At 54.3% G+C, this 113,054-nt stretch carries 106 protein-coding genes, 2 tRNA genes and 4 rRNA genes (2 of these 112 cut by a window edge); 60 read left to right on the top strand and 52 right to left on the bottom strand.

Features of this window, described 5'->3' with window-relative positions; all coding sequences use genetic code 11:
* From ACQG03_RS19665 to ACQG03_RS19645, 5 genes are all read left to right on the top strand, one after another.
* Positions 1 to 804: the 3' portion of a DNA-directed RNA polymerase subunit alpha gene (locus ACQG03_RS19665; RefSeq protein ID WP_002919219.1), read on the top strand. Its footprint begins 186 nt before the window's first position; only the last 804 of its 990 coding nucleotides appear in the window; its start codon lies off the left edge, out of view; its stop codon occupies positions 802 to 804.
* 40 nt (positions 805 to 844) lie between these two features.
* Positions 845 to 1,228 carry a 50S ribosomal protein L17 gene (rplQ, locus tag ACQG03_RS19660; protein WP_001216368.1) on the top strand — a complete coding sequence of 128 codons (384 nt, stop codon included), beginning with the start codon at positions 845 to 847 and terminating at the stop codon, positions 1,226 to 1,228.
* Between the two features lie 107 nt (positions 1,229 to 1,335).
* A complete protein-coding gene (locus ACQG03_RS19655) occupies positions 1,336 to 1,704 on the top strand; it encodes a DUF1992 domain-containing protein (RefSeq protein WP_022649586.1) in 369 nt (122 codons plus the stop codon).
* Between the two features lie 2 nt (positions 1,705 to 1,706).
* Positions 1,707 to 2,132, top strand: a complete 426-nt coding sequence (gene zntR / locus ACQG03_RS19650) for a Zn(2+)-responsive transcriptional regulator (RefSeq protein ID WP_003863328.1) — start codon at positions 1,707 to 1,709, stop codon at positions 2,130 to 2,132.
* 57 nt (positions 2,133 to 2,189) lie between these two features.
* Positions 2,190 to 2,405, top strand: a complete 216-nt coding sequence (locus tag ACQG03_RS19645; protein ID WP_022649585.1) for an alternative ribosome-rescue factor A — start codon at positions 2,190 to 2,192, stop codon at positions 2,403 to 2,405.
* On the opposite strand, the gene mscL is transcribed toward ACQG03_RS19645, so the two are convergent.
* The 5 genes from mscL to def all read right to left on the bottom strand — a co-directional run bounded on the left by mscL (position 2,406) and on the right by def (position 7,184).
* Positions 2,406 to 2,819: a large-conductance mechanosensitive channel protein MscL gene (mscL, locus tag ACQG03_RS19640; protein WP_003863335.1), complete on the bottom strand. Its 414-nt coding sequence runs from the start codon at positions 2,817 to 2,819 to the stop codon at positions 2,406 to 2,408.
* Between the two features lie 146 nt (positions 2,820 to 2,965).
* Positions 2,966 to 4,342 carry a Trk system potassium transporter TrkA gene (trkA, locus tag ACQG03_RS19635; RefSeq protein ID WP_003863337.1) on the bottom strand — a complete coding sequence of 459 codons (1,377 nt, stop codon included), beginning with the start codon at positions 4,340 to 4,342 and terminating at the stop codon, positions 2,966 to 2,968.
* A 22-nt stretch (positions 4,343 to 4,364) separates the two neighbouring features.
* Entirely contained in the window at positions 4,365 to 5,651 is a 1,287-nt protein-coding gene (gene rsmB / locus ACQG03_RS19630; RefSeq protein ID WP_063163994.1) for a 16S rRNA (cytosine(967)-C(5))-methyltransferase RsmB, read from the bottom strand.
* A gap of 52 nt (positions 5,652 to 5,703) precedes the next feature.
* Positions 5,704 to 6,651, bottom strand: a complete 948-nt coding sequence (fmt, locus tag ACQG03_RS19625; RefSeq protein WP_023298756.1) for a methionyl-tRNA formyltransferase — start codon at positions 6,649 to 6,651, stop codon at positions 5,704 to 5,706.
* A 23-nt stretch (positions 6,652 to 6,674) separates the two neighbouring features.
* The gene (gene def, locus ACQG03_RS19620; protein WP_006812188.1) at positions 6,675 to 7,184 is read right to left on the bottom strand and encodes a peptide deformylase; all 510 of its coding nucleotides are present in this window, start codon (positions 7,182 to 7,184) and stop codon (positions 6,675 to 6,677) included.
* 127 nt (positions 7,185 to 7,311) lie between these two features.
* Between def and dprA the strand changes: the two genes are divergently transcribed.
* The 6 genes from dprA to ACQG03_RS19590 are packed head-to-tail and all read left to right on the top strand — an operon-like array spanning position 7,312 to position 11,095.
* Positions 7,312 to 8,436, top strand: a complete 1,125-nt coding sequence (gene dprA, locus ACQG03_RS19615; protein ID WP_032626756.1) for a DNA-protecting protein DprA — start codon at positions 7,312 to 7,314, stop codon at positions 8,434 to 8,436.
* Positions 8,408 to 8,881 (top strand): DUF494 family protein Smg, encoded by a 474-nt coding sequence (gene smg, locus ACQG03_RS19610; protein ID WP_000460665.1) that lies wholly within the window; start codon positions 8,408 to 8,410, stop codon positions 8,879 to 8,881. The genes dprA and smg overlap by 29 nt, the downstream gene beginning before the upstream one ends.
* Before the next feature lie 26 nt (positions 8,882 to 8,907).
* Positions 8,908 to 9,462: a DNA topoisomerase family protein gene (locus tag ACQG03_RS19605; RefSeq protein WP_023298754.1), complete on the top strand. Its 555-nt coding sequence runs from the start codon at positions 8,908 to 8,910 to the stop codon at positions 9,460 to 9,462.
* Positions 9,455 to 10,027: an L-threonylcarbamoyladenylate synthase type 1 TsaC gene (tsaC, locus tag ACQG03_RS19600; RefSeq protein ID WP_022649580.1), complete on the top strand. Its 573-nt coding sequence runs from the start codon at positions 9,455 to 9,457 to the stop codon at positions 10,025 to 10,027. The genes ACQG03_RS19605 and tsaC overlap by 8 nt, the downstream gene beginning before the upstream one ends.
* Positions 10,028 to 10,031: 4 nt before the next feature.
* The gene (gene aroE, locus ACQG03_RS19595) at positions 10,032 to 10,850 is read left to right on the top strand and encodes a shikimate dehydrogenase (protein WP_063163992.1); all 819 of its coding nucleotides are present in this window, start codon (positions 10,032 to 10,034) and stop codon (positions 10,848 to 10,850) included.
* Entirely contained in the window at positions 10,847 to 11,095 is a 249-nt protein-coding gene (locus ACQG03_RS19590) for a DUF1488 domain-containing protein (protein WP_032626752.1), read from the top strand. Before aroE ends, ACQG03_RS19590 begins: the two co-directional genes overlap by 4 nt.
* Here ACQG03_RS19590 and ACQG03_RS19585 read toward each other — a convergent pair.
* On the bottom strand, positions 11,071 to 11,625 hold the full coding sequence (locus ACQG03_RS19585) for a gamma carbonic anhydrase family protein (protein WP_063163993.1): 555 nt from the start codon (positions 11,623 to 11,625) through the stop codon (positions 11,071 to 11,073). The genes ACQG03_RS19590 and ACQG03_RS19585 overlap by 25 nt on opposite strands.
* Positions 11,626 to 11,641: 16 nt before the next feature.
* On the opposite strand from ACQG03_RS19585, the gene ACQG03_RS19580 reads away from it, so the two are divergent.
* The 7 genes from ACQG03_RS19580 (at position 11,642) to rrf (ACQG03_RS19550) (ending at position 17,324) form a co-directional block, all read left to right on the top strand.
* A complete protein-coding gene (locus tag ACQG03_RS19580) occupies positions 11,642 to 11,773 on the top strand; it encodes a hypothetical protein (protein ID WP_257000462.1) in 132 nt (43 codons plus the stop codon).
* Positions 11,774 to 12,098: 325 nt separating this feature from the next.
* A 16S ribosomal RNA gene (locus ACQG03_RS19575) occupies positions 12,099 to 13,640 on the top strand.
* A gap of 84 nt (positions 13,641 to 13,724) precedes the next feature.
* A tRNA-Glu gene (locus ACQG03_RS19570) sits at positions 13,725 to 13,800 on the top strand.
* Between the two features lie 182 nt (positions 13,801 to 13,982).
* Positions 13,983 to 16,888, top strand: a 23S ribosomal RNA gene (locus ACQG03_RS19565).
* Positions 16,889 to 16,959: 71 nt separating this feature from the next.
* Positions 16,960 to 17,075: ribosomal RNA gene (gene rrf / locus ACQG03_RS19560) — 5S ribosomal RNA — on the top strand.
* 14 nt (positions 17,076 to 17,089) lie between these two features.
* A tRNA-Thr gene (locus ACQG03_RS19555) sits at positions 17,090 to 17,165 on the top strand.
* A gap of 43 nt (positions 17,166 to 17,208) precedes the next feature.
* Positions 17,209 to 17,324 (top strand): 5S ribosomal RNA (rrf, locus tag ACQG03_RS19550).
* The 16S, 23S and 5S rRNA genes sit together here with 2 tRNA genes alongside, the layout of an rRNA operon.
* Positions 17,325 to 17,670: 346 nt before the next feature.
* Here rrf (ACQG03_RS19550) and ACQG03_RS19545 read toward each other — a convergent pair.
* From ACQG03_RS19545 to ACQG03_RS19535, 3 genes are all read right to left on the bottom strand, one after another.
* Positions 17,671 to 17,892 (bottom strand): lipoprotein, encoded by a 222-nt coding sequence (locus tag ACQG03_RS19545; RefSeq protein WP_003860364.1) that lies wholly within the window; start codon positions 17,890 to 17,892, stop codon positions 17,671 to 17,673.
* A 247-nt stretch (positions 17,893 to 18,139) separates the two neighbouring features.
* Complete coding sequence (locus ACQG03_RS19540) at positions 18,140 to 21,253, bottom strand: efflux RND transporter permease subunit (RefSeq protein WP_022649576.1); 3,114 nt, start codon at positions 21,251 to 21,253, stop codon at positions 18,140 to 18,142.
* A gap of 11 nt (positions 21,254 to 21,264) precedes the next feature.
* Positions 21,265 to 22,404 (bottom strand): efflux RND transporter periplasmic adaptor subunit, encoded by a 1,140-nt coding sequence (locus tag ACQG03_RS19535; protein WP_022649575.1) that lies wholly within the window; start codon positions 22,402 to 22,404, stop codon positions 21,265 to 21,267.
* A 396-nt stretch (positions 22,405 to 22,800) separates the two neighbouring features.
* On the opposite strand from ACQG03_RS19535, the gene envR reads away from it, so the two are divergent.
* Entirely contained in the window at positions 22,801 to 23,448 is a 648-nt protein-coding gene (envR, locus tag ACQG03_RS19530) for an acrEF/envCD operon transcriptional regulator (protein ID WP_022649574.1), read from the top strand.
* Here envR and ACQG03_RS19525 read toward each other — a convergent pair.
* From ACQG03_RS19525 to ACQG03_RS19460, 14 genes are all read right to left on the bottom strand, one after another.
* Positions 23,443 to 25,527: a putative bifunctional diguanylate cyclase/phosphodiesterase gene (locus ACQG03_RS19525; protein ID WP_426726145.1), complete on the bottom strand. Its 2,085-nt coding sequence runs from the start codon at positions 25,525 to 25,527 to the stop codon at positions 23,443 to 23,445. The genes envR and ACQG03_RS19525 overlap by 6 nt on opposite strands.
* A gap of 139 nt (positions 25,528 to 25,666) precedes the next feature.
* A complete protein-coding gene (locus ACQG03_RS19520) occupies positions 25,667 to 25,831 on the bottom strand; it encodes a DUF2556 family protein (protein WP_003860373.1) in 165 nt (54 codons plus the stop codon).
* A 178-nt stretch (positions 25,832 to 26,009) separates the two neighbouring features.
* On the bottom strand, positions 26,010 to 26,306 hold the full coding sequence (gene fis / locus ACQG03_RS19515; protein WP_000462905.1) for a DNA-binding transcriptional regulator Fis: 297 nt from the start codon (positions 26,304 to 26,306) through the stop codon (positions 26,010 to 26,012).
* A 23-nt stretch (positions 26,307 to 26,329) separates the two neighbouring features.
* Positions 26,330 to 27,295 carry a tRNA dihydrouridine synthase DusB gene (dusB, locus tag ACQG03_RS19510; RefSeq protein ID WP_006812176.1) on the bottom strand — a complete coding sequence of 322 codons (966 nt, stop codon included), beginning with the start codon at positions 27,293 to 27,295 and terminating at the stop codon, positions 26,330 to 26,332.
* 329 nt (positions 27,296 to 27,624) lie between these two features.
* Positions 27,625 to 28,365, bottom strand: a complete 741-nt coding sequence (locus ACQG03_RS19505; protein ID WP_023298748.1) for a carbonic anhydrase — start codon at positions 28,363 to 28,365, stop codon at positions 27,625 to 27,627.
* A gap of 137 nt (positions 28,366 to 28,502) precedes the next feature.
* On the bottom strand, positions 28,503 to 29,384 hold the full coding sequence (prmA, locus tag ACQG03_RS19500) for a 50S ribosomal protein L11 methyltransferase (RefSeq protein WP_022649571.1): 882 nt from the start codon (positions 29,382 to 29,384) through the stop codon (positions 28,503 to 28,505).
* Positions 29,385 to 29,395: 11 nt separating this feature from the next.
* Positions 29,396 to 30,847: a sodium/pantothenate symporter gene (panF, locus tag ACQG03_RS19495; protein ID WP_063163482.1), complete on the bottom strand. Its 1,452-nt coding sequence runs from the start codon at positions 30,845 to 30,847 to the stop codon at positions 29,396 to 29,398.
* The gene (locus ACQG03_RS19490) at positions 30,837 to 31,079 is read right to left on the bottom strand and encodes a YhdT family protein (RefSeq protein ID WP_022649569.1); all 243 of its coding nucleotides are present in this window, start codon (positions 31,077 to 31,079) and stop codon (positions 30,837 to 30,839) included. The genes panF and ACQG03_RS19490 overlap by 11 nt, the downstream gene beginning before the upstream one ends.
* Before the next feature lie 108 nt (positions 31,080 to 31,187).
* Positions 31,188 to 32,537 carry an acetyl-CoA carboxylase biotin carboxylase subunit gene (accC, locus tag ACQG03_RS19485; protein ID WP_003860388.1) on the bottom strand — a complete coding sequence of 450 codons (1,350 nt, stop codon included), beginning with the start codon at positions 32,535 to 32,537 and terminating at the stop codon, positions 31,188 to 31,190.
* Positions 32,538 to 32,547: 10 nt separating this feature from the next.
* Positions 32,548 to 33,009: an acetyl-CoA carboxylase biotin carboxyl carrier protein gene (gene accB, locus ACQG03_RS19480; protein WP_010436174.1), complete on the bottom strand. Its 462-nt coding sequence runs from the start codon at positions 33,007 to 33,009 to the stop codon at positions 32,548 to 32,550.
* A gap of 21 nt (positions 33,010 to 33,030) precedes the next feature.
* On the bottom strand, positions 33,031 to 33,483 hold the full coding sequence (gene aroQ, locus ACQG03_RS19475; protein WP_022649568.1) for a type II 3-dehydroquinate dehydratase: 453 nt from the start codon (positions 33,481 to 33,483) through the stop codon (positions 33,031 to 33,033).
* A 234-nt stretch (positions 33,484 to 33,717) separates the two neighbouring features.
* Positions 33,718 to 34,317, bottom strand: coding sequence for a protein-methionine-sulfoxide reductase heme-binding subunit MsrQ (msrQ, locus tag ACQG03_RS19470; protein ID WP_022649567.1), 600 nt, complete (start codon positions 34,315 to 34,317; stop codon positions 33,718 to 33,720).
* Entirely contained in the window at positions 34,318 to 35,319 is a 1,002-nt protein-coding gene (gene msrP, locus ACQG03_RS19465; protein ID WP_045309168.1) for a protein-methionine-sulfoxide reductase catalytic subunit MsrP, read from the bottom strand.
* Between the two features lie 77 nt (positions 35,320 to 35,396).
* On the bottom strand, positions 35,397 to 36,371 hold the full coding sequence (locus ACQG03_RS19460; RefSeq protein WP_063163483.1) for an MDR family oxidoreductase: 975 nt from the start codon (positions 36,369 to 36,371) through the stop codon (positions 35,397 to 35,399).
* A gap of 183 nt (positions 36,372 to 36,554) precedes the next feature.
* Between ACQG03_RS19460 and csrD the strand changes: the two genes are divergently transcribed.
* The 8 genes from csrD to tldD all read left to right on the top strand — a co-directional run bounded on the left by csrD (position 36,555) and on the right by tldD (position 48,828).
* Positions 36,555 to 38,495: an RNase E specificity factor CsrD gene (gene csrD, locus ACQG03_RS19455; RefSeq protein ID WP_022649564.1), complete on the top strand. Its 1,941-nt coding sequence runs from the start codon at positions 36,555 to 36,557 to the stop codon at positions 38,493 to 38,495.
* A gap of 282 nt (positions 38,496 to 38,777) precedes the next feature.
* Positions 38,778 to 39,821: a rod shape-determining protein MreB gene (gene mreB / locus ACQG03_RS19450; RefSeq protein WP_000913396.1), complete on the top strand. Its 1,044-nt coding sequence runs from the start codon at positions 38,778 to 38,780 to the stop codon at positions 39,819 to 39,821.
* 62 nt (positions 39,822 to 39,883) lie between these two features.
* The gene (mreC, locus tag ACQG03_RS19445; protein ID WP_003860400.1) at positions 39,884 to 40,900 is read left to right on the top strand and encodes a rod shape-determining protein MreC; all 1,017 of its coding nucleotides are present in this window, start codon (positions 39,884 to 39,886) and stop codon (positions 40,898 to 40,900) included.
* Positions 40,900 to 41,388, top strand: a complete 489-nt coding sequence (mreD, locus tag ACQG03_RS19440) for a rod shape-determining protein MreD (protein WP_003860402.1) — start codon at positions 40,900 to 40,902, stop codon at positions 41,386 to 41,388. Before mreC ends, mreD begins: the two co-directional genes overlap by 1 nt.
* A 9-nt stretch (positions 41,389 to 41,397) precedes the next feature.
* Complete coding sequence (locus tag ACQG03_RS19435; RefSeq protein WP_003860403.1) at positions 41,398 to 41,991, top strand: Maf family protein; 594 nt, start codon at positions 41,398 to 41,400, stop codon at positions 41,989 to 41,991.
* Complete coding sequence (gene rng / locus ACQG03_RS19430; protein WP_003860405.1) at positions 41,981 to 43,450, top strand: ribonuclease G; 1,470 nt, start codon at positions 41,981 to 41,983, stop codon at positions 43,448 to 43,450. Before ACQG03_RS19435 ends, rng begins: the two co-directional genes overlap by 11 nt.
* A gap of 42 nt (positions 43,451 to 43,492) precedes the next feature.
* Positions 43,493 to 47,299, top strand: coding sequence for an AsmA2 domain-containing protein YhdP (yhdP, locus tag ACQG03_RS19425; RefSeq protein WP_022649563.1), 3,807 nt, complete (start codon positions 43,493 to 43,495; stop codon positions 47,297 to 47,299).
* A gap of 83 nt (positions 47,300 to 47,382) precedes the next feature.
* Positions 47,383 to 48,828, top strand: coding sequence for a metalloprotease TldD (gene tldD, locus ACQG03_RS19420; RefSeq protein WP_022649562.1), 1,446 nt, complete (start codon positions 47,383 to 47,385; stop codon positions 48,826 to 48,828).
* Between the two features lie 112 nt (positions 48,829 to 48,940).
* On the opposite strand, the gene aaeR is transcribed toward tldD, so the two are convergent.
* A complete protein-coding gene (gene aaeR, locus ACQG03_RS19415; RefSeq protein ID WP_022649561.1) occupies positions 48,941 to 49,867 on the bottom strand; it encodes an HTH-type transcriptional activator AaeR in 927 nt (308 codons plus the stop codon).
* 178 nt (positions 49,868 to 50,045) lie between these two features.
* Between aaeR and aaeX the strand changes: the two genes are divergently transcribed.
* From aaeX to ACQG03_RS19390, 5 genes are all read left to right on the top strand, one after another.
* Positions 50,046 to 50,249 carry a p-hydroxybenzoic acid efflux pump operon protein AaeX gene (gene aaeX / locus ACQG03_RS19410; RefSeq protein ID WP_003860416.1) on the top strand — a complete coding sequence of 68 codons (204 nt, stop codon included), beginning with the start codon at positions 50,046 to 50,048 and terminating at the stop codon, positions 50,247 to 50,249.
* A 7-nt stretch (positions 50,250 to 50,256) separates the two neighbouring features.
* Positions 50,257 to 51,189: a p-hydroxybenzoic acid efflux pump subunit AaeA gene (gene aaeA, locus ACQG03_RS19405; RefSeq protein WP_023298740.1), complete on the top strand. Its 933-nt coding sequence runs from the start codon at positions 50,257 to 50,259 to the stop codon at positions 51,187 to 51,189.
* A 5-nt stretch (positions 51,190 to 51,194) separates the two neighbouring features.
* Positions 51,195 to 53,162 (top strand): p-hydroxybenzoic acid efflux pump subunit AaeB, encoded by a 1,968-nt coding sequence (gene aaeB, locus ACQG03_RS19400; RefSeq protein WP_023298739.1) that lies wholly within the window; start codon positions 51,195 to 51,197, stop codon positions 53,160 to 53,162.
* An 86-nt stretch (positions 53,163 to 53,248) separates the two neighbouring features.
* Positions 53,249 to 54,703, top strand: a complete 1,455-nt coding sequence (locus ACQG03_RS19395) for an NAD-dependent succinate-semialdehyde dehydrogenase (protein ID WP_022649558.1) — start codon at positions 53,249 to 53,251, stop codon at positions 54,701 to 54,703.
* A 45-nt stretch (positions 54,704 to 54,748) separates the two neighbouring features.
* Positions 54,749 to 55,021 carry a barstar family protein gene (locus ACQG03_RS19390; RefSeq protein WP_022649557.1) on the top strand — a complete coding sequence of 91 codons (273 nt, stop codon included), beginning with the start codon at positions 54,749 to 54,751 and terminating at the stop codon, positions 55,019 to 55,021.
* A 59-nt stretch (positions 55,022 to 55,080) separates the two neighbouring features.
* Here the strand turns inward: ACQG03_RS19390 and yhcN are convergent, their stop codons facing one another.
* Positions 55,081 to 55,344 carry a peroxide/acid stress response protein YhcN gene (gene yhcN / locus ACQG03_RS19385; protein WP_006812160.1) on the bottom strand — a complete coding sequence of 88 codons (264 nt, stop codon included), beginning with the start codon at positions 55,342 to 55,344 and terminating at the stop codon, positions 55,081 to 55,083.
* Positions 55,345 to 55,722: 378 nt separating this feature from the next.
* Entirely contained in the window at positions 55,723 to 56,193 is a 471-nt protein-coding gene (gene argR, locus ACQG03_RS19380) for a transcriptional regulator ArgR (RefSeq protein ID WP_003860428.1), read from the bottom strand.
* A gap of 397 nt (positions 56,194 to 56,590) precedes the next feature.
* Here argR and mdh point away from each other — a divergent pair, with 397 nt between their 5' ends.
* Entirely contained in the window at positions 56,591 to 57,529 is a 939-nt protein-coding gene (gene mdh / locus ACQG03_RS19375; RefSeq protein WP_022649556.1) for a malate dehydrogenase, read from the top strand.
* Between the two features lie 51 nt (positions 57,530 to 57,580).
* On the opposite strand, the gene degS is transcribed toward mdh, so the two are convergent.
* The 3 genes from degS to zapG all read right to left on the bottom strand — a co-directional run bounded on the left by degS (position 57,581) and on the right by zapG (position 60,677).
* Positions 57,581 to 58,648 (bottom strand): outer membrane-stress sensor serine endopeptidase DegS, encoded by a 1,068-nt coding sequence (gene degS / locus ACQG03_RS19370; protein ID WP_003860430.1) that lies wholly within the window; start codon positions 58,646 to 58,648, stop codon positions 57,581 to 57,583.
* A 92-nt stretch (positions 58,649 to 58,740) separates the two neighbouring features.
* Entirely contained in the window at positions 58,741 to 60,108 is a 1,368-nt protein-coding gene (gene degQ / locus ACQG03_RS19365; RefSeq protein WP_022649555.1) for a serine endoprotease DegQ, read from the bottom strand.
* A 170-nt stretch (positions 60,109 to 60,278) separates the two neighbouring features.
* Positions 60,279 to 60,677 carry a Z-ring associated protein ZapG gene (gene zapG / locus ACQG03_RS19360; protein ID WP_022649554.1) on the bottom strand — a complete coding sequence of 133 codons (399 nt, stop codon included), beginning with the start codon at positions 60,675 to 60,677 and terminating at the stop codon, positions 60,279 to 60,281.
* A 189-nt stretch (positions 60,678 to 60,866) separates the two neighbouring features.
* Between zapG and zapE the strand changes: the two genes are divergently transcribed.
* From zapE to ACQG03_RS19305, 11 genes are all read left to right on the top strand, one after another.
* On the top strand, positions 60,867 to 61,991 hold the full coding sequence (gene zapE / locus ACQG03_RS19355; protein WP_022649553.1) for a cell division protein ZapE: 1,125 nt from the start codon (positions 60,867 to 60,869) through the stop codon (positions 61,989 to 61,991).
* A gap of 403 nt (positions 61,992 to 62,394) precedes the next feature.
* Positions 62,395 to 62,823: a 50S ribosomal protein L13 gene (gene rplM, locus ACQG03_RS19350; protein WP_003860434.1), complete on the top strand. Its 429-nt coding sequence runs from the start codon at positions 62,395 to 62,397 to the stop codon at positions 62,821 to 62,823.
* A gap of 15 nt (positions 62,824 to 62,838) precedes the next feature.
* Entirely contained in the window at positions 62,839 to 63,231 is a 393-nt protein-coding gene (rpsI, locus tag ACQG03_RS19345) for a 30S ribosomal protein S9 (protein WP_003860436.1), read from the top strand.
* A gap of 307 nt (positions 63,232 to 63,538) precedes the next feature.
* The gene (gene sspA, locus ACQG03_RS19340) at positions 63,539 to 64,177 is read left to right on the top strand and encodes a stringent starvation protein SspA (protein ID WP_003860438.1); all 639 of its coding nucleotides are present in this window, start codon (positions 63,539 to 63,541) and stop codon (positions 64,175 to 64,177) included.
* Between the two features lie 5 nt (positions 64,178 to 64,182).
* Positions 64,183 to 64,680 (top strand): ClpXP protease specificity-enhancing factor, encoded by a 498-nt coding sequence (gene sspB, locus ACQG03_RS19335; protein WP_032622090.1) that lies wholly within the window; start codon positions 64,183 to 64,185, stop codon positions 64,678 to 64,680.
* A 268-nt stretch (positions 64,681 to 64,948) separates the two neighbouring features.
* Positions 64,949 to 65,689, top strand: coding sequence for a DUF1120 domain-containing protein (locus ACQG03_RS19330; RefSeq protein WP_022649551.1), 741 nt, complete (start codon positions 64,949 to 64,951; stop codon positions 65,687 to 65,689).
* 49 nt (positions 65,690 to 65,738) lie between these two features.
* On the top strand, positions 65,739 to 66,485 hold the full coding sequence (locus tag ACQG03_RS19325; protein WP_022649550.1) for a DUF1120 domain-containing protein: 747 nt from the start codon (positions 65,739 to 65,741) through the stop codon (positions 66,483 to 66,485).
* A gap of 147 nt (positions 66,486 to 66,632) precedes the next feature.
* Positions 66,633 to 67,304: a fimbria/pilus chaperone family protein gene (locus ACQG03_RS19320; RefSeq protein ID WP_022649549.1), complete on the top strand. Its 672-nt coding sequence runs from the start codon at positions 66,633 to 66,635 to the stop codon at positions 67,302 to 67,304.
* Positions 67,305 to 67,328: 24 nt separating this feature from the next.
* Positions 67,329 to 69,716 (top strand): fimbrial biogenesis usher protein, encoded by a 2,388-nt coding sequence (locus tag ACQG03_RS19315; protein WP_063163484.1) that lies wholly within the window; start codon positions 67,329 to 67,331, stop codon positions 69,714 to 69,716.
* Complete coding sequence (locus ACQG03_RS19310) at positions 69,713 to 70,243, top strand: hypothetical protein (protein ID WP_032626444.1); 531 nt, start codon at positions 69,713 to 69,715, stop codon at positions 70,241 to 70,243. The genes ACQG03_RS19315 and ACQG03_RS19310 overlap by 4 nt, the downstream gene beginning before the upstream one ends.
* The gene (locus ACQG03_RS19305; RefSeq protein ID WP_022649546.1) at positions 70,240 to 70,944 is read left to right on the top strand and encodes a DUF1120 domain-containing protein; all 705 of its coding nucleotides are present in this window, start codon (positions 70,240 to 70,242) and stop codon (positions 70,942 to 70,944) included. Before ACQG03_RS19310 ends, ACQG03_RS19305 begins: the two co-directional genes overlap by 4 nt.
* 149 nt (positions 70,945 to 71,093) lie before the next feature.
* Here ACQG03_RS19305 and codA read toward each other — a convergent pair whose 3' ends face one another.
* The 4 genes from codA to gltB form a co-directional block, all read right to left on the bottom strand.
* The gene (gene codA / locus ACQG03_RS19300; RefSeq protein ID WP_063146516.1) at positions 71,094 to 72,374 is read right to left on the bottom strand and encodes a cytosine/isoguanine deaminase; all 1,281 of its coding nucleotides are present in this window, start codon (positions 72,372 to 72,374) and stop codon (positions 71,094 to 71,096) included.
* Positions 72,364 to 73,614: a cytosine permease gene (codB, locus tag ACQG03_RS19295; RefSeq protein ID WP_063163485.1), complete on the bottom strand. Its 1,251-nt coding sequence runs from the start codon at positions 73,612 to 73,614 to the stop codon at positions 72,364 to 72,366. Before codB ends, codA begins: the two co-directional genes overlap by 11 nt.
* Before the next feature lie 187 nt (positions 73,615 to 73,801).
* On the bottom strand, positions 73,802 to 75,220 hold the full coding sequence (gltD, locus tag ACQG03_RS19290; protein ID WP_032626441.1) for a glutamate synthase subunit GltD: 1,419 nt from the start codon (positions 75,218 to 75,220) through the stop codon (positions 73,802 to 73,804).
* 9 nt (positions 75,221 to 75,229) lie between these two features.
* Positions 75,230 to 79,690, bottom strand: coding sequence for a glutamate synthase large subunit (gltB, locus tag ACQG03_RS19285; protein WP_022649542.1), 4,461 nt, complete (start codon positions 79,688 to 79,690; stop codon positions 75,230 to 75,232).
* 687 nt (positions 79,691 to 80,377) lie between these two features.
* Between gltB and ACQG03_RS19280 the strand changes: the two genes are divergently transcribed.
* Positions 80,378 to 81,319, top strand: a complete 942-nt coding sequence (locus ACQG03_RS19280) for a TIGR01212 family radical SAM protein (RefSeq protein WP_096147825.1) — start codon at positions 80,378 to 80,380, stop codon at positions 81,317 to 81,319.
* Here the strand turns inward: ACQG03_RS19280 and ACQG03_RS19275 are convergent.
* A complete protein-coding gene (locus ACQG03_RS19275; protein WP_022649540.1) occupies positions 81,299 to 82,801 on the bottom strand; it encodes a helicase HerA-like C-terminal domain-containing protein in 1,503 nt (500 codons plus the stop codon). The two genes, ACQG03_RS19280 and ACQG03_RS19275, sit on opposite strands and share 21 nt — an antisense overlap.
* A 137-nt stretch (positions 82,802 to 82,938) precedes the next feature.
* Between ACQG03_RS19275 and ACQG03_RS19270 the strand changes: the two genes are divergently transcribed.
* Positions 82,939 to 84,579 (top strand): dihydroxyacetone kinase subunit DhaK, encoded by a 1,641-nt coding sequence (locus tag ACQG03_RS19270; protein WP_063163486.1) that lies wholly within the window; start codon positions 82,939 to 82,941, stop codon positions 84,577 to 84,579.
* A gap of 43 nt (positions 84,580 to 84,622) precedes the next feature.
* Here the strand turns inward: ACQG03_RS19270 and ahr are convergent, their stop codons facing one another.
* The 5 genes from ahr to pepA all read right to left on the bottom strand — a co-directional run bounded on the left by ahr (position 84,623) and on the right by pepA (position 91,281).
* Positions 84,623 to 85,642 (bottom strand): NADPH-dependent aldehyde reductase Ahr, encoded by a 1,020-nt coding sequence (ahr, locus tag ACQG03_RS19265; protein WP_022649538.1) that lies wholly within the window; start codon positions 85,640 to 85,642, stop codon positions 84,623 to 84,625.
* A gap of 83 nt (positions 85,643 to 85,725) precedes the next feature.
* Positions 85,726 to 86,229, bottom strand: coding sequence for a GNAT family N-acetyltransferase (locus ACQG03_RS19260; protein ID WP_063163487.1), 504 nt, complete (start codon positions 86,227 to 86,229; stop codon positions 85,726 to 85,728).
* 123 nt (positions 86,230 to 86,352) lie between these two features.
* Positions 86,353 to 89,208 carry a valine--tRNA ligase gene (locus ACQG03_RS19255; RefSeq protein WP_023298725.1) on the bottom strand — a complete coding sequence of 952 codons (2,856 nt, stop codon included), beginning with the start codon at positions 89,206 to 89,208 and terminating at the stop codon, positions 86,353 to 86,355.
* Positions 89,208 to 89,651 (bottom strand): DNA polymerase III subunit chi, encoded by a 444-nt coding sequence (holC, locus tag ACQG03_RS19250; protein ID WP_003861884.1) that lies wholly within the window; start codon positions 89,649 to 89,651, stop codon positions 89,208 to 89,210. The genes ACQG03_RS19255 and holC overlap by 1 nt, the downstream gene beginning before the upstream one ends.
* Positions 89,652 to 89,769: 118 nt before the next feature.
* On the bottom strand, positions 89,770 to 91,281 hold the full coding sequence (gene pepA / locus ACQG03_RS19245; protein ID WP_003861882.1) for a leucyl aminopeptidase: 1,512 nt from the start codon (positions 91,279 to 91,281) through the stop codon (positions 89,770 to 89,772).
* Between the two features lie 265 nt (positions 91,282 to 91,546).
* Here pepA and lptF point away from each other — a divergent pair, with 265 nt between their 5' ends.
* The 5 genes from lptF to mtgA all read left to right on the top strand — a co-directional run bounded on the left by lptF (position 91,547) and on the right by mtgA (position 97,808).
* Positions 91,547 to 92,647 carry an LPS export ABC transporter permease LptF gene (gene lptF / locus ACQG03_RS19240; RefSeq protein WP_023307066.1) on the top strand — a complete coding sequence of 367 codons (1,101 nt, stop codon included), beginning with the start codon at positions 91,547 to 91,549 and terminating at the stop codon, positions 92,645 to 92,647.
* On the top strand, positions 92,647 to 93,729 hold the full coding sequence (lptG, locus tag ACQG03_RS19235; RefSeq protein ID WP_022649534.1) for an LPS export ABC transporter permease LptG: 1,083 nt from the start codon (positions 92,647 to 92,649) through the stop codon (positions 93,727 to 93,729). The genes lptF and lptG overlap by 1 nt, the downstream gene beginning before the upstream one ends.
* Positions 93,730 to 93,866: 137 nt before the next feature.
* Positions 93,867 to 96,200, top strand: a complete 2,334-nt coding sequence (gene arcB, locus ACQG03_RS19230) for an aerobic respiration two-component sensor histidine kinase ArcB (RefSeq protein ID WP_063163488.1) — start codon at positions 93,867 to 93,869, stop codon at positions 96,198 to 96,200.
* Between the two features lie 232 nt (positions 96,201 to 96,432).
* Complete coding sequence (gene elbB, locus ACQG03_RS19225; RefSeq protein ID WP_063163489.1) at positions 96,433 to 97,086, top strand: isoprenoid biosynthesis glyoxalase ElbB; 654 nt, start codon at positions 96,433 to 96,435, stop codon at positions 97,084 to 97,086.
* Positions 97,083 to 97,808: a monofunctional biosynthetic peptidoglycan transglycosylase gene (gene mtgA / locus ACQG03_RS19220; protein ID WP_022649531.1), complete on the top strand. Its 726-nt coding sequence runs from the start codon at positions 97,083 to 97,085 to the stop codon at positions 97,806 to 97,808. The genes elbB and mtgA overlap by 4 nt, the downstream gene beginning before the upstream one ends.
* Before the next feature lie 39 nt (positions 97,809 to 97,847).
* On the opposite strand, the gene npr is transcribed toward mtgA, so the two are convergent.
* From npr to ACQG03_RS19165, 11 genes are all read right to left on the bottom strand, one after another.
* Complete coding sequence (gene npr, locus ACQG03_RS19215; RefSeq protein WP_003861872.1) at positions 97,848 to 98,120, bottom strand: PTS phosphocarrier protein NPr; 273 nt, start codon at positions 98,118 to 98,120, stop codon at positions 97,848 to 97,850.
* Complete coding sequence (rapZ, locus tag ACQG03_RS19210; RefSeq protein ID WP_003861870.1) at positions 98,117 to 98,971, bottom strand: RNase adapter RapZ; 855 nt, start codon at positions 98,969 to 98,971, stop codon at positions 98,117 to 98,119. The genes npr and rapZ overlap by 4 nt, the downstream gene beginning before the upstream one ends.
* A 45-nt stretch (positions 98,972 to 99,016) precedes the next feature.
* On the bottom strand, positions 99,017 to 99,508 hold the full coding sequence (ptsN, locus tag ACQG03_RS19205; RefSeq protein ID WP_003861869.1) for a PTS IIA-like nitrogen regulatory protein PtsN: 492 nt from the start codon (positions 99,506 to 99,508) through the stop codon (positions 99,017 to 99,019).
* A gap of 82 nt (positions 99,509 to 99,590) precedes the next feature.
* Entirely contained in the window at positions 99,591 to 99,878 is a 288-nt protein-coding gene (gene hpf / locus ACQG03_RS19200) for a ribosome hibernation promoting factor (RefSeq protein ID WP_014171818.1), read from the bottom strand.
* A gap of 22 nt (positions 99,879 to 99,900) precedes the next feature.
* Positions 99,901 to 101,334, bottom strand: a complete 1,434-nt coding sequence (gene rpoN, locus ACQG03_RS19195) for an RNA polymerase factor sigma-54 (protein WP_022649530.1) — start codon at positions 101,332 to 101,334, stop codon at positions 99,901 to 99,903.
* A 47-nt stretch (positions 101,335 to 101,381) separates the two neighbouring features.
* A complete protein-coding gene (lptB, locus tag ACQG03_RS19190; RefSeq protein ID WP_003861862.1) occupies positions 101,382 to 102,107 on the bottom strand; it encodes an LPS export ABC transporter ATP-binding protein in 726 nt (241 codons plus the stop codon).
* Between the two features lie 6 nt (positions 102,108 to 102,113).
* Positions 102,114 to 102,668: a lipopolysaccharide ABC transporter substrate-binding protein LptA gene (lptA, locus tag ACQG03_RS19185; protein WP_006812136.1), complete on the bottom strand. Its 555-nt coding sequence runs from the start codon at positions 102,666 to 102,668 to the stop codon at positions 102,114 to 102,116.
* A complete protein-coding gene (gene lptC / locus ACQG03_RS19180) occupies positions 102,637 to 103,212 on the bottom strand; it encodes an LPS export ABC transporter periplasmic protein LptC (RefSeq protein WP_022649529.1) in 576 nt (191 codons plus the stop codon). Before lptC ends, lptA begins: the two co-directional genes overlap by 32 nt.
* Positions 103,209 to 103,775 (bottom strand): 3-deoxy-manno-octulosonate-8-phosphatase KdsC, encoded by a 567-nt coding sequence (gene kdsC, locus ACQG03_RS19175; RefSeq protein ID WP_063163490.1) that lies wholly within the window; start codon positions 103,773 to 103,775, stop codon positions 103,209 to 103,211. The genes lptC and kdsC overlap by 4 nt, the downstream gene beginning before the upstream one ends.
* Before the next feature lie 14 nt (positions 103,776 to 103,789).
* Positions 103,790 to 104,776: an arabinose-5-phosphate isomerase KdsD gene (gene kdsD, locus ACQG03_RS19170; RefSeq protein WP_003861853.1), complete on the bottom strand. Its 987-nt coding sequence runs from the start codon at positions 104,774 to 104,776 to the stop codon at positions 103,790 to 103,792.
* Positions 104,777 to 104,789: 13 nt separating this feature from the next.
* Positions 104,790 to 105,767, bottom strand: a complete 978-nt coding sequence (locus tag ACQG03_RS19165) for a calcium/sodium antiporter (protein ID WP_003861852.1) — start codon at positions 105,765 to 105,767, stop codon at positions 104,790 to 104,792.
* Between the two features lie 227 nt (positions 105,768 to 105,994).
* Here ACQG03_RS19165 and mlaF point away from each other — a divergent pair, with 227 nt between their 5' ends.
* The 7 genes from mlaF (at position 105,995) to murA (ending at position 110,788) form a co-directional block, all read left to right on the top strand.
* Positions 105,995 to 106,807 carry a phospholipid ABC transporter ATP-binding protein MlaF gene (gene mlaF / locus ACQG03_RS19160; RefSeq protein ID WP_063163491.1) on the top strand — a complete coding sequence of 271 codons (813 nt, stop codon included), beginning with the start codon at positions 105,995 to 105,997 and terminating at the stop codon, positions 106,805 to 106,807.
* A 7-nt stretch (positions 106,808 to 106,814) separates the two neighbouring features.
* Positions 106,815 to 107,597, top strand: a complete 783-nt coding sequence (gene mlaE / locus ACQG03_RS19155) for a lipid asymmetry maintenance ABC transporter permease subunit MlaE (protein WP_003861848.1) — start codon at positions 106,815 to 106,817, stop codon at positions 107,595 to 107,597.
* Between the two features lie 4 nt (positions 107,598 to 107,601).
* The gene (mlaD, locus tag ACQG03_RS19150; protein ID WP_022649526.1) at positions 107,602 to 108,150 is read left to right on the top strand and encodes an outer membrane lipid asymmetry maintenance protein MlaD; all 549 of its coding nucleotides are present in this window, start codon (positions 107,602 to 107,604) and stop codon (positions 108,148 to 108,150) included.
* A gap of 18 nt (positions 108,151 to 108,168) precedes the next feature.
* Positions 108,169 to 108,804, top strand: coding sequence for a phospholipid-binding protein MlaC (gene mlaC, locus ACQG03_RS19145; RefSeq protein ID WP_063163492.1), 636 nt, complete (start codon positions 108,169 to 108,171; stop codon positions 108,802 to 108,804).
* Positions 108,804 to 109,097, top strand: a complete 294-nt coding sequence (gene mlaB, locus ACQG03_RS19140) for a lipid asymmetry maintenance protein MlaB (RefSeq protein WP_022649525.1) — start codon at positions 108,804 to 108,806, stop codon at positions 109,095 to 109,097. Before mlaC ends, mlaB begins: the two co-directional genes overlap by 1 nt.
* Positions 109,098 to 109,223: 126 nt before the next feature.
* Complete coding sequence (ibaG, locus tag ACQG03_RS19135) at positions 109,224 to 109,478, top strand: BolA family iron metabolism protein IbaG (RefSeq protein ID WP_003861840.1); 255 nt, start codon at positions 109,224 to 109,226, stop codon at positions 109,476 to 109,478.
* 50 nt (positions 109,479 to 109,528) lie between these two features.
* Complete coding sequence (gene murA / locus ACQG03_RS19130; protein WP_006812128.1) at positions 109,529 to 110,788, top strand: UDP-N-acetylglucosamine 1-carboxyvinyltransferase; 1,260 nt, start codon at positions 109,529 to 109,531, stop codon at positions 110,786 to 110,788.
* A gap of 63 nt (positions 110,789 to 110,851) precedes the next feature.
* Here murA and sfsB read toward each other — a convergent pair whose 3' ends face one another.
* Together sfsB and ispB are read right to left on the bottom strand one after the other, a co-directional pair.
* Positions 110,852 to 111,139: a DNA-binding transcriptional regulator SfsB gene (sfsB, locus tag ACQG03_RS19125; RefSeq protein ID WP_022649524.1), complete on the bottom strand. Its 288-nt coding sequence runs from the start codon at positions 111,137 to 111,139 to the stop codon at positions 110,852 to 110,854.
* 229 nt (positions 111,140 to 111,368) lie between these two features.
* Positions 111,369 to 112,340, bottom strand: coding sequence for an octaprenyl diphosphate synthase (ispB, locus tag ACQG03_RS19120; protein ID WP_006812126.1), 972 nt, complete (start codon positions 112,338 to 112,340; stop codon positions 111,369 to 111,371).
* A gap of 257 nt (positions 112,341 to 112,597) precedes the next feature.
* Here ispB and rplU point away from each other — a divergent pair, with 257 nt between their 5' ends.
* Together rplU and rpmA are read left to right on the top strand one after the other, a co-directional pair.
* Positions 112,598 to 112,909 carry a 50S ribosomal protein L21 gene (rplU, locus tag ACQG03_RS19115; protein ID WP_003025032.1) on the top strand — a complete coding sequence of 104 codons (312 nt, stop codon included), beginning with the start codon at positions 112,598 to 112,600 and terminating at the stop codon, positions 112,907 to 112,909.
* A gap of 19 nt (positions 112,910 to 112,928) precedes the next feature.
* Positions 112,929 to 113,054: the start of a 50S ribosomal protein L27 gene (gene rpmA / locus ACQG03_RS19110; RefSeq protein ID WP_003861831.1), read on the top strand. The gene runs 132 nt beyond the window's last position; only the first 126 of its 258 coding nucleotides appear in the window; the start codon lies at positions 112,929 to 112,931; its stop codon lies off the right edge, out of view.

Below are 113,054 nucleotides of genomic sequence, written 5' to 3'. Positions count from 1 at the left end.
GGTGTACTTCATGAGTACAGCACCAAAGAAGGCGTTCAGGAAGATATCCTTGAAATCCTGCTCAACCTGAAAGGGCTGGCGGTGAGAGTTCAGGGTAAAGATGAAGTTATTCTTACTCTGAATAAATCTGGCATTGGCCCTGTGACTGCAGCCGACATCACCCACGACGGTGATGTTGAAATCGTCAAGCCGCAGCACGTGATCTGCCACCTGACCGATGAGAACGCAGCTATTAGCATGCGTATCAAAGTTCAGCGCGGTCGTGGTTATGTGCCGGCTTCTGCCCGAATTCATTCGGAAGAAGATGAGCGCCCAATCGGCCGTCTGCTGGTCGACGCATGCTACAGCCCTGTAGAGCGTATTGCCTACAATGTTGAAGCAGCGCGTGTAGAACAGCGTACCGACCTGGACAAGCTGGTCATCGAAATGGAAACCAATGGCACAATCGATCCTGAAGAGGCGATTCGTCGTGCGGCAACCATCCTGGCAGAACAACTGGAAGCTTTCGTTGACTTACGTGATGTACGTCAGCCGGAAGTGAAAGAAGAGAAACCAGAATTCGATCCGATCCTGCTGCGCCCTGTTGACGATCTGGAATTGACTGTCCGCTCTGCTAACTGCCTCAAGGCAGAAGCTATCCACTATATCGGTGATCTGGTACAGCGTACCGAGGTTGAGTTGCTGAAAACGCCGAACCTGGGTAAAAAATCTCTTACCGAGATTAAAGACGTGCTGGCTTCACGTGGTCTGTCTCTGGGCATGCGCCTGGAAAACTGGCCACCAGCAAGCATTGCTGACGAGTAACCGGATCACAGGTTAAGGTTTTACTGAGAAGGATAAGGTCATGCGCCATCGTAAGAGTGGTCGTCAACTGAACCGCAACAGCAGCCATCGCCAGGCTATGTTCCGCAACATGGCAGGTTCACTGGTTCGTCATGAAATCATCAAGACGACCCTGCCTAAAGCGAAAGAGCTGCGTCGCGTAGTTGAGCCGCTGATTACTCTTGCCAAGACTGACAGCGTTGCTAATCGTCGTCTGGCATTCGCCCGTACTCGTGATAACGAGATCGTGGCAAAACTGTTTAACGAACTGGGCCCGCGTTTCGCGAGCCGTGCCGGTGGTTACACTCGCATTCTGAAGTGTGGCTTCCGTGCAGGCGACAACGCGCCGATGGCATACATCGAGCTGGTTGATCGTTCAGAGAAAGCAGAAGCTGCTGCAGAGTAATCTGTAGTAACGTAAAAAAACCCGCCTCGGCGGGTTTTTTTATATCCGCAGAATCTCCACTTATCTACAATGTCTGTATCTTTTCTGCTCATCCCCTGGAGTTCATTATGTGGTTGCTCGATCAGTGGGCTGAACGCCATATTAGCGATGCCCAAAACAAAGGCGAGTTTGAAAATCTCCCCGGTAGCGGTGAGCCACTGGTGCTGGACGATGATTCACACATTCCCCCTGAATTACGAGCCGGTTATCGCTTACTGAAAAATGCAGGTTGTTTACCCCCTGAACTTCAGCAACGCAATGAAGCCGTCGAGCTTGCCGATCTGCTTAAAGGCATTCATAAGAATGACCCGCGGTACTCCGAAATCAGCCGTCGTTTAGCGCTCATCGAAATAAAACTGCGCCAGACGGGAATGAATACTGACTTTTTGCATGGTGAGTACAGTGAAAGGTTAATGCAAAAAATAAACGAGGAGTAGCCATGTACCGCATAGGTGAACTTGCTAAGCTTGCTAACGTAACGCCGGATACTATCCGCTACTACGAAAAGCAGCAGATGATCGATCATGAGGTCAGAACAGAAGGTGGATTTCGCCTTTATACGGATAACGACCTGCAACGCCTTCGTTTTATCCGCTATGCCCGGCAACTCGGCTTCACGCTGGAGTCGATCCGTGAACTGCTGTCGATCCGTATCGATCCTGAACATCATACGTGTCAGGAATCTAAAAGCATCGTTCAGGCCCGGCTGGATGAAGTTGAAGGACGAATTCAGGAGCTGCAGGCCATGCAACGATCTCTACAAAGGCTGAATGACGCGTGCTGCGGTACTGCTCACAGCAGTGTTTATTGCTCAATACTGGAAGCCCTTGAACAGGGCGCCAGTAGTGAAACTCAGGGTTGTTGATTTTTTATCAGCCACGGACTAGACTCCTGCCGACATTAACTATGCTCAGGAGAAATGATGAGCCGCTATCAGCATACTAAGGGACAAATTAAGGATAACGCCATTGAGGCATTGCTTCACGACCCGCTTTTTAGACAGCGTGTTGAGAAGAACAAGAAGGGAAAAGGGAGTTATTTGCGTAAAGGTAAACATGCACAACGTGGTAATTGGGAGGCCAGTGGCAAGCAAGCTAATCGCTTTTTTACCACTGGCCTTTCTGTTTCTCTCGCCTGATTAAACGCGGTTATTCTGCTCTTTTAACAGATCGCGAATTTCAGTCAGTAAGACTTCTTCTTTAGTTGGTGCTGGCGGGGCAGCAGCCGGTTCTTCTTTTTTACGGTTAAGTCTGTTGATAAGTTTGATCGCCATGAAAATGGCAAATGCCACGATCACGAAATCAAATACGTTCTGAATGAATACGCCGTAGTGCATTACAACCGCAGGGATATCGCCCTGAGCTTCCCGAAGGGTGAAGGCGAATTGTTTGAAATCAATGCCTCCAATCAACAGTCCTAACGGCGGCATAATAATGTCGGCGACTAATGATGAAACGATCTTACCGAACGCCGCACCAATAATGACACCCACAGCCAAATCCACCACATTCCCGCGCATCGCAAATTCGCGAAATTCTTTAATAAAACTCATTATGTTCTCCTTGTGCCAGCTGACGCCTATAAGTTTAACAAATGATTAGCTAATTGCCATTGGGGATAAATAATCATTATGAAAAATAAAAGGCATGAAAATTAGAAGGTTAATATTTGGGTGCCCTCGTCTGAGCACCCAAATCATTACAGGAAGAACGGGCTTGGCTGGAATAAACGCTCGACGTCGGTAATAAATTTTTTATCGGTCAGGAACATAATAACGTGGTCACCCTGCTCAATACGTAAATTATCATTGGCGATCATCACATCATTACCTCGCACTACTGCGCCGATAATGGTGCCTGGTGGAAGTTTAATTTCATCGATTGCGCGACCAACAACGCGTGACGTCGTTTCATCCCCGTGAGCGACGGCTTCAATGGCTTCAGCAACACCACGACGAAGAGATGACACGCCGACAATATCCGCTTTACGCACATGGCTTAGCAGGGCAGAGATGGTGGCTTGCTGGGGTGAAATAGCAATATCAATTACGCTACCCTGTACCAGATCGACATAAGCCTTACGCTGGATAAGCACCATAACTTTTTTCGCCCCCATACGTTTAGCGAGCATGGCGGACATAATATTCGCTTCGTCGTCGTTGGTGACGGCAATAAAAAGATCAACCTGATCGATATGCTCTTCGGCCAGCAATTCCTGATCCGAAGCATCGCCATAAAACACGATGGTATTCTGAAGTTTTTCAGCCAGCTCTGACGCGCGTTGTTGATCCCGTTCGATCAGCTTCACGCTGTAGTCTTTTTCCAGCCGTCTCGCCAGACCTGCGCCAATATTACCGCCGCCAACCAGCATAATACGTTTATACGGTTTTTCGAGACGCTGTAGTTCACTCATCACCGCACGGATATGCTGAGAAGCCGCAATAAAGAAGACTTCATCCCCGGCTTCTACAATGGTGGAACCTTGCGGACGAATAGGTCTGTCGTGACGGAAAATCGCCGCAACACGCGTATCGATATGTGGCATATGCTCGCGCATTGTCGACAGGGCATTACCAATCAGCGGGCCCCCGTAATAAGCCTTCACGACCGCCAGGCTTACTTTCCCTTCAGCAAAGTTCACAACCTGCAACGCGCCCGGGTACTCAATCAGACGATAAATACTGTCGATAACCAGCTGTTCAGGCGCAATAAGATGGTCGATGGGTACCGCTTCGGAATTAAACAGCTTCTCCGCATCCCGGACATAGTCCGGAGAACGAATGCGGGCGATGCGGTTTGGGGTGTTGAAAAGCGAGTAGGCCACCTGACATGCAACCATGTTGGTTTCATCAGAACTGGTTACTGCAACCAGCATGTCGGCATCGTCCGCGCCCGCTTCCCGAAGCACACGTGGATGAGAGCCGTGCCCCTGAACAACGCGGAGGTCGAACTTGTCCTGCAAAACGCGCAGGCGATCGCCATTGGTATCCACAATGGTGATATCGTTGTTTTCACCCACGAGATTTTCCGCCAGCGTTCCGCCAACTTGCCCTGCGCCCAGAATGATAATTTTCATCTTTCGTGACCTGTTCTCAACATCACTCTTTGATTAGCTTAGCGTAAAAGAAGCCATCACCCTCTTCTGCGCCCGGCAGGTTTTGCAGACCCGGGTGCTCAGGCGTTCCCGTATCGTGCAGCATAGCGTCCGGGGTGCGTTTCAGGAAAGCCGCAATTTGCTTACTGTTCTCTTCCGGGAGAACAGAGCAGGTTGCATACACCAGGGTTCCGCCGGGTTTGAGATGCGGCCAGATGGCATCCAGAATTTCGGATTGCAACTGGGCAAGCTCCTTGATATCACGATCGCGACGCAGCCATTTGATATCGGGATGACGACGAATCACGCCGGTTGCTGAGCAGGGGGCGTCCAGCAAAATGCGATCGAACCGGGTATCACCACACCAGTCAGCGGGTTTGCGTCCATCGCCTTGCTTAACCTGTGCTTTCATACCCAGACGCTTAAGGTTGTCATAGACGCGTGAAAGGCGCTGCTCATCAACATCCACGGCCATCACGCTGGCCTGCGGCGCCACTTCCAGGATGTGCGTTGTTTTCCCCCCTGGCGCTGCACAGAGATCGAGGATCTGCTCCCCGTCTTTCGGCTCAAGCCAGGTCATGCAGCCCTGAGCAGATGCGTCCTGTACCGTTACCCAGCCCTCTTCAAAACCGGGTAATGCATGTACCGGTGCAGGGGAGGCTAAACGAACCGCATCAGGATAAGCAGCGTGTGTGAAGCCGCTCATTCCGGCCTCTTCCAGCAGGGCCAGCCATGCGTCGCGTGTATGATGGTTACGATTGACGCGTAACCACATCGGCGGACGTTGATTATTGGCATCCACAATGTCTTGCCATTGCTGTGGGTAGGCTTTTTTAAGGCGATTCAGCAGCCATTCAGGGTGAAGGAAGCGCGCTTCGCTTTGCGCAAATTCTGCCAGCAGTTCGTCCTGCTGACGCTGGAACTGACGCAGCACGCCGTTGATCAATCCTTTTAGCTGAGGACGTTTAATCGCAACGGCACCCTCCACTGTCTCGGCCAGCGCAGCATGAGGTGGAATGCGGGTATGAAGAAGCTGGTAGAAACCGACCATGATCAAATAATGCACGGTACGCTGCTTGCCGCTCATCGGGCGTGACATCAGCTTGTTAATCAACCACTCAAGCTGAGAGAGGGTGCGCAGCACGCCAAAGCACAGCTCCTGGAGCAGGGCTTTGTCTTTATCGGAAACCTTTTGTTGCAGTGGAGGCAGGACATTACTCAGTGACTGGCCCTGCTCGATAACCTGCTCAACGGCCTGAGCCGCCATAGTGCGTAGATTTTGTCTTTTCATAACCGTAAAAATAAAAATGCCCGGAAACACCGGGCCTTAAGAATAAATTTGTTCAGGCAAGGCGATTGCCAGGGATGAACCATTCACGACGAGAATTTAATAGATCCTGCGCGCTCATTGCCTTTTTACCGGCCGGTTGCAGCGATTCAAGATTCAGTATCCCTTCTCCGGTCGCAACCTGGATACCGTTTTTGCTGGCGTCGATAATCGTACCGGGCTCTGCCGATGCATTGCCGTTAATAACTGAAGCTTTCCAGACTTTCACTGGCTGCTCATCAATCATCAACCAGCTCATCGGCCATGGATTAAAGGCGCGGATGCAGCGTTCGAGTTGAGCTGCTGACAGGGACCAGTCGATCCGGGCTTCTTCTTTACTCAGTTTCTCAGCATAGGTCACCTGTGCCTCATCCTGCACTTCAGGTGTCGCTGTATTGTCAGCAAGCTGTTGCAGCGTCTCAATCAGCCCCTGCGGGCCGAGATCCGCCAGCTTGTCATACAGCGTGGCGCTGGTATCTTCTGCGGTGATGGGACACGCCAGTTTATACAGCATGTCGCCCGTGTCTAAACCTACGTCCATCTTCATGATTGTCACGCCAGTTTCAGCATCGCCTGCCCACAGAGCGCGCTGAATAGGGGCTGCACCACGCCAGCGTGGGAGCAAAGAACCATGAACGTTAACACAGCCAAGGCGGGGCATATCAAGTACCGCTTTCGGCAGAATGAGGCCGTAAGCCACAACTACCATCACGTCCGCGTTCAGGTCTGCCACTAACTTCTGGTTTTCCTCAGGTCGTAATGACGCAGGCTGGAAAACCGGTAAACCATGTGTTTCTGCCAGTACCTTAACCGGGCCAGGCATCAGTTTTTTACCGCGGCCAGCCGGACGGTCCGGCTGAGTAAATACGCCAACAATCTGATGGCCAGACGTTAACAGCGCGTCGAGATGACGCGCTGCAAAATCAGGGGTACCCGCGAAGATTATACGTAGTGATGTAGACACGTTATTCCTTGTATCCGGGGGCGTTAAGCGCGAGAACGCAAACGATCCAGTTTCTCAACTTTCTGACGAATACGCTGTTGCTTCAGAGGTGAGAGGTAATCGATAAACAGTTTACCGACCAGGTGATCCATCTCATGCTGAATGCAAATTGCCAGCAGATCGTCGGCTTCCAGCTCAAACGGATTGCCGTCACGATCCAGTGCGCGGATTTTAACTTTTTCGGCACGTGGCACCAAAGCGCGCTGTTCAGGGATAGACAGACAGCCTTCCTCAATACCTGTTTCGCCGCTTTTTTCCAGCAGCTCAGGGTTGATCAGCACCAGGCGCTCATCACGATTTTCAGAAACGTCGATCACAATAATACGTTTGTGAATGTCTACCTGGGTCGCGGCAAGGCCAATGCCTTCTTCAGCGTACATGGTATCGAACATATCATCGACGATACGCTGAATTTCTGCATTCACTTCTTTAACCGGTTCCGCGACGATGCGAAGGCGCTCGTCAGGAATATGTAACACTTGCAAAACTGCCATAAATTTCCAGAGTCGTGTTCAGGAGTTGATAAGAATATTACTTCTATTCTAGACAAATCCCCGGTCGATTGACAGCATCAGTGACCAATCGCAAAGATTGCTGAGGCTGCTTATGGCAGGGAAAAGGATGACGTCCACAGAGATATGGTTACGGCTTATAAACATCGGGTCGTTATACGGTGATGCGATGCTGGAGATTGCGCAGAGGCTGCTTCGCCAGGCAACCGTCGATGCTGAAGCCGTCAACGCGTCAGGGCTTTCGCCCAAACATGCCGTAAAGTTTTTTTCGTTCAGCGAGAGTGAGCTTGAACGTAGTCTGGAATGGCTGGAACACGCCGACAACCACCTTCTCACGGCGGATGATCCTCGCTTCCCGCCATTGTTGCGTTCTATCCCTGATTTTCCCGGGGCGCTATTTGTGAGAGGCCGCGTTGACGTGCTTAATAGCATGCAGCTTGCGGTAGTGGGCAGCCGTGCGCCCTCGTGGTATGGCGAGCGTTGGGGGAAAATGCTGAGCGAACAGCTGTCCCAATGTGGCTTTACGATCACCAGTGGCTTGGCTTGCGGCATCGACGGTGTAGCACATCATGCGGCGTTGTCCGCAAAAGGGCGAAGTGTCGCCGTGCTTGGCAATGGTCTTTTTAGTCTCTATCCGCGTCGTCATCATATTCTGGCTGAGCAACTTATTGCTTCAGAGGGGGCAATAGTGTCTGAGTTTTCACTCTCAACACCGCCCAGACCGGGTAACTTTCCACGGCGTAACCGGATCATCAGTGGGTTAAGCCAGGGTGTGCTGGTGGTCGAAGCTGCGATTCGGAGTGGATCGCTGGTTACCGCAAGGTGCGCACTGGAGCAGGGGCGTGAAGTTTTTGCGCTGCCCGGCCCGTTGGGGAACCCCGGCTGCGAAGGCCCTCACTGGCTGATAAAACAGGGGGCGACGCTGGTGACCTGCAAAGAAGATATCCTTGAAAATTTGCAGTATGGACTGCATTGGTTGCAGGATGATCTCCAAAAGCGACATATTTCATCGGATCAGGAGGCAGTAGCATTGCCATTTCCCAAGCTCCTGGCTAACGTAGGAGATGAGGTAACACCTGTTGACGTTGTCGCTGAACGTGCCGGCCAACCTGTGCCAGTAACGGTAGCACAGCTACTCGAACTGGAGTTAGCAGGGTGGATCGCAGCTGTACCCGGCGGCTATGTCCGATTAAGGAGGGCATGCCATGTTCGACGTACTGATGTATTTGTTTGAGACTTACATCCACAACGAAGCAGAAATGCAGGTGGATCAGGACAAATTAACACGGGATCTGACCGACGCAGGTTTTGAGCGGGAAGATATATATAATGCGTTGATGTGGCTGGATAAGTTGGCTGATTATCAGGACGGCCTCGCCGAACCGATGCAGCTTGCTTCTGACCCATTGTCTGTGCGCATCTATACAGCTGAAGAGTGTGAAAGGCTGGATGCCAGCTGCCGGGGATTCATTTTATTCCTCGAGCAGATTCAGGTGCTAAACCTCGAAACGAGAGAGATGGTGATAGAGCGCGTCATGGCGCTGGATACTGCTGAGTTTGAACTGGAAGATCTGAAATGGGTGATCCTGATGGTTCTGTTCAACATTCCAGGCTGTGAAAATGCCTATCAGCAAATGGAAGAATTACTCTTTGAAGTGAATGAAGGTATGCTGCATTAATTCTATGTGCAGCAACAAGAGTTGTTATGGCCAAATCAGCACTCTTCACGGTGCATAAAAACGAGCCCTGCCCACAGTGCGGGGCAGAACTTGTTATTCGGTCCGGGAAACACGGTCCGTTTCTCGGTTGTTCACACTATCCGGAATGTGATTATGTCCGTCCCCTGAAAAGCCAGGCGGATGGACATATCGTCAAAATTCTGGAGGGACAGCTTTGTCCTCTCTGTGGCGGTGAACTGGCGCTGCGGCAGGGGCGGTTCGGGATGTTTATCGGATGCAGCCGCTACCCGGAGTGTGAACATACGGAACAAATTGATAAGCCAGATGAAACGGCAATTGCCTGCCCTCAGTGCCAGCGTGGCCAATTGGTGCAGCGGCGCTCTCGTTATGGCAAGACCTTCCATTCGTGCGATCGCTATCCTGAATGCCAGTTCGTCATCAATTTCAAACCAGTAGCGGGCGTCTGCTCTCATTGCGATTATCCGTTACTTATAGAGAAGAAAACCGCGCAAGGCTTGAAACGCTTTTGCGCCAGTAAACAATGTGGAAAGCCGGTTTCGGCGGATCAAATCAGTGAATAATAACCTGCCATCAGGCTCCATCGCGCAGGCGGTGGAAATCCTGAAAAAAGAAGAAGTCATCGCCTATCCAACAGAAGCCGTTTTCGGGGTCGGGTGTGATCCTGACAGCGAAGTCGCCGTTAACCGTCTGCTGGCGCTAAAACAGCGGCCTGTCGAAAAAGGATTGATTTTGATCGCTGCGAACTACGAGCAGCTTAAGCCTTATATTGATGATTCCATGCTGACACCTGCACAGCGGGAAACCATTTTCTCTGCGTGGCCTGGTCCCGTGACGTTTGTTTTTCCTGCACAGCCGACAACGCCGCGCTGGTTAACCGGGCGTTTCGATTCACTCGCGGTACGTGTCACCGACCATCCGCTGGTGGTGGAGTTATGCCAGGCATTTGGTAAACCTCTGGTTTCAACCAGCGCCAACCTGACCGGGCTTCCCCCTTGTCGGACAACCGAAGAAGTTCTGGCGCAGTTCGGGAATGATTTCCCTGTTGCCGTGGGTGAAACCGGTGGTCGTCTTAACCCGTCAGAAATTCGCGATGCCTTGACCGGCGAACGTTTTCGCCAGGGATAATGTGATGGAAACCTATGCTGTTTTTGGTAACCCGATCGCGCACAGCAAGTCGCCTCTGATCCATCGGCTGTTTGCGGAGCAATTGCATATAGATCACCCGTATGGTCGGGTTCTTGCGCCTGTTGATGCATTTATACCGACGCTGAATAGCTTTTTTGATGCGGGTGGTAAAGGTGCGAACGTCACGGTGCCTTTTAAAGAAGAGGCTTTCGGGCGCGCGGATGAACTGACCGAACGTGCGTCGCTCGCTGGCGCCGTCAATACTCTTAAGCGGCTTGAAGATGGTCGCCTTCTGGGCGATAACACCGATGGGATTGGTTTACTCAGCGATCTGGAGCGATTGTCGTTTATTAAACCAGGCTTTCGGATCCTGCTGATCGGCGCGGGTGGCGCCTCGCGCGGCGTATTGCTTCCTCTTCTTTCGCTGGATTGTGCGGTGACAATCACCAACCGTACTTTCTCCAGAGCAGAAGAGCTGGCGGCGTTGTTCGCACACACAGGCAGCGTAGCTGCGGTAGCACCTGACGATCTCGCGCGTCACGAATTTGATCTTGTGATTAATGCCACCTCAAGCGGTATTAATGGAGAGATCCCGGCGATTCCTGCATCCCTGATTCATTCCCACATCTACGCCTATGACATGTTTTATCAAAAAGGGAAAACGCCCTTTCTGACCTGGTGCGAACAACAGGGGGCAAAACACGTGGCTGATGGTCTGGGAATGCTGGTGGGGCAGGCGGCTCATGCGGTGCTACTCTGGCATGGCCTGTTACCCGCTGTAGAACCGGTGATTGAAAAGCTGAAACAGGAAATGACGGCGTGAATCAGGCGATTCATTTTCCCGACAGAGAAATCTGGGATGAAAACAAGCAAGCGGTTTGTTTCCCGGTGCTGGTGCATGGAATGCAGCTCACCTGTGCGATTAAAGGGGAAACGTTGCTTCAGCGCTTTGGGGGGGCAGATCCGTTAGCGGTCTTTTGCGAAAATCGCTGGGACCTGGAAGAGGATGCCAGCGATTTGATCCGCGATCAGCAGGAAGACGATCAGGGTTGGGTCTGGTTATCCTGATCCAGATAGTCATTTTTCCATTTAACGTAATTGTTCGCTGAGTATTTCAATCCTTCGATCTCCGTCTCTTTTAGGGGGCGGATCTGTTTAACCGGGCTGCCTAAATAGAGATACCCACTTTCAAGACGCTTGTTTTGCGGAACAAGACTCCCTGCGCCAATCATTACGTCATCTTCTACAATGACGCCATCCAGCAAAATCGATCCCATCCCAACGAGAACCCTGTTACCGATCGTGCAGCCGTGGAGCATCACTTTATGGCCGACGGTAACATCTTCCCCAATAATGAGCGGGTTGCCCTCAGGGTTATAAGATGACTTATGAGTCACATGCAACACGCTGCCGTCCTGAATATTGGTGCGTGCACCGATTGCAACGTAGTTAACATCGCCCCGGATCGCGACAAGTGGCCAGATGCTGACATCATCGGCCATGCGAACATCACCAATGACCACGCTGATGGCATCGATCATCACGCGATCGCCTTTTTGGGGGAACAGATCTTTATAAGGACGTAATACTGCAAACATATCTACCTCGATACAGATGAGCGTTATTAAAGAAGACTTTGATCGTATTCCTGGAGCGAGGCAAGGCAAAATGCGTCAATTTTTAAGCGGATCGGGTGGGTTTTCAGCGAAAAGCACGGAAAATCATCAGTTGGAAAAAAAGATCTAAAAAATACTTGTGCTAAAAACTGGGATCCCTATAATGCGCCTCCATCGACACGGCAGATGTGAATCACTTCACAGACTACCCGGTCGGTTGAAGAGAAAAATCCTGAAATAACGGGTTGACTCTGAAAGAGGAAAGCGTAATATACGCCACCTCGCGACAGAGCGCTGAAGCGCGTCGCAACTGCTCTTTAACAATTTATCAGACAATCTGTGTGGGCACTCAAAGTGACATGGATTCTTAACGTCCTCGGACGAAAAATGAATACCAAGTCTCTGAGTGAACATACGTAATTCATTACGAAGTTTAATTCACGAGCATCAAACTTAAATTGAAGAGTTTGATCATGGCTCAGATTGAACGCTGGCGGCAGGCCTAACACATGCAAGTCGAACGGTAACAGGAAGCAGCTTGCTGCTTCGCTGACGAGTGGCGGACGGGTGAGTAATGTCTGGGAAACTGCCTGATGGAGGGGGATAACTACTGGAAACGGTAGCTAATACCGCATAACGTCGCAAGACCAAAGAGGGGGACCTTCGGGCCTCTTGCCATCGGATGTGCCCAGATGGGATTAGCTAGTAGGTGGGGTAACGGCTCACCTAGGCGACGATCCCTAGCTGGTCTGAGAGGATGACCAGCCACACTGGAACTGAGACACGGTCCAGACTCCTACGGGAGGCAGCAGTGGGGAATATTGCACAATGGGCGCAAGCCTGATGCAGCCATGCCGCGTGTATGAAGAAGGCCTTCGGGTTGTAAAGTACTTTCAGCGGGGAGGAAGGCGACAGGGTTAATAACCCTGTCGATTGACGTTACCCGCAGAAGAAGCACCGGCTAACTCCGTGCCAGCAGCCGCGGTAATACGGAGGGTGCAAGCGTTAATCGGAATTACTGGGCGTAAAGCGCACGCAGGCGGTCTGTCAAGTCGGATGTGAAATCCCCGGGCTCAACCTGGGAACTGCATTCGAAACTGGCAGGCTAGAGTCTTGTAGAGGGGGGTAGAATTCCAGGTGTAGCGGTGAAATGCGTAGAGATCTGGAGGAATACCGGTGGCGAAGGCGGCCCCCTGGACAAAGACTGACGCTCAGGTGCGAAAGCGTGGGGAGCAAACAGGATTAGATACCCTGGTAGTCCACGCCGTAAACGATGTCGACTTGGAGGTTGTGCCCTTGAGGCGTGGCTTCCGGAGCTAACGCGTTAAGTCGACCGCCTGGGGAGTACGGCCGCAAGGTTAAAACTCAAATGAATTGACGGGGGCCCGCACAAGCGGTGGAGCATGTGGTTTAATTCGATGCAACGCGAAGAACCTTACCTACTCTTGACATCCAGAGAACTTAGCAGAGATGCTTTGGTGCCTTCGGGAACTCTGAGACAGGTGCTGCATGGCTGTCGTCAGCTCGTGTTGTGAAATGTTGGGTTAAGTCCCGCAACGAGCGCAACCCTTATCCTTTGTTGCCAGCGGTCCGGCCGGGAACTCAAAGGAGACTGCCAGTGATAAACTGGAGGAAGGTGGGGATGACGTCAAGTCATCATGGCCCTTACGAGTAGGGCTACACACGTGCTACAATGGCGCATACAAAGAGAAGCGACCTCGCGAGAGCAAGCGGACCTCATAAAGTGCGTCGTAGTCCGGATTGGAGTCTGCAACTCGACTCCATGAAGTCGGAATCGCTAGTAATCGTGGATCAGAATGCCACGGTGAATACGTTCCCGGGCCTTGTACACACCGCCCGTCACACCATGGGAGTGGGTTGCAAAAGAAGTAGGTAGCTTAACCTTCGGGAGGGCGCTTACCACTTTGTGATTCATGACTGGGGTGAAGTCGTAACAAGGTAACCGTAGGGGAACCTGCGGTTGGATCACCTCCTTACCTTAAAGAACCTGCCTTTGTAGTGCTCACACAGATTGTCTGATGAAAAGTAAATAGCAAGGCGTCTTGCGATTGAGACTGTACGTCCCCTTCGTCTAGAGGCCCAGGACACCGCCCTTTCACGGCGGTAACAGGGGTTCGAATCCCCTAGGGGACGCCACTTGCTGGTTCGTGAGTGAAAGTCACCTGCCGTCATATCTCAAAACTGACTTGCGAGTCATGTTTGAGATATTTGCTCTTTAAAAATCTGGATCAAGCTGAAAATTGAAACGACACACAGCTCATGTGTGTTCGAGTCTCTCAAATTTTCGCAATCAGAAGTGAAACATCTTCGGGTTGTGAGGTTAAGCGACTAAGCGTACACGGTGGATGCCCTGGCAGTCAGAGGCGATGAAGGACGTGCTAATCTGCGAAAAGCGCCGGCGAGGTGATATGAACCTTTGACCCGGCGATGTCCGAATGGGGAAACCCAGTGCAATCCGTTGCACTATCGTTAACTGAATACATAGGTTAACGAGGCGAACCGGGGGAACTGAAACATCTAAGTACCCCGAGGAAAAGAAATCAACCGAGATTCCCCCAGTAGCGGCGAGCGAACGGGGAGCAGCCCGGAGTCTGAATCAGCTTGTGTGTTAGTGGAACGGTCTGGAAAGTCCGACGGTACAGGGTGATAGTCCCGTACACGAAAGCACACATGCTGTGAACTCGAAGAGTAGGGCGGGACACGTGGTATCCTGTCTGAATATGGGGGGACCATCCTCCAAGGCTAAATACTCCTGACTGACCGATAGTGAACCAGTACCGTGAGGGAAAGGCGAAAAGAACCCCGGCGAGGGGAGTGAAAAAGAACCTGAAACCGTGTACGTACAAGCAGTGGGAGCCTCTTTATGGGGTGACTGCGTACCTTTTGTATAATGGGTCAGCGACTTATATTCTGTAGCAAGGTTAACCGTATAGGGGAGCCGAAGGGAAACCGAGTCTTAACTGGGCGTTAAGTTGCAGGGTATAGACCCGAAACCCGGTGATCTAGCCATGGGCAGGTTGAAGGTTGGGTAACACTAACTGGAGGACCGAACCGACTAATGTTGAAAAATTAGCGGATGACCTGTGGCTGGGGGTGAAAGGCCAATCAAACCGGGAGATAGCTGGTTCTCCCCGAAAGCTATTTAGGTAGCGCCTCGTGAACTCATCTTCGGGGGTAGAGCACTGTTTCGGCTAGGGGGCCATCCCGGCTTACCAACCCGATGCAAACTACGAATACCGAAGAATGTTATCACGGGAGACACACGGCGGGTGCTAACGTCCGTCGTGAAGAGGGAAACAACCCAGACCGCCAGCTAAGGTCCCAAAGTCATGGTTAAGTGGGAAACGATGTGGGAAGGCACAGACAGCCAGGATGTTGGCTTAGAAGCAGCCATCATTTAAAGAAAGCGTAATAGCTCACTGGTCGAGTCGGCCTGCGCGGAAGATGTAACGGGGCTAAACCATGCACCGAAGCTGCGGCAGCGACGCTTATGCGTTGTTGGGTAGGGGAGCGTTCTGTAAGCCGTTGAAGGTGTCCTGTGAGGGGTGCTGGAGGTATCAGAAGTGCGAATGCTGACATAAGTAACGATAAAGCGGGTGAAAAGCCCGCTCGCCGGAAGACCAAGGGTTCCTGTCCAACGTTAATCGGGGCAGGGTGAGTCGACCCCTAAGGCGAGGCCGAAAGGCGTAGTCGATGGGAAACAGGTTAATATTCCTGTACTTGGTGTTACTGCGAAGGGGGGACGGAGAAGGCTATGTCAGCCGGGCGACGGTTGTCCCGGTTTAAGCATGTAGGCGGAGGTTCCAGGTAAATCCGGTACCTTGTTAACGCTGAGGTGTGATGACGAGGCACTACGGTGCTGAAGTGATAAATGCCCTGCTTCCAGGAAAAGCCTCTAAGCATCAGGTAACACGAAATCGTACCCCAAACCGACACAGGTGGTCAGGTAGAGAATACCAAGGCGCTTGAGAGAACTCGGGTGAAGGAACTAGGCAAAATGGTGCCGTAACTTCGGGAGAAGGCACGCTGATATGTAGGTGAAGCCCCTGCGGGCGGAGCTGAAATCAGTCGAAGATACCAGCTGGCTGCAACTGTTTATTAAAAACACAGCACTGTGCAAACACGAAAGTGGACGTATACGGTGTGACGCCTGCCCGGTGCCGGAAGGTTAATTGATGGGGTTAGCGGCAACGCGAAGCTCTTGATCGAAGCCCCGGTAAACGGCGGCCGTAACTATAACGGTCCTAAGGTAGCGAAATTCCTTGTCGGGTAAGTTCCGACCTGCACGAATGGCGTAATGATGGCCAGGCTGTCTCCACCCGAGACTCAGTGAAATTGAACTCGCTGTGAAGATGCAGTGTACCCGCGGCAAGACGGAAAGACCCCGTGAACCTTTACTATAGCTTGACACTGAACACTGGTCCTTGATGTGTAGGATAGGTGGGAGGCTTTGAAGCGTGGACGCCAGTCTGCGTGGAGCCAACCTTGAAATACCACCCTTTAATGGCTGGTGTTCTAACGTAGACCCGTAATCCGGGTTGCGGACAGTGTCTGGTGGGTAGTTTGACTGGGGCGGTCTCCTCCCAAAGAGTAACGGAGGAGCACGAAGGTTGGCTAATCCTGGTCGGACATCAGGAGGTTAGTGCAATGGCATAAGCCAGCTTGACTGCGAGCGTGACGGCGCGAGCAGGTGCGAAAGCAGGTCATAGTGATCCGGTGGTTCTGAATGGAAGGGCCATCGCTCAACGGATAAAAGGTACTCCGGGGATAACAGGCTGATACCGCCCAAGAGTTCATATCGACGGCGGTGTTTGGCACCTCGATGTCGGCTCATCACATCCTGGGGCTGAAGTAGGTCCCAAGGGTATGGCTGTTCGCCATTTAAAGTGGTACGCGAGCTGGGTTTAGAACGTCGTGAGACAGTTCGGTCCCTATCTGCCGTGGGCGCTGGAGAATTGAGGGGGGCTGCTCCTAGTACGAGAGGACCGGAGTGGACGCATCACTGGTGTTCGGGTTGTCATGCCAATGGCACTGCCCGGTAGCTAAATGCGGAAGAGATAAGTGCTGAAAGCATCTAAGCACGAAACTTGCCCCGAGATGAGTTCTCCCTGAGACTTTAAGTCTCCTGAAGGAACGTTGAAGACTACGACGTTGATAGGTCGGGTGTGTAAGCGCAGCGATGCGTTGAGCTAACCGATACTAATGAACCGTGAGGCTTAACCTTACAACGCCGAAGCTGTTTCGGCGAAGAGACAGACAATCAAATTTCAGCCTGATACAGATTAACAGAATTTGCCTGGCGGCTTTAGCGCGGTGGTCCCACCTGACCCCATGCCGAACTCAGAAGTGAAACGCCGTAGCGCCGATGGTAGTGTGGGGTCTCCCCATGTGAGAGTAGGGAACTGCCAGGCATCAAATTTAGCGTGCTGATATGGCTCAGTTGGTAGAGCGCACCCTTGGTAAGGGTGAGGTCCCCAGTTCGACTCTGGGTATCAGCACCACTTTATACTTAGGTTAAAGTTCGGCAAGAAGTAAAAGAATTTGTCTGGCGGCTTTAGCGCGGTGGTCCCACCTGACCCCATGCCGAACTCAGAAGTGAAACGCCGTAGCGCCGATGGTAGTGTGGGGTCTCCCCATGTGAGAGTAGGGAACTGCCAGACATCAAACAAGTAGAAAGGCCATCCGAAAGGATGGCCTTTTTGCGTTATGCCCTCAGCTAAACCAATTTCCTTATCAGATATTCCAACGAGTGCCGTTAATACCTTACTGACGTATTAAAGCGTCTTAACCCAGCTATAAATGAATTCACGGAATGCATAATGCTTACTCGCAGCAGCGTTAAATCAATTCAGTGATTCAGACTGAGGTTGTATAGGTAAGGAAATAGGGCTATAAAAAAACAGGATACTGAATCTAAAAATTATCTGATGATATCTGAGAGGGGAAATATACATCCCTTTGATTAGATAAAATAAAAGCGCGGCGATGGCCGCGCTTTTAAAAGTATTATTTAGTCAGGGCGACAATACCGAGAGTCAGGCCAGCTATTGCTGCGGCGCCACCGGCAATCGCACCTGCTGTTTCCCAGTTATCCTGGGTAGTCCCCTTCATACAGGTATTGGTGTGAACCAGTCGCCCCTGATCGTCGTATACCGGTACACAGGGAGAGTCGTGCGCGCAACCAGCAAGCAGCGCAGCGAGAAGTGCAACGGAAAGGAATCTTTTCATGATGTTACCTCAATATGATCGCTTATTCGCTTAAGAGCCGATGCGGCAATTTACGAATTGATGATTATTTTACCACCGCACTAATACCATACAGCACGGGGAATAATCTCAAATTGTGTGGATTGTAAAAATCATGGAGAAAAAAGAGGGGCGTTGATTATTTATGTAGGAAATGTGAAGAGATGTCTTTTTATTAGAATGCTGACAGGAAATAAAAAAGGCACCAGAGGTGCCTTTATGATTTTCATTAATCCTTATGCTTTGTAAACCGTCTCCGGACAACAACGAAGAAAACAGGAACAAAGAAAATGGCCAGCAGAGTGGCTGACAGCATCCCGCCCATCACGCCCGTCCCGACAGCGTTTTGTGCCCCACTACCTGCGCCACTACTGATGACCAGAGGCATAACACCAAGAATAAATGCCAGAGAGGTCATCAGGATAGGGCGCAGACGCATACGTGAGGCTTCCAGCGTGGCTTCAATAATCCCTTTGCCTTCTTTATCCATAAGATCCTTGGCGAACTCAACGATCAGTATGGCGTTTTTGGCTGATAAACCAATTGTCGTAAGCAGACCAACCTGGAAGTAAACGTCATTGTTCAGTCCACGTATTGATGCAGCCAGAAGCGCGCCGATCACCCCCAGGGGCACAACCAGCATGACCGAGAATGGAATTGACCAGCTTTCATAGAGAGCCGCCAGACACAGGAACACCACAATCAGTGAAATGGCATACAGTGCTGGAGCCTGATTTCCGGAAAGACGTTCCTGATAAGACATCCCCGTCCAGTCGTAGCCAATTCCGGAAGGCAGTTTCGACGCAAGGCTTTCCATCATCTCCATTGCCTCACCGGTACTTTTGCCTGGCGCAGACTCACCGAGGATCTCCATTGATGGCATCCCATTGTAACGTTCCAGACGAGGTGAGCCGTACACCCAGTGAGAGCTACTAAAGGCAGAGAAAGGCACCATTTCGCCGTTAGCACTACGCACATACAGGTCGTTAATATCTCCTGGTAACATACGGAAGCGAGCATCAGCCTGGACATAAACTTTTTTCACGCGTCCATGATCGATAAAGTCGTTCACATAAGTGCCACCCAATGCTGTTGAGATGGTCTGATTGACATCAGATATGCTCACACCCAGCGCCTGGGCCTTCTCCTGGTCGACATCCAGTTTGTACTGTGGCGTATCTTCCAGTCCGTTAGGACGCACGCGGACCAGTAAGTCAGGATGTTCCCTTACCATGCCAAGCAGTTGGTTACGTGCCTGCGTGAGCTGCGTATGTCCCAGGTTTGCCTGGTCAATCAGTTCAAAGTCAAAGCCTGTTGCGGTACCCAGTTCAATAATGGCAGGGAGGTTAAACGGAAATACAAGACCATCTTTGATCTGGCTAAACGCTTTCGTTGCGCGGCTGACAATCGCCTCAACGCCGTTTTCCTTGCCCGGGCGTTCTTCCCATGGCTTCAGGCTGACGAAAGCGATACCGGAGTTCTGCCCCTGCCCGCTAAAGCTAAATCCGTTTACGGTAAAGACCGATTCAACGTTCGCTTTCTCTTTCGTCAGATAATAGTCCTGAACCTGATCGAGTACCTGCTGGGTACGCATCTGCGTCGCCCCTGCCGGCAGCTGAACCATCGTCATAAACACCCCCTGATCCTCTTCCGGCAGGAAGGAGGAAGGCAGGCGCAGGAACAGTACTGCCATGCCGCCGACGATGATGACGTAAACCAGCAGATAGCGTCCGGTCTTACGTAAAATGCCGCTCACGCTGTTGCTGTAGTGCTCCACGCTCTTATCAAAAAGCGCGTTAAACCAGCCGAAGAATCCACCTTTCTTTTCATGATGGTCGCTGGAAACCGGTTTGAGCAGCGTTGCACATAAAGCAGGCGTTAATATCAACGCCACCAGCACCGATAAGGCCATCGCGGAGACAATGGTCAGCGAGAACTGGCGATAGATAGCCCCGGTTGAACCTCCAAAAAATGCCATCGGAATAAACACCGCTGAAAGCACCATGGCAATGCCCACCAGAGCGCCCTGGATTTGCTCCATCGACTTCTGGGTCGCCTCTTTTGGCGGCAGCTTGTCCTCAACCATGACGCGTTCTACGTTCTCAACCACCACGATGGCATCATCGACGAGCAAACCTATCGCCAATACCATCCCGAACATCGTCAGGGTGTTAATGGAGAAACCAAACGCAGCCAGTACCGCAAAGGTACCCAGTAGCACCACGGGCACGGCAATAGTCGGAATAAGGGTTGCCCGCAGGTTTTGCAGGAACAAGTACATCACCAGGAACACGAGAACGATCGCTTCAAACAGCGTCTTCACCACTTCATGGATTGAGATCTTCACGAAAGGTGTGGTGTCGTACGGATAAACGACTTTCAGGCCCTGAGGGAAGAAGGGCTGCAACTGCGCCAGTTTACTCTTAATGGCGGCAGCGGTATCCAGCGCGTTTGCGCCAGTCGCCAGCTTGATCCCGAGCCCCGTTGCTGCCTGGCCATTGATTTTGGTGACCATGTTGTAGTTTTCGCCACCCAGCTCAATGCGGGCCACATCTTTCAGGTGGACCATTGAACCGTCCTGGTTCACCTTCAGCGTCACACGGCCAAACTCCTCCGGCGATTTCAGGCGCGTTTGAGCAATAATTGAGGCGTTCAGTTGCTGCCCTGGTACGGACGGCGTTCCTCCCAACTGGCCCGCAGCAATCTGGTCGTTCTGCGTTTTCAGTTGGTTAATGACATCCAACGGCGTGAGCTGATATTTATTCATCGCGTTGCTGTCAAGCCAGATGCGCATTGCATACTGCGCACCGAACAGCTGCACATCACCGACGCCGGAAGTACGGCTGATCGCATCTTTTACGTTAGAAGCGACATAGTCGGAGATATCATCCTGAGTGAGGTTTTTATTATCCGACACAAATCCCGCGACCAGCAGGAAGCTGCTGCTGGATTTTTCCACGCCGATCCCCTGTTGCTGTACTTCTTGCGGTAGCAGCGGCATAGCGAGCTGGAGTTTGTTCTGAACCTGCACCTGCGCGATGTCAGGATCCGTACCCGACTCGAACGTCAGGGTGATGGTGACGTTACCGGCAGAATCACTGGTGGACGACATGTACATCAGATTGTCGATTCCGTTCATGTTCTGTTCGATAACCTGCGTCACGGTATCCTGGACCGTCTGGGCATCAGCGCCAGGGTAGGTCGCTGTCACCGCAACTGCTGGCGGCGCAATGGTTGGATATTGCGCCACCGGCAGTTTTAAAATGGCCAGCCCGCCCGCAATCATCAGAATGATGGAGAGCACCCAGGCGAAAACAGGCCGTTGAATAAAGAAATTAGCCATCTCGTTATCCCTTAACTGGCTGGAGTCGCGGCGGTATCAGGAATAGCCACGGCGGTGACGCCAGGGCGAACTTTTTGCAGGCCGCTGATAATGACGCGGTCGCCATTTTTCAGACCTTCCGTGATCAACCACCGATCGCCAATCGCCTGCGGTGCAACGACAGTGCGAGATTCCACCTGGTTTTTATCGTTTACCACAAGCACGGTTGCATCACCGCGAGGTGTACGGGTTACCCCCTGCTGGGGAACAAGGATGGCATCAGGCTGTGTGCCTTCGTCAATGCGTGCACGGACAAACATACCCGGTAACAGCATATGCTGAGGGTTAGGGAAGAGAGCGCGAAGGGTGATTGAGCCGGTACTTTCATCTACCGTGACATCAGAGAACTGGAGCGTTCCTTTCAGCGGATAAGGCTGGCCATTTTCCATCAGCAACTCAACGCTGCTGGTGTCTCCCTTTTGCAGGCTCGTCTGCTGCTTTAGACGCATAAAATCGCTGCTGGATTGCGTTACATCGACATAAATGGGATCGAGCTGCTGAACTGTCGCCAGTGCGGTTGACTGACCATTAGTGACTAACGCCCCTTCAGTGACGCTGGATTTGCCAATGCGCCCGTTGATTGGCGATGTGACTTTCGTATAAGCAAGATTGATCCGCGCGCTTTCAACGCCAGCTTTCGCGGCAACGACGCTTGCATCCGCCTGCTGGGCGGTTGCCACCGCCTGATCATACTCCTGCTTGCTCACATATTGCGTACCGACCAGCGGAAGGTAACGTTTTACCGTCAGATGGGCTATGTTTGCCGCAGCCTGCGCTTTTACCAGTTCACCTTTCGCATTGTCGTAGGCTGCCTGATAGGTGGCCGGATCGATCTGATAAAGTGATTCACCCGCTTTGACGTCGCTGCCTTCGGTAAAATTACGGTGCAGAATGATACCACTTACCTGGGGACGAACCTCCGCTACACGATAAGCGTCAGTTCTGCCTGGCAATTCCGTCGTTACGGCCAGTGGCGCGCTTTTGACAATATGAACACTGACCTGAGGAGCTTGCCCATGCTGCTGTGGGTTTTCTTGCCCATCGCACCCGGCGAGCAGTGCAGCACAGACAATGAAACCGGATAAGGGTAAGCGTCTGAAGTGATTCGTCATTACTGTTCCTTAAACTACCCTTGAACCGATATATGCCATAAGTCGGTGAAAGGGTGTGAGGCAAAAAAAGAAATGTAGCTGCGTATAATAATGAGGGTATTCAAGGTTTTTTAATTTATAAGTGCTGATGGAGGCAATAAAAAGCAAAATCAGATTCTGAACCAGTGTATTCGAAATCCGGCTTCTGTCAGGATAATCAACGGAATACTTATGAGTAAATACAAACTATTTATTTAATGAATTTGATTCGCTCAATTTATTCGTATGAATTATAAATTAAATGAATTGACTTTTTTTGTGCAAAACTAAAACGGGTTATGGTGAATACTTTGACTTACACGACCCTTTAATAACGTTTGATGTCGTATCAACCGTATAAGTAATGAGTAGCAGGCTATGGCGCGTAAAAAGAAAGAAGAGGCTCAAAAGACCCGGCAGCAGCTGATTGAAGCCGCTATCGGGCTATTCGCGACACGTGGCGTGGCTAATACCACGCTTACCGACATCGCCGATGCTGCTCAACTTACTCGCGGGGCGGTTTACTGGCATTTTTCGAGTAAAGCGGAAATATTTAACGCCATCTGGGAACAGCAATTGCCGCTGCGTGAAATGATTCGTGACAGGTTAATACTTTCTGAAAAAGATGACCCTTTGTTAATGCTTCGTGAACAGTTTATTGTCGCGCTGCAATATATTGCGAGCGAGCCACGTCAGTATGCTCTTTTACAAATTCTGTATCATAAGTGTGAATTTCATGACGATGTGATTTCAGAATGTGAAATACGCAAGCGGATCGGTTTAAACGATACTTATCTTCGCAGGACGTTGAGACAATGCGTTGCGCGTAGCATTATTTCTTCCCAAACTAATATTGAACTGGCGCTGATTGTTTTCCACGCATTTTTTAGCGGAGTCATTAAAAACTGGTTAATGGATAGCAACAGTTTTAATCTGTACAAACAGGCGCCGGCGCTGGTGGATAATATTCTTGCGACACTAAATATCACTCGAGTGGCGCCAGTGTTCTACGATACAGCCTCATGATTGCATACGGGATGGTGACATCTCCCCGTGCTGGCACTGTTCCATAATAGCCTGCGCGGTAATCGGTTTGCCCAGCAGATAACCCTGTAGCGTATTGCATCCCAGTTCTGTCAGAAAGGTCTGCTGCGCTGCGGTTTCGACCCCTTCTGCCACGACCTTCAGATTCAGCGTTTTTGCCAGGGCGATAATCGCCGAGACGATCGTCGCATCTTCACTCTCTCCACTTAACTCTTTTACAAAAGCACGATCGATTTTCAACTCGCAGGCAGGGAGTCGCTTAAGATAAAGAAGGCTTGAATAACCTGTACCAAAATCGTCTATCGAGGCTTTTACGCCCGCATCCGTCAGCGCTGTCAGGACACGAACGCTTTCGTCCGGATTGCTCATCGCCGTGGTTTCGGTCACCTCCAGGATCAACATGCCGGGCGGTACGCTATGGCGCGTCAGACAATCGAGAACCGTTTTAACCAGCGACGGCTGTTCGAACTGCAACGTAGAAAGATTCACCGCCATTGACCAGTCCGTGTGGCCCTGAAGGTGCCATTCTCGCAGCTGGCGGCAGGCCTCGTCGATTACCCAGTTTCCAATTGGAATAATCAGCCCGGTTTTCTCTGCAAGCGGTAGAAACAGGTCGGGGGGCAGTAATCCCTGTTTGGGATGCTGCCAGCGTAACAGCGCTTCGAATCCGATGACCGGCCCGGCAGGGGCATGGAATTTAGGTTGATAAAGCAGGCGTAACTCATCACGGTCGATGGCCTGCCACAGATCATTCATCAGCTGTAGATGCGTCTGCGCCAGCGTATTCATTGACGGCTGAAAGAAGTGATAACCGTTGCGACCCATATGTTTCGTGTGGTACATCGCAGCATCAGCGTTAAACATCAGTTCACGATCGGTTTTGCCATCGTGTGGATAGAGCGCAATGCCAATGCTCAGGGTGACCATCAGTTCGTAAGGATCGAGATGGAACGGGCTATCAATGACGCGTACCAGTGAATTTGCCAGTGAGGCAGCATCATCCGGGGTAGTGGTTTCGGCCAGCAGGACGAATTCATCCCCACCGATACGCGCCAGCGTGTACTGACCTTTCAACTGCAACAGCAAACGCTGAGTCACCGCAACCAGAAGCTTGTCACCGACATCATGACCATAGGCATCGTTGACGGTTTTAAAGCCATCAAGATCCATAAACATCAGCGCGAAAGGGCTTCCTTCGCGATCGGCCTTGCTGATGGCCTGATCGAGGCGATCCTCAAGCAGAATACGATTGGGTAAGCGCGTCAGCGTATCATGCAACGCCAGCTGTGCGAGTTCACGGTTAGCTTCTGCCAGGGATGAGGCCAGCAGCGAGGTACGAGCCTGAAGGCGGGCATCGAACATCGATACCAGCAGCGTAATCCCCAGAATAGCGAGCGCGACCACGCTAACCAGTATCGCCAGCCAGCTCCCGTTAAGACCATGATGGTGGACCATCGTCGATATCGGAAATTGTGCTGCTTCCATGCCGGCGTAATGCATGCCAGCGATAGCGATGCCCATGGTGACCGCCGTCCCCAGACGCATCAACGCCATTCGTGCAGCTTCCTGACGTAAACGGAACGTCAGCCAAAGAGCGGCCAGTGAAGCGGCAAGGGCTATGCCCACAGAGATAGCCATCCACGTTTTATCCCAGACAATACCCGGTGTGACCTCCAGGGCAGCCATACCGGTGTAGTGCATGGCAACTATGCCTGTACCCATCACGACGGCGCCAGGCAGCAGTCGGCGCAAATGTAGCTGCTCGCCGCTAACGAGCCACAGGGCGAACATTGACGAGCTGATGGCGATAATCATCGAAAGCACGGTCAGGGTCGCGTTGTAACTCATGCTCATGGAAAGATCCATCGCCAGCATACCGATGAAATGCATCGCCCACACGCCAATCCCCATCGAAACACCGCCACCTGCCAGCCAGACGCGTGCAGCGACGTCCTGGCTTCCGGCAACGCGCGCAGCCATATTCAGCGCGGTATAGGCGGCAAGAATGGCGACAATAAAGGAGATGACGACGAGGATTTGGTTGTATTGGCTAACCAGCATGGTCTGTTCACTCGTTGTGAGACGTTAAGCAAGAGCGGTTGGAAAGGGCACAGACATTATCATCGTCAGGAAATGACGAAAAGTGATTTAAGCCCCTGTTTTTATTGGGTGATAACAGAGGGGTACAGGATGGAAGAGGCTAGTCCAGCTCTGAGCAGTTGACCAGTTTTAGCGGGTTCACGGAATTCATATTGCGACATTTATCGGTTTCGGTGCTCATCAGTTCAATCCACTGCATCAGCAGCGCATCGAAAATGAAAACAGAGACAGCAAAAACGACCAGCCACCAGTATTTACGAATCATGTGTCATTCCGCGAAAAGAGAGCCTGTAAGGTGGTGGAAATATACACGAAAAGCGGGCGTTGAAAAGTGGGGAAGGAGAAGGTTTACAAAGCGTTGACGGTCGCTCATCCGGGCAATAAAAAAGGCGCTTCCCCATGCCGAAGAGCGCCTTTTTAAACAAGCATTTAACTGATTAGTATCAGTTCATGCCGTATTTTTTCAATTTCTTACGCAGGGTACCACGGTTGATGCCCATCATCAGGGCAGCGCGGGTTTGATTACCACGGGTGTATTGCATCACCATGTCCAACAGTGGCTGTTCAACTTCAGCCAGTACCAGCTCATACAGGTCATTAACATCCTGACCGTTCAGTTGAGCAAAATAGTTCTTCAGTGCCTGTTTAACCGAGTCACGCAGGGGCTTTTGAGTCACCTGATCCTGAGAGTTAACGGTAGAAACGGTCAGTACGTCAGAATTTACGCGTTGTTCGAACATAGTTCTGTCAGCTCTTTATTTCATTACGCAAGATTTTCGAAGTATGCCTCCAACGCCTCCAGCTGTTCGCTGGCATCCTCAATGGCGTTGAATGTGCGCCGAAACTGGTCATTTGGAGCGTGCTCCTGGAGATACCAGGATACGTGTTTACGCGCAATTCGGTACCCTTTTGCCTGGCCGTAGTGGTCATGCAGTTCCCGAACATGCGAACAAAGCAAGCGCTTAACCTCTGCCAGAGGCAGCGGGGCAAGCAGCTCCCCAGTGTCCAGATAATGCTGGATTTCCCGAAAGATCCAGGGTCTTCCCTGAGCGGCACGTCCTATCATCAGAGCATCAGCTCCCGTATAGTCGAGCACAGCTCTGGCTTTAAGCGGGTCAGTTATGTCGCCATTCGCGATAATCGGAATGGAAACTTTCTGCTTAACTGCCCGAATGCTGTCGTATTCAGCTTCACCGTTGAACAAACAGGCGCGAGTGCGTCCATGAATGGTCAGGGCCTGAATGCCACAGTCTTCGGCCAGTTGGGCAATCTCTACACAGTTACGGTGTTCCGGCGACCAACCCGTGCGAATCTTCAACGTAACAGGAACGTCCACTGCGCTGACAACCGCCGTCAGGATTGACTTCACCTGGTCGGGGTATTGCAGAAGGGCTGAACCTGCAAGCTTGCGATTCACCTTTTTGGCCGGGCAACCCATATTGATATCAATAATCTGGGCGCCACTTTCCACGTTAATACGCGCGGCATCTGCCATCTCTTCAGGCACGCTTCCGGCAATTTGCACGGTGCGGATACCTGGCTCATCCACGTGCACCATCCGAAGGCGGGACTTGTCGCTTTCCCAAACCTGCGGGTTAGACGACATCATCTCGGAAACGGTTAATCCTGCTCCCATCTCGTAGCACAGCGTCCTGAACGGCCGGTCGGTAATACCTGCCATTGGGGCTGCGATCAGGCGATTTCTAAGCTGGTGGTGTCCGATGCGCATGAGTTAAGAAATGACCATACTGTGACTGCAAGGCGGCGTATATTACGCATTTTTTGCACGAGATGAAAGGCCAAACTTTGAACAATCCTCTGTTGTAGATCAAGGAATCGCCAGTCATTCTTTTCGGATAAGATTATTCGCTATTTAAATCATTGTGTTATGAAGAAATGAACATTTTGTGGGCGCTTACAATTTCCCGTAACTTCTCATCATTTCTGAATAAATGAATCAATTGGCCGGGATAATCTGCTGCGATATGCAGCAGATTATGGCGCTTCTTTGCGATCTGCGTCGCATTTCAGCACAGGATATCAGCGCAAAAAATCGGCTTATTCAACAACCAGACGGCCATGAAGCGGCTGAACCGGGCGGCTGTTTTCGTGGTGCATAGTGTGAGTGAATTTTTGCAGCTGTTCAGCAGAGACGGTCAGCGGATGCTTGAGCACCAACCACGTCACCCCTTCTGAGCACGGTGGCGTGGTCAGGGAGCCGCTAAAACGCCAGTAGGTTTTATCCGCAGGCAGTAATTTATTCATATCGAGGGTTGGCTTAATTGTAACGTTCTGGTCAACCTGTCCTGGCATCACGCCCCAGAGTTTATCCAGTGCAGCGTTTGCCGCGCCCTGATCGAACATAACGGCAACGACCGTCAGTTCGCCGTCAGCGTTTTTATGGACCAGATGCATTTCCATTGCGTATTTTTTACCGTGCACCGTGTTTTCGGAAGGCGCATGGAAATGGAACTGCTGTAATGTCCAGGTCTGTTTATCAAGCGTGATGCTGTCGCGTGTATCGGCATTTTCACTCGCCTGGATAGTATGGCCGTTGTTTGTCAGGGTGACCGGGCCGTCGATATAGTGCGTTTCCAGCGGAGAGATGTGAGCTTTGACCGTATTATCAATGTTAACCGGCGACTGATACATCCCGCTTTTACACGTCTTGTACGCCTCGTCCAGTTCGCCCCAGTGTTCCGGTGCGCCTTCTCCTTGATAGCTCCAGTGTGAGGCGTAAGTTGAAGCCGAAATCACGCTCAGCGCCAGCAGCGCTGCCTTGCCTGAAATGTGTTTCATCGTATTCTTCCTGTGAATTTTATTATCCAAATCAATGATTAACATTGTGATTTGTGTGGTTATTTTATCGAAGAAAGGATGAAGGGGGGAGAAAAAGCCGAAGGGAAAAGGCGTGGTCAGACGACCACGCCAAAGGCTTATTTTTTACGACCGGTGATGCGACACCACTCTTCTTTCTCGACAACCGGGTCGAGCGCAAAGAGATCGGCGTAGGCTTCACAGACGCTGTCTGCCTGGCTGGCAAGGATACCGGACAGGCCCAGCAGACCGCCTTCAACCGGCAGCACGCTGATTAACGGCGCCAGCTCGCGTAACGGGCCAGCCAGGATATTCGCGACCACCACATCGGCTTTCATGGCCTCTGGCTGTGCATCGGGCAGATACAGTTCAAGGCGATCGGAAACGCCATTACGCTCGGCGTTATCACGGCTGGCCTGAATCGCCTGCGGATCGATGTCGATCCCGATGGCTTTTGCCGCGCCCAGTTTCAGCGCCGCGATAGCGAGGATCCCGGATCCGCAACCGAAGTCGATCACGGTTTTGCCTTCCAGATCCAGGCCATCCAGCCATTGCAGGCACAGGGAGGTTGTCGGGTGGGTACCGGTGCCGAACGCCAGACCCGGATCCAGCATTACGTTGACCGCATTTTCATCGGGAACGTCGCGCCAGCTTGGGCAGATCCACAGACGCTGACCAAACTGCATTGGATGGAAGTTGTCCATCCACTCGCGTTCCCAGTCTTTGTCTTCCAGCTGTTCGATTTTATGCGCGAAACCCGCGCCCAGCAGCGGATGGTTTTCCAGAATCGCCACGACCTCTTTCATGTCGGTTTCTGCATCGAACAGGCCGATAACGTCCGTATCACCCCACAGGCGCGTTTCGCCTGGTAGCGGCTCAAAGACCGGCGTGTCATGCGTGTCCTGGAACGTGATAGAGACCGAACCGGCCTCCATCAGCGCATCACTCAGTTCTTCGGCGTTCGCGCCGGTTGTGTTCAGTTTCAATTGGATCCACGGCATGGCAAAACTCTTTATTTATCAGTAGAAATCAGGGTGGCGGGTGGAACGGGACGGCCAAAACGGTTACCCACCACAAACGCCAGTAAACTTAACAGTAACGAAGGCACGATCGGGTGAAAGCCAAGATACTGAATTCTCAACGTGGCGAGAACGGCATACAGGACGCCCCCGACAATCATGCCGCTTAATGCACCCGCGGCATTCGCGCGTTCCCAGTACAGCCCCAGCACCAGCGGCCACAGGAAAACGGCTTCCAGCCCGCCAAAGGCGAGCAGGTTCAACCAGATGATCATCTCTGGTGGACGCCACGCGGCCAGCAGCAGCAACGCCCCCAGCACCAGGGTAATCACCGCCGACATGCGCTTGAGGCGTCGCTCATTTTCGACCTGTTCAGGGCGCAAATTCAGATAGAGATCTTTAATGATCGTAGCGGAACTTTGCAGCAACTGAGCGTTGATGGTCGACATAATGGCCGCCATGGGTGCGGCGAGGAAAATTCCGGCGGCAAACGGCGGAAGTACTTTCACCATCAGGGTTGGAATGACCAGATCCGGTACGGTAAGGTCAGGGATCACCGCGCGTCCCAGCGCGCCCGCCAGGTGCATACCAAACATCAGGATTGCCACCACAATTGTCCCGATAATAATCCCGCGGTGTACCGCTTTGCTGTCTTTATATGAGATGCAGCGCACGGCGGTATGCGGCAGGCCAATCACGCCAAAGCACACCAGCACCCAGAACGAGGTCATAAAGGTTGGAGAGAGGATGTCATCCGCCCCCTGCGGCGAGACCAGTTTCGGATCGATCGCTTCCAGGGTTTCAACCGCATGGCTCAGGCCCCCTGCGGCATGCACGATACCCACCAGCAGAACGAGAGTGCCAATGAGCATCACCATTCCCTGCATCGTGTCGTTCAGAACGCTGGCACGGAACCCGCCAAACGCGGTGTACAGCGCGATACTCACACCGAAAATGACCAGACCCGTCTCGTAGGGGATCCCGGCTGCCGTTTCCAGCAGACGTGCGCCGCCGATAAACTGCACCGTCATCGCACCAATAAACGCCACCAGCAGACTCAGGCTTGCCAGCCATACCAGCAAGCGACTCTGATAGCGGGCAAACAGCATATCGTTCAGCGTCACGGCATTGTAGCGACGGGCCAGAATGGCAAACTTTTTACCCAGTATGCCCAGAGAGAGCCAGATGGCAGGCAGCTGGATCATGGCCAGCAGTACCCAGCCCAGTCCGTACTTATAAGCGGCGCCCGGGCCACCGATAAACGAGCTGGCGCTGATGTAAGTAGCGGTCAGCGTCATGGCCAGCACGACGCCACCCATTGAGCGGCTCCCGAGGAAATACTCGTTCAGAAAGGTACCGGTTGAACGTTTACGCATCGCATAAACCGACAGGCCAAACACCATGAACAGGTAAGCGACAAGCGGCAGAATGACTTCAAGCTGCATCATCGTCCTCCAGGGAGATATCGCGATAGATGAATTTCACCATCGCCCAGCACAGCACAATAAACACCAGCGGCAGCAGCAGGCAGGCCATTTCAAACCAGTGCGGGAGGCCGGTAATGCCAATCGCTGAATCAGGTAAGTAAGCAGTTACTAACCATGCAGCGAGATAGAGAAGGGTCAGCCACAGCGCCCAGCGCGCTTCTTTATGGGCCTGAACAAAACGTTTGTCCATTTTTTGTCCCTTGTGGATGAAGAAAGCGGGGATTGTACATGATGGGGCTTTGCGATCCCCAGAAATAAAAAAGGCCGGATAATCCGGCCTTTTAGCAACACTGGTCTCTTACTTCTCGTTCAGACCGAGTTTTTTCTCCAGGTAGTGGATGTTAGTACCACCATTCTGGAAGTGCTCGTCGCTCATGATGCGCATCTGGAGATCTACGTTGGTTTTGATCCCGTCGATGATCAGCTCCTGAAGGGCGTTCTTCATGCGGGCAATGGCCACGTCACGGTTTTCGCCGTAGCAGATCAGCTTACCGATCATTGAGTCATAATACGGCGGTACGGTGTAACCGGCGTAAATATGGGACTCCCAGCGCACACCAAAGCCACCCGGCGCGTGGAAACGCGTGATTTTACCCGGGCTTGGCAGGAAGGTGTTCGGGTCTTCGGCGTTGATACGGCACTCTACCGCATGGCCTTTAACCACAACTTCTTCCTGTTTGATGGACAGCGGCTGACCGGCTGCGATACGCAGCTGTTCTTTGATCAGGTCAACGCCGGTGATCATTTCGGTAACCGGGTGTTCAACCTGAATACGGGTGTTCATCTCAATGAAGTAGAACTCGCCGTTTTCGAACAGGAACTCAAAGGTACCCGCCCCGCGATAGCCGATATCGACACACGCTTTGGCGCAACGCTCACCGATGTAGCGACGCAGTTCCGGCGTAATGCCCGGCGCTGGCGCTTCTTCGACGACTTTCTGGTGACGACGCTGCATGGAGCAGTCACGTTCAGCCAGATAGATCGCGTTGCCCTGACCGTCAGCCAGCACCTGAATTTCGATGTGGCGTGGGTTTTCCAGGTATTTTTCCATGTACACCATGTCATTGCTGAAAGCCGCTTTCGCTTCCGCTTTGGTCATGGAGATGGACTGCGCCAGTTCAGCATCGCTGCGTACAACGCGCATACCGCGACCGCCGCCGCCGCCAGACGCCTTGATGATAACCGGGTAGCCAATGCGTTTAGCATGGGCGCGGTTAGCATCCATATCGTCGGTCAGCGGGCCGTCAGAGCCCGGTACGGTTGGCACGCCGGCTTTTTTCATCGCGGTGATGGCAGACACTTTGTCACCCATCAGGCGAATGGTGTCGGCTTTCGGGCCAATGAAGATAAAGCCAGAGCGTTCAACCTGCTCAGCAAAGTTGGCGTTCTCAGAGAGGAAACCATAACCCGGGTGAATCGCGACCGCGCCAGTGATTTCGGCGGCGCTGATGATCGCCGGGATGTTCAGATAGCTTTTTACGGACGGAGCCGGACCGATACAGACCGTCTCATCCGCCAGCAATACGTGTTTTAAATCGCGATCCGCGCTTGAGTGCACGGCCACGGTCTTGATGCCCAGTTCTTTACAGGCACGAAGAATACGCAGTGCAATCTCGCCACGGTTGGCGATAACAATTTTATCCAGCATGTTCGCCTCGTTACTCGATGACGACCAGCGGCTCGTCAAATTCTACCGGCTGACCACTTTCGACCAGAATCGCTTTCACAGTACCTGATTTGTCTGCTTCGATCTGGTTCATCATTTTCATGGCTTCAACGATGCACAGGGTATCGCCTACGTTGACTTTCTGACCCACTTCGATGAACGCTTTCGCGTCCGGGCTCGGGGTGCGGTAGAAAGTACCAACCATTGGGGAACGTACGATGTGACCACTGATTTCTGCAGCTGCTGCAGGTGCGGCTTCTGCTGCTGGTGCAACGGCTGCGGAGAGCGCAGGCTGCTGCACTGGCGCAGCATAAGCTTGCTGCATTACCGGGAAGCTAGCGGCTGGGGCTGCACGGCTGATGCGTACAGACTCTTCGCCTTCAGAAATTTCCAGTTCGGAGATGCCTGATTCTTCAACCAGCTCGATCAGTTTTTTAATCTTACGAATATCCATGAGTGGGTTCCGTACTCTTGTTTAGTGTGATTGTGACAAGCGTTTTACCGCTGTCTGTAAAGCGTATGAATAGCCGTCTGCACCCAGCCCACATATCACGCCAGCGGCGATATCTGACAAGTAGGAATGGTGGCGGAACGGCTCTCGGGCGTGCACGTTACTCAGATGGATCTCGATAAACGGGATACTCACCGCGAGCAGTGCGTCGCGTATAGCAACACTGGTGTGCGTAAACGCGGCCGGATTGATCAGGATATAGTCCACAGTGTCTTTAGCCTGATGAATACGGTCAATGATTGCGTACTCCGCGTTTGACTGAAAATGGTCCAAATCCACATTCAGCGAGGCTGCTTCCGTACCCAGACGGTTAACAATTTCGCTCAATGTCAGCGTGCCGTACTTCTCTGGCTCACGGGTGCCGAGCATGTTCAGATTCGGTCCGTTCAATACTAAAATTTGGAATTTGTCAGCCATTGTGCCGCTATCTCCTGCGATTTTCGGGTAAAAAACAACATATACCCTCAACACGCAATTGTCACCCTTTCAGAGGCCAAAAACCCCTGTCCGGAAAACCGAAGTCGCACATTATAACGATTTCGTAGCATTTGGCAGCTAAATACTGGTCTTATCAGGGAAGATTATCAACCGCTATCCGAAAAAGATTCGCGGCTGATAAATAATCTGCGGGAAAACGCACAGTTTCGTGGACTATCGTACCCACTGGCGGAACTTCTTGTAACGCCATGCTAAAAGGGCCAATGCCAGCAGGGCGTAGATGACCGGCTGAGGAGATAATATCTTCACCGACCACAGGTAATGGATGGGCGCGAGGATCGCGACAAGATAGACGAAGTTGTGCAGCAGTTGCCAGCGCCGTCCCATTTTTCGCTGCGCGTACTGCGTGGATGTCAGCGTCAGCGCCAGTAAAACCAGCCAGCTTACGATACCCAGCGTCAGATAAGGACGCGTAACCAGTTCGCTGCCAAGGAGTGCCAGGTTGTTAATGCCCAGTTCCAGCAGGGCGTAACTGGTGAGATGCAGCGTCGCCCAGGCAAAACACCATAGCCCCAAAAGCCGACGGGTACGTATTAGCAATGGCTGTTTAGCGTAGCGCGCCAGCGGTGAGACGAGCAAGGTCGCCAGCAAAAATTTCAGAGCCATCCGACCCGTAAAATGCTGAATATCTTTAGCCGGATCGGCACTGAACTGTCCCTGGCTGGCTGCCCAAAAGAGCCAGATAAAGGGGAGCAATCCGGCTAAATGCAGGAGTACCTTCAGCCAGGTTATCTGCTTTGCCGTTAAACGCACTTAGAAGTTCTCCCGTAAATTCAGCCCACGATAGAGGGATGCCACCTCATCTGCATAGCCGTTAAACAGCAGCGTTGGCTGGCGTTTAACATCCAGCGCGCCGCCGGAACCGATAAAACGTTCCGTCGCCTGCGACCAGCGTGGATGATCAACGTGCGGGTTAACGTTGGCAAAAAAACCATACTCATCTGGCGCTGCGAGGTTCCAGGTGGTGGGTGGGCGTTCACGGGTGAGCTTAATGCTGACGATCGATTTGATGCCCTTGAAACCATATTTCCACGGTACGGTCAGGCGAATGGGCGCCCCGTTTTGCGGCGGCAGCGCTTTGCCGTAAACCCCGACGGTGAGCAGCGTAAGCGGATGCATGGCTTCGTCGAGACGTAAACCTTCAACGTAGGGATACTCCAGCCCGCCGCCGATAAACCGATCCTTCTGGCCTGGCATCTCGTCCGGGGCATAGCGCGTCTGGAAGGAAACATACTTCGCGTTGCTGGTGGGCTCAACCAGCGCCAGCAGTTTATGCAAAGGGAAACCTACCCACGGCACCACCATCGACCAGGCTTCCACACAGCGCATACGGTAAATGCGTTCTTCAAGTGGGAAGCGGGTGGTGAGGTCATGATGATCCAGCGTCAGCGGCTTTGCCACTTCGCCATCAATCTTCAGCGTCCAGGGATCGGTTTTCATGCTCCCGGCGTTGGCGGCAGGATCGGCCTTATCGAGCCCAAACTCATAGAAGTTGTTATAGCCGGTGACTTTATCTTCCGGCGTCAACGTCAGTTTATTCTGCCACTGCGCCGGTTTCGTGAAGTTAAGCGGTGCGCCAGAGGGGGCTTTCGGGCGGTCGTTGCCCTTAAACCAGTCGAGCAGATCGGCGTGGGCCGCAGGGGGGAGCGTCAGGGCAGTGGCGCTGATGCCAAGCATTTTCAGGATCTGGCGACGCTGTAGCATAAAGACAGACTCGGACGTTACGTCGGCTTCCGTCAGTTTTCGGGTTTTCATGGCATCCTCCGTCAGGCGTTTTTCTAAGCATGACGGAGGAGGAGGGTTAGCGCGAATATGTCACGAAAATTTGAAGATTAGGCGATTTTAACCAGCGCACGACCGTGGAACTGGTTGTCCATGATTTTATTGGCGTACTCTGGCGCCTGGCTCAGGGTGATCTCAGTGGCGCTCTGCTCATAGAATGAGGCTGGCAGATCCCGCGCCAGACGTTCCCAGGCCTCAGCCCGCCGCTCGGCTGGGGTCATGACCGAATCGACACCCTGAAGACGCACGTTACGCAGAATAAATGGCATCACCGTCGTCGGCAGGGCAAAACCACCCGCCAGACCACAGGCCGCCACGCAGCCACCGTAATTCATTTGCGCCAGCACCTTCGCCAGCACTTTGTCGCCGACGGTATCTACAGCGCCAGCCCAGACCTGTTTTTCCAGCGGACGGGTCTCGGCGAATTCGTCGCGGCTCAGAATACGGCTTGCGCCCAACTGACGTAGATAATCATGCGTACTTTCGCGGCCAGAGACGGCGGCGACCTGGTACCCCAGCTTGTGCAGCAGCGTGACGGCCGTGCTGCCCACGCCACCGCTGGCGCCGGTCACGACAATTTCGCCAGAGTCAGGACGGATCCCGGCCTCTTCCAGCGCCATCACGCAGAGCATGGCGGTGAAACCTGCCGTGCCGACGATCATCGCCTTACGGCCGTCCAGGCCTTTCGGCATCGGGACCAGCCAGTCACCTTTTACGCGCGCCTGCGCTGCCAGTCCTCCCCAGTGGTTTTCACCTACGCCCCAGCCGGTGAGCAGCACCTTCTGTCCGGCGTGAAAACGCGGATCTTCACTGGTATGCACGCGGCCAGCCAAGTCGATGCCTGGCACCATTGGGAAATTTCGGATGATTTTACCTTTTCCCGTAATGGCCAGTGCATCTTTATAGTTCAGGCTTGACCAGTCGATATCTACGGTCACGTCGCCCTCCGGCAGGCGGCTCTCGTCAATGGCTTGCACCGAGGCAACGGTTTTGCCGTCCTGCTGTTCTAAGATCAAAGCCTGCATACAGGGTCCTCACTAGGATTGATGATGGGAAAATATGTACTGAAGACTATACTCGCTCAATGAAACGCAGTGCCGATTTAACGCAATAAATTGCCAGATACACCAGGTTTGGTAGTATGCCGCATTTGAAATGCAAGTTAGCGCTCACTTGCGACCCCTTCAACCCACGGAGTAATCTCAAGGATGCGATTAACGACGAAGTTCTCAGCTTTTATCACCTTGCTGACGGGACTGACCATATTTGTCACGCTAATCGGCTGCTCGCTGAGCTTTTATAATGCCATCCAGGATAAGCTGGTTAACCGGGTAGAATCGGTTGCATCGGTTATCGACACTCGCCTGATTACAACCTCCTTCCCGGCACTTTCGCGTGAACTGGATGAGTTAATGGTGCCTGTGGATATCGTGCAGATCGACATTAAACAGGGGAAGCAGACCGTTTTCAGCCATACCCGTCAGGGCAGCTACCGTCCTGCCGGCACGGTAGATCAGTATCGGGACATAACGGTACGCTCACTTAAACATCCGGGTATGACAATCCATCTGATGTACCAGGATCCTATGAGCAACTATTTACGCTCGCTCATGACCACCGCGCCCTTAACCATCGCCGTTGCCTTGATCGTCCTGCTGATTTTCCTCGCCGTTCGCTGGCAGCGTCGTCAACTTTCCGGCCAGGAACTGCTGGAAACACGCTCGGTGCGAATACTGAATGGCGAGCGGGGTCCGCAGGTACGGGGATCGGTTTATGAATGGCCATCACGTACCAGTAGCGCCCTGGACGTGCTGCTCTCCGAAATCCAGTTTGCCAGCGATCAGCGTAGCCGTATGGACACGTTGATTCGCTCCTACGCCGCGCAGGATAACAAAACGGGCCTTAACAACCGTCTCTTCTTTGATAATCAGCTGGCTACGCTTCTTGATGATCCCGAAAAGGTGGGGACGCATGGCGTGGTAATGATGATTCGCCTGCCCGACTTCGATCTGCTCCGTGATACCTGGGGCCAGCGCGTGGCGGAAGAGAACCTCTTCACGCTGATTAACCTGCTGTCCACCTTTATTATGCGCTACCCCGGCGCGTTACTGGCACGCTACCACCGCAGCGACTTTGCCGTCTTGCTGCCGCATCGCACCTTAAAGGAGTCCGAGAGTATCGCCAGCCAGCTGTTGAAAGCCGTCGATGCGCTACCCCAGAGCAAAATGCTCGACCGCGACGACATGGTGCATATGGGCATCTGTGCCTGGCGCGGCGGTCAGTCGACGGAGCAGGTGATGGAACATGCAGAAGCGGCCACGCGCAACGCCGTATTGCAGGGGGCGAACGGCTGGGCGGTCTATGATGATACGCTACCGGAAAAAGGGCGCGGCAACGTACGCTGGCGAACCCTGATTGAACAGATGCTGAGCCGGGGTGGACCGCGCATCTATCAAAAACCGGCGGTCATAAAAAATGGTCATGTCCATCATCGTGAGCTGATGTGCCGTATTTTTGATGGGACCGAGGAGGTTATCTCCGCAGAGTATTTGCCGATGGTGCTGCAATTCGGATTGTCCGAAGAGTATGACCGCCAGCAAATCACCCGCCTCATTCCGTTTTTATCGTACTGGCCTGAAGAAAATCTGGCTTTACAGGTGACCGTCGAATCGCTGATCCGTCCGCGTTTTCAGCGTTGGTTACGTGACACGTTAATGCAATGCGAAAAATCGCAACGCAAACGCATTATTTTTGAACTTGCAGAGGCAGATGTAGGTCAACACATCAGCCGGTTGCGCTCGGTTGTGCGTTTAATCAATGCGCTTGGGGCTCGCGTGGCGGTAACACAGGCGGGTCTTACCCTGGTCAGCACCAGCTGGATCAAAGAGCTGGATGTCGAATTATTGAAGCTGCATCCGGGTCTGGTAAGGAATATCGAAAAGCGCACGGAAAACCAGCTGCTGGTACAAAGCCTGGTGGAGGCGTGCAAAGGAACGCAAACGCAAGTATTTGCCGCAGGCGTACGTTCACGCAGTGAATGGCAGATGTTGACAGAGCGCGGCGTGACGGGCGGTCAGGGGGATTTTTTTGCCGCCTCTCAGCCGCTTGACACCAATGTGAAAAAATATTTGCAAAGATACTCTGTTTGACCTGCCGTTTACTTTGTTTTCACGTAGAATATCGCGCCTGTAGCTTTGAGTAAGACGAGCATAAAAGCCAGTGAACGACCTTTTATAGGTTACAAGTGAAAGTGAGGGACGCTGCTGTTTACTCAGCCCTGAGGGATTCAGGGGATGAATTTGTAACAAAGGAAACGTGCTGCACTAATTTTCACCGTAGCAGACGATTTTTGCGCCTTGTCGCTGCTGCGTGTGGTTGGTAAAGTAAGCGGATTTTGTTTTCCGCCCCAGCTTTCAGGATTATCCCTTAGTATGTTGAAAAAATTTCGTGGCATGTTTTCCAATGACCTGTCCATTGACCTGGGTACCGCGAATACCCTTATCTATGTAAAAGGACAAGGCATCGTATTGAATGAGCCTTCCGTTGTGGCCATTCGTCAGGATCGTGCTGGCTCGCCAAAAAGCGTGGCCGCAGTAGGCCATGATGCGAAGCAGATGCTGGGCCGTACGCCGGGCAACATTGCCGCGATCCGCCCAATGAAAGATGGCGTTATTGCTGACTTCTTCGTGACCGAAAAAATGCTTCAGCACTTCATCAAGCAGGTTCACAGCAACAGCTTCATGCGCCCAAGCCCGCGCGTACTGGTGTGTGTGCCGGTTGGCGCAACCCAGGTTGAACGCCGTGCAATCCGTGAATCCGCTCAGGGTGCCGGTGCGCGTGAAGTGTTCCTGATTGAAGAACCGATGGCTGCGGCAATTGGTGCGGGTCTGCCGGTTTCTGAAGCAACCGGTTCTATGGTGGTGGATATCGGTGGCGGTACCACTGAAGTGGCCGTTATCTCCCTGAACGGCGTGGTGTACTCCTCTTCCGTGCGTATCGGCGGGGACCGTTTCGACGAAGCCATCATCAATTACGTTCGCCGTAACTACGGCTCTCTGATCGGTGAAGCGACCGCAGAGCGCATCAAGCATGAAATTGGTTCTGCCTATCCGGGTGATGAAGTTCGCGAGATCGAAGTTCGCGGTCGTAACCTGGCAGAAGGCGTGCCACGCGGATTCACCCTGAACTCCAACGAAATCCTGGAAGCGTTGCAGGAGCCGCTGACCGGCATCGTGAGCGCGGTGATGGTTGCGCTGGAACAGTGCCCGCCAGAGCTGGCCTCCGATATCTCCGAGCGCGGTATGGTTCTGACCGGTGGTGGTGCGCTGCTGCGTAACCTCGACCGCCTGTTAATGGAAGAGACAGGTATTCCTGTCGTAGTTGCAGAAGATCCACTGACTTGCGTCGCCCGTGGTGGTGGCAAGGCGCTGGAAATGATCGACATGCACGGCGGCGACTTGTTTAGCGAAGAGTAGTCGGGTGTGAGAGGGTAGCAAATGGCTACCCTTTCTCTCTGACGCGAGAATACGCATAGCCTATGAAGCCAATTTTTAGCCGTGGCCCGTCGCTACAGTTTCGCCTGATCCTGGCGGTTCTGGTGGCGCTCGGGGTCATTATTGCCGATAGCCGCCTCGGTACGTTCAGCCAGATCCGAACGTACATGGATACCGCCGTCAGTCCTTTCTACTTTATTTCAAATGGTCCCCGTGAACTGCTCGACTCCGTGTCGCAAACGCTTTCATCGCGTGACCAGCTCGAACTCGAAAACCGTGCATTACGCCAGGAACTGCTGCTGAAAAACAGCGAGCTACTGATGCTGGGGCAATATAAGCAGGAAAACGCGCGTCTGCGGGAACTGCTTGGCTCGCCGCTGCGCCAGGATGAACAGAAAATGGTCACCCAGGTGATCTCCACCGTAAACGATCCATACAGCGATCAGGTGGTGATTGATAAAGGCAGCGTGAACGGCGTATACGAAGGTCAGCCTGTCATCAGCGATAAAGGCGTTGTGGGCCAGGTCGTGGCGGTTGCCAAACTGACCAGCCGTGTGCTGCTGATTTGCGATGCCACCCATGCACTGCCGATTCAGGTGCTGCGTAACGATATTCGCGTAATTGCCGCCGGTAATGGTTGTACGGACGATCTGCAACTGGAACACCTGCCCGCCAACACGGATATCCGCGTGGGTGACGTGCTGGTGACGTCTGGTCTGGGCGGTCGTTTCCCTGAAGGCTACCCGGTTGCGGTTGTCTCTTCCGTGAAGCTCGACACTCAACGTGCCTACACCGTGATCCAGGCGCGTCCAACGGCTGGCTTGCAGCGTTTACGCTACCTGCTGCTGCTATGGGGCGCCGATCGTAACGGCGCTAACCCGATGACGCCGGAAGATGTGCATCGCGTGGCCAATGAGCGCCTGATGCAGATGATGCCGCAGGTGCTGCCTGCGCCGGATGCAATGGGGCCACCTGCGCCCGTACCGGCTCCGGCGACGGGGTTAACGCAGCCGCTACCGGATGCGCCGCCACCGCCGCAAGTCTCGGGTGGAGGGCAGTAGTGGCCAGTTATCGTAGCCAGGGGCGCTGGGTAATCTGGCTCTCATTCCTCGTTGCATTGTTGCTGCAAATTATGCCCTGGCCGGACGACATTCTTGTTTTCCGGCCAAACTGGGTATTACTCATTTTGCTCTACTGGATCCTTGCCCTGCCGCACCGCGTAAATGTCGGCACAGGTTTTGTGATGGGTGCCATACTGGATCTTATCAGTGGCTCTACGCTTGGCGTCCGCGCCTTATCCATGAGCATTATTGCGTATCTCGTTGCACTCAAATTCCAGCTCTTTCGTAACCTTGCGCTCTGGCAACAGGCGCTGGTGGTGATGTTGTTGTCGCTCGCTGCGGATATCGTTGTTTTCTGGGCAGAGTTTTTAGTGATCAACGTCTCTTTCCGACCGGAAGTGTTCTGGAGTAGTGTAGTAAACGGTGTGCTCTGGCCGTGGCTGTTCCTGCTGATGCGTAAAATTCGCCAGCAGTTTGCCGTGCAATAAAAGGTTTCTATGACGTCTTTGTATCTTGCCTCCGGTTCTCCGCGTCGCCAGGAACTGCTCGCGCAGTTGGGTGTATCCTTCGAACGCATCGTTACCGGTATCGAAGAAAAACGTGCTGAGGGCGAAAGCGCTCAGCAGTATGTCTCCCGTCTGGCGCGTGAAAAAGCGCAGGCGGGCGTTGCATGCGTGCCGCGTGACTTACCGGTGCTGGGGGCCGATACCATCGTCATTCTCAATGGTGAGGTGCTTGAGAAACCCCGCGACGCAGACCATGCTGCGCGGATGCTGCGTAACATGTCCGGACAAACCCATCAGGTGATGACGGCGGTAGCGCTGGCAGACAGCCAGTACGTTCTGGATTGCCTTGTGGTAACGGAAGTGACGTTCAGAGTCCTCACCGACGAGGAGATCGCCGGCTATATCGCCAGCGGTGAACCTATGGATAAAGCAGGTGCATACGGTATTCAAGGGTTGGGTGGCTGTTTTGTCAGGAAGATAAATGGCAGCTATCACGCCGTAGTCGGCTTACCGCTGGTGGAAACGTATGAGTTGCTGAGCAATTTTAACTCACTGCGTGAGGGAAGGGATAATTATGACGGCTGAATTGTTGGTAAACGTAACGCCATCGGAAACCCGTGTGGCCTACATTGATGGTGGCATTCTTCAGGAAATTCATATTGAGCGTGAAGCGCGGCGCGGAATCGTAGGCAATATCTACAAAGGTCGTGTCAGTCGTGTACTGCCGGGTATGCAGGCGGCTTTTGTAGATATTGGGCTCGATAAAGCGGCGTTTTTACACGCCTCCGACATCATGCCGCATACCGAATGCGTGGCAGGCGAAGAGCAAAAGCAGTTTGCCGTGCGCGACATCTCTGAGCTGGTGCGTCAGGGCCAGGATCTGATGGTGCAGGTGGTAAAAGATCCGCTGGGCACCAAAGGCGCGCGTCTGACCACCGACATCACCCTTCCTTCACGTTATCTGGTCTTTATGCCGGGGGCGTCGCACGTCGGCGTGTCACAGCGTATTGAGAGCGAAAGCGAGCGTGAACGCCTGAAAAAGGTGGTCAGCGCCTACTGCGACGAGCAGGGCGGGTTTATTATCCGTACCGCAGCGGAAGGGATCAGCGAAGAAGACCTGGCCTCGGATGCGGCCTATCTGAAGCGCGTCTGGACCAAAGTGATGGAGCGTAAAAAACGCAACCAGACCCGCTACCGGCTGTACGGTGAGCTGGCGCTCGCTCAGCGCGTATTACGTGATTTCGCCGATGCGCAGCTCGACCGAATCCGCGTGGACTCCCGTCTGACGTACGAAGCCTTACTGGAGTTCACCGCCGAGTACATCCCGGAAATGCCGGGGCTGCTGGAGCATTACACCGGACGCCAGCCGATATTTGATCTCTATGACGTTGAAAACGAAATCCAGCGTGCGCTGGAGCGTAAGGTTGAGCTGAAATCGGGTGGCTATCTGATTATTGATCAGACCGAAGCGATGACCACCGTCGACATCAACACCGGCGCGTTTGTCGGCCATCGCAACCTCGATGACACCATCTTTAATACCAATATTGAAGCGACGCAGGCCATCGCACGCCAGCTTCGCCTGCGTAATCTGGGCGGTATTATCATCATCGACTTTATCGATATGAATAATGAAGATCACCGCCGTCGCGTGCTGCACTCCCTGGAGCAGGCGCTGAGTAAAGATCGCGTGAAAACCAGCATCAATGGCTTCTCGCAGCTCGGTCTGGTGGAAATGACCCGGAAACGGACCCGCGAAAGCGTGGAACATGTCCTGTGTAATGAGTGTCCAACCTGCCATGGACGCGGAACGGTAAAGACGGTGGAGACGGTCTGCTACGAGATCATGCGTGAGATTGTCCGTGTCCATCATGCCTACGACTCAGACCGTTTTCTGGTCTATGCTTCCCCTGCGGTGGCAGAGGCCCTGAAAGGGGAAGAGTCGCACGCGCTGGCGGAAGTGGAAATCTTTGTCGGCAAACAGGTAAAAGTGCAAATTGAGCCGCTCTATAACCAGGAGCAGTTTGACGTCGTCATGATGTAAACGCAGTTCGCTGCGAGATTTAAGGCTGACAAGGAGAGACGCGTGAGGCGATTGCCGGGGATTTTACTGCTTACAGGGGCAACGCTGGTCGTGATTGTCGCGTTGCTCGTGAGCGGGCTGCGTCTCGCCTTGCCGCATCTGGACAGCTGGCGGCCGCAGATCCTGGCAAAAATCGAATCTGCCACCGGTCTGCCGGTGGACGTGAGCCATATCGAGGCAAGCTGGCAGAACTTTGGCCCGACGCTTGATGCGCGGGATATCAGCGCCAGCCTGAAAGATGGCGGCCATCTTAAAATCAAACGCGTCACCCTGGCGCTGGATGTCTGGCAAAGCCTGCTGCATCTGCGCTGGCAGTTTCGCGATCTCACCTTCTGGCAACTTCAGCTGATGACCAACACGCCGCTGCAAAGCGGCGACAGCGATCGTGGGCTGGAAACCAGCCGTATCAGCGATCTCTTCCTGCGTCAGTTCGATCATTTCGATCTCCGCGACAGCGAAGTGAGCTTTATAACCCTTTCCGGACAGCGCGCTGAGCTGGCGATCCCACAGCTGACCTGGCTAAACGGGAAAGATCGCCACCGCGCCGAGGGGCAGGTGAATCTCTCCAGCCTGAACGGGCAGCACGGCGTTATGCAGGTGCGGATGGATCTGCGCGACGACAATGGCCTGCTGAACAACGGCAGGGTGTGGCTACAGGCGGACGATGTGGACGTGAAGCCGTGGCTGGGTGAGTGGCTACAGCAGAACATGCAGCTGGAAACCGCGCGCTTCAGCCTGGAAGGCTGGATGACCCTGACGAACGGGGCGTTCGCCAGCGGCGATATCTGGCTTAAGCAGGGGGGCGCGAGCTGGAAGGGGGAAAACCATCAGCATCAGCTTTCCGTCGATAACCTCACCGCACACGTGACGCAGGATAAAGGCGGCTGGCAGTTCGCTATTCCGGATACGCGCATCTCCATGGATAACAAACCCTGGCCGCGCGGCGCACTGACGCTGGCGTGGATGCCGGAGCAGGACGTCGGCGGTATAAACGGTAAACGCAGCGATGAGCTGCGTATCCGCGCCAGTAACCTGGATCTGACGGCGATCGAAGGGTTGCGTTCAATGGCCGCAAAACTCTCCCCGGAGCTGGGCGAAATCTGGCTGGCGACGCAGCCGAGCGGGCAGATAAACCGGCTGGCGCTGGATATTCCGCTCCAGGCCACGGAAAAGACGCGTTTTCAGGCGGCATGGAAAAATCTCGCATGGAAACAGTGGAAGCTGCTGCCGGGTGCCGAGCACTTCAGCGGTAAACTGGAAGGAAGCGTGGAAAACGGCAGGCTGACGGCAGAAATGCAGGAAGCAAAAATGCCGTACGAAACGGTCTTCCGTGCGCCACTGGAGATCGAAAAGGGAAACGCCACTCTTAACTGGCTGAAGAATGACAAAGGTTTTCAGCTCGATGGTCGCGATATTGATGTAAAAGCCAAAGCGGTACATGCCCGCGGTAATTTCCGTTATCTACAGCCTGAAGGCGATGAGCCGTGGCTGGGCATTCTGGCGGGCATCAGCACGGATGATGGTTCGCAGGCGTGGCGCTACTTCCCGGAAAACCTGATGGGGAAAGCGCTGGTAGACTATCTCAGCGGCGCCATTCAGGGCGGTCAGGCGGATAACGCCACGCTGGTCTACGGCGGCAATCCGCACCTGTTCCCGTATAAGCATAACGAAGGCCAGTTCCAGGTTCTGGTGCCGCTACGCAACGCCACCTATGCCTTCCAGCCGGACTGGCCCGCGCTGAAGAATCTGAATATCGAACTCAACTTCCTGAATGACGGCTTGTGGATGAAGACGGACAGCGTTGCGCTGGGCGGCGTAACGGCAAGCAACCTGACGGCAAACATCCCGGATTACTCCAAAGAGAAACTGCTGATTGATGCGGATATTAAGGGGCCGGGTAAAGCGGTTGGCCCGTATTTTGAAGATACGCCGCTGGATGACTCCCTGGCGGCCACTCTCCAGCAGTTGCAGTTAGATGGTGATGTGAATGCTCGCTTACATCTGGATATCCCGCTCGACGGTGAAATGACCACCGCCAAAGGCGACGTTCGTCTGAACAATAACAGCCTCTATATCAAGCCGCTGGACAGCACGCTGAAAAACCTTAGCGGTCAGTTCAGCTTTGTTAACGGCAATCTGAAAAGTAAGCCGCTGAAAGCGACCTGGTTCAATCAACCCGTCAATATCGATTTCTCCACCACCGAGGGCGACAAAGCCTACCAGGTGGCGGTCAATATGGACGCGAACTGGCAGCCGTCACGCATGGATGTTCTGCCGAAGCCGATTGAGAATGCGGTGGACGGCGCGGTGTCATGGAATGGCAAGGTCGCCATCGACCTGCCTTATCATGCTGGTGCGCGCTATAACGTCGACATTACGGGCGATCTAAAAAACCTCAGTAGCCAGCTTCCCGCACCGCTGAACAAGAAAAGCGGTGAAGCACTGCCCGTCAACGTAAAGGTTGCGGGCAACCTCAACAGCTTTGATTTAACCGGAAACGCTGGCGGAACAAACCACTTCAACAGCCGCTGGCTGCTTAACCGCAAGCTGACGCTGGACAGGGCGATCTGGACGACGGACAGCCGTACCACGCCGCCGCTGCCGGAGCAGGCGGGCATTGAACTGAATCTCCCGCCGATGGATGGCGCAGAGTGGCTGGCACTGTTTCAGAAAGGTGTCGGGCAAAACGTCGACCAAACGGCGCAGTTCCCGCAGTCCATTACCTTGCGCACGCCTGCGCTGACGCTGGGTGGGCAGCAGTGGAACAACCTGAGTATTGTCTCCCGGCCGACGGTGAACGGCTCAAAGGTCGAGGCGCAGGGGCGTGAAATTAACGGTTCGTTGACGATGCGCGATAACGCGCCATGGCAGGCGGCTATCCGTTATCTCTATTACAACCCGACCTTTACGGCGTCTAAAACACAGTCGACAAGTACGTCTCCTTTCAGCAGCAGTGGAACGTCGCGCGTGGATTTCAGCAACTGGCCCGATCTCCAGCTGCGCTGTGCGGAGTGCTGGCTGTGGGGACAGAAATATGGCCGTATCGACGGTGATTTTGCTATTCAGGGCAATACGCTGAGCCTCTCTGGTGGGCTGGTGGATACCGGCTTTGGCCGCATGACCGCCGCTGGCGAGTGGGTGAACAAACCGGGTGAACAGCGCACCTCGCTGAAGGGCGATATTAAAGGCAACAAGCTGGACGCAGCGGCTAACTTCTTTGGGATCAGCACGCCGCTTCGCGGATCGTCCTTCGATGTGAATTACGATCTGCACTGGCGCGCGGCACCGTGGCAGCCGGACGTTGCCTCGCTGAACGGTATCCTCAGAACCCGTTTTGGTAAGGGACAAATTGCCGATGTTAGCACCGGTCATGCAGGGCAAATACTGCGCCTGCTGAGCTTTGACGCGCTGCTGCGCAAGCTGCGCTTCGATTTCAGCGATACCTTCAACGACGGTTTCTATTATGACTCCATTCGCGGAACGGCCTGGATCAAGGACGGCGTGATGCATACCGATGATACGCTGCTGGACGGCCTGGAAGCGGACATCGCCATGAAAGGATCAGTGAACCTCGTGCGCCGGGAGCTGGATATGGAAGCGGTTGTTGCCCCGGAAATCTCCGCTACAGTGGGTGTTGCTACCGCTTTTGTGGTCAATCCGATAATCGGCGCGGCGGTATTTGCCGCCAGCAAAGTGCTGGGGCCGCTCTGGAGCAAAGTCTCGATTCTGCGCTACCGCATTACGGGCCCAATCGATAAACCGCAGATTAATGAAGTGCTGCGCCAGCCGCGCAAAGAAGCACAGCAATGATTTGACGTGGGCAGGTAATTGCCTCACTCTCAATAATATTGATTTTATACCGCCACTGGCGGCAACGAACGAGTAGCAATACGATGAGTCTGAACCTGGTAAGTGAACATTTGCTCGCAGCGAACGGCCTGAGCCATCAGGACCTGTTCTCCATTCTTGGTCAACTGACCGAACGCCGCCTCGACTACGGCGATCTCTATTTCCAGTCGAGCTATCACGAATCCTGGGTTTTAGAAGACAGCATCATTAAAGATGGTTCTTATAACATTGACCAGGGCGTCGGCGTGCGCGCCGTCAGCGGCGAAAAAACCGGTTTTGCTTATGCAGACCAGATAAGCCTGGCCGCGCTGGAGCAGAGCGCGCAGGCGGCGCGAACCATTGTGCGTGATACCGGCGACGGTCGCGTGAAAACCCTGGGTGAAGTGCAGCACGCTGCGCTTTATACCAGCATCGACCCACTGCAAAGCATGAGCCGCGAAGAGAAGCTGGACATCCTGCGTCGCGTGGACAAAGTGGCTCGCGCGGCGGACAAACGCGTGCAGGAAGTCTCTGCCAGTCTGAGCGGGGTCTATGAGCTGATTCTGGTGGCGGCGACGGACGGTACGCTGGCCGCCGACGTGCGTCCGCTTGTGCGCCTCTCTATCAGCGTGCAGGTGGAAGACGACGGCAAGCGCGAGCGCGGCTCAAGCGGTGGCGGCGGTCGTTTTGGCTACGACTGGTTCCTCGGCGACGTTGACGGCGAAGCGCGCGCGGATGCGTGGGCAAAAGAAGCCGTGCGCATGGCGCTGGTCAACCTGTCTGCCGTGGCGGCACCTGCCGGTACGCTGCCGGTGGTTCTGGGCGCAGGCTGGCCTGGCGTGTTGCTGCACGAAGCGGTCGGTCACGGCCTGGAGGGGGATTTCAACCGTCGCGGGACGTCCGTATTCAGCGGTCAGATGGGGCAGCTAGTCTCCTCCGAACTGTGTACCGTGGTGGATGATGGCACCATGCTCGACCGTCGCGGCTCGATTTCTATCGACGATGAAGGCACGCCGGGCCAGTACAACGTGCTGATCGAAAATGGCGTACTGAAAGGTTACATGCAGGACAAGCTTAACGCGCGTCTGATGGGCGTTGCGCCAACGGGTAACGGTCGTCGCGAATCCTACGCGCACCTGCCGATGCCGCGCATGACCAACACCTACATGCTGCCGGGTAAATCCACGCCGCAGGAGATTATCGAATCCGTTGATTACGGTATCTTCGCGCCAAACTTTGGCGGCGGCCAGGTGGATATCACCTCCGGTAAATTTGTCTTCTCTACCTCAGAGGCGTATCTGATTGAGAAGGGCAAAGTGACCAAAGCGGTGAAGGGCGCAACCCTGATTGGCTCTGGCATTGAGGCCATGCAGCAGATTTCCATGGTGGGTAACGACCTGAAGCTGGATAACGGCGTGGGCGTTTGCGGCAAAGAGGGTCAGAGCCTGCCGGTAGGCGTGGGCCAGCCAACCCTGAAGGTCGATAACCTGACGGTGGGCGGCACGGCGTAATTTTTTCATTTTCCCCTCACCCTAACCCTCTCCCCAACGGGGAGAGGGGACTGCTCCGTGCCGTCTTTTCTCCCTCGCCCCTTTGGGGAGAGGGCCGGGGTGAGGGGGAGGCCTACTCTTTCCTTCTTCCCCGCATCCCCTGAAACAGCTCTGCCACTTCCACAAAATAGTCCGTCAGATAGTTAATACAGACCTGCACCTTCAGCGGCAGCTTGTCCTTTTCGGTATAGAGCGCGTACACCGGGCGCGGATCCGACTGGTAGCGCGGGAAGAGGATCTCCAGTTCGCCGCTGTTGATCTCGTTGATCACCCACATCAGCGGCACGTAGGCGATCCCGGCCCCGGCCACCAGCCAGCGTGAGATGGTCATCGGATCGTTGGTCACGAAGCGGCCTTCAGGCAGCAGTTTGGTGGAAAGCCCCTCTGGCGCGATCAATTCAAATTCGTTATCTGGGCGAACGCTGTATTCCAGCCACGAGTGGTTGCTCAGGTCGGCAGGTTTTTCCGGTACGCCATACTGTGCCAGATAGCTTTTCGAAGCGCAGACCACCATCGGCATGCTGCCCAGTCGACGCGAGAACAGGCTCGAGTCCTGCAATGCGCCAACGCGGATCACCACGTCTAACCCATCGGCAATCAGATCCGGTGCCGGAATACCCGTTACCAGATTAACGGTTAAACCGGGATACTCTTTCAGCATTTCCGCCGTCATGGCAGCGAGAACATTTTGTGCCATAGTTGAAGAACACCCGATACGCAGCGTGCCGATAGGCGTGTTGTTAAAGGCGTAGAGCTGCTCGTGAACATCCTGCACTTCATGCAGCATTCGACGGCAGCCCTGATAGTAAATTTTACCCGCTTCCGTCAGCCCAATGCTGCGGGTGCTGCGGTTGAGCAGCTTCACCTGGAGCTCATCTTCCAGTTTTGACACTGTCTGGCTAATGGATGAGACGCTCATTTGTAGCTGACGTGCTGCGGCGGTAAAAGAGCCTTGCTCAACCACTTTCGCAAAGACGGACATGCGTTTTAGACGTTCCATTATTCACTCTGGCTTAAAAGTGATTTAGATCACATATGATAGATAACAGCATAACAGTTACGTTAATATATTATTAATTACATAACGGCTGCGCCACTCTCGCCCGGCAATTCATGCTCTCCTGCGGCGGCGTGAGCTTAATAATCCAGTAACCTGCATCTCTTTAATCAAGGTCAACATGAGTCTGTTTCCCGTTATCGTGGTGTTCGGTCTGTCGTTCCCACCGATATTTTTCGAGCTTCTTTTATCACTGGCGATCTTCTGGCTGGTGCGCAAGGTGCTGGTCCCTACCGGGATTTATGATTTCGTCTGGCATCCTGCATTGTTTAATACCGCGCTGTATTGCTGCCTGTTCTATTTAATATCGCGCATGTTTGTCTGAGGTTGATGTGAAAACGCTAACAAGAAAAATCTCCCGCACTGCCATCACTATGGCGCTGGTCATCCTGGCGTTCATCGCTATTTTTCGCGCCTGGGTTTATTACACCGAATCCCCGTGGACGCGCGATGCGCGTTTCAGCGCGGAGGTGGTCGCGATAGCGCCCGATGTCGCCGGTCTCATTACGGCGGTCAATGTCCACGATAACCAGCTGGTGAAAAAAGATCAGGTACTGTTCACTATCGACCAGCCGCGCTATCAAAAAGCGCTGGAAGAAGCGGAAGCCGACGTAGCGTATTACAACGCGCTGGCCGCTGAAAAACGCCGTGAAGCAGGACGTCGTAACAAGCTGGGCATCCAGGCCATGTCCCGGGAAGAGATTGATCAGTCCAATAACGTGCTGCAAACCGTGCTGCATCAGCTGGCAAAAGCGCAGGCGACGCGCGATCTGGCGAAGCTCGATCTGGAACGTACCGTTATCCGCGCCCCGTCCGATGGCTGGGTAACCAACCTCAACGTCTATGCGGGTGAGTTTATCACGCGCGGCTCTACGGCCGTGGCGCTGGTGAAACAGAACTCTTTCTACGTCCTCGCCTATATGGAAGAGACCAAGCTGGAAGGCGTGCGTCCGGGCTATCGCGCCGAAATCACGCCGCTCGGCAGCAACCGGGTCCTGAAAGGAACCGTGGACAGCGTGGCCGCGGGGGTGACCAACGCCAGCAGTACCAATGATTCAAAAGGGATGGCGACCGTCGATTCTAACCTCGAGTGGGTTCGTCTGGCGCAGCGCGTACCGGTACGCATTCGTCTGGATGAGCAGCAGAGCAACCTCTGGCCCGCAGGCACCACGGCGACGGTAGTGATCACCGGTGAAAAAGACCGTGATGCCAGCCAGGATTCTATCTTCCGTCAAATCGCCCATCGCCTGCGCGAGTTTGGTTGATCGCTATGGGCATTTTTTCCATCGCCAGCCAGCACATCCGCTTCGCCGTGAAGCTGGCATGCGCCATTGTGCTGGCGCTGTTTGTTGGCTTCCATTTCCAGCTTGAAACGCCGCGCTGGGCTGTTCTGACCGCCGCGATCGTCGCCGCCGGTCCTGCCTTCGCGGCGGGTGGCGAGCCTTACTCCGGGGCAATTCGCTATCGCGGGATGCTGCGTATTATCGGCACCTTTATCGGCTGTATCGCCGCCCTGACCATTATCATCCTGATGATCCGCACGCCGCTGCTGATGCTGATTGTATGCTGTATCTGGGCGGGTTTTTGCACCTGGGTCTCTTCGCTGGTGAAGGTGGAGAACTCGTATGCCTGGGGCCTGGCGGGATATACCGCGCTGATTATTATCATCACCATTCAGAGTGAACCGCTGCTTGCTCCGCAGTTCGCCGTGGAACGTTGCAGCGAGATTGTCATTGGTATCGTCTGCGCGATTGTCGCCGATCTGCTCTTCTCTCCGCGATCCATCAAGCAGGAAGTCGATCGTGAGCTGGACGCGCTGATTGTTGCCCAGTACCAGCTCATGCAACTGTGCATTAAGCACGGCGACAGCGAAGAGGTCGACAAGGCCTGGAGCGCGCTGGTGCGCCGCACGCAGGCGCTGGAAGGGATGCGCAGTAATCTCAATATGGAGTCTTCCCGCTGGGAGCGTGCCAATCGTCGTCTGAAAGCGATCAATACCGTCTCGTTAACGCTGATCACCCAGGCGTGTGAAACCTACCTGATTCAGAACACTCGCCCCGAAGTGGTAACGGATACCTTCCGCGAACTGTTTGATGAGCCTGTGGAGACAGTGCAGGACGTGCATCGACAGCTTAAACGCATGCGTCGTGTGATTGCCTGGACGGGGGAACGGGATACGCCAGTCACCATTTATACCTGGGTTGGCGCCGCAACGCGCTACCTGCTTCTGAAACGCGGCGTGATTAGCAACACCAAAATCAGTGCGGCGGAAGAAGAGGTGTTACAGGGCGAAGTGGTGATCAAACCGGAATCCGCCGAGCGTCATCATGCGATGGTTAACTTCTGGCGTACCACCCTGGCCTGTATACTCGGCACGCTGTTCTGGCTGTGGACCGGCTGGACGTCCGGCAGCGGCGCGATGGTGATGATTGCCGTCGTTACCGCGCTGGCGATGCGTCTGCCCAACCCGCGCATGGTCGCTATTGATTTTCTGTACGGCACCATTGCGGCGTTACCCATTGGCGCGCTCTACTTCCTGGTAATCATCCCCTCGACGCAGCAAAGCATGCTTTTGCTCTGTATCAGCCTGGCGGTGATGGCGTTCTTTATCGGGATTGAGGTACAAAAACGCCGTCTGGGATCGTTAGGTGCGCTGGCGAGTACGATTAACATCCTCGTGCTGGATAACCCGATGACCTTCCATTTCAGCCAGTTCCTGGATAGCGCATTAGGCCAGCTGGTGGGCTGTTTCCTGGCGATGATGGTGATCCTGCTGGTGCGGGATAACTCTCAGGCGCGGACAGGGCGCGTGCTGCTCAATCAGTTTGTGTCGGCCGCCGTATCGTCCTTGACCACCAACACCGCGCGGCGCAAGCAGAACCACCTTCCGGCCCTTTACCAGCAACTGTTCCTGCTGTTGAATAAATTCCCGGGCGATGTCGCTCGCTTCCGTCTGGCGTTAACCATGATTATCGCGCACCAGCGTCTGCGGAACGCGCCAGTGCCGATCAACGACGATTTGTCCGCTTTCCACCGCCAGCTACGGCGAACGGCGGACCATGTGATATCGGCATCCAGTGATGACAAACGTCGCCGCTACTTTAAGCAACTGCTGGAGGAGCTGGATATCTACCAGGAGAAACTGCGAGTCTGGGAAGCCCCGCCGCAGGTTACCGAGCCGGTAGAGCGGCTGGTGTTTATGCTGCACCGCTACCAGAATGCGCTGACAGACAGCTAACGAAGAGAAAACCGACGCCAAAAGCGTCGGTTTTTTTGTGGCTATACTTATTCTTGCAGGTTCAAACATTCAGGAAGGGAGGACACATGACAACCCAGGCTCTTCAGGACAGTATTCTTTTTCAGACCGGGTATCTGGTTAACGGTATCTGGAAAACACTCGACACCACGTTTGATGTGCTAAACCCGGCCACGGGCGAGGTGGTTGCGAAAGTGGCGAAAGCAGGGAAAGCCGAAACCGAAGAGGCCATTGCGGCCGCGACGAAAGCCTTTCCCGCATGGCGCGCAAAAACGGCAAAAGAGCGTTCCGCGATCCTCTATCGCTGGTATGAACTGATTATCGAGAACAAAAGCTGGCTCGGGCGGCTGATGACCACCGAGCAGGGCAAGCCGCTGAAAGAGGCTGAGGGCGAGGTGGACTACGCTGCCAGCTTTATTCAGTGGTTTGCGGAGCAGGCCAAGCGCGCTAACGGTGAAATCATTCCTCCGGTTAAACCCGGCTCCCGTATTCTGGCCACTCGTGAACCTGTTGGGGTGGTTGCTGCTATCACGCCATGGAATTTCCCGATGGCTATGCTCACCCGTAAGCTCGGCCCGGCGCTGGCAGCAGGATGTACCGGCGTCATCAAGCCTGCAAACAACACGCCGCTGAGCGCCTTTGCGCTGCTGACGCTGGCGAAGCAGGCCGGTGTGCCGGATGGTGTGCTGAATGCGGTCGCGGGGAGCACCTCAGAAATTAGCGACGCCATTATGGCCAGCCATGACGTGCGCAAAATCTCGTTTACGGGGTCAACCGCCGTCGGGAAAACGCTGGTTCGCAATTCCGCTGAGACCATGAAAAAGGTATCGATGGAGCTGGGCGGCAATGCGCCGTATATCGTTTTCGAGGACGCGGATATTGAGGCCGCCGTCAAAGGCGCCATCGCCAATAAATTCCGTAACGCCGGGCAGGTCTGCGTCAGCGTAAACCGTTTCTATATCCAGGAGACGGTCTATGACAAGTTTGTCAATCAGCTTGCCGATGCGGTGAAGGCGCTGAAGGTGGGTAACGGTCTGGACGAGGGCGTCGTTGTCGGCCCGCTGATTGAGCCTTCGGCTGTCGAGAAAGTCCGTGAGCACGTCGAAGATGCGGTAGCGAAGGGGGCCACGGTGCTGGCTGGGGGTAAACCGCACGAACTTGGCGGCAACTTCTGGATGCCAACCGTACTCGGTGACTGCCATGAAGGCATGAAGCTGGCAGAAGAGGAGACCTTTGGTCCCGTTGCCGCCTGCTTCCGCTTCACGTCGGAAGACGAAGTGGTTATGCGCGCTAACAATACGCCTTACGGGCTGGCGGCCTACTTTTATACCCAGAATCTCTCGCGCGTGTTCCGCGTCTCACAGGCCATTGAGAGCGGCATGATCGGAATTAATGAATGTGCGGTCTCGACCGAGCTGGGTCCGTTTGGGGGCGTAAAAGAGTCCGGGCTGGGACGCGAGGGGTCTGTGCTGGGGCTGGAGGAGTTTCTGGAAGTTAAAACCCTGCATATCGGGGGCTTATAATAGACAGGGCGGCATCTGCCGCCCGCCTGTACCGGGTGGCTGGCAATGAAAATTTATACCTTTGATTTTGACGAAATTGATAGTCAGGAAGACTTCTACCGCGAGTTTATCCGGGCGTTCGACCTGGAGCGGGGCAGCGTAAACAATCTTGATATGCTATGGGATGTGGTTACCGGCGACAGGCTGCCGTTACCGCTGGAGATCGAATTTACCCATCTGCCTGAAAAACTGCGCAGACGCTTTGGCGCATTGATTTTATTGTTTGATGAAGCGGAGGAGGAGCTGGAAGGGCAACTGCGTTTCAACGTGCGCCAGTGATAAAAAAGCCCCTGACCGGGAGGTCAGGGGCAAGTCGTATGATGAGATACGACGAGGGTTTATTTGTACAGTTCTGCGGTAGCGTGCCAGTGGTCGCCACTGCGCGCTTCGATGATGCGATAAGATGACGCACCCTGTTCTTCCGCTTTTTTGTTCAGCATTTCGTGCATGTCCATCGGAGAAGTACCGATGGCACCAACAGAAACGGTCCCGATAGCCTGACGGGATTGTGCCTGTTCGGCGTTAATAGTGTCGGCTGCAAACGCACCGAATGACAGGACTGACAGTACGCTCAGGGCAGCTACAGTGGTTTTAATTTTCATGATTATTTACCTCGTCAATTATTTTACTGGGGTCTTTGTTCTGTGACCCTCATCACAAAATCAAGTATACACTAATCACGGAAAAAATTAATACCAGACTAATGGTTTCGCCTGTTATTACGTGTTAAAAACATCATTTTTTATAACGGGAATGAATAAAAAAGGGCGTTACTCTGCAGGTGTTATGATTTTTTATTATGTAAATCAATTGGATAGGCGGCTTTGATTTTTAGTGCGATTTTACGGCAGATCATTCACTGAATGAATGTTAACAGGCGGTAAAAAGCACTATTTGCAAAAGCAGCAGGCAGAGAAAAGCAGGGTAAAACGAGGCGGCCGCAGAATGATCCCCGCAGCCAGGCGCTACGGGGCAGAAGATTACAGCTCCTGTTCGAACAGGACCAGAATCGCTTCGTAGAGGTCTTTCACCGAGAAACCATTTGCCGGGGTCGTAAAAATGGTGTCATCGCCGGCGATGGTCCCGAGGATCCCCTCTGCTTTACCCAGCGAGTCCAGCAGGCGGGCAATCAGCTGGGCTGCACCCGGGCTGGTGTGGATCACGACCACGGCATCGTTATAGTCAATGTCCAGAACCAGGTTTTTCAGCGGGCTGGAGGTCGTTGGCACGCCAAGTTCAGCAGGCAGGCAATAAACCATCTCCATTTTGGCGTTGCGCGTACGCACTGCACCAAACTTGGTTAACATGCGGGAGACCTTCGACTGGTTGATGTTGTCGAAGCCTTGCTCCTGCAACGCCTGAACAATTTCTCCCTGAGAACTGAATTTCTCTTCTTTGAGTAGCGCTTTAAACGCTTTAACTAATTCTTCTTGCTTAGACGAGCTTCGCATAAGTCACCCGGAATATGACGATAGAAACAACATTATTATGCATGTGGATGAATTTTTATGCAAATTATCTACCTGGCACCAGGCTGAAATAATGTTATGAAAGGGAGAGATTTTATCAGATTTCGTTATCAGAAAACATGCCTGGGTCACGCCGCGCAAATAAGCTTAAAAGTAAATTAAATGTTATCAAAATGATGTTGTTTTGGTGGCGTGGCAGGGTGTATTGTAACCCCCTCTTAATTCGTTGTTGCCCACAGCCTGATAGCATTCGGGTGAAGGTCAAAGACGTGCGACCTCAAATTCTTTAGCGATGAAAATTGTAATTAATGACGTGCTGAATTATGGTCGCCGCAACGGAGTTACAGATACTTAAGTTAACCATAATAAGGAGTTTAGGATGAAAGTCGCAGTCCTCGGCGCTGCTGGTGGTATCGGCCAGGCGCTTGCCCTACTACTGAAAACCCAACTGCCTTCAGGCTCAGAACTCTCCCTGTACGATATTGCTCCGGTAACCCCAGGTGTGGCGGTTGACCTGAGCCACATCCCGACAGCTGTGAAAATCAAAGGCTTCTCCGGTGAAGATGCGCGTCCTGCGTTGCAGAATGCCGATGTGGTGCTGATCTCCGCGGGTGTTGCACGTAAACCGGGTATGGATCGTTCAGACCTGTTCAACGTCAACGCGGGCATCGTGAAAAACCTGGTTCAGCAGATCGCTGAAACCTGCCCGAAAGCGTGCATCGGTATCATCACCAACCCGGTGAACACCACCGTTGCCATCGCAGCAGAAGTGCTGAAGAAAGCGGGCGTTTACGACAAGAACAAACTGTTCGGCGTAACTACGCTGGATATCATCCGTTCCAATACCTTCGTGGCTGAGCTGAAAGGCAAGCAGCCAACGGAAGTGGAAGTGCCGGTTATCGGCGGACACTCTGGCGTGACCATCCTGCCTCTGCTGTCGCAAATCCCGGGCGTGAGCTTCACCGAGCAGGAAGTGGCTGACCTGACCAAACGTATTCAGAATGCAGGCACCGAAGTGGTGGAAGCGAAGGCGGGTGGCGGTTCTGCAACTCTGTCTATGGGCCAGGCGGCGGCGCGTTTCGGCCTGTCTCTGGTTCGCGCGCTGCAGGGCGAGAAAAACGTGGTTGAATGCGCTTACGTAGAAGGCGACGGTGAACACGCGCGCTTCTTCTCTCAGCCGCTGCTGCTGGGTAAAAACGGCGTTGAAGAGCGTAAGTCTATCGGCACGCTGAGCGCGTTTGAGCAAAACGCGATGGAAGGCATGCTGGATACGCTGAAGAAAGACATCACGCTGGGCGAAGAGTTCGTTAACAAGTGATCTTGTCCCGGTAAAAAAAACGGAGCGCTAAGCTCCGTTTTTTTATGCCCGTCAGTTAGTGGCCGGGTATTCCTGGATGGTGACCTGGATCGTGAGCTTCTTGTCATTACGCATGACTTCTACGGGGATGATAGAGCCCGGTCGAATTTCCGCCACCTGGTCCATCGTTTCCAGCGCAGAGACCGCCGGCGTGCCGTTGACGGAAAGAATAACGTCGTTCACCTGGATACCTGCATTGGCCGCCGGGCCGCCAGGCGCCACTTCGTTGACCACAATCCCCTGGATCTGATCGATACCACCGCCCTGCGTATGCATCGGCGCGATTTCACGCCCGCCAATACCGATGTAGCCACGGATCACGCGGCCATCGCGGATCAGCTTGTCCATGATCTTGGTCGCCAGCTGGAACGGAATGGCAAAGCCAATCCCTTCCGGTGTTTCACCATCGTTGCTCTTGTCAAAGGAGAGGGTGTTAATGCCCATCAGTTCGCCCAGAGAGTTCACCAGCGCACCGCCGGAGTTACCGTGGTTGATCGAGGCATCGGTTTGCAGGAAGTTCTGCCGCCCTGACGGGTTCAGTCCAATTCGACCTGTCGCGCTGATGATCCCCTGAGTGATGGTCTGGCCCAGGTTATACGGGTTACCGATCGCCAGCACCACATCGCCGATATGCGGCGTTCGTTTGCGATTAATCGGGATAGTCGGCAGACCGCCCGTGGCGTTGATCTTCAGCACCGCCAGATCGGTCAGGCTGTCCGACCCCACCAGCAGGGCTTCAAACACGCGGCCATCCTGCAAGGCGACGATAATCTGGTCGGCATCGTTGATCACGTGTTTATTGGTGATGATGTAACCCCGGTCATCCATGATCACACCGGAACCAAGCGTGCGGATCTCCAGCTGGTTATGAGCGGAACTGTTAAGCCCGCGGTTATAGACGTTAACCACGGCGGGGGCGGCACGGCGTACCGCCTGATTGTACGTTGCAGGCGTTTCATCCGTGCTGTCGAACTGAGGAGCCGACAGTTTGTTGAACTGGCGTAAAGATGGCATAGCCACCAGCAGCAGACCGGCAACGATCAAACCAATGACAATTGAACGAAAGAGCTTTAAAAGCATGATGCGTGTGTCGTTAAAAAAGGAACGGTTTGCAGCATAACATGAGTTATCCGGACATCACACGCAGCGGCGATGCCCGGAGTCGCAAATGGTTAACGCAGTAAAATGTAGAGGGTGTCGTTGCCACGGATAATTTGCAGGGCAATGACCGCCGGTTTACTCTCCAGCACCTTGCGCATTTCGGCAATAGACTGCACGCGAGTGCGGTTCACGCCCACGATCACGTCGTCCTGATGTAAACCTGCCTGCGCGGCCGGGCTGCTCTTCTCAACGGCAGTGACAGAAATGCCTTTCGTGCCGTCTTTAAGCTGACCGTCGCTCAGCGTTGCGCCCTGTAGCGCCGGGGAGATCTGTTCTGCACTGGCGGAAGAGGAGGTGCTCTTGTCCAGTGTCACTTCCACGGTCAGCGGTTTGCCCTCGCGGATCAGGCCCAGCTTCACTTTAGCGCCAGGCTCAGTGGTGGCAATACGCGAACGTAATTCAGCGAAGCTGCTCAGCGGTTTATCGTTCAGGCTGACAATAACGTCACCGGATTTCACGCCCGCTTTCGCAGAGCCTGAGTTGGGCAGCACTTCGCTGACAAACGCCCCGCGCTGGACGTTGAGCTTAAAGGCTTTGGCGATATCGGCGCTCATCTCCATGCCTTTAATGCCCAGCAGCCCGCGCTTAACCTCGCCAAACTGTATCAGCTGTTGAGACAGGGTTTTAGCCATGTTACTCGGAATGGCAAAACCAATCCCGATGCTACCGCCGCCTGGTGCGAGGATAGCGGTATTAATGCCGATCAGTTCGCCGTTCAGGTTAAGCAGCGCACCGCCGGAGTTGCCCCGGTTGATGGAGGCATCGGTCTGGATGAAATTTTCCAGCCCTTCGAGATTCAGGCCGCTGCGCCCCAGGGCAGAGACAATCCCGGAGGTGGCGGTCTGCCCTAAACCGAACGGATTACCGACCGCGACGGCAAAATCACCCACGCGCAGCTTATCGGAATCGGCGATGGCGATCTGGGTCAGGTTGCTGGGGTTTTGCACCTGTAGCAGGGCGATATCACTCTGATCGTCACCGCCGATCAGTTTGGCGTCAAACTCCCGGCCATCGTTCAGCTGAACGCTGATTTTATCAGCCTGGCTGATCACGTGGTTATTGGTCAGGATATAGCCTTTGGCCGCGTCGATAATCACGCCCGAACCAAGGCCTTCAAACGGCTGAGCCTGCTGATCCGGCGCCTCTTCGCCAAAATATTTCTTCAGCTCTTCGGGAATACGCTGGCTTTGGCGTGCCGTCCCTTCCACCTGAACGCTGACTACCGCAGGCAGGACTTTTTCAAGCATCGGCGCAAGGCTGGGAATGGCTTCTTGTCCTGGCACCTGCGAAGGCAGTGCCGCACTGGCGGGGAAGGACGCCGAGAGAGATAACCCGACACTTAACGCTAAGGCGCTCAACAGCTGGTTTTTTTTCTTCATCGATGCTGACTCTCGTATCCTGGAATGAAAAAGAACGGCCCCAAAAACATCTTGATGTTATTGAATTTTCAACCGCTGAACAATGAGGTGTTTGACTAAATAATAGCTGGGGACGGGAAGAAAGGACGGGCGCATAAGGTGCGCCCGTAAAATTTATTCAGGTTGTGCGATTAATCGCGTTTTACGCCACCGCGCAGCAGGCCGGACGCGCCGTCTGAATAGTCGCGTGGCATCTGAACCGGTGCCTGATCGTTACCGGCTTCAGAGTCCGCCAGACGATTGCGGAAGGGGTTACTCTCCGCGGTCATTTCCGGCAGCAGGCTGCTGGAGCTTTTCGCCATGTGCTGGTAGAGCTGGCGATAATCTGTCGCCATGTTGTCCAGCAGCTCAGCGCTACGGGCAAAGTGGCTGACCAGCTCTTCGCGGTATTCTTCCAGTTCGGCTTTGTTCTTTTCCAGTTCGTATTGCAGTGACTGCTGCTGACGCAATTTGCGGTTACCGAAACGCATGGCCACAGCACCAATGATGATGCCGACGACTAAACCGATTAGCGCATATTCCCAGGTCATGAACTTCTCCCGTTGTCTTGTTGTTCCGTAGGGTGTTGGCTCGGCTCCTGCCTGTGCCTGATTATGCCACTATAACCGCTATTTCCGCAGAAGTGGAATCCTGACGTATCATCGCGTAGTGTAGAACGGCCTTTTTTTCATCAGCCACGGCCGCTGATGAGGTTTAACTAAAGGAATAACAATAACATCATGCAAAACCTGTCCCCATCGTCGCGTTACCAACTCGCCCTGAGTGAGGGCACACACCAGCCGGATGATGTCCAGCGTGAAGCGGTAAACCGCCTGGACACGATTTACCAGGAGCTTCTGGCGAAACCCGCCGATGCGGTGCAGAGCAGTGGGCTGAAGGCGGCATTCGGCCGTTTACTGGGCAAAAAAGAGCCCACGGTAAACGCACCGGTTCGTGGCTTATATATGTGGGGCGGCGTTGGGCGGGGTAAGACCTGGCTGATGGACATGTTCTACCAGAGCCTGCCCGGCACGCGTAAGCAGCGTCTGCACTTTCACCGTTTTATGCTCCGGGTCCATGAAGAGCTGACGGCGCTCCAGGGCGAAACCGACCCGCTGGAAATCGTGGCGGACCGCTTCAAGGCGGAAACGGACGTTCTCTGCTTCGACGAATTCTTTGTTTCCGATATTACGGACGCGATGCTGCTGGGGGGGCTGATGAAAGCGCTGTTTGCGCGTGGGATCACCCTGGTGGCGACCTCAAATATCCCGCCGGATGAGCTTTATCGCAACGGTCTCCAGCGGGCGCGTTTCCTGCCAGCCATAGATGCCATTAAGCAGCACTGCGACATCATGAATGTCGACGCTGGCGTCGACTATCGTTTGCGCACGCTGACGCAGGCGCACCTGTGGCTTTCACCGCTGAACGCCGACACAGCCAGCGAGATGGATAAACTCTGGCTGGCGCTGGCAGGGGCGCCGCGGGATAACGCACCAGCGCTGGAGATTAATCATCGTCCGTTGCCGACGCTTGGCGTAGAGAACCAGACGCTGGCCGTCTCGTTTGCAACGCTCTGCGTGGACGCCCGCAGCCAGCATGACTACATTGCGCTTTCGCGACTGTTCCATACCGTTATGTTATGGGATGTGCCCGTCATGACCCCTCTCATGGAGAGCGAAGCGCGCCGCTTCATCGCGCTGGTGGACGAGTTTTATGAGCGCCACGTCAAGCTGGTAGTCAGTGCCGAGGTGCCTTTATATGAGATCTATCAGGGCGAGCGCCTGAAGTTTGAGTTCCAGCGCTGCCTGTCGCGCCTGCAAGAGATGCAGAGCGAAGAGTACCTCAAGCGTGAGCATATGCCATAAATGCTACCCTCTCCCCGTGGTAGAGGGGCTGGGGGTGAGGGCACCAGGCCTTAACAAACGCTACCCTCTCCCTGTGGGAGAGGGGCTGGGGGTGAGGGCACCAGACCTTAACAAACGCTACCCTCTCCCTGTGGGAGAGGGGCTGGGGGTGAGGGCACCAGACCGCACAATACGCAACCCCGAAAAACCCATCCCAAATCACATTTAAGGGTCGATCTTTGACCTCAACTTCTCTATAATCTTGCGACCCCACGTTACGAGAAGGTTTTTTTCCCGAAACTTTCTATGTGTCGGCATGTGCTATTCGAAGGGGTAGGTTTGCCGGACTTTGTCGTGTGAACCTCAACTGACTAAACGTTTGGGTGTTCACCAACGTGTAACTTATTATTTGGGTAAGCTTTTAATGAAAACTTTTACAGCTAAACCAGAAACCGTACAGCGCGACTGGTATGTTGTTGACGCGACCGGTAAAACTCTGGGCCGTCTGGCTACTGAACTGGCTCGTCGCCTGCGCGGTAAGCATAAAGCGGAATATACTCCGCACGTTGATACCGGTGATTACATCATCGTTCTGAACGCTGACAAAGTTGCTGTTACCGGCAACAAGCGTACTGACAAAATGTACTACCACCACACCGGCCACATCGGTGGTATCAAAGAAGCGACCTTTGAAGAGATGATTGCCCGCCGTCCTGAGCGTGTGATTGAAATCGCGGTTAAAGGCATGCTGCCAAAAGGCCCGCTGGGTCGTGCTATGTTCCGTAAACTGAAAGTTTACGCAGGCAACGAGCACAACCACGCGGCACAGCAACCGCAAGTTCTTGACATCTAATCGGGATTATAGGCAATGGCTGAAAATCAATACTACGGCACTGGTCGCCGCAAAAGTTCCGCAGCTCGCGTTTTCATTAAACCGGGCAGTGGTAAAATCGTAATTAACCAGCGTTCTCTGGAACAATACTTCGGTCGCGAAACTGCCCGCATGGTAGTTCGCCAGCCGCTGGAACTGGTTGATATGGTAGAAAAACTGGATCTGTACATCACCGTTAAAGGTGGTGGTATCTCCGGTCAGGCAGGTGCGATCCGTCACGGTATCACCCGCGCGCTGATGGAGTACGACGAATCCCTGCGTTCTGAACTGCGTAAAGCTGGCTTCGTTACTCGTGACGCTCGTCAGGTTGAACGTAAGAAAGTGGGTCTGCGTAAAGCACGTCGTCGTCCACAGTTCTCCAAACGTTAATCTATTCTGCTTACGCAGAACGATTGGCGAAAAACCCGCTTCGGCGGGTTTTTTTATGGATAATGCGCAGGTTATCCACAGTAACATTTCATATATCTTCTCTTTTTCCACATTTCCGGCATCCCCTCACCACAAAGCCATCAAAATCTGGTAAACTATCATCCAATTTTATGCCCAAATATCGGTGAATACTCGATTTTTGTTCGATTCTTGAACAATGTGTTTTCTCTGGGATGGGCGATACATCATCTGGCTGGCCCCGTTGGGCTGGTAGCAGTAAAAATTCTGAATATACCTGGAGGTTTTCATGGCTGTCGCTGCCAACAAACGTTCGGTAATGACGCTGTTTTCTGGTCCTACTGACATTTATAGCCATCAGGTTCGTATCGTGCTGGCCGAGAAGGGTGTCAGTTTTGAGATCGAGCATGTGGAAAAGGATAACCCGCCTCAGGATCTGATCGATCTCAACCCGAGCCAAAGCGTACCGACGCTGGTGGATCGTGAGCTGACCCTGTGGGAATCCCGTATCATTATGGAATACCTGGATGAGCGTTTCCCGCATCCGCCGCTGATGCCTGTTTACCCTGTTGCGCGTGGTGAAAGCCGCCTGTACATGCAGCGTATCGAGAAAGACTGGTACTCGCTGATGAACGTTATCGTTAACGGTTCCTCTTCAGAAGCGGATGCTGCGCGTAAACAGCTGCGTGAAGAGCTGCTGGCGATTGCGCCGGTATTTGGTCAAAAACCTTTCTTCCTGAGCGATGAGTTCAGCCTGGTAGATTGCTACCTGGCACCGCTGCTGTGGCGCCTGCCAACCCTGGGCGTAGAATTCAGCGGTCCTGGCGCGAAAGAGCTGAAAGGCTACATGACTCGCGTCTTCGAACGCGACTCTTTCCTGGCATCCTTAACTGAACCGGAGCGCGAAATGCGTCTCGGCCGAGGCTAATGACTGTGGAAATGTCACAACTTTCACCACGCCGTCCGTATCTGCTGCGCGCCTTCTATGAATGGCTGCTGGATAACCAGCTCACGCCGCACCTGGTTGTGGATGTGACGTTGCCGGGCGTGCAGGTTCCAATGGAATACGCACGCGACGGACAGATTGTACTGAATATTGCGCCACGTGCAGTGGGTAACCTGGAACTGGCGAACGACGAAGTGCGCTTTAATGCGCGTTTCGGCGGCGTGCCGCGTCAGGTTTCCGTTCCGCTGGCTGCGGTTCTGGCTATTTACGCCCGTGAAAACGGTGCAGGTACCATGTTCGAACCGGAAGCGGCTTATGATGAAGAGGTCGCCAGCCTGAACGATGATGGGACATCCGATGAACGTGAAAGCGACACGGTAATGTCTGTGATTGATGGCGATAAACCCGACCATCACGACGACAATGACCCTGATGACGATCCGCCTCCGCGCGGTGGTCGTCCGGCACTCCGTGTCGTCAAATAAACTTCATAAAGCACAATATTTTTCCGAACCTGCACAACTGTGCAGGTTTTTTTATTTTCTGCATAAAATTACTCTCTAAAAAACTTGTGTCTTTGCAAAAGATATAGGTCTATTAATTGGCATGGGATTAATCTTGTTGGGTTATTTTCTGTAGGACAGTTAAATTTATCTTCAATAATGTTTTATTTTAATTTGATTGTATCCGATATCACCCTGTGAAAATATATATGTGCGTTAACAAAAACGGATTTTCTTTTAAGGACAAATTATGAATATCACTTTTAAAAAATTATTTTCATCTGCTGCTATTTGTGCAGCCCTCGCCATGTCAAATGCACACGCTGCTAATGATGTGACGTTGAAAGTTATTGGTAATATCGTTCCTGGTTCCTGCGTACCCTCACTGCCAAACGGTGGCGTGGTAGATTATGGCACAATGCCAGCTTCTACCATCAATCCAACTGGCACGGCGAATACACTGGTTCAGTTGGGGGCTAAAAGTATTACTCTCACTATTACCTGTGACAGCGATACCAGCGTTGGGGTGACTTCTACGGATAACCGCCATGATACTCGTGTGGGCCTGGGGAGCGCCGCTTATATTGAAAATGGGTTTTTCGATAATGTAAATGCTAACGCTTCAGGAAACGCCTATGGCTTGGGTAAAACGAGTGCGGGTGTGAATATTGGCTCCTATGTCATTGCAGCAGATCCCGTTAATACAACAACAGATGGTGTTGTCGCTGATCTCATTGCAGCCACAGGTACCGATACATCAAATTATACCTGGGTAAAATCCAGTACGGGTGCTTTTGCACCAGTTAACAGTGGCACAGGCCAGACACGTGTCTTTACGGCTGCTGCATCGGGAACCACCACACCAAAAGCTTTTAAAGTTATGAATATGCCGTTACGCATTACAACTGCGCTTCAGGACAACACTGTATTGGGTACAGGCGATACTATCACGCTTGACGGTAATGCCACGCTGAGCCTTGTTTATCTTTGATATTCGTTATTGCTAAATGCTGTAGAAAATAAATCGGGAAATGAAAATAATGGAATTTAAAAAAGTACTCTCGGCAGCAACCGTCGCCGTAGCCTTCGGTTTATCCGCTTTTGCTGCCCAGGCCGCTAACGATGTTACGCTGAAAGTTGTCGGTACGATTAACCCGGCTGCATGTACGCCGACCCTGCCTGATGGCGGCGTTGTAGATTATGGAACGGTACTGAACCAAAATATTGCACCGACCGGTGCGACAAACAAGCTGGTACAATTGGGGCAGAAAAGCATCACGCTAAATATCAGTTGCGAAAGCAACATGAGCGTTGCTTTTACCTCCACCGATAACCGCCTGGACAGTCGCGTTAACCTGTCTTCAACCGCGTTTATCGCAGGTAGCGGTACGGATAAATCAGACTTCAGCAACACCGCTGGTGCCTTTGGTCTGGGTAAAACCACCGCTGGCGTGAGCATTGGTGCTTACACCGTTGCCATCAATACTGAAGCGGTCACAGCGGATGGCGCGAATGTTGACACCCTGGTAACAGGGAGCATCACTGAAGGCCAGCGTTCCTGGGAGAAAGTTGCGCCAGGCCTGGGTTACCTCTGCTCGCTTAATGGCTGCACGGGCTACCAAAAAGCGAATACCGTAGCAACAGCCGGTACCACGCAGCCAAAAGCCTTCAAACAGCTTAGCGTGCCGTTGCTGGTTACCTCTGCAGTGCAGGATAACTCGGTATTAGGTACGACTGACGTAATTACGCTGGACGGTAACGCAACCATTAGTCTGGTATATCTCTAATAATTTAACGCTTAATTAACGTGGCAATGGTTAGAGTATTTAAAAGCCATTGTCACGCTTTTTTTGCATTAAAATAGCTTTCTCTGCCGCAAGAATAATAAAAATAATGCCGGTATGATTTTTATTTATTTATGTGAGTGGAAAGTCATGAAGAAAATTCTATATCTTGCGTTGTTGGCTGTAGCGACAAAGTGTTGTGCCACCGGTATGGTTCCAGAAACATCGGTTTTATTAGTCGATGCACAAAAAGGCGAAGCCAGTATGAATGTTAAAAATACGGATTCGCAACCTGCATTGCTTTATACAAACATTGTAGATTTACCTGATAGCGATAAATCTATTCGTTTAATCGTTTCTCAACCTGTAGTCCGTGTCGACGCCGGGGAAACACAGCGAATGCGTTTTCTGCTGCAAACCAGCAAACCCATGAAGTATGAAGAACTTAAACGCGTCACGTTCGAAGGCATTCCTCCAAAGGAGAAAGGAGAAGATAAAGTTGCGTTGACTATCCGCCAGGATCTTCCTGTTGTAATTCATCCTGCGGGTCTACCTGAGGAGACGCAGCCATGGAAATTTTTGACATGGAACAAAAAGGGTGATGGCCTGGTTATCAACAATCCCAGCGATTACGTTGTTCGTATAACGGCATCCTTTAAAACATTACCCTCAGGAAAAGCGGGTGTGCTGGATAAGACCTACATCCTTCCTCACACCTCGATAAAAACAACATTACCAAATTTCTCTGATAATAAAGTTGAATTCTATCCGGCGAGTCGTTACGGCTATAAAGGGGATCGCTTTACTACAGATTTGAAGTAAGCCTCTATAAGGACAGCAAAGGATATGCAGCAAAAAACGTTACTCGCCTGTCTCATTGGCCTGGTCTGTTCTGGCCAGGCGATGGCTCAGCAGATGGAGACTGCTGCCATTAATTTTGATCAGGAAACGCTTCGTTCACTGGGGATAAACCCGGACGTATCAAATTATTTCTCCCGCAAGACGAAGTATTTACCGGGTAGCGTTTCCGTCGCTCTGAAGGTGAATGGTGATAATAAAGGCAACGTTATTGCTCGTTTCGACAACAACGGCGATCTCTGTTTCGACAAACCTTTTATGGAGCAGGCAGGATTAAAAGTTCCCTCTGACTATGAGTCCGGCTGCTACGATTATACCGGTCATATCCCGAGCGCTATTGTGGAGGCTTCGCCTGCGCAAGAATCTCTAAGTCTGGTTGTACCGGCGGATCGGATAGCAAACAGCGAATCGGATATCGGAGCTTATACTTCCGGTGGCACTGCTGCGCTGTTGAATTATTCTCTTCTCTCCTCGCGCAATGAGTTTGGTGACGGGCACTCTGACTATTCACAGGCCATGCTGGACGGTGGGGTCAATTTCGACGACTGGATCTTACGTACTCAGCAACTGCTGAGCCGGAGCGACGGAGAATTCGAGAGTAATAACTCGTCGACCTATTTGCAGCATACTTTTGTCCCCCTGAAAAGTACCCTGAGGGCGGGCGAGGTCAATATCAATAACTCCCTTCTTCAGGGAACGGGAATCTATGGTATCGAGCTTTCACCGGAGAGCGCCTTACAACAGGGCGGTAGCGGAGTGAGCGTGTCCGGTATCGCCAATACGCCTCAGGCCCGTATTGAAGTGCGTCAGCAAAATGTTCTGGTGTACAGCACACTGGTGCCGGTCGGGCCGTTTAATCTCACCGATGTGCCGGTACGTAACGGCGTTAGCGATCTGAACGTGACGGTAGTGGAAACCGATGGCAGCCAGCACAGCTATGTGGTGCCCGCAGCTCTGTATAACCAGAGCGCAGGGGCGCCTTCAGGATATCACTTCGCGCTGGGACGAGTGAGCGATAGCTATAGTGAAACGCCATGGGTAGCCAGCCTTTCTGGAGGCTGGAAACTAAGCGAACGGGTGAATGTCAACGCAGGCTCAATCGTAGGCGAAGATTACCAGGCTGTCGCCACCAGCCTTGATACAGTGCCGCTACCAGCCTGGCTTGTTTCACTCCAGGCGAACCAGTCCAACGATTCGAAAGATTCACTGAAAGGGCAGAGGTACACGCTATCGGCAACATGGAGTTCTGACCCCGCATTTGGCATGGGGGCTAACGCCTCTGTTACGCATAAATCGCAAGACTATCGCGAACTTTTTGAAGCACTGGATGATGATTTCGACAGCGGTAATAAAAATGAGTATTCCGCCGGGCTGACCTGGAGTGTGCCCTACTTAGGCACGCTTAGCACCAGCTACTACCAAACGCAGGGTTATGATAAGTCAGATAATTCCCGCTTCATCTCTGCGGGTTGGAACAAGTCATTCAAGTACGCCACGATTTCCATGAACTGGCAACATCAGTTGAGTGCAGATGAGGAGAATGAGGATGATGGCGATCTGTTCTACGTCAACTTCAGTATTCCTTTTGGTGCCAGCAATAGCGTTAGCCTGTACAGCCGTCATGATGACCATAAAACGCGGTATGGCGCCTCTGCGCTTGGCGTTGTAAGTGATACCACATCCTGGTCGCTGGGAGCTGAACACGATCAGGCCACGAATCGCGATAATGTAAACGGTGGGATAAGCAGCAACCTTCACTATACGCAGCTTGGCCTGAGCGCCAGTTCGGATAACGAGAATAGCCGCAGCTATTCAGGATCGCTACAGGGGGGCATCGCGGTTCATGGACAAGGCGGTACGTTCTCTCCATGGGCGATCCGCGACACGTTCGCGATCGCTGCTCTGGATAAACCCGTCTCCGGTGTGAGGATTGACACGCCCCAGGGGCCGGTATGGACCGACTTCCGTGGTCAGGCAGTGGTACCGTCAGTGGGAGCCTGGCGCCCAGCGCGGGTAGAAGTGGATACGGAAACATTGCCGAAAAATATGGATATCGGGAATGGAACCCGTGTCGTCACGCTTGGCAAAGGAGCGGTAGGGCATCTTGATTTTACTGCGTTAACCCAGCGACGTGCACTGGTGAACGTTACCCTGGCAAACGGTAAAAAGCTGCCGAAAGGGATCGCCCTTGAGGATTCGCACGGAAATTATCTTACGACCTCAGTGGATGACGGCGTGGTCTTTTTTAACGATGTTGAACCTGCTCAACAGGTGGTGGCAAAACTGGATAACGGCACCTGTGCATTTGGTCTGAAGCTTCCGAAAGAGGCAAATACCGATACATTCTATGAAACTGTCAATGAGGTGTGTAAATGAAGGCGCTTATTTTAGCCGTGTGCGCAATGGCGTTTTCTCTGCATGCTATGGCTGACTGCCAGTTAGTATCAAGCCAGCAAAAACTCAGCTATGGCCGTATGAGTGCCGCAGAGCGCCAGGCGGAAGGGAACAGGTTGATTGAGATGCCGGAGAAACAGATTGTCCTGAACGTGATATGCGATGAACCGTCGCGTATTCGTCTCTTTCTGGGCAGTAACGTACCGAAAGGGCATGAATTTGGTTTTGGTGATAACGGCGTCATGCGCGTTACTGCCGCGCAGGCAACGGTGGACGATCGTACAGTCAATCTGGCGGCTATCCATGCCGGCGACCCGTGGGTTACCAATGGCGGCGTGAGAGAGATCGCGCCAGCGCTTAACGAAGGGATTGCGTTTATCAACGGTCAGGAGCTGCGGGGAAAAACGGCGTCTGTCACGCTTACCATCAAACCGCGCTTCAAAAGTAACCATATTACGGACAGAGAAGTGTGGCGCGGAAATTTACGCGTAAGGATGGATGTACAATGAAAAAGCGTATAGCGCTATTACTCTGCGGAATGTCTGCCGCTTCAGCGGTATGGGCAACTGATACGGTCAATATTGATGTGGATGTCACCGTTGACGCTGCCGCCTGTACACCGGCGTTGAGCAATGGCGGTGTGGCAGATTTCGGCACGCGCTATGCGGGGTCGCTCTCCTCCAGCGCATTCACACAGCTTGGTACTCGCGATCTTACACTATCGGTGACGTGTGAATCTTCTACGGGAGTTGCGATTACCGCGCGTGATACCCGCGCCAGTTCCGTGGTCGTTGGCAAAGATAAATCCGGGCAAGAAGGGGTAAAATTCCAGATAAATAACGGTGCCTATGTGCGTGATACGACCCGCCTGTTTGGTTTAGGATTGACCAGCGAGCAGAAGCCGATTGGCAGTTATGGGGTGCAAATTAACGCGGCAGGCGTGACGGCAGCCGACGAAAGTGCCGCTGTTCAGGTGGAGATCGCCGGGGCCGCGACCAAAAATGGTCCATGGACGCGCACGACGCTATTGCCCTTGCCGACCCAGCAGGACTTTTTCTATACGTTTGTGCAAAAAGGCACGGATATTCCGCAGCCGATCTCATCGGCGGTCGTTCCGCTACAGGTGAGTGCCGCAGTCGCCAACGGGCTTGGCAGCGGGCAAGAAATCAAGCTGGACGGCGAGGCGGTGATTACGCTGGTCTATTTATAATCTCTTTCTGCAAAAGAATATCGAAAATAGACGCGCCAGTTCACCGCTGGCGCCGCGCTTACCAGGTCTGCAAAGAGGCTGCGATTTGTAGACCTGATAAAGCGTAAACAGGCTGATACGTCTCCGGATGAGATTTCCTGAAGCGATAATTACCGTTTAAAGGTTACCGCTTCCGGCTGCGTCAGATGCAGCGTTGTCTGGCTGGGTACCGTCTCGGCGATAACCCGCCCGTGACGAACAGAATAACGCGCAGGCGTCTGGCGACGAACCGCATCAAAGCCATTTTCGGCCGGTAAAACAACCAGGTTCGCAGAATTACCCACCTTCACGCCGTAGTCCTGCAGGTTGAGCGTTTTCGCGCTGTGGGTGGTGATCAGATTCAGCCCGTCGTTAATCTGCCCGTACCCCATCAGCTGGCAGACGTGTAAACCCATATGCAGCACCTGCAACATATTGGCGGTGCCCAGGGGATACCACGGATCGAAAACGTCATCATGCCCAAAGCAGACGTTGATCCCCGCCTCCAGCATCTCTTTCACGCGCGTTACGCCGCGGCGCTTAGGATAGGTGTCGAAACGGCCCTGAAGGTGGATGTTCACCAGCGGATTGGCGACGAAGTTGATGCCCGACATTTTCAGCAAACGAAACAGGCGGGACGCGTAGGCGCCATTATAGGAGTGCATCGCTGTGGTATGGCTGGCGGTAACGCGCGCGCCCATCCCATCACGGTGCGCCAGCGCGGCGACGGTTTCCACGAAGCGCGACTGTTCATCATCGATTTCGTCGCAGTGTACGTCGATCAGCCTGTCGTACTTCTGCGCCAGTGCGAAGGTTTTGTGCAACGACTCCACACCATACTCGCGGGTAAATTCAAAGTGCGGAATTGCGCCAATGACGTCCGCCCCCATACGCACCGCCTCTTCCAGCAACGCTTCACCGTTGGGATAAGAAAGAATGCCCTCCTGGGGGAACGCCACGATTTGCAGATCGACCCACGGGGCGACCTCCTGCTTCACTTCCAGCATCGCTTTCAGCGCCGTCAGCGTGGGATCGGAGACGTCAACGTGAGTACGCACATGCTGAATGCCGTTGGCCATCTGCCATTTCAGCGTCTGCATTGCGCGGGTCTTAACATCTTCGTGGGTGAGCAGCGCCTTACGTTCAGCCCAGCGCTCAATCCCCTCGAATAAGGTACCAGACTGGTTCCAGCTCGGTTCACCAGCCGTTTGAGTGGTATCCAGATGGATATGCGGCTCAACGAAAGGGGGAATGACCAGCCCGCCTTCAGCATCAAGCACCTGGCCCGCAGGTGACGATGCCGCGTCCTGCGGTTCAATACGGCTAAAGCGCCCGTTTTCAATTGCGATCTGCCATAACCCCTCTTGCCCCTGTAAACGGGCCTGACGAATGGTGAGGGTATTATTCTGCATGTGGAGCCTCCGGGGCGGTAGCAAAGGTACGTCTGACTAAGGGGGTTAACAGAAGGTAGCTGAATACGCCGCCGAGGACCGCATTCACCGGCACTATACCGGGAATAATATTCCCGGCAGCCACGCCGAGCGCGACCGAAAGAATGGCTACCCAGTTGACCGGCACAAAGGTAGCGCTATGGAAGCTGGCGTAGCGGCGGCGGTTGATCAGATAGTCGGCGATAATCACCCCACCGACGGGAGGGATCGCCGCCGACAGAAAGGTGAGCCAGCCGACAAAGTTATTGTACAGCCACAGCGCGCAGAGCGTGCCGATAATACCGTTAACCACCGACAGCGTGCGGCTGGAAAGGCCGGTCACGTTGGCAAAGCCCAGACCCGACGCATAGAGCGCGTTGTCGTTGGTTGTCCAGATGTTCAGGCCGAGAACGATAATGGCGGGCAGCAGTAGCCCCTGAGCGATCATCACGTCCGAGATATCCGCCTGTCCAACTGCCGCGGCGCCTGCCGCACCGAAGATAAACATCAGCGAGTTGCCAAGGAAAAACGCCACCATTGCCACCACCACGGCGCCTTTCGCGTTACGCCCAAAGCGGACGAAGTCGGCGGTCAGCGTTCCGGCGCTGATGAAGGAGCCGACGACCAGCGCCAGCGCGCCTGAAAAACTGAGCGGGGTCTGTGGCACCATCGCTTTTAAATGATCCAGCCCGCCCACGCCGTGCACCGCCAGCCAGACGGAGTAGCTGCCGAGGATAACTATCGCGGGAACGGCGATGATCGACAGAATCGTCAGCGCTGAGATACCAAAGAAGATGGTCATGGTCATCAACAGACCGGATACCGCGATCAGGATATTGACGTCGATGCCCGTGGCTTTACTCACCGGGATGGCAAACATCGCTACGCCGACGCCAAACCATCCTACCTGCGTACCGCCTAAAAGCATGGAGGGAAGCCAGGAACCTTTTATACCGAACGAGTAACGCGCAAGAAGATGGGTTGAGAGGCCGGTTTTTGCGCCAATGTAGCCAAGAAAAGCAGTGTAAATACCGAGGAGGAGATTGCCGAAGAGAACTGCGAGGAAGAAATCATTATAGGAAAGACCGGTACCGAGCGTACCTCCGGTCCACATACTGGCGGAAAAAAAGGTTAACCCTAACATCACAAAAGTGAGTGGAACCACGCCTTTCCGCGCCGCCAGAGGGACGGGGCCCTGGCTATAATTGTTATCTTGCGACACAACGCCTCCTTGAATTTTGGCCAAAAAATCCGCCGCATAATATACATTTTTTTCATGAAAGCAAACGTTTACGTCAGGATTTACGCTGCTTTTTTGCTTAAAAAGGTATCATTAACTTAAGGGCAGGTTACTGAAAACAGGCTCCCCAGCGTTCCGCTTTATGCTTCTGCCGGGGAGTCAGAGGGGCTTACACTTCCAGGAAGTTCATGATCCCGTCAGCCGCTTTACGGCCTTCGGCAATCGCCGTGACCACCAGGTCAGAGCCGCGAACGATGTCGCCACCGGCGAAGATTTTCGGGTTGCTGGTCTGGAACGCGTTGTCGCTGCCTTCCGGCGCAATTATGCGGCCCTGAGAGTCCAGCTCTACGCTGTGCTTCGCCAGCCACTCCATGCTGTGAGGACGGAAACCAAACGCCATCACCACGGCGTCAGCCGGGATCACGTGTTCAGAACCGGCCACGATCTCCGCGCGACGACGGCCTTTCGCATCCGGCGCGCCCATCTCCGTGCGCGCCATCTTCACGCCGCTCACTCTACCGTTGGCATTCACCTCAATACCCAGAGGCTGGATGTTGAACTGGAACTCCACGCCCTCTTCACGCGCGTTTTTCACTTCGCGCTTAGAGCCCGGCATGTTCTCTTCGTCACGACGGTAAGCACAGATGACGTGCGCCGCGTTCTGACGAATGGAGGTACGCACGCAGTCCATCGCGGTATCACCGCCACCCAGCACCACCACGCGTTTGCCTTCCATGCTGACGAACGGCTCATCGGCGGTCTCACCGTAGCCCATGATCTGCCTGGTGTTGGCAATCAGGAACGGCAGCGCGTCGTACACGCCCGGCGCATCTTCGTTCTCCAGGCCACCGCGCATGGACTGATAAGTACCCACGCCCAGGAACACGGCGTCGTAATCCTTCAGCAGGTCGTCGAGCTGCACGTCACGGCCCACTTCCACGTTCAGTTTGAACTCAATGCCCATGCCGGTGAAGATTTCGCGGCGGCGGGTCATCACCTCTTTCTCCAGCTTGAAGGCCGGGATACCGAAGGTCAGCAGGCCGCCAATCTCAGGGTGGCGATCAAAGACCACCGCCTTCACGCCGTTACGGGTCAGCACGTCCGCACAGGCCAGGCCTGCCGGGCCCGCGCCGATAATCGCCACGCGCTTGTCGGTTTGACGCACGCCGGTCATATCCGGACGCCAGCCCATTTCGAACGCTTTATCGTTGATATAGCGTTCGATGTTGCCGATGGTCACCGCGCCAAACTCGTCGTTCAGCGTACAGGAGCCTTCACACAGACGATCCTGAGGGCACACGCGGCCGCACACTTCCGGCAGGGTGTTGGTCTGATGAGACAGCTCGGCGGCTTCAAAAATACGCCCTTCGTTGGCCAGCTTCAGCCAGTTCGGGATGTAGTTATGGACCGGACACTTCCATTCGCAGTAAGGGTTACCGCAGGACAGGCAGCGGTCTGCCTGTGCTTTGGCCTGGCCTTCTGAAAACGGCTCGTAGATTTCAACAAATTCAATTTTACGGATCTTCAGCGGTTTCTTTGGCGGATCAACACGCTGAAGGTCGATAAACTGGTAAACGTTCTGGCTCATCTGAATTCCTTACTGCGCCTGCACGCGCAGCTCTGCTGCGCTACGACTACGGTGACCCAACAGGGCTTTAACATCGCTGGACTTCGGCTTAACCAGCGCAAATTTCGCAGAGAACGCCGGCCAGTTGGCCAGGATCTCTTCGCCGCGCGAAGAACCGGTATGCTGCACGTGTTCGGTAATTAAGCCGCGCAGGTGTTCTTCATGGATGGCCAGCGTATCAACGTCCAGCACTTCCACCAGTTCCGGGTTCACGCGTTTGCGGAACTCACCGTCTTCATCCAGGACGTAGGCAAAACCGCCCGTCATGCCCGCGCCAAAGTTCACGCCGGTTTTACCCAGGACGCACACAATTCCGCCCGTCATGTATTCACAGCCGTTATCGCCGATGCCTTCCACCACGGTGATGGCACCGGAGTTACGCACCGCAAAACGCTCGCCCGCACGGCCCGCGGCAAACAGACGACCGCCGGTTGCACCGTACAGACAGGTATTGCCGATGATGCTTGCTTCATGGCTGCGGAAGGCTGAACCAACCGGAGGACGCACCGCCAGCAGACCGCCCGCCATGCCTTTTCCGACGTAGTCGTTGGCATCACCGGTCAGGTATAACTCAACGCCGCCCGCGTTCCACACACCGAAGCTCTGACCCGCGGTACCGCTGAAGTGCGCGGTAATCGGATCCGACGCCAGGCCCTGGTCACCGTGCGTTTGCGCGATGTAACCGGAGAGGGACGCACCCACGGAACGATCGGTGTTGCGGATATCAAACCAGAACGTTTTGCTCTGCTTCTCATCCACGTACGGCTTCGCCTGTTGCAGCAGTTGCGCGTTCAGCACGCCGTTGTCGAACGGCGGGTTGTTCTCGGTGCAGTAAACCGCTTTGCCAGGATGCGGCTGAGCGGTTTCCAGCAGCTTAGACAGCTCCAGCTTCTGCTGCTTGGCCGTGAAGCCCTCAAGCTCTTTCAGCAGGTCGGTACGGCCAATCAGATCCACCAGACGCTTCACGCCCAGCTGCGCCATCAGCTCGCGGGTTTCACGGGCGATGAAGTCAAAGTAGTTAGTCACTTTGAACGGGAGGCCGTGATAGTGATTCTTACGCAGCTTTTCGTCCTGGGTAGCAACGCCCGTTGCGCAGTTGTTCAGGTGGCAAATACGCAGGTATTTACAGCCGAGCGCAACCATCGGGCCGGTACCGAAGCCGAAGCTTTCCGCACCCAGAATCGCCGCTTTGATGATGTCGAGGCCGGTTTTCAGCCCGCCGTCTACCTGCAAACGGATTTTGTGACGCAGGCCGTTGGCGACCAGCGCCTGCTGGGTTTCCACCAGGCCAAGCTCCCACGGACAACCCGCGTATTTTACGGAGGAGAGCGGGCTTGCGCCGGTGCCGCCGTCGTAGCCGGCGATGGTGATCAGATCCGCATAGGCTTTCGCCACGCCGGTGGCGATGGTGCCAACGCCCGGCTCGGAAACCAGCTTCACGGAGATCATCGCTTTCGGGTTGACCTGTTTCAGGTCGAAAATCAGCTGCGCCAGATCCTCGATAGAGTAAATATCGTGGTGTGGCGGCGGGGAGATCAGCGTCACGCCCGGCACCGAGTAGCGAAGCTTAGCGATGTACGGGGTGACTTTATCACCCGGCAGCTGACCGCCTTCACCCGGTTTTGCCCCCTGCGCGACCTTAATCTGGATCACGTCGGCGTTAACCAGGTACGCAGGCGTTACGCCGAAACGGCCGGACGCTACCTGCTTGATACGGGACACTTTATTGGTGCCGTAACGGGCAGGATCTTCACCGCCTTCGCCGGAGTTGGAGTTGCCGCCGATGCTGTTCATGGCTTCCGCCAGCGCTTCGTGGGCTTCCGGGCTCAGCGCGCCGATGGACATCGCCGCGGTATCGAAACGTTTGAACAGCTCAGATGCGGGTTCAACCTCGTCAATGCTGACCGCTTCCTCACCCGGATTGAGGGCAATGAGATCGCGCAGCGTCGCCGCCGGACGGTTGTTCACCAGCTCAGCATACTGCTGATAATCGCTGTACTCGCCGCTTTGCACCGCCTGTTGCAGTGTGCGCACCACGTCCGGGTTATAAGCGTGATACTCACCCCCGTGAACGTATTTCAGCAGACCGCCCTGTTCCAGCGGCTTACGTGCCAGCCAGGCGCGTTTCGACAGGTTCACCAGATCCTGCTGGAAGTCAGCAAAGCCTGCGCCACCGATACGGCTGATCACGCCCTGGAAGCAGAGGTTGGCAACGTCGTCATGCAGACCGACCGCTTCAAACAGCTTCGAGCAGCGGTAAGAGGCGATGGTCGAGATGCCCATTTTGGACATGATCTTGTACAGACCTTTGTTGATGCCGTTACGGTAGTTCAGCATCACAGCACGGTAGTCTTTGTCGATCGCGCGGGTATCCACCAGGCGGGCCAGTGTTTCGTAGGCCAGATACGGGTAGATCGCCGTGGCGCCAAAGCCTAACAGCACCGCAAAGTGGTGCGGGTCGCGCGCGCTCGCAGTTTCAACGATGATGTTGGCATCGCAGCGCAGGCTCTTGTCCACCAGACGCGTCTGGATAGCCCCCACCGCCATGGGGGCAGGCACCGGCAGACGGTTTTTCGCGATGTTGCGGTCAGACAGCACCAGCAGAACGGTGCCGTTACGCACCATCTGCTCGGCTTTGTCGCACAGCGCGTTCACCGTCTCTTCGAGGCTCGTTTCGGTCACGTCGAAGGTGATATCGAGCGTGTCGGCGCGATAGTGCTCCTCGGTCATGGTGGTGAGCTGTTTGAAATCGGAGTACAGCAGGATCGGTGATTTAAAGGTCAGACGGTGCGCCTGGCCTTCGGCTTCACAGAATACGTTCATCTCACGGCCGATGCTGGTGGCCAGCGACATGACGTGGGCTTCGCGCAGCGGATCGATTGGCGGGTTGGTGACCTGCGCAAACTGCTGACGGAAATAGTCGTAAATAATGCGTGGCTGGCTGGAGAGCACAGCAAACGGGGTATCGTCACCCATTGAGCCGACCGCTTCCTGGCCGTTTTCGCCGAGCACGCGAATAACCGAGTCCAGCTCTTCCGCGCTGTAGTTAAACTGCTTCTGGAAGCTCGCGAGGGTGTCATCGTCCAGCTCGCGGCTACCCACTTCTTCGTCCGACAGATCTTCAAACGGCACCAGACGACGCACGTTTTTCTCCATCCACTCTTTGTACGGATGGCGGCTCTTCAGATCGTTGTCGGTTTCAGCAGAGTGCAGAATACGCCCACCGCGGGTGTCAATCACCATCAGCTCGCCCGGTCCGACGCGGCCTTTCTCGACCACTTCGTCTGGCTGGTAATCCCAGATACCCACTTCTGAGGCACAGGTGATGAGCTTGTCTTTGGTAATGACATAGCGCGCCGGACGCAGACCGTTACGGTCCAGGTTACAGGCGGCAAAACGTCCGTCGGACATAACGATGCCTGCCGGGCCATCCCACGGCTCCATGTGCATGGAGTTAAAGTCAAAGAACGCGCGCAGCTCAGGGTCCATATCCGGGTTGTTCTGCCAGGCCGGCGGTACAAGCAGACGCATGGCGCGCACGATATCCATCCCGCCCGCCAGCAGCAGTTCCAGCATGTTATCCATTGAGCTGGAGTCCGAGCCGGTTTCGTTCACGAACGGCGCGGCATCGTGCAGGTCCGGGATCAGCGGGGTCTGGAACTTATAGGTACGGGCACGGGCCCACTGGCGGTTACCGGTGATGGTGTTGATCTCACCGTTGTGCGCCAGGTAGCGGAACGGCTGAGCCAGCGGCCAGCGTGGAACGGTGTTGGTGGAGAAGCGCTGGTGGAACAGGCAAATGGCCGATTCCAGACGCAGATCCGCCAGGTCCAGGTAGAAGCGCGGCAGGTCAGCCGGCATACACAGACCTTTATAGATGTTCACCAGGTTAGAGAGGCTACAGACGTAGAACTCTTTATCGTCCTGAAGACGTTTTTCAATGCGGCGGCGGGCAATAAACAGACGGCGTTCCATATCACGCGGACGCCAGCCCGCAGGCGCGTTGACGAAAATCTGTTCAATACGAGGCAGCGAGGAGAGGGCGATTTCACCGAGCACCCCTTCGTTGGTTGGCACATCGCGCCAGCCGACAATCGACAGGGTTTCACGCTGAAGTTCTTCTTCAACGATGCGGCGTGACGCGGCAGCTTTTTCAGGATCCTGATTCAGGAACAGCATACCGACAGCGTAGTTTTTGGCTAAACGCCAGCCGCGCTCTTCCGCCACGATGCGGAAGAAACGATCCGGTTTTTGCAGCAGCAGACCGCAACCGTCGCCGGTTTTACCATCGGCAAGGATGGCGCCACGGTGCTGCATACGGGCCAGTGCGTGAATAGCAGTACGCACTACCTTGTGGCTAGGTTCGCCTTCTATGTGGGCGATCAGGCCGAAACCACAGTTATCCTTCTCAAGGGATTTATCGTACAACATATCAGTGAACCTCCCCAGGCTCGTCGGGCTTCCCACTGAACTTTACCGTGGCGCACAGGCGCAGAAAGAGCATGGCGACGGGGTTAGCGTTTCATACGCGGACCTCGCATTCGCCCTCTTTTTCATCCTTTCGCGCAGGTAAACAAGTTTGAGGACTTGCTTCAGAGGGAATCTCAATTACTGCATAAATATGATGAGCAGGCCGCTCATCCAGAAAGCTTCCAGCGGATTTCCAACTTATCGGGAATTGGTACACAGGTCAAATGGCAATCTTATTTATACAAAAATGTGCTAAAGAGTAGTCATGTTGTTGTTTTTATTGATGATTTCACTATTTTTACAACCACTTAAAGCGCCGGGAAGGTGCAGGGGAGTGTGATCTGACTCACTATATGAAAGCGGTATTATCAATGCAGCGTGCTGAAATGCAGATTTATAGCAGAATAATAATCTGGGGTGGCATTCAAACCCGCATAAAATCACTGTTTTTCAGACCTGGCGCTATAAATGAAAAAAACCATCAGAACATAAGGAAAAGTAATTACGTGCAGGGTGAATGAAATCTCGGTAATCGTGATTATTTATTCAAATAGATAAAGGCCGTCCAGGGCGATTGATCCAGGTCATCGCCGACAGAGGCTAAAAATGGCAGGCTTGTCCCCTTTCTTCGGGACGGTCTATCAGATTATGCAGTTACAGAAATTAGTCAATATGTTTGGTGGGGATCTTTTGCAGCGCTACGGACAAAAGGTTCACAAACTGACGCTGCACGGCGGCTTTAGCTGTCCGAACCGCGATGGCACCATCGGGCGTGGTGGCTGCACCTTCTGTAACGTGGCCTCGTTTGCTGATGAAGCTCAACAGCATAAATCTATCGCTGAACAGCTCGCCCATCAGGCGAGTCTGGTGAACCGCGCGAAGCAATATCTGGCCTATTTCCAGGCCTACACCAGCACGTGGGCGGAGGTGCAGGTGCTGCGCGCTATGTATCAACAGGCGGTTGCTCAAGCGAACATTGTCGGGCTGTGCGTGGGGACGCGTCCGGACTGCGTGCCGGACGCCGTGCTGGATTTACTTAGCGAGTACAAAGAGAAGGGCTACGAGATCTGGCTGGAGCTGGGCTTGCAGACCGCGCACGACAAAACCCTGCACCGTATCAATCGCGGGCATGATTTTGCCTGCTACCAGCGCACCACACGTCTCGCCCGCGAGCGTGGATTAAAAGTCTGCTCGCATCTGATTGTCGGCTTGCCGGGAGAAGGGCAGCAGCATGGTCTTGAAACGCTGGAAAAAGTCGTCGAGACCGGCGTGGACGGCATTAAGCTGCACCCGCTGCATATCGTTACGGGAAGCATTATGGCGAAAGCCTGGGAAGCGGGGCGGTTAAGTGGCATCGAACTCGACGACTATACGGTGACGGCGGGGGAGATGATTCGCCACACGCCGCCGGAGATTGTTTACCACCGCATCTCGGCAAGCGCCCGCCGCCCAACGCTTCTGGCACCGCTCTGGTGTGAGAACCGCTGGACGGGGATGCTGGAAATCGACCGCTATCTACAGGAGAACGGCGTACAGGGGTCGGCGCTTGGCCGCCCGTGGGTTCCACCGCTACCGGCGACGGCCGCCTAACAGACTTCCCAGCATGCCGCGCACTATCTGGTTGGTAATCTGACGCGTCGCGCTTTTTGCCATGGTCTGCACCACGCCATCGCGTTTGCCGCCGCGCGGCCCGGTGCTGCCGAACAGAATATCTTTCAGCCCGCCGAGAATGCCGTCGTCCACGGCTACAGATTGCCCTTTGGCGGCAGGCGCATTCTGCGATTCGGCAGTCGCCTGCACCCCTTTTTGCAGCATCTCGAACGCGGATTCGCGATCCACCTCGTCTTCATACTTCCCGTACACCGGGGAGTGGTTGATCAGGCCGTTGCGTTCATCGTCCGTTACTGGCCCCATGCGCGAGCAGGGCGCAATCACCATCGCGCGCTCGACAACTGTCGGGCTGCCTTTTGCATCGAGGAACGAAATCAGCGCTTCACCGGTGCCTAGCGCCTGAATGGCGGTTTCGGTATCAAAGGCCGGATTGGCACGCATGGTTTGCGCCGCGGCTTTCACCGCTTTCTGATCTTTCGGCGTAAAGGCGCGCAGGGCGTGCTGCACGCGGTTACCCAGTTGCCCCAGTACGTTGTCCGGAATATCCGACGGGTTTTGCGACACAAACCAGACCCCGACGCCTTTGGAGCGGATCAGGCGGATAACCTGTTCAATTTTATCCAGCAGCACCTGCGGCGCGTCGTTAAACAACAGGTGCGCTTCGTCAAAGAAGAACACCAGTTTGGGTTTTTCCAGATCGCCTGCTTCCGGCAGTTGTTCGTAGAGTTCAGAGAGCATCCACAGCAGGCTGGCGGCGTAGAGCTTCGGCATCTGGTAGAGCTTCTCTGCGCTCAGAATGTTGATGATGCCTTTGCCGCTGCTGTCGGTGCGCATCCAGTCTTTGATATCCAGCATTGGCTCGCCGAAGAAATGCTCGGCGCCCTGTTGCTCCAGCGTCAGGAGCCCGCGCTGAATGGCGCCCACCGAGGCGCTGCTGATATTGCCGTACTGGTTCTGGAAGGATTTGGCGTTATCGCCAATGTACTGGGTGATGGCGCGCAGATCTTTGAAGTCGAGCAGCAGTAAGCCCTGATCGTCGGCGATACGGAAGATAATGTTCAGCACCCCGGACTGCACGTCGTTAAGATTAAGCAGACGGGCCAGCAGCAAAGGGCCGAGGTCGGAGACGGTGGCGCGCACCGGATGCCCTTTTTCGCCGAAGATATCCCAGACCACCACTGGATTACCGTGCGGCGTCCAGTCCGTGATGCCGATATTTTTCAGGCGCTCGAGCAGTTTTTCTGACGCCGTGCCTTCCTGAGCCACCCCGGTTAAATCGCCCTTCACGTCAGCCATAAAAACCGGCACGCCAGCCTCGGACAACGACTCAGCCAGCTTCTGCAGGGTGACGGTTTTTCCCGTCCCGGTCGCGCCTGTGATCAGGCCATGACGGTTCGCCATCGCGGGCAGTAAAAACAGCTCTTTTTCCAGCGTCCTGGCGATTAACAATGGTGTACTCATGATGCACGTCCTCTCGTAGTCCTGGGTGGAGTATAGGCAACCTGACGGCAAAATGTCTGCGTAAATTCCTCACTTTGCGGCGCATTATCCAGTGCGGACTATGCTTTTGCATACGGTAAACAAAATTTTGGGAAACTATGTCCAGATTCTTTTTTAACGACCGCAAACAGCTTGTCAACGATGCCATTGAAGGCATACTTCTCTCCGCGCCGCACGGTAATCTCGTCAAACTGGATATCGATCCGGCCATCCGCGTGGTGGCACGCGGCGACTGGGATAAAAGCCGCGTGGCGGTGATCTCCGGTGGCGGCTCCGGCCATGAACCGGCACATGCCGGGTTCGTCGGTAAAGGCATGCTTACCGCAGCGGTGTGTGGCGATTTGTTCGCCTCCCCAAGCGTGGATGCGGTCCTCAATGCCATTGTGGCGGTGACGGGCGATCGTGGCTGCCTGCTGATTGTGAAAAACTACACCGGCGACCGGCTTAACTTTGGCCTGGCAGCGGAAAAAGCCAAACGCTACGGCCTGAAGGTGGAGATGGTTATCGTCGCGGATGATATTGCCCTGCCGGATAACAAGCAGCCGCGTGGTATCGCGGGAACGGCGCTGGTGCATAAGATTGCGGGATATGCGGCAGAGCAGGGGAAATCGCTAAACGACGTGCGGGATATAGCGCAACAGGCCTGCGATAACCTCTGGAGCCTGGGCGTGGCGATGCAAACGTGCAACCTGCCGGGCAGCGATGATGAAGAGGGGCGCATAAAACAAGGCCATGTCGAGCTGGGTTTGGGCATTCACGGCGAGCCGGGAGCTTCCGTCGTGGATACGCAAAACAGCAAAGCCATTATCGACACGCTGGTGACGCCGTTACGCGCGCAGGCGGGGGACGGGCGCTTTGCGGTGCTGATCAACAACCTCGGCGGCGTGTCAGCGCTGGAGATGGCTCTGCTCACCAAAGAGCTGGCGCATTCGGCGCTGAAAGAGAACATTGCGTATCTGATTGGCCCGGCGCCGCTGGTGAGTGCGCTGGATATGAAAGGGTTTTCGCTAACGCTGTTAAAGCTCAACGATTTCTTCGAGAAGGCGATTCACGCCGAGGTCGAGACGCTGGGCTGGCAGAGGCCCGTCGCGTTCGCGCCCCTGCGTACCGTCCCCCATAGCGCCCTTCGTGACCGCGTGGAATATACCCCATCGGACAATCCGCAGGTGAGCGAGGCCGTCGCTTCGGTAACGAAGACATTGATCCAGCTGGAAAACCGCCTCAACGCGCTGGATGCCAAAGTAGGCGATGGCGATACGGGCTCCACCTTTGCGCAAGGGGCGCGGGATATTGCGCAGCGACTTGAGGAGAACAACCTGCCCCTTAACGACGTGCCGACATTACTCCTGCTGGTGGGGGAGCGGCTGGCTACGGTAATGGGCGGGTCGAGCGGGGTGCTGATGTCGATCTTCTTCACGGCGGCAGGACAAAAGCTTCACGATGGACAGCCGCTACCAGAAGCATTGTTGAGCGGACTGGCGCAGATGAAGCAGTATGGCGGTGCCGAACTCGGGGATCGCACGCTGATCGACGCCCTGCAACCGGCGCTGGAGGCGTTAAGGGATGGCGATCTGCGGACGGCGGCGCAGGCTGCGCAGCAGGGCGCCGAAGCAACGGCAAAAATGGCGAAAGCCGGCGCGGGACGCTCGTCGTATGTCAATAAAGAGAACCTGGATGGGGTGATGGATCCGGGAGCGGTCGCGGTGGGGGAAGTACTTAACGTATTGGCGCGGCAGTGAAAGTAGGCCGGGTCAGGCGAAGCCACCACCCGGCAAACTCACATCAGAAATCCGCTTTCAACACCACGCGGTAGCGGGCTTTGCCGTCGCGCACGTGCTGGATTGCTTCGTTGATTTTTGACATCGGATACAGTTCGGTGGTCGGCGCCACTTTTGTGCGTCCGGCAAACTTCATCAGCTTGCGTAACTCATATGGCGTGCCGGTAGCAGATCCGGATACGCTGCGATCGCCGCCGATCAGGGTAAACGCCGGAACCGGCAGCGGCTTCATCACCGCACCCACGGTGTGGAAGTTACCGCCGTAGGCCAGGGCTTCAAAGTACGGCTGCCAGTCGAGATCGACGTTGACGGTGTTGATGATCAGGTCAAACTGGCCTGCCAGGGCGGTGAGCGCCTCGGGATCGCGACTGTTCACCACTTTATCCGCACCCATCGCCAGCACTTCCTGCTCTTTCGCCGGGTTAGAGCTGAACGCTGTCACTTCACAGCCCATCGCGTGCAGCAGTTTGATGGCAATATGCCCCAGCCCGCCAATACCGATCACGCCCACGCGGCTGGTGGCAGTTACGTGATGCATCAGCAGCGGTTTAAATACGGTGATACCGCCACACAGCAGCGGACCTGCTGATTCAATATCAATGCTGTCCGGCAGCGGGATAACCCATTGCCAGTCGGCGCGTAGTTTATCGGCGAAACCACCCTTGTTCAGGATGGTCGGCGTAGCGCCCTCAAGGCAGTTGATCTGGTTACCGCTAATACAGGCGTCGCAGTGGCCGCAGCTGCGTGCCGTCCAGCCGATACCCACGCGCTGGCCCACTTTCAGCCCTTTGTCCTGCGCGGCGCTGCCGAGCGCCACGACGCGGCCAATGACTTCGTGCCCGGCAACCAGCGGATAGCTGGAAAAGCCCCATTCATTGTCGATCATCGAGAGGTCTGAATGGCAGATCCCGCAGTAATCCACCTGTACTTCGACGTCTTCCGCTTTTAGTTCGCCCGCATCGTACTCGTACAGCTCAAGTTCTGCACCCGCCTGCGGTGCGGCGTAGCTTTTTATCTTCGACATCGCGTTTCCCCTGTTTTGGTGTGAACTGTGAGTGTAGAGCATTCAGTTTACAGACGCTTAACAGAAGACGGCAGGAACAAAACTTACAGACTTTTCAGCATCCTGACTTCGCAGTCCACGTGGCCCGTGCAGCCCAGTGGGGCATCGATATGCTCAAAGCCCAGATGCTCATACAGGCCAATGGCCTCTTTAAGGAAAGCGGTGGTTTCAAGGTAGCAACGTTTAAAGCCCTGTGAGCGTGCATGTTCCAGGGCGACCAGCGCCAGCTTTTTCGCCAGGCCTTGTCCGCGTATCGTTGGCAGGAAATACATTTTCTGAAGTTCACAGATATCCGGCTCGCTGCAGAGCAGGGGGGCAATGCCGCCGCCGCCCACGACCTGGCCGTCCTGCTCGATGACCCAATAGGCATGGCCCGGCTGGTTGTACAGCTGAAAAAGTTCGTCCAGATTGGGATCGGCCACGGTGTAGCCTTTGTCGGCGGTCAGGCCATATTCGGCCGATACCGTGCGGATAACGGCGGCGATAGCCGGGTTGTCCTGCTCAGTGATCCGACGCATTGTCGTCGCGACGGGGATAATCACGCTCATAGCATTACTCATGACAAAAATTGACACACAACTGCTGTTAATAGCACCGCAGAAAGGGGAGTGCAAGCGAGGAGTTTTCAGGAAGGATACCCCTTACGCCCTGAAGCGTAAGGGGTAAAAGCATTACAGGGCTGCGATAACCGCCTGCTGCTCGATCAGTTTGGTCTTCGCATCGGCGAAGGCAACCAGACGCTCACGCTCTTTGGCGATGACCGCTTCCGGCGCGCGGGCCACAAAGCCCTCGTTCGCCAGTTTGCTTTCGATTTTGCCAATTTCCACGTCGACTTTCGCCACTTCTTTCGCCAGACGAGCCAGCTCAGCGTCTTTGTCGATCAGGCCCGCCATCGGGATCAACAGCTCCGCGCCATCGATGATTTTGGTGACGGAAACCGGACCTTTATCATCGGCAGGCAGCACGGTGATGCTTTCCAGACGCGCCATGGTTTTCAGGAAGGTGTTGTTCTCGGTGACGCGACGAACGGCAGCTTCGCTGCAACCGCGCAGCAGCAGCTCCAGTGGTTTACCCGGAGCGATGTTCATTTCCGCGCGGATGTTACGTACCGCAACGATCGCCTGTTTCAGCCACTCGGTATCCGCAGACGCGGCTTCATCCACTTTCGCGGCATCGAATGCCGGGAACGGCTGGAGCATGATGGTATCGGCGTTAATACCGGCAATCACCTTCACGCGCTGCCAGATGGTTTCGGTGATGAACGGAATGATCGGGTGCGCAAGGCGCAGCAGACCTTCCAGGACGGTAATCAGCGTATTACGCGTACCGCGCAGCTCCGCCTCAGTGCCGCCGTTCATGACCGGCTTCGCCAGCTCCAGATACCAGTCACAGAACTGGTTCCAGGTGAATTCGTACAGGATGCCTGCCGCGATGTCGAAGCGGTAGCTGTCCAGCGCGTCGCGGAACGATTTCACCGTCTGGTTAAATTCCGCCAGGATCCAGCGGTCTGCCAGAGACAGGGTCATTTCGCCGCCGTTAAAGCCGCAATCCTGATCTTCGGTGTTCATCAGCACGAAGCGGCTGGCGTTCCACAGCTTGTTACAGAAGTTACGGTAACCTTCGAGACGCTTCATATCCCAGTTGATGTCACGACCGGTGGAGGCCAGCGCCGCCAGGGTGAAGCGCAGGGCGTCGGTACCGTGAGATTCGATCCCGTTCGGGAACTGCTTCTCGGTACGCTTGCGGATTTTCTCCGCCAGCTGCGGCTGCATCATGTTGCCGGTACGTTTTTCCAGCAGCTCTTCCAGAGAGATACCATCAACCATGTCCAGCGGGTCGATAACGTTACCCTTGGATTTGGACATCTTCTGGCCTTCGTCGTCGCGGATCAGGCCGGTCATGTAAACGGTATGGAACGGAACCTGCGGCTTGCCATCTTCGTCTTTGATGAAGTGCATGGTCATCATGATCATGCGGGCGATCCAGAAGAAGATGATGTCGAAGCCGGAGACCATCACGCTGGTTGGGTGGAACTGACGCAGCGCGTCGGTGTTTTCCGGCCAGCCGAGGGTCGAGAAGGTCCACAGCGCGGAAGAGAACCAGGTATCCAGCACGTCTTCGTCCTGGCGCAGCGCAACGTCAGCGCCCAGGTTGTTTTCCTGACGCACTTCCTCTTCGGTGCGGCCAACGTAGACGTTGCCTTCATTGTCGTACCACGCCGGGATACGGTGACCCCACCACAGCTGACGGGAGATACACCAGTCCTGAATATCGCGCATCCAGGAGAAGTACATGTTTTCGTACTGCTTCGGCACGAACTGAATGCTGCCGTTCTCAACCGCTTCCACAGCCGGTTTCGCCAGCACGTCGGCACGCACGTACCACTGGTCGGTCAGCATTGGCTCGATAACCACGCCGCCACGGTCGCCGTACGGCACGGTCAGATCGTGAGGTTTAATCTCTTCCAGCAGGCCGAGCGCGTCCACGGCGGCTACGACGGCTTTACGCGCGGCAAAGCGCTCCAGCTTCTGGAACTCAGCCGGGATGTCGCTGGAATAAACGTCGGATTCGTTGCCTTTGGTGTCGTACACTTCTGCGCTTTCGCGGATATCGCCGTCGAAGGTCAGAATGTTGATCATCGGAAGTTGATGACGACGACCGACTTCATAGTCGTTAAAGTCGTGCGCCGGGGTAATTTTCACGCAGCCGGTGCCTTTTTCCATGTCGGCGTGTTCGTCGCCCACAATCGGAATACGGCGGTTCACCAGCGGCAGCACCACAAATTTGCCGATCAGATCTTTATAGCGCGGATCTTCCGGGTTAACGGCCACGCCGGTATCGCCCAGCAGGGTTTCCGGACGGGTGGTCGCCACCACCAGGTAATCTTTACCGTCTGCGGTTTTTGCACCGTCGGCCAGCGGATAACGGATGTGCCACATGGAGCCTTTAGACTCGCGGTTTTCCACTTCCAGGTCAGAGATGGCGGTACGCAGTTTCGGGTCCCAGTTGACCAGGCGTTTGCCACGGTAAATCAGGTCTTCTTTGTACAGGCGCACGAAGACTTCTTTCACGGCGTTGGACAGGCCTTCGTCCATGGTGAAGCGCTCACGCTCCCAGTCCACGGAGTTGCCGAGACGGCGCATCTGACGGGTAATAGTGCCGCCGGATTCCGCTTTCCACTGCCAGATTTTGTCGATAAACGCGTCGCGACCGTAGTCGTGGCGGGTTTTACCCTCTTCAGCGGCAATTTTACGCTCAACCACCATCTGGGTCGCGATACCCGCGTGGTCAGTCCCCGCCTGCCACAGGGTGTTTTTACCCTGCATACGCTGGTAGCGGATCATGGTATCCATGATGGTCTGCTGGAAAGCATGCCCCATATGCAAACTGCCGGTGACGTTCGGCGGCGGGATCATGATGCAGAAGGACTCTTTGCTTTCGTCGCCGTTAGGCTTGAAATAGCCCTGCTGTTCCCAGTGCTCGTAAAGCGGCTGTTCGATATCGCGTGGGTTATATGTCTTTTCCATTATTTCCAGGTTGCCGTATTCAGGTTAAAACCGGCCAGGCGGTACGCTTTGTAGCGTTCGCGCGCCAGCTGTTTCAAAGATTCTTCGTAAGGGACAAAGTCTACCACTTCTGTGAAAGCGGTGGCAAAATCTGCAAAGTCTGTCCGCAGGCTAATGAGAATGTCGCGCGCGCTGCTGTTGCGTTTTTGCGGCCAGGCAATCTCCACCGGTGCCCCGCCGCGTGGACCTTCGCCCGACAGGTTATGCGGAACAAAACTCTCCGGCGGGCGCGCCCATAGCGCTTCATCCAGACGAATCGCCTGCTGCTCATCTTCACAGGCAATCAGGACGCGTTTACCTGCGCGCCAACGTTCTGCGGCAATTTCACACACCAGTTGTTCAACGGCGCTGAGGCCATCCTGATGGGTGTCATTGTCCAGAAGGTAGAACGTTGCATTCTTCATATATGGGGTTTCTTGTCGTGGATTTAAATGCAAAGCCGGGTGGCGCTACGCTTACCCGGCCTACGGTTGAGTGACGTTGTAGGCCGGGTAAGGCGAAGCCGCCACCCGGCGTTTTTCATCACTCGTCGCCGTTAAAACCCGCGCGATTGAGCAGGAACTGCGACAGCAGGGCCACCGGACGTCCGGTCGCGCCTTTGGCTTTACCGGAGCGCCATGCGGTCCCCGCGATGTCCAGGTGCGCCCAGTTGTACTTGCGGGTGAAGCGCGCCAGGAAGCAGCCTGCGGTAATTGCGCCGCCAGGACGACCACCAATGTTCGCCATGTCCGCGAAGTTAGACTCCAGCTGTTCCTGGAACTCGTCCCCCAGCGGCAGACGCCACGCGCGGTCGCCAGCCTGTTCGGACGCGCCGATCAGCTCATGCGCCAGCGGATTGTGGTTCGACATCAGGCCGGTGATGTGATGCCCCAGCGCAATCACGCAGGCGCCGGTCAGGGTAGCTACGTCGATAACCGCTTCAGGTTCGAAACGCTCAACGTAGGTCAGCACGTCGCACAGCACCAGACGGCCTTCGGCGTCGGTGTTCAGCACTTCAACGGTCTGGCCGGACATGGTAGTCAGCACATCACCCGGGCGATAAGCGCGGCCGCCAGGCATGTTTTCGCAGCCCGCCAGCACGCCGATCACGTTGATGGGCAACTGAAGTTCCGCGACCATGCGCATGACGCCGTAAACCGCCGCCGCGCCACACATGTCGTACTTCATCTCATCCATGCCTTCTGAAGGCTTGATGGAGATACCGCCGGAGTCGAAGGTCAGCCCTTTGCCAACGAGCACGATCGGACGCGCGTCTTCAGACGGATTGCCTTTGTATTCGATGACCGACATCAGGGATTCGTTCTGGGAGCCGTTACCGACCGCCAGATAAGAGTGCATCCCCAGCTCTTTCATCTGCTGTTCGCCGATAACGCGGGTGATGACGTTCTTGCTGTAGGCGTCAGCCAGCTGGCGCGCCTGTGACGCCAGGTACGCGGCGTTACAGATGTTTGGTGGCATATTGCCAAGATCTTTTGCCGCTTTAATACCGGCAGCAATCGCCAGACCGTGCTGAATGGCGCGCTCGCCGCTGGTCAGCTCGCGACGGGTCGGCACGTTAAAGACCATTTTACGCAGCGGGCGACGCGGCTCGCTTTTGGTGGTCTTCAACTGATCAAAGCTGTAGAGGCTCTCTTTTGCGGTTTCGACGGCCTGGCGTACTTTCCAGTACGTGTTGCGGCCCTTAACGTGCAGCTCCGTGAGGAAGCAGACGGCTTCCATCGAACCAGTATCATTCAGTGTATTAATGGTTTTCTGAATAACCTGCTTGTACTGGCGCTCATCAAGCTCACGTTCTTTACCGCAGCCAATCAGCAGAATACGCTCGGACAGGACGTTTGGAACGTGGTGCAGCAACAGGGTCTGCCCTGGTTTGCCTTCCAGTTCGCCACGGCGCAGCAGGGCGCTGATATAGCCGTCGCTGATTTTATCGAGTTGCTCGGCGATCGGGGAGAGTCGGCGTGGTTCAAAGACGCCCACAACGATGCAGGCACTCCGCTGTTTCTCCGGGCTACCGCTTTTTACACTGAACTCCATGCACTACGCTCCTGAATCTTAAAGACAACGGCGGCGGCTACGGATAGAATTGAAACCTTTCGTAACTCATGTCCGCCGTTGTGGTGACTTCGTGTTAATCTTACGTTACTACGGTTTCGACACGTCAATAAATGTCATGAAGCGCGAATCCGCCGGGTTTTTTAATCTTAGCGATGATTTCGACGACTCAAGAGAATAAATGACGTTTAAGCCATGAAACAAGCTAAATTCCTGCATAAGACGAGTTTTAACGGGCGTATTTAAAGTGATAATCATAAGATATCTGGTTCGGGAGACGCTGAAGAGCCAACTGGCGATCCTCTTTATCCTCCTTCTGATCTTTTTCTGTCAGAAGCTGGTCAGGATCCTCGGCGCGGCAGTTGATGGCGAAATCCCAACGAATCTGGTGCTTTCCCTGCTCGGGCTTGGCGTGCCGGAAATGGCGCAGCTTATCCTGCCGTTAAGCCTGTTCCTTGGTCTGCTGATGACCCTGGGTAAGCTCTATACCGAAAGTGAAATCACCGTGATGCATGCCTGCGGCCTCAGTAAGGCCGTACTGGTAAAGGCAGCCATGGTGCTGGCGCTGTTTACGGGCATTGTTGCCGCGGTTAACGTCATGTGGGCGGGGCCGACCTCGTCCCGTCATCAGGATGAGGTGCTGGCGGAAGCAAAAGCTAACCCGGGGCTGGCGGCGCTGGCGCAGGGGCAGTTCCAGCAGGCGACCGACGGTAACTCCGTGCTGTTTATCGAAAGCGTCGATGGCAGCCGCTTCAATGACGTGTTTCTTGCTCAACTGCGCCCGAAAGGTAACGCTCGCCCTTCTGTGGTAGTGGCGGATTCCGGTCAGCTGGCGCAGCGTAAAGACGGCTCTCAGGTTGTCACGCTGAACAAAGGAACGCGTTTCGAAGGCACGGCTATGCTGCGTGACTTCCGTATCACCGATTTCCAGAACTACCAGGCCATTATTGGTCACCAGGCCGTCGCGCTCGATCCAACGGATACCGAGCAGATGGATATGCGCACCTTAATGAATACTGATACCGATCGTGCGCGTGCTGAACTGCACTGGCGTATCACGCTGGTATTCACCGTATTTATGATGGCGCTGATGGTAGTGCCGCTGAGCGTGGTGAACCCGCGTCAGGGCCGCGTGCTGTCGATGCTGCCAGCGATGCTGCTGTATCTGGTGTTCTTCCTGCTGCAAACCTCAATCAAGTCTAACGGCGGGAAAGGTAAAATTGACCCGATGATCTGGACCTGGGTCGTGAATGGTTTGTATCTGCTGCTGGCAGTCGGACTCAACTTGTGGGACACGGTGCCTGTGCGTCGTCTTCGTGCCCGGTTTACGCGTAAAGGAGCCATCTAATGCAGGCGTTTGGCGTACTTGACCGCTATATCGGTAAAACAATTTTTACCACCATCATGATGACCCTGTTCATGCTGGTGTCGCTCTCGGGCATTATCAAATTTGTCGACCAGCTGAAAAAAGCCGGGCAGGGGAGTTACGACGCGTTGGGCGCCGGGATGTACACCCTGCTCAGCGTACCAAAAGATGTACAGATCTTCTTCCCGATGGCGGCCCTGCTGGGTGCGCTGCTGGGCCTGGGGATGCTGGCTCAGCGTAGCGAACTGGTGGTGATGCAGGCATCGGGCTTTACCCGTATGCAGGTTGCGCTGTCGGTGATGAAAACCGCGATCCCGCTGGTGCTGCTGACCATGGCGATCGGCGAATGGGTCGCGCCGCAGGGCGAACAGATGGCGCGTAACTACCGTGCTCAGGCGATGTACGGCGGTTCTCTGCTCTCCACGCAGCAGGGATTATGGGCGAAAGATGGCCAGAACTTCGTCTATATCGAACGCGTGAAAGGGGATGACGAGCTGGGTGGCGTGAGTATCTATGCTTTCAATAACGATCGTCGTTTGCAGTCAGTGCGTTATGCCGCCTCTGCTAAATTTGATGCAAACAACAAGCTGTGGCGGTTATCCCAGGTTGATGAATCTGACCTGACTAACCCGAAACAGATCACCGGTTCGCAGACCGTTAGCGGTACCTGGAAAACCGACCTGACGCCGGACAAGCTCGGCGTCGTGGCGCTTGACCCCGATGCGCTCTCCATCAGCGGTCTGCATAACTACGTGAAGTATCTGAAATCGAGCGGGCAGGATGCGGGGCGTTACCAGCTCAACATGTGGAGCAAAATCTTCCAGCCGCTGTCCGTGGCGGTGATGATGCTGATGGCGCTGTCGTTCATCTTTGGACCGCTACGTAGCGTGCCGATGGGGGTTCGCGTGGTAACAGGTATCAGCTTTGGTTTCGTGTTCTACGTCCTCGATCAGATTTTTGGTCCGCTGACGCTGGTGTATGGCATTCCGCCAATTATCGGCGCGCTGTTGCCGAGCGCCAGTTTCTTCCTGATCAGCCTCTGGATGCTGCTAAAACGCTCCTGATAAACCTTCTTCCTCGCTCCCGCTTGCCCGGGGGCGAGGCTAATCTCCTGTTTCACCCCGCACTTTTTCTCACAACCTTCAACGCCTCGCCGTGAATTTGAGTATTATTGAGCGATAAAGTCGTGAAGGGATCCTCTATGAAGCAAATTCGAATGCTGGCCCAGTACTACGTCGACCTGATGATGAAGCTCGGGCTGGTGCGTTTTTCCATGCTGCTGGCGCTGGCGCTGGTCGTTCTGGCCATCGTCGTGCAAATGGCCGTGACCATGGTTCTGCATGGTCAGGTCGAGAGCATCGACGTGATCCGCTCTATTTTCTTTGGCCTGCTGATCACCCCATGGGCGGTCTATTTCCTCTCCGTGGTGGTTGAGCAGCTGGAAGAGTCCCGACAGCGTTTATCGAAACTGGTGGATAAGCTGGAAGAGATGCGCGAGCGCGATCTTAAACTCAACGTTCAGCTCAAGGACAACATTGCCCAGCTGAATCAGGAAATTTCAGACCGTGAGAAGGCGGAAGCCGAGCGTCAGACCACGCTGGAGCAGCTGAAAATTGAGATGAAAGAGCGTGAGGTCACGCAGATCCAGCTTGAACAGCAATCCTCTTTCCTGCGCTCGTTCCTCGATGCGTCGCCGGATCTGGTGTTCTACCGTAATGAAGATAAAGAGTTCTCCGGCTGTAACCGGGCCATGGAATTGTTGACCGGGAAAAGCGAAAAGCAGCTGATACACCTGAAACCTCAGGATGTCTATTCCGAAGAGGCGGCGGCAAAAGTGATGGAGACAGATGAAAAGGTCTTCCGACATAACGTCTCGTTGACCTATGAGCAGTGGCTGGATTATCCCGACGGGCGCAAAGCCTGCTTTGAAATCCGCAAAGTGCCTTATTACGACCGGGTGGGTAAACGTCATGGTCTGATGGGCTTTGGCCGTGATATCACCGAGCGTAAGCGATATCAGGATGCGCTGGAGCGCGCCAGTCGTGACAAGACCACCTTCATCTCCACCATCAGCCATGAGCTTCGTACGCCGCTAAACGGTATCGTGGGGCTGAGCCGTATTCTGCTGGATACCGACCTGACCAGCGAGCAGGAAAAATACCTCAAAACGATCCACGTCTCGGCGGTCACGCTGGGCAATATCTTCAATGATATTATCGACATGGATAAGATGGAGCGACGTAAGGTTCAGCTCGACAACCAGCCGGTTGATTTTACCGGCTTCCTCGCGGACCTGGAGAACCTGTCAGGTTTGCAGGCCCAGCAGAAAGGGTTGAGCTTCGTGATGGAACCGACGCTGCCGCTGCCGCATAAAGTGGTGACGGACGGCACGCGTCTGCGTCAGATCCTGTGGAATCTCATCAGCAACGCCGTGAAGTTTACCCAGAAGGGACAGGTTGCGGTGCGCATTCGCTATGATGAGGGGGACATGCTGCACTTTGAAGTTGAGGACTCGGGTATCGGCATTCCTCAGGATGAGCAGGATAAGATCTTCGCCATGTATTATCAGGTTAAAGACAGCCACGGCGGTAAACCGGCGACCGGCACGGGCATTGGCCTGGCGGTGTCGAAACGTCTGGCGAAAAGTATGGGTGGGGATATCACCGTTGCCAGCCAGCCGGGTAAAGGCTCCACCTTTACGCTTACCGTCCACGCCCCTGCTGTTGCTGAAGAAGTGGAAGATACGTTTGAGAACGACGATATGCCGCTTCCAGCCCTGCACGTCCTGCTGGTTGAAGATATTGAGCTGAACGTCATTGTCGCCCGGTCGGTACTGGAAAAACTCGGTAACAGCGTGGATGTCGCGATGACCGGCAAAGCCGCGCTGGAGATGTTCACGCCGGGCGAGTACGACCTGGTGCTGCTCGATATTCAGCTACCGGACATGACCGGGCTGGATATCTCCCGCGAGCTGACGCGCAAATATGCTCCTGACGAGCTGCCGCCTCTGGTTGCGTTGACCGCAAACGTGTTGAAAGATAAAAAAGAGTACCTCGAGGCCGGTATGGACGACGTGCTCAGCAAGCCGCTGGCAGTACCTGCCCTGACGGCGATGATCAAGAAGTTCTGGGATACCTGCGATGAAGAGGAGAGCACCATGACGTCTGTTGATAGCGCTAAAACCCAAACGATACTGGATACCGCCATGCTGGAGCAGTATATCGATCTGGTGGGACCCAAACTGATCACCGATGGCCTGGCCGTGTTTGAAAAAATTATGCCGGGCTATCTGAACGTGCTCGAATCCAACCTGACGGCGCGTGACCAGAAGGGCATCGTCGAAGAGGGACATAAAATCAAAGGCGCAGCTGGTTCAGTCGGGTTACGCCATCTCCAGCAGCTGGGCCAGCAGATTCAGTCGCCTGATTTACCTGCCTGGGAAGATAACGTAGGTGATTGGGTTGAAGAGATGAAACAGGAGTGGCAAAACGATGTGGCAGTGCTGAAAGCCTGGGTAGAATCCCGAAAAAAATGACCCCGGCTATACCGGGGTGCGCGAATACTGCGCCAACACCAGGGAAATCGTGGCTGCGCCTGATTTTTATGGGTTGTTTTCGCATGGACGCCGCCTGAAAATTAAGGCCGCACGCAGATAAGATAGCAAATCTTAAACAGTTTGTTACATGAATCAGTGAAATGTGTGAAGCATAGCGTTTTAATCAGAATTTTTAATGTGCTTCAGCGAGTTGCATAGAAGGATCGTCAGAATGAAGAAAGTGGGTGTCGTGCTGAGCGGATGTGGCGTTTACGATGGTTCAGAGATACATGAAACCGTATTAACGCTGCTGGCATTATCGCGCCAGGGGGCCGACGTTATCTGCTTCGCTCCGGATAAAACGCAGGCAGACGTGGTTAATCATCTTACCGGCGAGCCAATGGCGGAAAGCCGTAACGTGCTGATTGAAGCGGCGCGTATTGTGCGCGGGGATATTCATCCGCTGGTACAGGCCGATGCGGCTGAGCTAGATGCGCTCATCGTGCCGGGCGGCTTTGGCGCGGCGAAAAACCTGAGCACGTTTGCAACGCAAGGCGCGGCGTGCCATGTCGATCCCGATTTGAAAGCGCTATCGCTGGCGATGCATGCGGCAGGTAAGCCGCAGGGCTTTATCTGCATTGCGCCAGCCATGCTGCCGAAAATTTTTGATTTCCCGCTGCGGCTCACGATCGGAACCGACATTGATACTGCTGAAATTGTCGAAGATATGGGCGGCGAACACGTGCCATGTCCGGTAGACGACATTGTGGTGGATGAGGACAATAAAATCGTCACCACACCGGCGTATATGCTGGCGCAGAACATTGCCGAGGCTGCTGCAGGCATTGAAAAGCTGGTGGACAGAGTGCTGGTTCTTTCCGAATGAGTCGTAAATTATCCCCTGGCGGGTGGTTAAAACGGATCCTGCTGCGTATTGTGCTGGTCCTGGCCGTTTTTTGGGGCGGAGGCATTGCGCTGTTCAGCATCCTGCCCGTCCCGTTCTCGGCCGTGATGGCAGAGCGGCAGATTAGCGCCTGGCTCTCGGGTGATTTTGGCTATGTTGCCCACTCAGACTGGGTCGGCATGGATGAAATCTCCCCGTGGATGGGGCTGGCGGTCATTGCGGCAGAAGATCAGAAATTCCCGGAGCACTGGGGTTTTGACGTGGCGGCTATCGAGAAGGCGCTGGATCATAATGAACGTCATGAAAACCGCGTCCGCGGTGCGTCGACGCTTTCTCAGCAGACGGTAAAAAATCTGTTCTTATGGGACGGTCGCAGCTGGGTGAGAAAAGGGCTGGAGGCCGGGCTGACGCTGGGCGTCGAGACGGTGTGGAGCAAAAAACGCATTTTGACCGTCTACCTGAATATCGCGGAGTTTGGTGACGGCGTGTTTGGCGTCGAATCGGCATCGCAGCGCTATTTTGGCAAGCCCGCCAGCAGGCTGACTATGTCCGAAGCGGCACTGCTTGCCGCCGTGCTGCCGAACCCGCTGCGTTTTAAGGCCAGCGCGCCGTCAGGCTACGTGCGAAGCCGCCAGGCGTGGATTATGCGCCAGATGCGTCAGCTGGGTGGGGAAGGGTTTATGGAGCGAAATAATCTTATGTAAAGCGTGTAAGCGCAGCGCTACCCGCCGACGTGGCGAACGTTAATCTTCGTCAAACCCGGCGTTAAACAGGGCAATCACTGCCGCCAGCGCTTCTTCTTCCTGTGGGCCGGTGGCTTCAACTTCAATCTGGCGGCCTTTGGCAGAATCCAGCATCAGCAGCGCAATCACGCTGTTGGCTTCTGCCTCGGTTCCCTCATCGTTGCGCAGCAGCACCTCAGCATCAAAACCCTGCATCAGTTCAAACAGCTTCATCGCCGGGCGCGCATGCATGCCCAGCTTATTGGTGATTTCGACGGTCTGTTTTACGGTCATGTTTTACGTTTTTCCAGCGTGCGATGACGGGACTGAACGTTCTTCCCGCGTGAGCGGAAGTAATCGGCCAGCTGTTCGGCAATGTAGACCGAACGATGTTTACCGCCGGTACAGCCAATCGCCACCGTCAGATAGCTACGATTGTTTGTCTCCAGCATAGGTAACCATAGCTCAAGGTAGCTTCGCGTCTGGTAGATAAAATTGTGTACTTCTGTGTGTCGGTCGAGGAACGCCGCCACCGGCTTATCCAGACCGGTCATCGGACGCAGTTTCGGATCCCAGTGTGGGTTCGGCAGGAAACGCACATCAAAAACGTAATCCGCATCGATAGGGATACCGTGCTTAAAGCCGAAGGATTCAAACACCATCGTCAGTTCGCGCTCGCGCTTGCCGAGTAAGCGAGTACGCAGCATTTCCGCCAGCTCGTGGACGGACATTTCTGAGGTGTCGACAATCAGGTCGGCCCGGGAACGCAGCGGCTCAAGCAGATCGCTCTCTTTATCGATGGCGCTTTCCAGCGAAAGATTTTTACTCGAGAGCGGGTGCAAACGACGTGTATCGCTGTAACGGCGGATCAGCGTGTTGCGGTCAGCATCCAGGAACAAGAGCTGAGGCGAGAAGCATTCCGGCAGGCTGTTCATTGCCTGCTCGAAGATTTCCGGCGATTCCGGCATGTTACGCACGTCAATACTGACGGCGGCAGAGATTTGCCTATCCGCCAGCGTCCGCGCCAGATCGGGTAACAGCACTACCGGCAGGTTATCTACGCAGTAAAATCCCATGTCTTCCAGCGCGCGCAGGGCCACGGACTTCCCGGACCCCGAACGACCGCTGACGATCATCAGCACCATGTTCCGTTTCTCCTCAGGGAAGCCGTTCTGAAGGCCCTTTCCCGATTATGCCTCATCCTGATTGCCTTCTGCTTCAGTGATAATTTGATAAAGCTCTTCATCACTTTGAGCTGAGCGCAGTCGACGACAAATGGTTTTATCCGCCAGACGTTTGGCAACCAGCGACAGCGTGTGCAGGTGGGTTTTGGTCTGATCGGCAGGAACCAGCAGCGCGAAGAGCAGATCCACAGGCTGGTTATCGATGGCGTCAAAAGCGATAGGCGTTTCCAGTTGCACAAACACCCCCACGGCACGCAGCGTATCTTCTTCCAGCTTGCCATGCGGGATCGCAATGCCATTGCCGATGCCGGTACTGCCCATTTTTTCACGGGTCAGAATGGCTTCAAACACGATCTGCGGCGGCAGACCCAGCTGTTTTGCGGCCAGCTCACTGATGATTTCCAGCGCACGTTTTTTGCTCTGGCAGTGAACGCCACTGCGGGTACAATCCTGGTTAAGGACATTGCTCAGTTGAAGAGCGGAATCGTTGTTTATCATAATTTCACCTAAGCGCTAACTGTACAAATGGCCTGTTGTGTTTCACAACAGGCCGTCCTGCACCCGTTAACTGCCCGGACAATTAGTGTTGTTTCAGTTTATCTTTATGTTTATTGAGCTGTCTCGCAAGCTTATCAATCAAGCCGTCGATAGCCGCGTACATGTCTTGCCCTTCCGCACTGGCATGAAGTTCCCCTCCGTTGACGTGCAGGGTCGCATCCGAGATATGCGTCACTTTCTCCACTTTCAACACAACATAGACCTGGTTGATCCTCTCGAAATACTGCTCGAGTTTCGCGAACTTAGCGTTTACAAAATCGCGTAAAGCCTCAGTAATTTCGACGTTATGTCCGGTGATATTGAGCTGCATAGTGTCTTCCTTATCGGTTGTGTCAAACCAGTTGTTTACGCTGGTTAGACGGCGGAATGGATAAAGACTCTCGATACTTCGCGACAGTACGGCGTGCCACCATAATACCCTGATCGGACAGCATGGTGGTTAACTTACTGTCACTGAGTGGCTTCGCGGGGTTCTCCGCGGCGATCAACTTCTTCACCAGTGCGCGAATAGCTGTTGACGAGGCTTCGCCGCCGCCTTCGGTGTTCACGTGGCTGGAGAAGAAATACTTAAGCTCAAAAATACCGCGTGGGCTGTGCAGATACTTCTGCGTGGTCACGCGGGAAATGGTTGATTCATGCATCTCGACGGCCTGGGCGATGTCCGCCAGCACCATCGGTTTCATAAACTCTTCGCCCTGCTCAAAGAATGCCTGCTGCTGTTCGACAATACAGCGGCTGACGCGCAGCAGCGTGTCATTACGGCTTTCCAGACTCTTAATCAACCAGCGTGCTTCCTGAAGGTTGCTGCGAATGTATTGATTATCAGCGTCGTTACGGGCGCTGGTGCACATGGAGGCGTATTGCTGGTTGATTTGCAGGCGAGGAATGCTGTCGGCGTTCAGTTCAACGACCCAACGGCCATTGTGTTTTCTCACCAGCACATCAGGAATAACGTATTCCGGTTCGCTGGTCTGGATAGATTGCCCCGGACGCGGATCGAGTGACTGGATCAGATTCACCGCTTCCTTCAGCACCTCTTCTTTGAGGCGCGTGACGCGCATCAGGGTGCGGAAGTCGTGATTTGCCAGCAAATCCAGATGCTCGCTGATGATGAGCCGGGCTTCGTCAATCCACGGTGTCTCTTTGGCAAACTGCGAAAGCTGGATCAGAAGGCAGTCGCGCAGATCTTTCGCGGCGACGCCAATCGGGTCGAAACGCTGAACGCGTTTCAGGACGGCTTCGATCTCTTCCAGTTCAATCTCGTCATCGCCGATGCTTTCCAGAATCTCGTCCAGCGTCACGGTCAAATAGCCCGTGTCGTCAACGGCATCGACAATCGAGGTGGCAATGGCGCGATCGGTATCGGAGAAAGGCGTCAGCTCCACCTGCCACATCAGGTAGTCCTGAAGCGACTGGGTAGTTTCGCCCTGGTAGACCGGGAGTTCATCGTCCTGGTAATCTGCACGCGTCCCGGAAGGGGTACCCGCGGTGTAGATTTCATCCCAGCTGGCATCCAGCGGCAGTTCCTCCGGCATCTCTTTCTGTTCGAGCGCATCTACGGAGTCGAGCGTTTCTGTGTCCTGCGTCTGCTGAGCGTCTACCTCGTCATGAAGATCGGTTTGCTCCAGCAGCGGATTGCTGTCCAGCGCCTGCTGGAGCTCCTGCTGGAGTTCTAACGTGGACAGCTGCAACAGACGGATTGCCTGTTGTAGCTGCGGCGTCATGGCCAGTTGCTGGCTGAGCCGTAATTGCAAACCTTGCTTCATGTTCAGAGCGTTTTTCTCCGGTTCGGCGTGACTTAACCTCTACCCTATCAGAGTCTGAAGTCTTCCCCAAGGTACACGCGCTTAACATGCTCATCTTCGAGGATTTGCTGCGGCGTACCGTGGGCAATCAGATGGCCCTGGCTCACTATGTAGGCGCGCTCACACACGGCCAGCGTTTCGCGAACGTTGTGGTCCGTGATCAGTACGCCAAGCCCGCTGTCGCGCAGGTGCTCAATAATACGTTTGATATCGATAACGGAGATGGGGTCAACGCCCGCAAACGGTTCATCCAGCAGGATAAATTTCGGGTTTGCTGCCAGCGCGCGCGCAATCTCAACGCGGCGGCGTTCACCACCGGACAGCGCCTGACCGAGGCTGTCACGCAGATGTTCGATATGAAACTCTTCCATCAGCTCGTTCGCACGGTCAGTGCGCTGCTCGCTGGTCAGATCGTCACGGATCTGAAGCACGGCCATCAGGTTGTCGAACACGCTTAAGCGGCGGAAGATGGAGGCTTCCTGCGGCAGATAGCCGATGCCACGACGCGCGCGGGCATGCAGTGGCAGCAGGCTGATATCTTCATCATCGATGATGATGTTGCCGGCGTCACGCGGGACGATGCCCACCACCATGTAGAAGGTCGTGGTTTTACCCGCCCCGTTAGGGCCAAGCAAACCCACGATTTCGCCGGAGTTGACGGTCAGACTGACATCTTCGACGACGCGGCGGCCCTTATACGCTTTCGCGAGGTTTTTTGCAGTTAAAGTTGCCATAACGAATTAGTTACTCTTTTTCTGTGCCGGAGCCTGGCCGTTGTTCTTGTCCTGCAATTGCGAAGGCACAAGAACGGTCGTGACGCGTTTGCCTTTTTCACTGGAGGCCTGCATTTTCTGCTCTTTCACCAGATAAGTGATTTTGTCGCCTTTGATATTGCTGTCCAGCTGTTCCAGGTAAGCATTACCGGTCAGGATGACCAGATCCTTCGCCAGTTCATAGTGCATATGCGAGGCATGGCCTTTCACCGGCTTGCCGTTGTCCTGCATCTGGTAGAAGGTGGCCGGGTTGCCATAACCATCGATAATCTCTTTGCCCTGCTCGCCGCCCGGTCGGGTAACGACCACTTTGTCGGCGTTGATTTTGATGGTGCCCTGGGTCATGACCACGTTGCCGGTAAAGGTGACGACGTTACCCTGCATATCCAGAGACTGGGTATCGGATTCAATATGAATCGGCTGTTCGGTGTCGCCAGTCACAGCAAGCGCGGGAAGACTGGCCGCCAGCAGCGCGCTGGCGATAACAACTTTAAGGCTGAGTTTGTTTGTTTTGAATTTCATAGGAGGTTCTAACCTTTTCAATCAGCTCGGCGTTTTTGCTGCGTAAGTTCCCGCGCATTCTTAAACCGCTGGAATTAAATGTTGTGCCATACAGGGTGACTAAATCCTGCGACGTGACATCCTGGGTGACCAGGTTGATCTGGGCGTTATCCGTCGTAATTTTTCGCAGTTGCGCGTCAGCGGTCAGGGCGTTGACTTCAACGTGACCATACAGGTAAAGCATACGGTCATTTGTCAGTTTTGCCCGGTCAGACTTGATAGACCACGTCGGCACTTTGTCCGTATCAAAGGTGGTCATGACCGGTTGGGTAAACCACGAAGTACCGTCATCTGAAAAATATTCTACATGCTGAGCAACGAGGCGATAGTTCAGCGCGCCTTCCGGGCTATAGACCACGGTGTCGCTGTGATCGCTTTTGTAGGTCGGGTCGCTCGTGTTAACCACTTCCGCTTGCGTATCTTCGCGGTCAGCGAGGTTTACGCCAATCAGTACCAGGGCGACAAGCGCAAGCAGAATGATAACCCAACGTCTGGTTTTACTCATATCGATTGCCCTTTCGCCTCATCAAGCTTGCCCTGCGCCAGCAGAAGCAGATCGCAGACTTCGCGGACGGCGCCGCGGCCACCGTGAATATGGGTAACATAATCAGCACGCGGGATCAGCAGCGGGTGCGCGTCAGCCACGGCGATGCTCAGACCCACCTCCGCCATGACTGGCCAGTCGATCAAATCATCCCCGATGTATGCCACATTCTCTGGTGCAATGGCCAGTTTTCCCAACAGATCCCGGAAGGCTACCATCTTATCAGACTGCCCCTGATAGAGATGGGTAATGCCCAGCGTTTCACACCGATCTTCTACCAGTTTAGCTTTCCGCCCGGTGATGATTGCAACTTCAATACCGGACGTGAGCGCACAGCGGATACCGTAACCGTCGCGAACGTTAAAGGCTTTCAGCTCTTCGCCGTTATTGCCCATATAAATCAGACCGTCGGAGAGCACACCATCCACATCGAGGATCAGCAGGCGGATATTTTCCGCCTTTGCCATCATGTGGGCGCTCACCGGGCCATAACAGGTTGCAAGGGATGCACCCGCATTACTCATTGTCTTATCCTTCATTACACTACGCCAGCGCGCAGCAGATCATGCATATGTACCACACCCAGCAGTTGGTCGCCATCGGCAACCATCACTGAAGTAATATGACGGGACTGCATCAGGTTCAGTACATCTACCGCCAGCGTGCCCGGACGGACGCGGATCCCGCCGGGTGTCATTACATCAGCGATGCCCAGCGTTCGGACATCCACACCCATATCGAATACCCGGCGCAGGTCGCCGTCGGTGAAAATGCCCTGAATCTTCATCAGATCGTCGCAGATAACCGTCATGCCCAGGTTTTTACGGGTGATCTCCAGTAACGCGTCGCGCAAAGAGGCCTCTTTGCTGACGTGCGGGATCTCATCCCCGGTGTGCATAATATCGTTGACCCGCAGCAGCAGTTTGCGCCCGAGCGCGCCGCCGGGGTGAGACAGGGCGAAATCTTCTGGCGTAAAACCGCGGGCTTCCAGCAGCGCAACGGCAAGGGCATCGCCCATCACCAGCGCGGCGGTTGTGCTGGAGGTCGGTGCCAGCCCCAGCGGACAGGCTTCTTTCGGCACCTTCACGCACAGGTGAATATCTGCCGCACGCGCCATGCTGCTTTCCGGGCGGCTGGTCATGCAAATCAGCGGTACGTGCAGACGCTTCAGCACCGGGATCAACGCCAGGATTTCATTCGATTCCCCGGAGTTGGACAGCGCAATAACCACGTCCTGCGGCGTAACCATGCCGAGGTCACCGTGCGCGGCTTCACCGGGATGAACGAAGAATGACGACGTGCCGGTACTGGCAAAGGTCGCCGCCATTTTGCGCCCGATATGGCCGGATTTGCCCATCCCCATCACCACGACTTTACCGGCGCAGTAGAACATCTTCTCACAGGCCAGACTAAAATCCTGATTAATGTACTGATCTAACTGCGCCAGACCTTCACGTTCAATCTCCAGAACGTCTTTGCCTGCTTTCTGAAAGTCAAAACCCGGCTGCAATTCTATTTGCGACATAATGCGTTTCCGTTTACCCAGAGAGAAGTGGCGAGAGCCAGTACAGCATCGCCAGCCATACGATAAATCCACCCGTCAGCAGCGCGCCCGCGCCTTTGCCGATCTGCTCTTTTCGCCGCCAGCAGAGCAGGGCGAAAATTACGCTGACCAGCAGCATCACACCGTAATCGCGCGTGAAGACCATAGGGTTAAACGGCCCCGGTGAGATTAATGCCGGCAGCCCCGTCACGATCGCGATATTGAAAATATTCGAGCCAATGATATTGCCGATGGCGATATCATCTTCCCCTTTACGTGCCCCGGCGATGGCGGTAGCCAGCTCTGGCAGGCTGGTGCCGATGGCGATGACCGTCAGACCGATTGTCAGTTCGCTCATCGCAAACGCGTTCGCCAGCACCGTCGCGTTATCGACCACCATCCGCGTGGCCATTGGCATTATGATCAGCGCGACGCCCAGCCACAGCAGGGCGACGGGTAAGGTCCCTTCCCGTGGCAGCTCGGCGAGATGCTCACGCGTGAGGCTATCATTACCCTGTTTTTCCGCCAGACGTGCGATCTTCACGCTATAAAGCAACCAGATCACGGCCAGGGCGAGCAGGAATATACCGTCACCGACGCTCAGCACCCCGTCATAAAGCACATAGCCTGCCAGCAGACTGACGACTAACATTAGCGGCAATTCACGACGCAAAACATCGGAATGTACGCGAAATGGATGCAGTAATGCGGCTAAGCCTAAAATCAGCAAGATATTGACGATGTTAGAGCCAATCGCAGTGCCAATAGCGAGGTCGACCTGGCCATGCAACGAGGCTGAAACAGAAACGATGATTTCAGGAAGCGATGTGCCTACACTGACCACCGTCATCCCAATAATGATGGGCGGCATGCCAATGAGTCGACAGAGAATGGATGCGGCAAAGACCAAACGGTCAGCACTGTAGACCACCAACAGTAAACCAATTATTAACAGTGCTGTTGCTAAAAGCATCAAAAGTCCTTTCTTCAGGTATACTCGCTGGTCCACTGCGCACGAATTTTAGCGCCAGATGAAGTCTGAGACGTGACGAATTCCTAATTTTGACTTTATGCGCCGGAAAAGTAAAACAAATGCCAGCTTTCGCTAACCCCAATAGTGAATATTCTGTAAAAATGCGGGGTTTAGGGCTGATTTACGCTTCATGCCAGCAGTGAAGCAAGGTAAGTAAGGAACCATAAATGAGCCAAACGATGGCGAATATAGTCGATGTCCGGGGCGTCAGTTTTTCTCGCGGCAACCGGGTGATATTTGATGATATTTCGCTGACCGTGCCGCGCGGTAAAATCACCGCCATCATGGGGCCGTCAGGGATCGGTAAAACGACGTTGCTGCGTCTTATCGGCGGGCAAATCCCCCCTGATAGCGGCGAAATTCTCTTCGACGGTGAAAACGTCCCGGAGATGTCTCGCTCGCGCCTCTACACGGTTCGCAAACGAATGAGCATGCTCTTTCAGTCGGGTGCGCTATTCACCGATATGAACGTATTTGACAACGTGGCCTATCCGCTGCGTGAGCACACCCATCTTCCTCCTGCGCTGTTGCACAGCACGGTGTTGATGAAGCTCGAAGCTGTGGGGTTGCGGGGGGCTGCGAAACTTATGCCGTCCGAACTCTCGGGTGGGATGGCGCGCCGCGCCGCGCTGGCGCGTGCTATTGCCCTGGAACCCGATTTAATTATGTTCGATGAACCGTTCGTTGGGCAGGACCCTATCACCATGGGCGTGCTGGTGAAGTTAATCTCGGAGCTGAACAGCGCCCTTGGTGTCACCTGCGTGGTGGTTTCCCATGACGTGCCGGAAGTGCTGAGTATTGCTGATTACGCCTATATTGTGGCTGACAAAAAGATCGTCGCCCACGGCAGCGCTCAGGCGTTGCAGGAGAATGGCGATCCGCGCGTGCGGCAGTTCCTGGACGGTATCGCAGATGGGCCGGTGCCTTTCCGCTATCCGGCGGGCGACTATCATGACGATTTACTGGGAATAGGGAGTTAATCCACTCATGCTGTTAAATGCGTTGGCGGGTCTTGGACACCGTGGCCTAAAAACCATCAGTACGTTCGGGCGTGCCGGATTAATGTTGTTCAACGCGCTGGTTGGCAAACCGGAGTTCCGCAAGCATGCGCCGTTACTGGTGCGGCAGCTTTATAACGTCGGCGTGCTGTCGATGCTTATCATCATCGTGTCGGGTCTGTTTATTGGCATGGTGCTAGGGTTGCAGGGGTATCTGGTGCTGACAACCTACAGCGCGGAAACCAGCCTTGGCATGCTGGTGGCGCTCTCGCTGCTGCGTGAACTCGGGCCGGTTGTAGCAGCGCTGCTGTTCGCCGGGCGTGCCGGATCAGCGCTGACGGCTGAAATTGGCCTGATGCGCGCCACAGAGCAGCTCTCCAGTATGGAGATGATGGCGGTCGATCCGCTGCGCCGGGTGATCTCGCCGCGCTTCTGGGCCGGGGTTATCTCCTTGCCGTTACTGACTATCCTCTTTGTGGCGGTAGGTATCTGGGGAGGCGCGCTGGTTGGCGTCAACTGGAAAGGCATTGATGCCGGGTTCTTCTGGTCTGCCATGCAGGACGCCATCGATCTGCGGATGGATCTGGTGAACTGTCTGATCAAGAGCGTGGTTTTCGCTGTGACGGTTACCTGGATTGCGTTGTTTAATGGTTACGATGCCATTCCGACGTCGGCGGGCATTAGCCGTGCAACGACGCGTACTGTCGTACATTCGTCGCTGGCCGTTTTAGGTCTGGATTTTGTGCTCACCGCACTGATGTTTGGGAATTGAGTTCATGCAAACGAGAAAAAATGAAATTTGGGTTGGCGTGTTTTTGCTTCTGGCGCTGCTGGCCGCACTGTTTATCTGCCTGCGAGCGGCGGACATCACCTCTGTTCGCACCGAGCCGACGTATCGCGTCTACGCGACTTTCGATAATATCGGCGGCCTGAAGGCGCGCTCACCGGTCCGTATTGGTGGCGTCGTTATTGGACGTGTCGCTGACATTACGCTTGATGAGAAAACCTATCTGCCGCGCGTCGCAATGGATATCGAAGAACGCTATAACCACATTCCGGACACCAGCTCGCTCTCTATCCGCACCTCTGGCCTGCTGGGGGAGCAATATCTGGCCCTTAACGTTGGTTTTGAAGATCCTGAGCTGGGAACGTCTATCCTTAAAGACGGTAGCGTAATCCAGGATACCAAGTCAGCGATGGTGCTGGAAGATATGATTGGTCAGTTCCTTTACAACAGTAAAGGGGATGATAAAAAGTCTGACGATGCCCCTGCGCAGAGTGAAGACCACACCAACGTCGAACCGACGCCAGGCGCGACGAATTAATTTCAGGAGAAGTCATTCATGTTTAAACGACTGTTAATGGTTGCCATGCTGGTCATTGCCCCTCTAACCGCGGCGCACGCTGCGGATCAGAGTAACCCGTACAAACTGATGGATGAGGCCGCGAAGAAAACCTTCGACCGTCTTAAAAACGAACAGCCCAAAATCCGTTCTAACCCTGATTATCTGCGTGATGTGGTGGATCAGGAGCTGCTGCCGTATGTGCAGATCAAGTACGCGGGCGCACTGGTGCTGGGCCGTTACTACAAAGACGCGACCCCGGCGCAGCGCGAGGCTTACTTTGCGGCGTTCCGTGAATACCTGAAACAGGCTTACGGCCAGGCGCTGGCGATGTACCACGGGCAGACCTATCAGATTGCCCCTGAACAGCCGCTGGGCGATGCCACCATCATTCCTATCCGCGTGACGATTATCGATCCAAACGGTCGTCCACCGGTACGCCTGGACTTCCAGTGGCGTAAAAACAGCCAGACCGGAAACTGGCAGGCGTACGACATGATCGCTGAAGGCGTCAGCATGATCACCACTAAACAGAACGAGTGGAGCGATTTGCTGCGCACCAAAGGCATCGATGGCCTGACGGCTCAGCTTCACTCCATCTCTCGTCAGAAAATTACCCTGGACGAGAAGAAGTAATGTCACAGCAGCTTAGCTGGGCGCGTGACGGCGAGACGTTGACGCTGACGGGAGAGCTGGATCAGGATCTGCTTAACCCGCTGTGGGACGCTCGCCATAACGCGATGCAGGGCGTGACGTTGATTGATCTCCATGGCGTCACGCGGGTAGATACCGCCGGTATCGCCCTGCTGGCGCACCTGGTGGCCACGGGCAAAAAGCAGGGGAGTAGCGTCACCCTGACGGGGGTAAGCGATAATGTCGTAACCCTTGCACAGCTTTACAATTTGCCTGAAGACGTATTACCTCGCTAACTTTTTCAGTACGTTACTTCCGAAAGCCCCGACAGTTTACGCGTCGGGGCTTTTTGCTTGTTTAAGACCGCGCCACTTTGCTCTAAGATGTTGAGCTTGTTTTCACTATCAGATGATGTAGACCCCATGGAAAATAATGAAATCCAGACAGTGCTGATGAATGCACTCTCCCTTCAGGAAGCCCACGTCTCTGGCGATGGCAGTCACTTCCAGGTTATTGCTGTGGGTGAGATGTTCGACGGAATGAGTCGCGTGAAGAAACAGCAGGCTGTGTACGCGCCGCTGATGGAATACATTGCGGATAACCGCATCCACGCCCTGTCGATTAAAGCGTTCACCCCACAGGAGTGGGCACGCGATCGCAAACTAAACGGTTTTTGAGCTGAGGGCGAAGCGCCCGCAGCACGGTTGAATTTATAAGAGAGCAAACGATGGATAAATTTCGTGTACAGGGACCCACGCGTCTCCAGGGCGAAGTCACAATTTCTGGCGCTAAAAACGCCGCGCTGCCCATTCTTTTCGCTGCGCTGCTCGCAGAAGAGCCGGTAGAGATCCAGAACGTACCGAAGCTGAAAGATATCGACACGACCATGAAGTTGCTCGGCCAGTTGGGCACCAAAGTGGAGCGTAACGGTTCCGTCTGGATCGATGCCAGCAACGTGAACAACTTCTCAGCGCCTTATGAGCTGGTGAAAACCATGCGTGCTTCCATCTGGGCGCTTGGCCCGCTGGTGGCGCGTTTCGGTCAGGGACAGGTTTCACTGCCGGGCGGATGCGCTATCGGCGCCCGTCCAGTCGACCTGCATATCTTCGGTCTGGAAAAGCTGGGCGCGGAGATCAAGCTGGAAGAGGGGTACGTTAAAGCGTCCGTCAATGGTCGCCTGAAAGGCGCGCACATTGTCATGGACAAAGTGAGCGTGGGCGCAACGGTAACCATCATGTCGGCTGCTACGCTGGCAGAAGGCACTACCATCATCGAAAACGCCGCCCGAGAGCCGGAAATCGTGGATACCGCGAACTTCCTGGTCGCGCTGGGGGCGAAGATCAGCGGGCAGGGCACAGACCGTATCACCATCGAAGGCGTTGAACGTCTGGGTGGTGGTGTGTACCGCGTACTGCCAGACCGTATCGAAACCGGTACTTTCCTGGTAGCGGCTGCCATTTCTGGCGGTAAGATTGTTTGTCGTAACGCACAACCGGATACCCTGGATGCGGTGCTGGCGAAACTGCGCGATGCGGGTGCGGACATTGAAATTGGTGAAGACTGGATCAGCCTCGATATGCACGGGCAGCGTCCTAAAGCCGTTAACGTGCGCACTGCGCCACATCCGGCATTCCCGACGGATATGCAGGCACAGTTCACCCTGTTGAACCTTGTGGCCGAAGGCACAGGCTTCATCACGGAAACTATCTTCGAAAACCGTTTCATGCACGTACCGGAACTGATCCGTATGGGTGCGCATGCTGAGATTGAAAGCAACACGGTCATTTGCCACGGCGTTGAAAAACTGTCCGGTGCGCAGGTGATGGCGACCGATCTGCGCGCGTCTGCGAGCCTCGTACTGGCAGGTTGTATTGCAGAAGGGACTACCGTTGTCGATCGTATCTACCACATCGATCGTGGTTACGAGCGTATTGAAGACAAACTGCGCGCGCTGGGTGCGAATATCGAGCGTGTGAAGGGCGAGTAATCGTTCCGGCACCCCCCTGCCAGAACAGGCCGGGGGATTGCTGTTCCTGTAAATCCGGGTGCATCAGTCCTGATGTGCTTTCTTCGCTTTGCTCTGGCGCATCATGCGCGTTCTGTCGATAAATTCATGAGTAATGGGATCGTGATAGCGTGACGGCCATATCACCCACGGATGCGTATCCAGCGCCGTCGCAATAATCAGTTCCCCCTTCGGCCATGGGCGGGTCAGGGCGTTTGCCAGCGTCGACGAGCTCAGCCCATGACGACGTGATTCGGCAGCCAGCGATGTCCCTTTTTTACGCAGTGCCGCAATAATGTCAGCAGAATGCCAGTCGATGAATTTTGTATCCATAATGCTGTCCTTGTGTTCGTTATCGTCCACGTCGTTTCGTGTGAAAAGACAGCATTACTATACTCACTTCGAACATCTGTTCTAAAAAGTTCATGTTACGAGAAGCAATATTCAGAATAAGGCACGGCTTTATACATACGGCCTGTAACCTGATGAGCTTACGCGTAAATGTAATTTATTGGTGCGTACTGGAACCTCCCTACGAGATCGCAGGGAGATGAGGAGGGGATTAACGGTCGCGCTGGACGGCGATGTGCGCGAGGCCGATTAGCGCATCACGCCATGGGCTGTCGGGAATGACCTGAATTGCGGCGATGGCTTTGTCTGCTTCTTCTTCAGCACGCTGACGCGTCCATTCAAGGGAACCACAGATGGCCATTGTTTCCAGTACCGGTTCCAGAAGATGGCGACCATTTCCCTGCTCGATAGCCTCCCGGATCATTTTCGCCTGCTCTGGTGTGCCATTGCGCATCGCGTGGAGCAGCGGCAGCGTTGGTTTGCCTTCGTTCAGGTCATCGCCAACGTTTTTACCGAGCGTTTCGCCATCCGCGCTGTAGTCCAGCAAATCATCAATCAGCTGGAACGCGGTGCCGAGGTAACGGCCGTAGTCCTGAAGCCCTTTTTCCTGAGCTTCGCTACAGCCAGCCAGAATGCCGGAGCACTGCGCGGCGGCTTCAAACAGACGTGCGGTCTTGCTGTAAATCACCCGCATATAGTTTTCTTCGGTGATATCCGGGTCGTTGACGTTCATCAACTGTAGGACTTCGCCTTCAGCGATAACGTTTACGGCTTCTGACATCACTTCCAGCACCTTCAGCGAGCCAAGGCTGGTCATCATCTGGAAGGCTCGGGTATAGATAAAATCCCCTACCAGAACGCTTGCCGCATTACCAAACGCGGCATTGGCGGTGGCTTTGCCACGACGCATGTCTGATTCATCCACAACATCGTCATGAAGCAGGGTGGCGGTGTGGATAAATTCGATCAGCGCCGCGATCGTGACGTGGGCATTTCCCTGATAGCCAACCGCGCGTGCGGCCAGAATGGCAATCATCGGACGAATACGTTTACCGCCGCCGCTGACGATGTAATAGCCCAACTGATTGATCAGCTGAACGTCAGAGTTGAGTTGCTCCAGGATTGCTGCATTCACACCCGCCATATCTTGCGCGGTTAACTCATTGATTTTTTCTAAATTCATCGCAAAAGCCGGGCTTTTTATCCTGTTTATCCCACACGAGATGGGTACACAAAGGGTTTCGGTTTATAAATAGTATTGCTGATTGTACTGAAAAAATGGCTCAGATAAACGTTACCGTACGTGTTGTGTTTTTTTTCTTCATGTATTGATGGTAGCACTTGTCAAAGGCTCGCGTTTTGCGTAATATTCGCGCCCTATTGTGAATATTTATAGCGCACTCTGAATCATACGAGGATGTGCGCGGAAGCGGAGTTTATATGTACGCGGTTTTCCAAAGTGGTGGTAAACAACACCGAGTAAGCGAAGGTCAGACCGTTCGCCTGGAAAAGCTGGACATCGCAACTGGCGAATCTGTTGAGTTCGCTGAAGTTCTGATGATCGCAAACGGTGAAGAAGTCAAAATCGGCGTTCCTTTCGTTGATGGCGGCGTTATCAAAGCTGAAGTTGTTGCTCACGGTCGTGGCGAGAAAGTTAAAATCGTTAAGTTTCGTCGTCGTAAACACTATCGTAAGCAGCAGGGCCACCGTCAGTGGTTCACTGATGTGAAAATTACTGGCATCAGCGCCTAAGACCTGAGGAGAGATTTAAATGGCACATAAAAAGGCTGGCGGCTCCACACGTAACGGTCGCGATTCAGAAGCTAAACGCCTGGGCGTTAAGCGTTTCGGTGGCGAATCCGTTCTGGCGGGTAGCATCATCGTTCGTCAGCGTGGC

This window comes from Enterobacter cloacae complex sp. 342H5 (assembly GCF_050030905.1).
GTDB classification, from domain to species: Bacteria; Pseudomonadota; Gammaproteobacteria; order Enterobacterales; family Enterobacteriaceae; genus Enterobacter; species Enterobacter intestinihominis.
This window is presented reverse-complemented; position numbering and strand designations above follow the sequence as displayed.

What these genes read in the sequence shown, in the direction of transcription:
- rplQ (WP_001216368.1), top strand. Translation starts at nt 845, where the DNA reads ATGCGCCATCGTAAGAGTGGTCGTCAACTGAACCGCAACAGCAGCCAT.
- ACQG03_RS19655 (WP_022649586.1), top strand. Translation starts at nt 1,336, where the DNA reads ATGTGGTTGCTCGATCAGTGGGCTGAACGCCATATTAGCGATGCCCAA.
- zntR (WP_003863328.1), top strand. Translation starts at nt 1,707, where the DNA reads ATGTACCGCATAGGTGAACTTGCTAAGCTTGCTAACGTAACGCCGGAT.
- ACQG03_RS19645 (WP_022649585.1), top strand. Translation starts at nt 2,190, where the DNA reads ATGAGCCGCTATCAGCATACTAAGGGACAAATTAAGGATAACGCCATT.
- mscL (WP_003863335.1), bottom strand. Translation starts at nt 2,819, where the DNA reads ATGAGTTTTATTAAAGAATTTCGCGAATTTGCGATGCGCGGGAATGTG.
- trkA (WP_003863337.1), bottom strand. Translation starts at nt 4,342, where the DNA reads ATGAAAATTATCATTCTGGGCGCAGGGCAAGTTGGCGGAACGCTGGCG.
- rsmB (WP_063163994.1), bottom strand. Translation starts at nt 5,651, where the DNA reads ATGAAAAGACAAAATCTACGCACTATGGCGGCTCAGGCCGTTGAGCAG.
- def (WP_006812188.1), bottom strand. Translation starts at nt 7,184, where the DNA reads ATGGCAGTTTTGCAAGTGTTACATATTCCTGACGAGCGCCTTCGCATC.
- dprA (WP_032626756.1), top strand. Translation starts at nt 7,312, where the DNA reads ATGACGTCCACAGAGATATGGTTACGGCTTATAAACATCGGGTCGTTA.
- smg (WP_000460665.1), top strand. Translation starts at nt 8,408, where the DNA reads ATGTTCGACGTACTGATGTATTTGTTTGAGACTTACATCCACAACGAA.
- ACQG03_RS19605 (WP_023298754.1), top strand. Translation starts at nt 8,908, where the DNA reads ATGGCCAAATCAGCACTCTTCACGGTGCATAAAAACGAGCCCTGCCCA.
- aroE (WP_063163992.1), top strand. Translation starts at nt 10,032, where the DNA reads ATGGAAACCTATGCTGTTTTTGGTAACCCGATCGCGCACAGCAAGTCG.
- ACQG03_RS19585 (WP_063163993.1), bottom strand. Translation starts at nt 11,625, where the DNA reads ATGTTTGCAGTATTACGTCCTTATAAAGATCTGTTCCCCCAAAAAGGC.
- ACQG03_RS19580 (WP_257000462.1), top strand. Translation starts at nt 11,642, where the DNA reads ATGAGCGTTATTAAAGAAGACTTTGATCGTATTCCTGGAGCGAGGCAA.
- ACQG03_RS19545 (WP_003860364.1), bottom strand. Translation starts at nt 17,892, where the DNA reads ATGAAAAGATTCCTTTCCGTTGCACTTCTCGCTGCGCTGCTTGCTGGT.
- ACQG03_RS19540 (WP_022649576.1), bottom strand. Translation starts at nt 21,253, where the DNA reads ATGGCTAATTTCTTTATTCAACGGCCTGTTTTCGCCTGGGTGCTCTCC.
- ACQG03_RS19535 (WP_022649575.1), bottom strand. Translation starts at nt 22,404, where the DNA reads ATGACGAATCACTTCAGACGCTTACCCTTATCCGGTTTCATTGTCTGT.
- envR (WP_022649574.1), top strand. Translation starts at nt 22,801, where the DNA reads ATGGCGCGTAAAAAGAAAGAAGAGGCTCAAAAGACCCGGCAGCAGCTG.
- ACQG03_RS19525 (WP_426726145.1), bottom strand. Translation starts at nt 25,527, where the DNA reads ATGCTGGTTAGCCAATACAACCAAATCCTCGTCGTCATCTCCTTTATT.
- ACQG03_RS19520 (WP_003860373.1), bottom strand. Translation starts at nt 25,831, where the DNA reads ATGATTCGTAAATACTGGTGGCTGGTCGTTTTTGCTGTCTCTGTTTTC.
- fis (WP_000462905.1), bottom strand. Translation starts at nt 26,306, where the DNA reads ATGTTCGAACAACGCGTAAATTCTGACGTACTGACCGTTTCTACCGTT.
- dusB (WP_006812176.1), bottom strand. Translation starts at nt 27,295, where the DNA reads ATGCGCATCGGACACCACCAGCTTAGAAATCGCCTGATCGCAGCCCCA.
- ACQG03_RS19505 (WP_023298748.1), bottom strand. Translation starts at nt 28,365, where the DNA reads ATGAAACACATTTCAGGCAAGGCAGCGCTGCTGGCGCTGAGCGTGATT.
- prmA (WP_022649571.1), bottom strand. Translation starts at nt 29,384, where the DNA reads ATGCCGTGGATCCAATTGAAACTGAACACAACCGGCGCGAACGCCGAA.
- panF (WP_063163482.1), bottom strand. Translation starts at nt 30,847, where the DNA reads ATGCAGCTTGAAGTCATTCTGCCGCTTGTCGCTTACCTGTTCATGGTG.
- ACQG03_RS19490 (WP_022649569.1), bottom strand. Translation starts at nt 31,079, where the DNA reads ATGGACAAACGTTTTGTTCAGGCCCATAAAGAAGCGCGCTGGGCGCTG.
- accC (WP_003860388.1), bottom strand. Translation starts at nt 32,537, where the DNA reads ATGCTGGATAAAATTGTTATCGCCAACCGTGGCGAGATTGCACTGCGT.
- accB (WP_010436174.1), bottom strand. Translation starts at nt 33,009, where the DNA reads ATGGATATTCGTAAGATTAAAAAACTGATCGAGCTGGTTGAAGAATCA.
- aroQ (WP_022649568.1), bottom strand. Translation starts at nt 33,483, where the DNA reads ATGGCTGACAAATTCCAAATTTTAGTATTGAACGGACCGAATCTGAAC.
- msrP (WP_045309168.1), bottom strand. Translation starts at nt 35,319, where the DNA reads ATGAAAACCCGAAAACTGACGGAAGCCGACGTAACGTCCGAGTCTGTC.
- ACQG03_RS19460 (WP_063163483.1), bottom strand. Translation starts at nt 36,371, where the DNA reads ATGCAGGCTTTGATCTTAGAACAGCAGGACGGCAAAACCGTTGCCTCG.
- csrD (WP_022649564.1), top strand. Translation starts at nt 36,555, where the DNA reads ATGCGATTAACGACGAAGTTCTCAGCTTTTATCACCTTGCTGACGGGA.
- mreB (WP_000913396.1), top strand. Translation starts at nt 38,778, where the DNA reads ATGTTGAAAAAATTTCGTGGCATGTTTTCCAATGACCTGTCCATTGAC.
- mreC (WP_003860400.1), top strand. Translation starts at nt 39,884, where the DNA reads ATGAAGCCAATTTTTAGCCGTGGCCCGTCGCTACAGTTTCGCCTGATC.
- ACQG03_RS19435 (WP_003860403.1), top strand. Translation starts at nt 41,398, where the DNA reads ATGACGTCTTTGTATCTTGCCTCCGGTTCTCCGCGTCGCCAGGAACTG.
- rng (WP_003860405.1), top strand. Translation starts at nt 41,981, where the DNA reads ATGACGGCTGAATTGTTGGTAAACGTAACGCCATCGGAAACCCGTGTG.
- tldD (WP_022649562.1), top strand. Translation starts at nt 47,383, where the DNA reads ATGAGTCTGAACCTGGTAAGTGAACATTTGCTCGCAGCGAACGGCCTG.
- aaeR (WP_022649561.1), bottom strand. Translation starts at nt 49,867, where the DNA reads ATGGAACGTCTAAAACGCATGTCCGTCTTTGCGAAAGTGGTTGAGCAA.
- aaeX (WP_003860416.1), top strand. Translation starts at nt 50,046, where the DNA reads ATGAGTCTGTTTCCCGTTATCGTGGTGTTCGGTCTGTCGTTCCCACCG.
- aaeB (WP_023298739.1), top strand. Translation starts at nt 51,195, where the DNA reads ATGGGCATTTTTTCCATCGCCAGCCAGCACATCCGCTTCGCCGTGAAG.
- ACQG03_RS19395 (WP_022649558.1), top strand. Translation starts at nt 53,249, where the DNA reads ATGACAACCCAGGCTCTTCAGGACAGTATTCTTTTTCAGACCGGGTAT.
- ACQG03_RS19390 (WP_022649557.1), top strand. Translation starts at nt 54,749, where the DNA reads ATGAAAATTTATACCTTTGATTTTGACGAAATTGATAGTCAGGAAGAC.
- yhcN (WP_006812160.1), bottom strand. Translation starts at nt 55,344, where the DNA reads ATGAAAATTAAAACCACTGTAGCTGCCCTGAGCGTACTGTCAGTCCTG.
- argR (WP_003860428.1), bottom strand. Translation starts at nt 56,193, where the DNA reads ATGCGAAGCTCGTCTAAGCAAGAAGAATTAGTTAAAGCGTTTAAAGCG.
- mdh (WP_022649556.1), top strand. Translation starts at nt 56,591, where the DNA reads ATGAAAGTCGCAGTCCTCGGCGCTGCTGGTGGTATCGGCCAGGCGCTT.
- degS (WP_003860430.1), bottom strand. Translation starts at nt 58,648, where the DNA reads ATGCTTTTAAAGCTCTTTCGTTCAATTGTCATTGGTTTGATCGTTGCC.
- degQ (WP_022649555.1), bottom strand. Translation starts at nt 60,108, where the DNA reads ATGAAGAAAAAAAACCAGCTGTTGAGCGCCTTAGCGTTAAGTGTCGGG.
- zapG (WP_022649554.1), bottom strand. Translation starts at nt 60,677, where the DNA reads ATGACCTGGGAATATGCGCTAATCGGTTTAGTCGTCGGCATCATCATT.
- zapE (WP_022649553.1), top strand. Translation starts at nt 60,867, where the DNA reads ATGCAAAACCTGTCCCCATCGTCGCGTTACCAACTCGCCCTGAGTGAG.
- rplM (WP_003860434.1), top strand. Translation starts at nt 62,395, where the DNA reads ATGAAAACTTTTACAGCTAAACCAGAAACCGTACAGCGCGACTGGTAT.
- rpsI (WP_003860436.1), top strand. Translation starts at nt 62,839, where the DNA reads ATGGCTGAAAATCAATACTACGGCACTGGTCGCCGCAAAAGTTCCGCA.
- sspA (WP_003860438.1), top strand. Translation starts at nt 63,539, where the DNA reads ATGGCTGTCGCTGCCAACAAACGTTCGGTAATGACGCTGTTTTCTGGT.
- ACQG03_RS19330 (WP_022649551.1), top strand. Translation starts at nt 64,949, where the DNA reads ATGAATATCACTTTTAAAAAATTATTTTCATCTGCTGCTATTTGTGCA.
- ACQG03_RS19325 (WP_022649550.1), top strand. Translation starts at nt 65,739, where the DNA reads ATGGAATTTAAAAAAGTACTCTCGGCAGCAACCGTCGCCGTAGCCTTC.
- ACQG03_RS19320 (WP_022649549.1), top strand. Translation starts at nt 66,633, where the DNA reads ATGAAGAAAATTCTATATCTTGCGTTGTTGGCTGTAGCGACAAAGTGT.
- ACQG03_RS19315 (WP_063163484.1), top strand. Translation starts at nt 67,329, where the DNA reads ATGCAGCAAAAAACGTTACTCGCCTGTCTCATTGGCCTGGTCTGTTCT.
- ACQG03_RS19310 (WP_032626444.1), top strand. Translation starts at nt 69,713, where the DNA reads ATGAAGGCGCTTATTTTAGCCGTGTGCGCAATGGCGTTTTCTCTGCAT.
- ACQG03_RS19305 (WP_022649546.1), top strand. Translation starts at nt 70,240, where the DNA reads ATGAAAAAGCGTATAGCGCTATTACTCTGCGGAATGTCTGCCGCTTCA.
- codA (WP_063146516.1), bottom strand. Translation starts at nt 72,374, where the DNA reads ATGCAGAATAATACCCTCACCATTCGTCAGGCCCGTTTACAGGGGCAA.
- gltD (WP_032626441.1), bottom strand. Translation starts at nt 75,220, where the DNA reads ATGAGCCAGAACGTTTACCAGTTTATCGACCTTCAGCGTGTTGATCCG.
- gltB (WP_022649542.1), bottom strand. Translation starts at nt 79,690, where the DNA reads ATGTTGTACGATAAATCCCTTGAGAAGGATAACTGTGGTTTCGGCCTG.
- ACQG03_RS19280 (WP_096147825.1), top strand. Translation starts at nt 80,378, where the DNA reads ATGCAGTTACAGAAATTAGTCAATATGTTTGGTGGGGATCTTTTGCAG.
- ACQG03_RS19275 (WP_022649540.1), bottom strand. Translation starts at nt 82,801, where the DNA reads ATGAGTACACCATTGTTAATCGCCAGGACGCTGGAAAAAGAGCTGTTT.
- ACQG03_RS19270 (WP_063163486.1), top strand. Translation starts at nt 82,939, where the DNA reads ATGTCCAGATTCTTTTTTAACGACCGCAAACAGCTTGTCAACGATGCC.
- ahr (WP_022649538.1), bottom strand. Translation starts at nt 85,642, where the DNA reads ATGTCGAAGATAAAAAGCTACGCCGCACCGCAGGCGGGTGCAGAACTT.
- ACQG03_RS19260 (WP_063163487.1), bottom strand. Translation starts at nt 86,229, where the DNA reads ATGAGCGTGATTATCCCCGTCGCGACGACAATGCGTCGGATCACTGAG.
- ACQG03_RS19255 (WP_023298725.1), bottom strand. Translation starts at nt 89,208, where the DNA reads ATGGAAAAGACATATAACCCACGCGATATCGAACAGCCGCTTTACGAG.
- holC (WP_003861884.1), bottom strand. Translation starts at nt 89,651, where the DNA reads ATGAAGAATGCAACGTTCTACCTTCTGGACAATGACACCCATCAGGAT.
- pepA (WP_003861882.1), bottom strand. Translation starts at nt 91,281, where the DNA reads ATGGAGTTCAGTGTAAAAAGCGGTAGCCCGGAGAAACAGCGGAGTGCC.
- lptG (WP_022649534.1), top strand. Translation starts at nt 92,647, where the DNA reads ATGCAGGCGTTTGGCGTACTTGACCGCTATATCGGTAAAACAATTTTT.
- arcB (WP_063163488.1), top strand. Translation starts at nt 93,867, where the DNA reads ATGAAGCAAATTCGAATGCTGGCCCAGTACTACGTCGACCTGATGATG.
- elbB (WP_063163489.1), top strand. Translation starts at nt 96,433, where the DNA reads ATGAAGAAAGTGGGTGTCGTGCTGAGCGGATGTGGCGTTTACGATGGT.
- mtgA (WP_022649531.1), top strand. Translation starts at nt 97,083, where the DNA reads ATGAGTCGTAAATTATCCCCTGGCGGGTGGTTAAAACGGATCCTGCTG.
- npr (WP_003861872.1), bottom strand. Translation starts at nt 98,120, where the DNA reads ATGACCGTAAAACAGACCGTCGAAATCACCAATAAGCTGGGCATGCAT.
- rapZ (WP_003861870.1), bottom strand. Translation starts at nt 98,971, where the DNA reads ATGGTGCTGATGATCGTCAGCGGTCGTTCGGGGTCCGGGAAGTCCGTG.
- ptsN (WP_003861869.1), bottom strand. Translation starts at nt 99,508, where the DNA reads ATGATAAACAACGATTCCGCTCTTCAACTGAGCAATGTCCTTAACCAG.
- hpf (WP_014171818.1), bottom strand. Translation starts at nt 99,878, where the DNA reads ATGCAGCTCAATATCACCGGACATAACGTCGAAATTACTGAGGCTTTA.
- rpoN (WP_022649530.1), bottom strand. Translation starts at nt 101,334, where the DNA reads ATGAAGCAAGGTTTGCAATTACGGCTCAGCCAGCAACTGGCCATGACG.
- lptB (WP_003861862.1), bottom strand. Translation starts at nt 102,107, where the DNA reads ATGGCAACTTTAACTGCAAAAAACCTCGCGAAAGCGTATAAGGGCCGC.
- lptA (WP_006812136.1), bottom strand. Translation starts at nt 102,668, where the DNA reads ATGAAATTCAAAACAAACAAACTCAGCCTTAAAGTTGTTATCGCCAGC.
- lptC (WP_022649529.1), bottom strand. Translation starts at nt 103,212, where the DNA reads ATGAGTAAAACCAGACGTTGGGTTATCATTCTGCTTGCGCTTGTCGCC.
- kdsC (WP_063163490.1), bottom strand. Translation starts at nt 103,775, where the DNA reads ATGAGTAATGCGGGTGCATCCCTTGCAACCTGTTATGGCCCGGTGAGC.
- kdsD (WP_003861853.1), bottom strand. Translation starts at nt 104,776, where the DNA reads ATGTCGCAAATAGAATTGCAGCCGGGTTTTGACTTTCAGAAAGCAGGC.
- ACQG03_RS19165 (WP_003861852.1), bottom strand. Translation starts at nt 105,767, where the DNA reads ATGCTTTTAGCAACAGCACTGTTAATAATTGGTTTACTGTTGGTGGTC.
- mlaF (WP_063163491.1), top strand. Translation starts at nt 105,995, where the DNA reads ATGAGCCAAACGATGGCGAATATAGTCGATGTCCGGGGCGTCAGTTTT.
- mlaE (WP_003861848.1), top strand. Translation starts at nt 106,815, where the DNA reads ATGCTGTTAAATGCGTTGGCGGGTCTTGGACACCGTGGCCTAAAAACC.
- mlaD (WP_022649526.1), top strand. Translation starts at nt 107,602, where the DNA reads ATGCAAACGAGAAAAAATGAAATTTGGGTTGGCGTGTTTTTGCTTCTG.
- mlaC (WP_063163492.1), top strand. Translation starts at nt 108,169, where the DNA reads ATGTTTAAACGACTGTTAATGGTTGCCATGCTGGTCATTGCCCCTCTA.
- mlaB (WP_022649525.1), top strand. Translation starts at nt 108,804, where the DNA reads ATGTCACAGCAGCTTAGCTGGGCGCGTGACGGCGAGACGTTGACGCTG.
- ibaG (WP_003861840.1), top strand. Translation starts at nt 109,224, where the DNA reads ATGGAAAATAATGAAATCCAGACAGTGCTGATGAATGCACTCTCCCTT.
- murA (WP_006812128.1), top strand. Translation starts at nt 109,529, where the DNA reads ATGGATAAATTTCGTGTACAGGGACCCACGCGTCTCCAGGGCGAAGTC.
- sfsB (WP_022649524.1), bottom strand. Translation starts at nt 111,139, where the DNA reads ATGGATACAAAATTCATCGACTGGCATTCTGCTGACATTATTGCGGCA.
- ispB (WP_006812126.1), bottom strand. Translation starts at nt 112,340, where the DNA reads ATGAATTTAGAAAAAATCAATGAGTTAACCGCGCAAGATATGGCGGGT.
- rplU (WP_003025032.1), top strand. Translation starts at nt 112,598, where the DNA reads ATGTACGCGGTTTTCCAAAGTGGTGGTAAACAACACCGAGTAAGCGAA.